Here is an 83229-nt window from a genome sequence, read left to right as displayed (position 1 = left end):
AAAAGGACTTAGTCCTGTGCAATACAGAACTAAATCCTTCACTTAAATTATTTGTCTAACTTTTTGGGGTCAGTACATATTACGACAGGATTTTTCTATTCTTCTTTTTTGGTTTCTTGATGAAAGATATTTTGCCAAGTCTCATGGCGACGCCAGATACTGGTGTGGATGATTCCGTCCATCTCATAGCATATGAGTTTGGTTTTCTGACTAATGGAGGTAATCTGAATGTCCTTAATTGCAGCTTTAAGTTCTTTTTCAGCCTTATAAGCCTCTTTATCCATCTGCTCTCCATCTTGACGGATATAGATAAAGTCCTCAGCAAGGAGTTCTTCTAGTTGGTTTCCTTGGTCAATCAATTGCTCGCGCATGAGCAATTTTTTATAGACATTGTCTAAAATTTCATCCTCAGGTATAGGAGCAGGTTCGATATGGACATCGGTGTCAAATACTCCAAAACGCTCTTCTAGCATGGATTCGACCTGGTCTGCAATTTCGTGACTTTCATAGACTGATAAATCAGGATTCATCTCCAGCGTGATATCAAGGTAGATATTGCTACCGTAGGTACGCCCTCTTTGGGACTTGACCTTACTAATCTTTGGAATCTCCATGATAGCCTTTTGGTAGTCTTCTAGTAGCCGGTCATCAAAACCATCTGAAAGACTGAAGGAAGATTCGATAAAGATATCATAGGCTGTCTTTAAGATAAAGAAAGTAATGATGATAGCGACTAATTTATCCACAATCGGATAATTAAAACTGCTGGCTAGGATGGCAATGGAAGTCCCAAGTGAGGTAACAGCATCGGAAAGATTGTCCTTGGCGGCAGCCTTGAGAGCCTTGGATTTGGATTTCTTACTGAGGCGTGTGTTATAGAGATAAACGACAAACATAACCGCTGCAGAAATGATTCCTAGAAATGCTCCCAGAGGATCGATAATCGTTTGTTCCCGACTGAGGATTTTCTGAATGGTATCCCGAAGCACATCAAAGCCAACGTAGAACATGATGATGGAAGTGATCAAACTAGCTAAATCCTCAATCTTCCAGTGTCCAAAGCGGTGGTCACGGTCTGCAGGCTGGCGAGCCATCCGAATGCCAATCAGAAGAGCAACATTTCCGATAATATCGGATACGTTGTTGAAACCATCCGCTACCAAACTGGATGAATGAAGTAGATGACCAGTTGCTAATTTTGCCGCAGACAAGAATAAGTAGGTCGAGATACTGACAATGGCACCACGCTCAGCTAACTTGAGATTTGAGATTGATTGTTTCATCAAACTTCCTTTTCAGTATAAGTAATATTCTTTCATTATACTGGTTTTTGCGGGAAAATTCAAATTTAGTCCACCTTCATCGAATTTTAATGATTGAAAACTTTTCAAAATTTGGTATAATAGTACTACTCAAGGGAGTAGCTGGCAGAAACCTGTGATAGTGTCGTCATTCCGAATTGTGTACTGCAAAGTATACCTTCCGGCACTATCTTAAACAGCGAGACTTGTTATGATTAACAAGTCTCTTTTTGTTTGTCATAAAACAAAAAGAGAACTTGTTTTGCACACAATGTCAAGGAGGAGACACATGTCAAAAGAACAAAAACGCCAGGCGTTTTATACTCAAAGTCCTGAAGAGGTCTTGAAGTCAGTTGAAGCAACTGAGCAAGGCCTTTCGTCAAGCGAAGCGCAAAAACGCCTAGCTGAATATGGACGCAATGAACTGGAAGAGGGTGAGAAAAAATCTCTCTTAGTTAAATTCATTGAACAGTTTAAGGATTTGATGATTATCATCCTAATTGCTGCAGCTATCTTATCCGTCATAACGTCTGGTGGGGAAGATATCGCAGATGCCATCATTATCCTAGCCGTTGTTATCATCAACGCAGCCTTTGGTGTTTACCAAGAAGGAAAAGCAGAAGAAGCCATCGAGGCCCTCAAGTCTATGTCCAGTCCAGCAGCTCGCGTTATTCGTGATGGCCACATGGCAGAGATTGATTCCAAAGAATTGGTGCCAGGAGATATCGTTGCCCTTGAAGCTGGTGATGTGGTACCAGCAGACCTACGTTTGCTAGAAGCTAATTCTCTTAAAATCGAAGAAGCAGCCCTAACAGGTGAGTCTGTGCCAGTTGAAAAAGATTTGACCGTAGAACTCGCTGCAGATGCTGGTATTGGTGACCGTGTCAATATGGCCTTCCAAAACTCAAACGTGACCTATGGTCGTGGTCTTGGTGTTGTTGTCAATACGGGTATGTACACGGAAGTAGGTCATATCGCTGGGATGCTCCAAGATGCGGATGAGACGGATACACCACTCAAACAAAACTTGAACAACCTTTCTAAGGTCTTGACCTATGCAATTTTGGTCATTGCCCTTGTTACTTTTGTAGTTGGAGTCTTTATTCAAGGTAAAGATCCACTTGGTGAGTTGATGACCTCTGTTGCGCTTGCCGTTGCAGCCATCCCAGAAGGGCTTCCTGCTATCGTAACCATCGTTCTTGCCCTTGGTACTCAAGTTTTGGCAAAACGTAACTCTATCGTTCGTAAGTTGCCAGCAGTAGAAACACTTGGTTCAACTGAGATCATCGCGTCTGATAAGACTGGTACGCTTACTATGAACAAGATGACAGTCGAAAAAGTCTTCTATGATGCAGTCCTACATGACTCAGCTGATGACATTGAACTAGGTCTTGAAATGCCTCTTCTTCGTTCTGTTGTTTTGGCTAATGATACTAAGATTGATGCAGAAGGAAACTTGATCGGGGATCCAACGGAAACAGCCTTCATCCAGTATGCCTTGGACAAGGGCTATGATGTTAAAGGATTTTTAGAGAAATATCCTCGAGTCGCTGAATTGCCGTTTGACTCAGATCGTAAACTTATGTCAACAGTTCATCCATTGCCAGATGGTAAATTCCTCGTAGCAGTTAAAGGGGCTCCAGATCAACTTTTGAAACGTTGTGTTGCACGTGACAAGGCTGGAGATATTGCTCCGATTGATGAGAAAGTCACTGAATTAATCCATACAAACAACTCTGACATGGCTCACCAAGCTTTGCGTGTCCTTGCAGGTGCTTATAAGATTGTAGACAGCATTCCAGAAAACCTCATTTCTGAAGAGCTTGAAAACAACTTGATCTTTACTGGTTTGATTGGGATGATTGACCCTGAACGTGCTGAAGCAGCAGAAGCCGTTCGTGTGGCTAAAGAAGCGGGAATCCGTCCAATCATGATTACGGGTGACCACCAAGACACAGCAGAAGCCATTGCCAAACGTTTGGGAATCATCGATGAAAATGACTCAGAAGACCATGTCTTGACTGGTGCGGAACTTAACGAACTTTCTGATGAAGAATTTGAAAAAGTCGTTGGTCAATACTCTGTTTATGCGCGTGTATCTCCAGAACACAAGGTTCGTATCGTGAAAGCTTGGCAAAACCAAGGTAAGGTCGTTGCCATGACAGGTGATGGTGTTAATGATGCGCCAGCTCTGAAAACAGCTGATATCGGTATCGGTATGGGAATCACTGGTACAGAGGTTTCTAAGGGTGCTTCTGACATGATTCTTGCAGATGATAACTTTGCGACCATTATCGTCGCAGTTGAAGAAGGGCGTAAGGTCTTCTCAAACATTCAAAAGACCATCCAATACCTTCTGTCTGCCAATACAGCTGAAGTGCTGACAATTTTCTTGGCAACCCTCTTTGGATGGGATGTTTTGCAACCAGTTCACCTGCTTTGGATTAACCTAGTAACAGATACTTTCCCAGCTATCGCTCTTGGTGTTGAACCTGCTGAGCCAGGTGTTATGACTCATAAACCACGTGGACGTAAGTCTAGCTTATTCTCAGGTGGTGTTTTAAGTTCTATCATTTATCAAGGTGTCTTACAAGGAGCATTGGTTCTGTCTGTTTATGGCTATGCCATTGCTAATCCAGTTCATGCGGGAGATCATGTAGCCATTCACGCAGATGCCCTCACAATGGCCTTTGCAACACTCGGTTTGATCCAGCTCTTCCATGCCTACAATGTAAAATCTGTTTACCAATCCATTTTGACTGTTGGTCCATTTAAATCTAAAACTTTCAACTGGTCAATCTTGGTTTCATTTATTTTACTAGCGTCAACTATTGTTATCGATCCATTAGAAAGCATCTTCCACGTAACAAAACTAGACTTATCACAATGGGGAATCGTTATGGGCGGAAGCTTCTCAATGATACTCATTGTCGAAATCGTTAAGTTTGTTCAACGCAAGCTTGGTTTTGATAAGAATGCGATTTAAAAATAAAGTCATCTTCGGATGGCTTTTTTTGCATTTGAGGGAAAGGACTAGAAGTTGCCCCCTTTTGTGCTATAATAAAGTAAAGTTGTAAGGAGCGTAAGAGAATGGAAAAGAAAATTGTCCGAGATGTCTTATTCCTGTCGCAAGTTTCGAAAGCTGCAAGTCAGGAAGACCTTTATCTGGCTAGAGATTTACAGGATACCCTGCTAGCCAATCGCGAGACCTGTGTTGGTCTGGCGGCAAATATGATTGGGGCGCAGAAGCGGGTGATTATCTTTAATCTTGGCTTGGTTCCCATGGTTATGTTTAACCCTATTCTCCTTTCCTCTGAAGATCCTTACGAGACAGAGGAAGGTTGTTTGTCCTTGACTGGGGTACGGCCAACGACTCGCTATGAAACGATTACGGTTTCCTATCGCGATAGTAAGTGGCAGGAACAGACCATTACGTTAACAGGCTTTCCAGCTCAGATCTGCCAACATGAACTGGATCATTTGGAAGGACGAATTATTTAGGAGGAACTCAGATGAAACGTATACTCTTTGAACTTGTTTTTATCGCAACGACTTGGTATATCTTTTTGCCGCCATTTAATCTTACGAGTTGGGAATTCATCTTCTTTCTCTGTGGGCATCTGGTGGTGATGGGGATTTTGTTTAGTTTTCGAAGGGATACCAATTTTCTCAAGACAGTTCACCTACGTCATGGCAAGGTTGCCAACGAACTCAATCTAGAAGGGCTTCATTTTAATAAATTAGGTGGAGGATTATTGCTGGCTGCAGGCCTTATCTTTGCCCTTGCTGGTCTGGTAAGCCTAGTAACTTCTAGCTTTTTCCAAGCAAAAAATTATGCTAATGTGGTGTCCATCACAGAAAAAGACTTTAAAGATTTTCCTAAGAGTGATACCAGTAAGGTTCCAATCCTAGATCGGAGCACTGCAGAAAAGATTGGTGACCGTTACCTGGGCTCTCTGACGGATAAGGTCTCCCAGTACGTAGCAGCAGATACCTATATTCAGCTGACGGTTGATGGAAAACCCTATCGGGTGACACCTTTGGAGTATGCTGATCCGATTAAATGGTTCAATAATCAGTCCAAGGGAATTGGTGAGTATATCAAGGTTGATATGGTGACAGGAAATGCGGAATTGGTGGATTTGAAAACACCGATGAAGTATTCAGACTCCGAGTATTTTAACCGTGACGTTAAACGCCATCTTCGAATCAAGTACCCGACCAAGATTTTTAAAACGCCATCCTTTGAGGTGGATGATGAAGGCAATCCTTTCTATGTAGCAACCGTTTATCAAAAGCAGTTTGGTCTAGGAGTGCCTCGTCCTTCATCCGTTATTATCTTAGATGCCACCAATGGAGAAACCAAGGAATACAGCTTGGATGAGGTGCCAGAATGGGTGGACCGTGTCTATCCAGCAGAAGAAACCATCGAACAAATCAACTACAACGGCAAATATAAAGACGGCTTTTGGAATGCCTTGATTTCTAAGAAAAATGTTACCCAAACGACAGAAGGCTATAACTATCTTTCTATCGGAAATGACATTTATCTCTACACGGGGGTGACTTCAGCAAATGCTGATGAAAGTAATCTAGGATTTATCCTTGAAAACATGCGCACTGGTGAAATAACCAAGTACAATCTAGCTTCTGCAACAGAAGAATCTGCGCGTGCTTCCGCGGAAGGAGCCGTGCAAGAGAAAGCCTACAAGGCGACCTTCCCTATCCTTGTCAATCTAAACGACAAACCGCTCTACATCATGGGCTTGAAGGATAATGCAGGCTTGGTCAAGGAGTATGCATTGGTCGATGCCGTGGAGTACCAAAACGTTATCGTAGCAACTACGGTAGATGAACTCCTCGGCAAATATGCCAATAAAAATGACCTAGAGCTGGATAATGAAACGGTAGAAAACATTAAGGGAATCGTCTCAGACCTTAAATCAGCTGTCATCAAGGGAGATACCGTCTACTTCTTCAAAGTTGATGGTAAGATTTATAAGGTCAAGGCTTCGGTATCAGATGACCTTCCTTACCTCGAAAATGGCCAATCTTTCGAAGGTCAAGTTGGAAAAGATAATTACCTCAAAACATTTAAAGTGAAATAAACAAAGAAACCTCGGCTAATACCGAGGTTTTCAGATGAAATTCTTGGTCACGATTGAAAAATATGCTACACTAACAATATGAAAATTTTAATCCCAACAGCAAAAGAAATGAACACAGACCTTCCTTGTATCGAAGCGCTCCCTTTGAGGGAAGAAAGTCAGGCAGTCCTTGACTCACTGGCGCACTACTCAGCCAGTGAATTAGAGACTTTTTATAAGGTATCTGCTGAGAAAGCAGAAGAAGAGTACGCTCATATTCAAGCCCTAAAAGATCACAGGGCTAAACATTATCCAGCCTTGAAACTCTTTGACGGTCTCATGTATCGCCACATCAAACGAGATGAGTTGACCGAGACTGAACAAACCTATCTTGAAGATCGTGTCCTGATTACCTCGGCTTTGTATGGCGTTGTTCCAGTCCTATCTCCCATGGCTCCTCACCGTTTAGACTTCTTGATGAAGTTAAAAGTGGCTGGAAAAACCCTAAAGAGTCATTGGAAATCAGTCTATGATGAGTCCCTACAGGATGAGGACTTGATATTTTCTCTCTTGTCATCAGAGTTTGAAACCGTATTTTCTAAGGAAATCAGAGAGAAGATGGTGACCTTCAAGTTTATGGAGGGCAAGGGTGGTCAGCTGAAAATCCACTCAACCATTTCCAAGAAAGCGCGTGGAGCCTTTCTGACGGCTCTAATAGAAGGTCAAGTTCAAACAGTTGACCAAGCTCGCAAGCTCCGCTTTGCAGGCTTTGAATATCGACCTGATTTATCAAGTGATTTAGAACTCGTCTTTGTGAAACAAGCATAAAACCAGCTCATTCGAGCTGGTTTTTGCTTGATTAGTTGATGGCTGCAAGAAGGTTATCAGCTTGTTTAGCAAGTGATGAAGCAGTTGTTTCTTCTAACACCAATTTTCCGTCTGCCCAAGCAGAGTCATTGACACGTGCAGCAGTGAAATCACCAACGACTTGTGTACGGATAAATGGTAAGAGGTCTTTGTAAATCGCGAAGAGTTGATCGTGACCTGCATTGGCTACAGATGATACTGTGACAAACTTGTCTTGAAGAGCAGAAGCGCTACGTGTATCAGACAAGTCAAGAGCACGAGAGAGCCAGTCAAGCAAGTTCTTCACTGTTCCAGGGATAGAGAAGTTGTAGACTGGAGAGAAAATCCAGATGGCATCTGCAGCAAGGACAGCTTCACGAGCAGCAGCTACAGCTGGATGAGTTGGAACTTCAAGATCTTGGCTGAAGAGAGGAACAGCTGAGTAATCAAGATAGCTAACTTCCGCTTTTCCAGCAAGTGCTTTTTCAGCTTCGAGGGCCATTTGGTGATTGAAAGAACCTTGGCGTAGTGATCCGACGATAAATAGTACCTTTTTAGACATGATGTGTCTCCTTTAGTTTAAAATTCAAAGAGCGAACTCTTTTGTTACTATCTATGTTACAACAAAAAATACTAATTAGCAATAATTTTGCTCACAAATCTTTAAATTTTTTTAAAATCCGAATCAAGTCTTCCTTTTCGCCATCTTCCAAGATACTGAGTGCTTCTACGATAGAATCAATATGGTCAGGAAGAACCTCTTCAATTTTTCTGCGGCCTGCAGGTGTTAGTTTCAGGAAAAAGGATCGTCGATCTTTGGGATCACAGGTTCTAGAAATCCACCCATCTCGAACCATATTTCGAATCACAACAGTCATGTTCCCAGAAGTGGTCAACATTTTTTCAATCAAATCCTGAATGCGCAGTTCTCCCTTACTATAGAGGGTTTCCAAAACTGAAAATTGAGTGGGTGTTAATCCGTGTTCTTTAGCAGCCTTGGCTTCATAGGGTTTAAAAGTTCGTATGGCTTTGTTGAGGACGATAGCTGTTTTTAAGTCCAATTGATTATCGGAAATTTGCTCTTTTAAATATTGTTTCATAAGGATATTTTATCAATAATGAGAGAGAAAAACAAGAACTTATATTTTATAGGATAAGATTCTTAGAATGTTTCTGTCATCACTTGTAATAAAGGAGGAGAGATGGTAAAATAGACGAGTGAAACTAAGACAGAAAAAAGCAAAAAACAAGCTATTTATACAGTATGGAATCGGCATTGCTTTGGTATTACTAGTCATGACGACTTCCTTCCTTTATCTGATATCACTCAGCATGAAACCCTATCAAGATGCTAGGGTTGAGGGAGAAAAGCTGGCCAAGCAGTATGCAGAATTGGAAAAGGCAGATCAGGTTGATTTCTATAATGGACTAGAAGGTTATTATAGCGTTTTAGGACATAATAAAAAGCAAGAGGCCATTGCCGTACTGATTGAAAAGAATGACCACAAGATTTACGTTTATCAGCTAGATAAGGGGATTTCTCAAGACAAGGCAGCGACGATTTCGAGGGAAGAAGGAGCTAGCGATATTGACAAAGTCACCTTTGGTCGCTATCAGGACAAGCCGATTTGGGAAGTTAAGTCAGGAAACCAGTACTATCTGGTCGACTTTGAAACAGGAGCAGTGATCCGATAAGGAGGACATATGAAACTATCCAAACGTGTACTAGAAATGGAAGAAAGCGTCACTCTAGCCAGTGATGCAAGAGCCAAAGCATTAAAAGCTCAGGGAAAGGATGTTCTTTTCTTAACCTTGGGACAGCCTGATTTTCATACTCCTGAAAACATTCAGGATGCAGCGGTAGAAGCGATTCGTGATGGACGTGCTTCCTTCTATACAGTTGCTTCAGGCTTACCAGAGTTAAAAGCGGCGGTTAATACCTATTTTGAACGCTACTATGGCTATTCCGTAGCGGCAAACGAGGTTACCTTTGCCACTGGTGCCAAGTTCTCTCTCTACACCTTCTTTATGGCTGTGGTCAATCCAGGTGATGAGGTCATTATCCCTACACCATACTGGGTCAGCTATGGAGATCAAGTCAAAATGGCAGAAGGAGTGCCAGTCTTTGTCCACGCCAAGGAAGACAATCACTTTAAAGTAACAGTAGAGCAGCTAGAAGCAGCCCGAACAGATAAGACCAAGGTCTTAGTTCTCAATTCACCATCGAATCCGACCGGTATGATTTACTCTCGTGAGGAACTCATGGCTATCGGAAATTGGGCTGTTGCGCATGATGTCCTTATCCTAGCAGATGATATTTATGGTCGTTTGGTTTATAACGGGAATGAATTTGTTCCAATCTCTAGTCTGTCAGAAGCCATTCGCAAGCAAACCATCGTGATTAACGGTGTATCTAAGGCCTATGCCATGACTGGTTGGCGGGTAGGTTATGCTGTGGGAAATCCTGAGATTATCGCTGCTATGAGCAAGCTAACAGGACAAACAACCTCTAACCTGACTGCCGTATCACAATATGCTACCATTGAAGCCCTGACTGGACCACAAGACTCCGTCGAAACCATGCGCCAGGCTTTTGAGGAACGGTTGAATACCATTTATCCTCTCTTGTGCCAAGTTCCAGGATTTGAAGTTGTCAAGCCTCAAGGAGCCTTCTACCTCTTCCCAAATGTTAAGAAAGCGATGGAGATGAAGGGTTATACAGATGTGACAGACTTTACAACGGCTATTCTCGAAGAAGTCGGCCTTGCCTTGATTACAGGAGCTGGATTTGGAGCACCAGAAAATGTTCGTCTCAGCTATGCGACGGATATGAATACATTAAAAGAAGCTATTCGTCGCTTGCATCAATTTATGGAAAAATAAAACTCAAAATCTTCGCCAAAAAGGCGAAGATTTTTTGTAACGAAAATCTCGCGAATTTTCTCTGGTCGAACCTAGCTATCGCAGTCTATTTATGGTAAAATAGTGGGTAATGACGTCTTCGGACAAGTTAAACGAAAAAAGGAAGATAGATTATGACAAAACGTGTAACAATTATCGATGTAAAAGACTACGTTGGTCAAGAAGTGACCATTGGAGCCTGGGTTGCCAACAAATCAGGAAAAGGGAAAATTGCCTTCTTGCAATTGCGTGATGGAACAGCCTTCTTCCAAGGTGTAGCCTTCAAACCAAACTTTATTGAAAAATTCGGCGAAGAAGTTGGTCTTGAAAAATTTGAAACGATCAAACACTTGAGCCAAGAGACTTCTGTTTATGTGACAGGAATTGTCAAAGAAGATGAGCGTTCTAAGTTTGGCTATGAGCTCGATATCACAGACATCGAAGTGATCGGTGAATCTCAAGACTACCCAATCACACCAAAAGAACACGGAACAGACTTCTTGATGGACAACCGTCACTTGTGGCTCCGTTCTCGTAAGCAAGTAGCGGTGATGCAAATCCGTAACGCTATCATCTATGCAACATATGAGTTTTTTGACAAGAACGGCTTCATGAAGTTTGATAGCCCAATCCTTTCAGGAAATGCGGCTGAAGATTCAACAGAACTCTTTGAAACAGACTACTTTGGGACACCAGCCTACTTGAGCCAATCAGGTCAGCTTTATCTTGAAGCGGGTGCGATGGCTCTTGGCCGTGTCTTTGACTTTGGTCCAGTATTCCGTGCGGAGAAATCTAAGACTCGCCGTCACTTGACTGAGTTCTGGATGATGGATGCTGAGTACTCTTACTTGACACATGATGAGTCACTTGACTTGCAAGAAGCTTATGTAAAAGCTCTTCTTCAAGGTGTTTTGGATCGTGCTCCTCAAGCCTTGGAAACTTTGGAACGTGATACTGAACTTTTGAAACGCTACATTGCAGAGCCATTTAAACGCATCACTTACGATCAAGCCATTGACCTCTTGCAAGATCATGAAAACGATGCTGATGCTGACTACGAACACTTGGAGCATGGAGATGACTTTGGTTCACCACATGAAACATGGATTTCAAACCACTTTGGTGTGCCAACTTTCGTTATCAACTACCCAGCAGCTATCAAGGCCTTCTACATGAAACCAGTTCCTGGAAATCCAGAGCGCGTGCTTTGTGCAGACTTGCTTGCACCAGAAGGCTATGGAGAAATCATCGGTGGTTCTATGCGTGAGGAAGACTACGATGCCCTTGTCGCTAAGATGGAAGAACTTGGTATGGATCGTACAGAGTACGAATTCTACCTTGACCTTCGTAAATACGGTACAGTACCACACGGTGGATTTGGTATCGGTATCGAGCGTATGGTAACTTTCGCAGCAGGTACAAAACACATCCGTGAAGCGATTCCATTCCCACGTATGTTGCACCGTATCAAACCATAAAATAAATCAAAACGCCCTAGGGGCGTTTTTTCAAAGTAGAAGAAAGAAGAGGTGGAGAACATGTAAAGCACAGCTTAACAAGTGACAAACACAAAGATACAAATACACTTGTTAAAGGAGAAACTATGTTTAAACGAAATTATCGGAAGAATATCTGTCTCATGGCTGGTGTGGAATTTTTTGCCTTTCTGGGCATTACCAGCTTTTGGATTCTATTTCTCAGTCAAAACGGGATGTCGCTTTGGCAGATTGGCTTATTGGAAAGTATTTTTCATGCCACCAGTGTCATCTGTGAAATTCCCTCTGGAATGTTAGCTGACCGCTATTCCTATAAAACCAATCTATATTTAAGTCGAATAGCTGGAATCGCGTCGTCTATTCTCATGTTACTAGGACAAGGTAATTTTTGGATTTACGCACTCGCTATGGTGGTGAGTGCCTTGTCTTATAATTTTGATTCGGGGACGAGTGCAGCTATGGTTTATGATTCGGCCGTGGAGGCTGGATTAAAAGAGCGCTACTTGTCTATCTCCAGTTTTATGTCAGGAGTAGCAGAAGGAACTCGGTCTTTGGGGACTGTTTTAGCGGGATTTTTTGTCCATGGTCAATTGCACTTGACCTACTATATCATGATTGTTACTTCGATAATCGTTCTTTTCCTAACTTGGATGCTAAAAGAGCCTAGTGTTAAAGCACAAAAATCTGAGCGTCTGACAATGAAAAAAATAATCTGGACTGTCAAAGAGGAGTTGCGGAGAAACCCCAGTCTTTTTAGTTGGATGATTCTTTCCCAAATCATCGGGACACTGATGTGCATGTTTTATTTTTACTATCAAAATCAACTGCCTGACTTAGAAGGGTGGCAGATTTCGATAGTCATGTTGATCGGCAGTGTTTTGAATATCTGGGCAGTTTATCTAGCAAGTAAGATTGGAAAGAGGTATTCAGCCTTAAAACTCTTTCCAATTCTTGTACTCTTGACGGGAGGAACTTATTTGCTTTCCTATTTTGGTACGCCACTGATTTACATTTTGATTTATTGGCTCAGTAACGCCTTATATGCCCTCTTTCAGCCGATTTTTGATAATGATTTACAAAAGCGACTCCCAAGCGAGGTACGGGCAACCATGCTAAGTGTCTACTCTATGATGTTCAGCCTAAGTATGATCATCATTTTTCCTCTGACGGGATGGTTGATTGACTATCTAGGATTTGTAGTAGCCTTCCTTTACTTAGGGCTCATTTTAGTACTAGCCAGCTTTTTGCTATTTTTCATTTTGAAAGAGATGGCCAGAGCTTTGAAACTGAAAGAGGAAGTTATTTCTAAGTAATAAAGTTATTTTTTCACTTTTATCTTTTTTACTTGCTATCTATCAGTTTTTCTAGTATAATGGTTTATTGTGAGTGAACCTCACTTACCCCTTGCAAAGACTGGGGGTCATTAGACCAAAAGGAGGAACATATCAATGGCTAAATACGAAATTCTTTATATCATTCGTCCAAACATTGAAGAAGAAGCGAAAAACGCTTTGGTAGCACGTTTTGACTCTATCTTGACTGACAACGGTGCAACTGTTGTTGAATCAAAAGATTGGGAAAAACGTCGTCTTGCATACGAAATCCAAGATTTCCGTGAAGGACTTTACCACATCGTTAACGTTGAAGCAAACGATGATGTAGCTCTTAAAGAGTTTGACCGTCTTTCAAAAATCAACGCTGACATTCTTCGTCACATGATCGTCAAACTTGACGCGTAAGAAGGTAGATTATGATTAACAATGTTGTACTTGTAGGGCGTATGACGCGTGACGCTGAGTTGCGTTATACCTCATCAAATGTAGCAGTTGCGACTTTTACTCTTGCAGTAAACCGTACATTTAAGAGTCAAAATGGCGAACGTGAGGCTGATTTTATCAATGTCGTTATGTGGCGTCAACAGGCTGAAAATCTTGCTAACTGGGCTAAAAAAGGCTCTCTTATCGGGATCACAGGCCGTATCCAGACTCGTAGTTACGATAACCAGCAAGGACAACGTGTTTACGTAACAGAAGTCGTGGCGGATAATTTCCAAATGTTGGAAAGCCGCGGAGTGCGTGAAGGACATTCAGGTGGAGCTTATTCTGCACCAACTGCTGGTCAATCGGCACCTGCAAACCCAGTACCAGACTTTTCACGTTCTGAAAATCCATTTGGAGCAACAAATCCATTGGACATTTCAGATGATGATTTACCATTCTAATGGACAATTAATACTATAAAGGAGAAAAAACATGGCTCAACAACGTCGTGGCGGATTCAAACGCCGTAAAAAAGTTGATTACATCGCAGCAAACAAAATTGAATATGTTGATTACAAAGATACTGAGCTTCTTAGCCGTTTCGTTTCAGAACGTGGGAAAATCCTTCCTCGTCGTGTAACAGGAACTTCAGCTAAAAACCAACGTAAAGTAACAACAGCTATCAAACGCGCTCGCGTAATGGCTTTGATGCCTTTCGTAAACGAAGATTAAAGAAAAGACCCGGGTGGGTCTTTTTTTCAGGTCCAGTGGACCTCTTTTTCAGACTTTTACAGGATTTTGTTAGAAAGGGATCCCTTTTTACTTAGTAAGATTCTCTTGTCTTACTAGGTCTTTTCTTTTAATTATCGTGCTATAATGGTAGGAGAAAGCTTTAAAGGAGCAACTTATGAAGACGACATGTTCAATTAGAAAAATGCAAGAATCTGACATTAAGGATCTATCTCTAGGATTTATCAGCCAAGGTTGGCCAAGTAGAGAGGAGATTTTGACTCGATATTTTAAGGAGCAGGAAAGTGGAGAGAGGGAAGTGTTAATTGCTGACCTTACTAGTGCTGTAGCGGGCTACATTACTATTTTACCAACTGCCAAGCAGGGGCCTTTTGCAGAAATCGATCCAGAACTCTCAGATTTCAATGTCTTTGAGCCCTTTCAAAATCAAGGTATTGGAAATCTCTTGATGGAAGAAGCGGAAAAACGAGTTAAGCTCATATCGGATAAGGTGACTCTTGGTGTTGGGCTCCATTCAGGGTATGGACCTGCCCAGAGATTGTACATCAAACGAGGTTATATTCCAGATGGTTCGGGCGTCTGGTATCAAAATCACAGACCGGCTATGGACGCTATTTGTGAAGATATCGGTGACCTTGTTTTATATCTGTCAAAAGATTTGATTTAAGATAGATCTTATAAGGTTTAACTTTAAAATAGCAAGAAGTCGTAAATCCCTTTTTCATTAGAGAGGGATTTTTTCGTATTAGAAAAAGAGATACATTCTATGAAACGCTAAAATATAATTATCTGAATCATTAAGAAAAAATAAATATTTAGATAATGGTAAGTTTTAGAATGTTTTAAAAATACTTCGCTCAAAAAATTTTTAAGAAAACTTTAAGGTATAAGGTTTACAAGTTGTAAATTACAGCGTTACAGAAATATTACATTTTATTAAAATTAAATTAAATGCAATAATATACTTTGAAAGAGTTTGACATATAAATTAATTGACGGTAAAATAATTAAGAAAATCAAATTAATTGAAATTGGAACTATTCGATATACAAATTAATATGATTTGTCAAATTTTATTATAGTAGAAGGATACAATAATGAAAAAACTGAAAGTGATGGTTGTTTTTGGAACACGACCAGAAGCTATTAAAATGGCCCCTTTAGTGTTAGAATTACAAAAACATAGTGACAGCATTGAGACGATCACAGTTGTGACAGCTCAACATCGTCAAATGCTAGATCAAGTTCTTGAAACGTTTAGCATCAAGCCGCATTATGATTTGGATATTATGGGGCAAAATCAATCCCTCTTAGATATTACTGGAAAATTTTTAGAAAAGTTTGATCCAATTGTTAAGCAAGAACGTCCAGATATGATTCTTGTTCATGGAGATACAACGACAACTTTTGCAGCAAGTTTAGTTGCTTTCTATAATCAGGTACGTATCGGGCACGTTGAAGCTGGCCTAAGAACCTTTGATAAGTATTCTCCTTTCCCAGAGGAAATGAATCGCCAGATGACAGATAACCTTGCGGATCTTTATTTTGCTCCAACTAGTGAGAGTAAAGAAAATCTCCTCAAGGAAAATCATCCTGAGTCTGCTATTGTCATTACGGGAAATACAGCCATTGATGCCTTGAAACTAACCGTTCAATCGGATTACTATCATGAAGTTCTAGATCAATTGGATCCAGATAAGAAACTTGTATTGGTAACCATGCACCGTCGTGAGAATCAAGGTCAACCAATGAGAAATGTCTTTACAGCTTTACGTGAGATGGTCGATCTTCATCAGGAAATTGAAGTTGTCTATCCAGTTCACCTTAGCCCTGCCGTGCAAGAAGCAGCAAAAGATATCTTAGCAGGTCACAATCGTATTCACTTGATTGAACCTTTAGATGTACTTGATTTTCATAATTTGGCTTCAAGAAGCTATTTTATCATGACTGACTCTGGAGGTGTTCAGGAAGAGGCACCTTCTCTCGGCAAACCTGTCCTCGTCCTTCGTGACACGACAGAACGTCCAGAAGGAGTAAGAGCAGGTACTTTGAAGCTAGTTGGTACGGATCCAGTATGTGTGAAAGAAGCGATGACAGCTCTCTTAACAGATGAAACACTTTATAGAAGAATGTCTCAGGCACCAAATCCTTATGGAGATGGAAGAGCATCTGAACGAATTGTTCGTGCTATACAACATTATTTTGGCATGGCTGAATCTGTATCTGAATTTAAAGAGGGGGATGAGGCGTAATGAAAAAATGGAATAAATTTAGGAATTGGCTCCTCGCTTTTCTGGGGTGCGAGTCGCTTCTTTTAGGGTTTTCTTTTTTCTTTGCTCGAGAGATTATTTTAGAACAAATTTTGTTTTTAGCTTTGGCCTTGTTTGCAGTATTGGTATTATCTGACCTTTTGCTTACTTGGACTCTTATCTTAACATTTGGGCTTGGACTTATCGTTTTGGTTGTGGGTGTGGTTTATATCCCAATCATGCAACTGGTCTTCTTATTGATCAGTTTTCCACTTTTGATTGGGATTTTACTTAAAGTTCGTTACTATTTCTTCAAGGTGACCTCAAAGGTCCAAGAACAGGAAGACGAAGCTCGAGCAGATTATCAGGCTATGGTCACTGAACAAAGTGATGTGACGGTTCAATCTCTATTGATTCATTGGGCACATGAAGATTTGTTCTTCCAGATTAAACCTAAAGAATATAACCAGATGCTCAGTCGCATTCAAGAGGTCATTGCTCATGGATTGAGTTACAATGATAAGCTCTATTACGTTTCAGATGGAAATTTTCTCGTTCTATCTAGTAGTAATAAGCGTTCTTTAAAGGAACTCTATCTGAGTGATTTGCAGGAGAAACTAAGCAGTTTAGTTTTTCATGGAGAAGATGGCAATCAAGAAATTCAGTTTCAAACAGGCTATTTGGTGATTAACTCTGATAATAAAGATAAATACCAAGACTACTCGGATATTGCTAGTCATCTCAAACGTCAATTAGAGACAGATGTAATTGTAGAATATTAGGAGGGAAACATGACTCTAACCAATATATTTTTTGGCATTGCTTTGGGACTCAGTCTCGCCTTTGGCATTTGTTTTATCATATTATTTATTGCGTACAATATTCTTTACCATCGAGTGAACAAAAATTTTAAGGCGGTGAATCATGATTAGTCAAATGTTAATGATTTTTACCTTGCTTACTATTTGGATTTCTCTAGCATGGGGCTTGGTAATTCTCTTTTCAGCAGTACACTTTTGGTTTAAACACAGTGATTTTCGTGTAGACACTTCGCCGCTACCTTATTATCCTAAAGTAACGATTGTTGTTCCTGCTCATAATGAGGATGTGGTTATTGCCCAAACAGCAAAAGCTATCTTGGATATGAATTACCCTCACGACCGTGTGGAGTTGCTTCTATTTGCGGATAACTGTTCGGACAACACCTATGCAGAATGTTTGTCTGTACAAGCCATGCCTGAATATGCAGGAAGAAATCTGACTATTATCGATCGTACTGGTACGGGAGGAAAAGCAGGTGTTCTAAACGATGCTTTGGAGATGGCAACAGGCGAATACATCTGTGTTTATGATGCAGATGCCATGCCTGAAAAGAACGCCCTTTATTTCCTTGTGAAAGAAGTGATGAAGGATCCAGAACGTCACGCGGCATCTTTCGGCCGCAACAAGACTCGAAACGCCAACCAAAATTTCTTGACTCGTTGTATCAATCAGGAAATCGTTGTTACTCAGCGCGTGCACCACGTTGGGATGTGGCATCTCTTTAAAATTGGGCGTATCCCAGGGACCAACTTTATCATTCAAACCGACTTTGTAAAGAGTATCGGTGGTTGGAAAAATGGTGCCTTAACCGAGGATACCGATATTTCCTTCAAAATCATGCAGAGTGGTAAATTGATTGCCCTTGCCTATAATTCAGAGGCTTTCCAACAAGAACCTGAGACCTTAAAGAGTTACTATATGCAGCGTAAACGTTGGGCAAAAGGAAATTATGAAGTTGTTCTCTCAAACTTTAAGCATTTATTTGGCAGAGCAAACTGGCGTGTCAAACTAGAAGTCTTTAACTATTCCTGTGTCTTCTTTTGGTTTAACTTTGCCATTGTCCTCTCGGATTTGATTTTCCTAGCGAATGTGCTAGCAATTTGCCTGAACCTATTCATACCAGATGTTAGAGTTCCATTTGCTTTTGATGCGGATAATATCTACATTGCCCAGCTCATGCTCTTCAACTGGATTCTTATGATTGGTCTGTATCTAATGCAAATTATGATAGCATTGGCAAGTCAATTTGGACAAGCTACGACAAAACAAATCTGGTTAGCCTTGGCAGCCTATTTCTCTTATGCACAGATGTTTATCGTTGTATCCGTTGATTCTATTTCTTCAATTGTGCTGGATAAGGTACTCCACCGAAAAGAAACCAAGTGGGTTAAAACCAAGCGATTTGCAGGATAGGAGGTTCTATGAAAACGAATAAATTACAATATGTCTGGTTTGTACTCATCCTTTCTATCTTTTGTCTAATCTTGTTTTGGGCAAGAGGAAGGAGTGGAGTTGAGATGCGTAATCGAATTTACAGCCAATGGAGTCAACAGTTCCTTGTTACAAAAGGCGATCAATCTTATGTTCGTACGACGAATGATTCTGAGGAAACAACAGTTCTATCAGAAGCTCAAAGTTACGGCATGCTGATAACAGTTCTAGCAGCTCAAAAAGGGCAAGCAACTCAAGCAGATTTTGATAGCCTTTATCGCTATTACCAGAATCATCGTATCGAAGGGACGCAGTTGATGTCTTGGAAACAAGTAATTAAAAATGGTAGCGAAACGGTTGAGAAACAAAACGCAACTGATGGAGATCTCTACATCGCTTATTCCTTGATTGAAGCTGCCAAGCAGTGGCCTGATAAAGCGCAGGAATACCAAGCGCAAGCTAAAAAAATCTTGGATGATATCCTTCAATACAATTACAATGAAGAGACAGGTGTGCTAACAGTAGGAAACTGGGCAAACAAGGACTCCGATTATTATTACTTGATGCGGACGTCTGATACCCTTCCTCACTATTTCCAATCTTTCTATGACCTGACTGGAAACAAACAGTGGTTAGACGTTAAGGATAAGATGCTTGGGCAACTGGAGCAAATTAGTTCTTATTCTGATACGGGTCTCTTGCCAGACTTTATCTGGGCTGAGAAGTCAGGCGCGCGTCTTGTTGATGCTAACACAATCGAATCTCAATACGATGGAGCGTACTCTTATAACGCTTGTCGTTTGCCTTATCACTTGTCTCAAAGTCAAGATGAAAGAAGTCAAAAACTTGTTCAAAAGATGATGAATTTCTTTATGAAAGAGCGACGCGTTTATGCTGGCTATGATTTGAATGGAACGGCCCTCAATCAATACCAGGCAGGTAGTTTCTTGGCACCGATTTCCTATGCAGCTGATAAGGGAGAAGGTTACCTGAAACTCTTTCAACAAAATAAATACATTTTCACACAAGATTTATCTTTGGATAACTACTATGATGCAACGATGATTACTATGATTGCTCTGGAGTTGTTCTAGGATGAGAAGAGAGGGCTAGTTTTACTGGCTCTCTTTTTGATAGAATTTTCATCTTTTTTCAAAAAAGGAATTTCATCAGCTTTATGGTATAATGGAAAGAGTAATGGAAAAAAGAGGTAGAGAGATGGATGCGAAATTAAAATACAAGGCAAAGAAGATTAAAATCATCTTTTTTGATATTGATGATACCCTGCGTACGTCAAAGACAGGTTTTATTCCAGCTACAATTCCCACTGTCTTTAAGCAGTTGCGTGAAAAAGGAATTTTAACAGGTATTGCTTCTGGACGTGGTATTTTTGGAGTTGTTCCAGAGATTCGTGAGCTCAAGCCGGACTTTTTTGTAACCCTAAATGGGGCCTATATTGAAGATAAAAAAAGTCAGGTCATTTATCAGCATCAGATTGACAAGTCAGATGTTGAGGAGTATATCTCTTGGACTAAGCGAGAGGGAATTGAATATGGCTTGGTTGGCAGTCATGACGCCAAGCTCTCTACTCGAACAGAACTGGTCAGTGAGGCTATTGATCCGATTTATCCGAACTTGGATGTGGATCCTGACTTCTATGAAAAAGCAGATATATACCAGATGTGGACCTTTGAAGATAGAGGGGATGGCTTGCACTTACCAGAGTCTTTATCAGATAAACTTCGCATGGTGCGTTGGCATGAACATTCATCTGATATCGTGCCGATTTCAGGATCGAAAGCAACTGGTGTAGCTAAGGTGGTGGGGCATTTAGGCTTGAAACCAGAGAATGTCATGGTCTTTGGTGACGGTCTCAACGACTTGGAACTCTTTGATTATGCTGGAATCAGCGTTGCTATGGGTGTTTCCCATGATAAAATCAAAGAAAAAGCAGATTATATAACAAAAACAGTAGAAGAAGATGGCATTTTTGATGCCTTAGAAGGATTTGGTATGGTAGAAAAAGAATTGCATTTCCCACAAGTAGACATTGAAACAGTAGAAGGTCCGTTGGCGACTATTAAGACAAATCACGGAGACTTGCGGATCAAGCTTTTCCCTGAGCAGGCTCCCAAAACAGTAGCCAACTTTGTTGCTCTGTCAAAAGACGGTTACTATGATGGTGTGATTTTCCACCGCATTATCAAGGATTTTATGATTCAAGGTGGAGACCCAACTGGTACTGGTATGGGTGGAGAGTCAATTTATGGACAAGCTTTTGAAGATGAATTTTCTGAAGAACTTTACAATATCCGTGGCGCTCTTTCTATGGCCAATGCTGGTCCAAATACCAATGGTAGCCAGTTCTTTATCGTGCAAAACCAACACTTGCCATACTCTAAGAAAGAGATTACGCGTGGTGGTTGGCCTGAACCAATCGCTGAGATTTATGCAGAACAAGGTGGAACACCTCACCTAGACCGTCGTCATACTGTTTTTGGGCAATTGGTAGATGCAGAATCTTTTGCGGTCTTGGATGCCATTGCAGCTGTTGAGACTGGTGCAATGGATAAGCCAGTTGAAGATGTGGTAATTGAAACGATTGAAATTGAGGACTAGAATGAAAATTGGTGATAAGCTAACTGGGCGTATTACAGGAATTCAGCCCTATGGTGCCTTTGTTGAGTTAGAGACAGGGGTGACAGGGCTGATTCACATCTCGGAGATTCGGACGGGATTTATTGAAAATATCTATGACATTTTAAAAATTGGCGATGAAGTCCAAGTTCAGGTGGTGGATTTTGACGAATACACTGGGAAGGCCAGCCTTTCTATCCGTACCTTAGAAGAGGAAAAGCATCAATTGCCAAGACGGAGACGTTTTTCAAATGATCGAATCAAGCACGGTTTCGCACCACTTGGACGAATGATGCCTGTTTGGACGCGTGAAGCATTGGAGCATTTAAAAAAGAAGCCGTAAATACGATTATCTAAAACATTTGTAATATTAACATCATTTGTTATAATAAAAGTATGAAAGAAGAACAATTATTAAAATCAGGAGAGCGAATCAACCAGCTTTTTTCGACAGATATCAAGATCATTCAAAATAGAGAGGTGTTTAGCTATTCGGTGGATAGTGTTCTCTTGTCACGCTTTCCTCGCTTCCCTAAAAATGGCTTAATAGTGGATTTTTGTGCTGGAAATGGTGCAGTGGGACTTTTTGCAAGTAGTCGTACCAAGGCAAAAATTCTCTCTGTAGAGATTCAGGAGCGTCTGGCGGATATGGCAGAGCGTTCGGTTCGGTTAAATGGATTGGAAGAGCAGATGCAGGTTATTTGCGATGATTTGAAAAATATGCCTGCTCATATCCAAGGAAGTAAGGTGGATATGATTTTGTGCAATCCTCCTTATTTCAAGGTGGATCCACATTCCAATTTGAATGAGAGTGAACACTACCTTTTAGCTAGACATGAAATTGCGACTAATCTTAAGGAAATCTGTCGAAGTGCTCAGAGTATTCTCAAGTCTAATGGGCGTTTGGTTATGGTTCATCGTCCAGATCGACTTTTGGATATTCTAGATATGCTTCAACGCCATAACTTGGCTCCCAAGCGCCTGCAATTTGTCTATCCTAAACGAGAAAAGGAGGCCAATATGCTCTTAATCGAAGCTATTAAGGATGGATCGACGAGTGGCTTCAAGGTCTTACCACCACTTATTGTTCACAATGATGATGGTTCCTATACACCAGAAATTCAAGAGATTTACTATGGATCATAAGGCTTATATGTATGTGGTTGAGTGTCGCGATGGGTCTTACTATACGGGCTATACAACGGATGTGAAGAGGCGCCTTGCCGTTCATAATAGTGGTAAGGGAGCCAAGTATACCCGGGCTCGCTTGCCAGTCAAACTCATCTATGTAGAGGGTTTTGCTAGCAAGGAAGAAGCCATGTCAGCAGAGGTTCTTCTCAAACGAAAGAAACGCCCACAGAAAGAACGATTTTTATCCGAAAATCAAGAGAAAAATCTAATCAATCATATTGATGTCTAACGAGGAGTCCTTTGACTCCTCTTACTTTTGTCAAAAAGCGAAAAAAATGCTACAATAAAGAGAATAAACAAAATGAGGTATTATCATGTCTAAGATTCTAGTATTTGGTCACCAAAATCCAGATTCAGATGCCATCGGGTCATCTGTAGCCTTTGCCTACCTTGCAAAAGAAGCTTACGGTTTGGATACGGAAGCTGTTGCCCTTGGAACTCCAAATGAAGAAACAGCCTTTGTCTTGAACTATTTTGGTGTGGAAGCACCACGTGTTATCACTTCTGCTAAAGCAGAAGGTGCAGAGCAAGTTATCTTGACTGACCACAATGAATTCCAACAATCTGTATCAGATATCGCTGAAGTAGAAGTTTATGGTGTTGTAGACCACCACCGTGTTGCTAACTTTGAAACTGCAAGCCCACTTTACATGCGTTTGGAACCAGTGGGATCAGCTTCATCTATTGTTTACCGCATGTTTAAAGAACACGGCGTAGCAGTTCCTAAAGAAATTGCTGGTTTGATGCTTTCAGGTTTGATTTCAGATACCCTTCTTTTGAAATCTCCAACAACTCACCCATCTGATAAAGCTATTGCTCCTGAATTGGCAGAATTAGCAGGCGTGAACTTGGAAGAGTACGGTCTTGCTATGCTCAAGGCTGGTACTAACTTGGCTAGCAAATCTGCTGAAGAATTGATTGACATCGATGCTAAGACTTTTGAACTCAACGGAAATAAGGTTCGTGTAGCTCAGGTTAATACAGTTGATATTGCTGAAGTCTTGGAACGTCAAGCTGAAATAGAAGCTGCAATGCAAGCGGTTAATGCAGCAAACGGCTACTCTGATTTTGTCTTGATGATTACAGATATCGTCAACTCAAATTCAGAAATCCTTGCTCTTGGATCAAATATGGACAAGGTGGAAGCAGCCTTCAACTTCAAACTTGAAAATAACCATGCTTTCCTTCCGGGTGCTGTTTCACGTAAGAAACAAGTGGTGCCTCAGTTGACTGAAAGCTTTAATGGGTAATAGTCTGAGTAATAATTGAAATGAGGAAACCTTAGTTTCCTTATAGCTAAAGGGGTTTCGGCTCCTTTTTTTCTAGGAGAGAAAGATGTTAGAAAATGGCGATTTGATTTTTGTGAAGGATCTTTCAGATATGGGGCAGGCTATCCAAGCTTCGACTGGGAACTATAGTCATGTAGCTATCTTTTTAGACGGTTTGATTTATCATGCTAGTGGGCAAGCAGGTGTCATTTGTCAAGGCCCGGCAGAATTTTTTGAACCAACTCATCTTTATGACCTTTATATTTACCCAGATATTGCAGCTGACTTGGTAAAGAAACGAGCTAGCAAACATTTAGGTGCACCCTATAATGCCTCTTTTTATCCAGATGGGTCTGGTTTTTACTGCTCTCAGTACATCGCTGAGATTTTACCTATTTTTGAAACTATTCCCATGAAATTTGGGGACGGGGAGCAGGAGATTAGTGATTTTTGGAGGGACTATTACAGTAAACTCGAACTTCCTGTGCCTCTGAATCAACTAGGAACGAATCCTAGTCAACTAGCAGCATCTCCTCTTTTAGAATGTAAAGAAAGGAATCTTCATGATTCAGATTTTTAATCCTTCTCGTTTGACTCGACAGCCATTTTTTATAGATTTGGTTGACTATCTGGACCAGCATGATGATGTTATCCTTCGGGAGATAAAGGCTCAATTTCCAGATGTATCAGTTGATAAGCTTATGGAAGAGTATATAAAGGCGGGCTTGATTCTAAGGGAAAATAAACACTATTCGCTCAATCTCCCTTTTCTGGAATCAATAGACAATCTATCCCTTGACCAAGAAATTTTTATCAGAGAGGACAGTCCAGTCTATCAAACCTTGCTGGAGAAGACTTTTGAGACAGAATTACGCAATCAAACCAATGCAGCTATTTTAATCGAGCATACGGACTTTGCAAGGCAAAAAATGACCTTGTCCAATTATTTTTATAAAGTTAAGAACCAGTATCCACTGACAGAAGCTCAGCAGAAGCTCTATGATATTTTAGGAGATGTTAACCCTGAGTATGTCCTCAAATATATGACGACTTTTTTGTTAAAATTCCTCAAAAAAGATCAACTGATGCAGAAACGCCGTGATATCTTTGTGGATAGTTTGGTCGTCCTAGGCTATATTGTGCAAAATGAAGCTGGAAAGTATGAGTTGGCTGTTGATTTCGACAAGGAGCGGTTGACTTTCTATTTACCTTAATTGCTTCATTTTGAGCGGACTGTTTGACTTTGCTAAAGAATAAGCATAAACTGAATGCAAGCGATAACGTTTATCGTATTAAAAGCAAAGGAGACAGAGCTATGTCACTTGAAAATAAATTGGATCAAGCGACTGGTGCTATCAAAGAAGGATTTGGTAAAGTTACTGGCGATAGCAAGACAGAAGCAGAAGGTACTGTAGAAAAAACAGTTGCGAAGGCAAAAGAAGTTGTTGAAGATGCTAAAGGTGCTGTAGAAGGTGCCGTTGAAGGTCTTAAAAATTCATTTAAGAAAGAAGACTAAAAAAATCAAGGGAATGTTTCCCTTGATTTTTTTATAGATAACGTTCTGCGATAGCTGCGTCTCCAGGATAGTCTTCTTTCTTTCCTTGGACGATTTGGTAGCAATCGGCTCCCTTACCTGCAATAATCACAGCATCGAGTTCTTGATTTGTGATGGCCATCGCCGCCTTGATGGCTTCTTCACGATCGGCAATCTTTTCAACAGGATGACTGATATAGCTGCTGATTTCATCCGCAATCACCATTGGGTCTTCATAGTTGGGGTCATCAGCGGTGAGAAAGACTTGAATCTCAGGATGTTGATTGAGGAGGAGGCCAAAGTCCTTGCGTCGACTTTCTCCTTTATTGCCTGTCGAACCGAGAACAAGAGCAATTTTTCCAGTTTGATGGGTTTCAACCACATTGATGAGTTTTTTCAGACTGTCACCATTGTGGGCATAGTCGATGAAGACCTTGGCTCCATTTTTCTGAGTCAAGACTTCCATACGTCCAGGAACGCGGGTTGCAGCGATTCCTTTTTTGATATCTTCGAGACTAGCACCTAGACGAAGACAGGCAAGTCCTGCAGCAACTGCATTTTCTTGGTTAAAGTGGCCAATGAGTTGAATATCATAGTCACCAGCGAGTTTACCTGTAGCGGAAAAGCTAAAGGCTTTGGAGTTCTCGATTTGGTTACTTGACTGGCTACCATAGAAGTCATGTTCTTGATCTTCTACTTGTTCTTTTAGCACAGAAAAGTGGTCCATGTCGCTGTTAATGACAACTGCTCGGCTATTTTTCATCAAGAGACGTTTGTGATAGAAGTAGTCTTCAAAGCTAGGATGCTCAATCGGACCGATATGGTCAGGAGTGATGTTAAGAAAGACACCTACATCAAAGGTCAGACCATATACTCGATGAACAAGATAGGCTTGGCTAGAGACTTCCATTACAAGATGGGTTCGACCATTCTTAACAGCCTGAGCCATCATGTCGAAAAGATCGATATTTTCAGGCGTTGAGAAGGAAGATTTAAAGAAGGTCTTGCCATCTAGAGTTGTATTCATAGTTGACAAGAGAGCTGTTGGGTAGCGTTGAGATAGAATGTGGTATGCAAAGTAAGCAGATGTTGTCTTTCCTTTTGTCCCTGTAAAAGCGAGAATTTTAATTTTCTCTTGTGGATTGCCATAAAATTCCATAGCAATCAAACTCATGGCTTTCTTGATATCGTTCACAACGATGACAGGGATACCGACCTCGTAGTCCTTTTCGGAGACGTACCAGGCTAAGCCCTGACTTATAGCAGAAAGAAGGTATTCTTTTTTAAAGGCAGCGCCTTTTGCAAAAAAAAGAGTGCCTTCTTTTACTTTTCGGCTGTCGTAACTGATGCTGTCAAAAACAACTTCGTTGTAGTCGTAGTGGTAGTGTCCTTGGTCGATAATCTCGCGGAAGAGATCATCTTTCTTTAATATATCTAATACGGTTTCAATCTTTATCATACTTTCTATTGTAAACCGAAAGTCTGAATTTTACAAGTAACAAGGAAAAGTTTATAATGGAAGATGAGGAAAATTTCCTAGTTATTAAAATTGAATGAGGAAGCTATGTCTAACGAAAACAATCACCAGCAAGCCCAGATGTTGCGAGGGACTGCTTGGCTAACAGCTAGTAACTTTATTAGTCGCCTCCTTGGGGCAATCTACATTATTCCCTGGTATATCTGGATGGGAACCTATGCTGCTAAGGCAAATGGTCTCTTTACCATGGGCTACAATATTTACGCCTGGTTCTTGCTGATTTCGACAGCGGGTATCCCAGTTGCGGTCGCCAAACAAGTGGCTAAGTACAATACCATGCGAGAAGAAGAGCATAGCTTTGCCTTGATTCGGAGTTTCCTAAGCTTTATGACGGGCTTGGGCTTAGTCTTTGCTTTGGTCTTGTATCTCTTTTCTCCCTGGTTAGCAGATTTGTCAGGTGTGGGGAAAGACCTGATTCCCATCATGCAGAGCTTAGCTTGGGCAGTCTTGATTTTCCCATCTATGAGTGTCATCCGAGGATTCTTCCAAGGGATGAATAACCTGAAACCCTATGCTATGAGCCAAATCGCCGAGCAGGTGATCCGTGTTATCTGGATGTTGATGGCAACCTTCTTCATTATGAAGATGGGTTCTGGTGACTACTTATCAGCCGTTACCCAATCGACCTTTGCGGCCTTTGTGGGGATGGTAGCAAGTTTTGCAGTTTTGATTTACTTCCTTGCCCAAGAAGGTTTGCTCAAAAGAGTCTTTGAAACACGGGATAAGATCAATAGCAAGCGACTCTTAGTCGATACCATCAAGGAAGCCATTCCCTTTATCCTGACAGGATCAGCCATTCAACTCTTCCAGATTTTAGACCAGATGACCTTTATCAATAGTATGAAGTGGTTTACCAACTACAGCAATGAAGACTTGGTTGTCATGTTTTCTTATTTCTCTGCCAATCCGAATAAAATTACCATGATTTTAATCTCTGTGGGAGTTTCAATTGGGAGTGTCGGCTTGCCACTGTTGACGGAGAACTATGTAAAAGGCGACTTGCAGGCGGCGGCTCGCCTAGTCCAAGATAGCCTTACCATGCTCTTCTTATTTCTACTGCCGGCAACAGTTGGAGTGGTCATGGTAGGGGAGCCTCTTTATACAGTTTTTTACGGTAAGCCAGATAGTCTGGCCATGGGCTTATTTGTCTTTGCAGTTTTGCAGTCTACTATCCTAGGTTTGTATATGGTCTTGTCCCCTATGCTTCAGGCCATGTTCCGAAATCGCAAGGCAGTTCTTTATTTTGTCTATGGTTCCATTGCTAAGATCGTCTTGCAATTGCCAACCATTGCCATTTTTCACAGCTACGGTCCCTTGATTTCAACGACTATCGGCTTGATTATTCCGAATGTCTTGATGTACCGAGACATCTGCCAGGTAACGGGTGCTCGTCGAAAGATAATCTTGAAGCGGACTATCTTGATTACCATCTTAACCCTTGTCATGTTCATCCTAGTTGGCTTCTTGCAGTGGCTGCTCGGTTTTGTCTTCCAACCAAGTGGACGTTTCTGGAGTTTCCTTTACGTAGCTCTCATCGGAGGGCTTGGAGGAGGTCTCTATGGTTTGATGAGTCTACGAACACGACTCTTAGACAAGATAATAGGTAAAGCCCAAGCAGACCGACTACGGACACGATTGAAAATCTCGTAAAAAGATTTATAAATAAAAGCAATGAATTTAACCTTTCTTTAATAGAAAGGTTTTTATAGTACATTTTTCTTAAAAAAGGAGAACTTTTTCTAAAATCAAGAGTAGAAAAATCTGTTTTTTAAGTTTTTCTTCAGAAATTACTTGACTAAATAAAACTAAAGCTGTATAATAAGACAAATCTTTAAAACAGGAGGTTCTGGAAATGAAAAAGTCTAAGGCCAAGTATCTGACACTTGCAAGTGTCGTGTTAAGCGCAGGTATCTTACTGAGCGCATGTGGAAACTCAACTAGTTCTTCTAAAACATATAACTATGTTTATTCGAGCGATCCATCTAGTTTGAACTATCTTGCAGAAAACCGGGCAACAACCAACGACATCGTTACTAATTTGGTAGATGGATTGATGGAAAACGACCAATACGGTAACTATGTTCCATCGTTGGCAGAGGATTGGACTGTTTCTCAGGACGGTTTGACCTATACTTACAAATTGCGTAAGGATGCAAAATGGTATACTTATGAGGGTGAAGAATACGCCCCTGTAACGGCCCAAGATTTTGTCACTGGGTTGAAATATGCTGCTGATAAAAAATCCGAGGCCTTGTACCTGGTTCAAGACTCTGTAGCAGGTTTGGATGACTATATCAACGGTAAAACAACTGACTTTTCAACTGTCGGTGTTAAGGCGATTGATGACCAAACAGTTCAGTACACTTTGACACGTCCAGAACCTTATTGGAATTCTAAAACAACTTCAACCATTCTCTTCCCTGTCAATGCAGACTTCCTGAAATCAAAAGGGGATGATTTTGGTAAGGTAGATCCCTCTAGCATTTTGTACAGTGGACCTTTCTTGATGAAATCGTTTGTTTCAAAATCTGTTATCGAATACAAGAAAAATCCAAATTACTGGGATGCTAAAAATGTCTTTGTGGATGATGTGAAATTGACTTACTATGATGGTAGTGACCAAGATGCCCTAGCTCGTAACTTCGTAGAAGGAGTATACAGCTACGCGCGTCTCTACCCAAATAGCTCAAGCTTTGAAGGAATTAAAGAGAAGAACAAGGATAACATCATCTATAGTATGCAAAACGCAACTTCTTATTACTTGAACTTCAACTTGGACAGAAAATCTTATAACTTCACGTCTAAATCCTCAGATATCGAAAAGAAATCAACCCAAGAAGCAGTTCTGAATAAAAACTTCCGTCAAGCCTTCAACTATGCTTATAACCGTACAGCCTATGGAGCACAATCTCAAGGGGAAGAAGGAGCAACAAAGATTATTCGTAACCTAGTGGTACCTCCTACATTTGTAAGTATCAACGGAAAAGACTTTGGCGATGTTGTTTCAGAAAAGATGGTCAACTATGGCCAAGAATGGCAAGGAATCAACTTTGCGGACGCGCAAGACCCATACTACAATCCTGACAAGGCTAAAGCTAAATTTGCGGAAGCCAAGAAAGAATTGGAAGCTAAGGGTGTACAATTCCCAATCCACTTGGATGTATCTGTAGACCAATCAGCTAAAAAAGGTGTACTTGAAGCAAGCTCTTTGAAACAATCCATCGAATCTGTTTTAGGAGCTGAGAATGTGGTTATCGATATCCAACAATTATCAACAGATGACTACGATAATTCTAGCTATCTTGCTCAAACGGCAGCTCAAAAAGACTTTGATATCTATAATGGCGGTTGGAGTGCTGACTACTTGGATCCATCAAGCTATCTTGATATCTTAAATGTCAATAACGGTGGTATGTTACAAAACCTTGGTCTAGAACCAGGTGAGGTTAATGACAAGGCTAAGGCAGTTGGTCTGGATACTTACACTCAAATGTTGGAAGAAGCGAACAAGGAGCAAGATCCAGCAAAACGTTATGAAAAATATGCTGAAATTCAAGCTTGGCTTGTTGATAGCGCCCTTGCAATTCCAAACGTTTCCCAAGGTGGAACACCTAGCTTGAGAAAGACAGTTCCATTCTCAGCGCCATTCTCACAAGCTGGAAATAAGGGTGTCGAATCATACAAGTACCTCAAGTTACAAGATAAGACTGTAACGACTGATGAGTATGAAAAAGCGAAAGAAAAATGGTTGAAAGAAAAAGAAGAATCCAATAAAAAAGCCCAAGAAGAACTGGCAAAACACGTTAAATAACCATTCTATTCAACAGGAAAAACGATAGTTTCTCAAGGAACTATCGTTTTTATATAGTTTGCAACTATAACTAGCTCTTGAAAACAAGAAAATGAGTTAGTGAAAATAAGTGGTACAATAGTTACTATAGATTTGGAGGTACTGTATGAGCAAAGAACGACACATCAATACAATTTTAGCCCAGGCGGGAATCAAGTCAGATAAGGCGACAGGTGCCTTGGTGACGCCACTTCATTTTTCAACAACCTATCAGCATCCAGAGTTCGGTCAGTCTACGGGATTTGACTATACCCGTACTAAAAACCCAACTCGCAGTAAGGCGGAGGAAGTCTTGGCTGCAATCGAATCGGCAGACTACGCCCTAGCAACGAGCTCAGGTATGGCTGCGATTGTACTGGCCTTTAGTGTCTTTCCAGTAGGAAGTAAGATCCTAGCAGTGCGAGATCTTTATGGGGGTTCTTTCCGTTGGTTTAACCAAGTGGAACAGGAAGGTCGTTTTCATTTCACCTATGCCAATACAGAAGAAGAGCTGGTTGCTGAGTTAGAGAGAGATGTGGATGTTCTCTATATCGAAACGCCAACCAATCCGTTGATGTTAGAATTTGATATTGCAAAACTTGCAAAACTAGCTCATGCCAAGGGTGCCAAAGTAGTGGTGGACAATACCTTCTACAGCCCAATTTACCAACGACCGATTGAAGAGGGTGCAGATATTGTCCTTCATTCAGCAACCAAGTATCTAGCAGGCCACAATGATGTCTTGGCTGGGGTAGTTGTGACTAATAGTTTAGAACTATATGAACAACTGTTCTACAATTTGAATACGACAGGTGCGGTCTTGTCACCGTTTGATAGTTATCAGTTGATTCGTGGTCTTAAAACCTTACCACTTCGTATGGAGCGTTCTACCTCTAATGCGCGAGAAATAGTAGCTTTTCTAGAAATTTCTCCCGCAGTCAAGGAAGTTCTCTATACAGGACGTGGAGGCATGATTTCCTTTAAAGTAGTGGACGAAAAACGTATTCCTCATATTTTAAACAGCCTCAAGGTCTTCTCTTTTGCTGAGAGTTTGGGTGGAGTGGAAAGCCTGATCACCTATCCGACTACTCAAACCCATGCGGATATTCCAGCAGAAGTACGTCACTCTTATGGTTTGACAGATGACCTCTTGCGCTTGTCAATTGGGATTGAAGATGCTAGAGATTTGATTGCGGACTTGCGCCAAGCCTTGGAAGGATAAGACAGATATGGGAAAATATGATTTTACAAGCCTGCCCAATCGTTTTGGACACCATACCTATAAATGGAAAGAGGCAGAAGCCGATCGAGAAGTTCTACCAGCTTGGATAGCGGATATGGACTTTGTAGTCTTGCCTGAAGTTCGACAAGCTGTACAAGCCTACGCAGATCAGTTGGTCTATGGCTATACCTATGCAAGCGACGCTTTGATTGAGTCGGTTCAAGAATGGGAAGCCAGCCAACACGGTTATCACTTTGACAAAGATGCTCTCGTCTTTATCGAGGGAGTGGTACCAGCTATTTCAACAGCCATTCAAGCCTTTACAAAAGAAGGAGAAGCTGTTCTGATTAACACACCAGTCTATCCACCGTTTGCCCGCAGTGTCAAACTGAACAATCGCCGATTGATTACCAATTCTTTGGTGGAAAAGAATGGTCTGTTTGAGATTGACTTTGACCAGTTGGAGAAGGATATGGTGGAAGAGGATGTGAAGCTTTATATCCTTTGCAATCCTCACAATCCTGGTGGACGTGTTTGGGAAAAGGAAGTGTTAGAAAAGATTGGTCATCTCTGCCAAAAACACGGTGTCTTGCTTGTTTCAGATGAGATTCACCAAGATTTGACTCTCTTTGGTCACAAACACCAATCTTTCAATACCATTGACCCTGATTTTAAAGACTTTGCCCTTATCTTGAGCAGTGCCACTAAGACCTTTAATATTGCTGGGACGAAAAATTCCTATGCTGTCATTGAAAATTCTAAACTTCGAGTGGCTTTTCAGAAACGCCAGTTGGCCAATAACCAGCATGAAATTTCAGGCTTGGGTTATTTGGCGACAGAAGCTGCCTACCGTTATGGCAAGGACTGGTTAGGAGAACTAAAAGAAGTCATCGAGGACCACATTAACTATGTAGTGGATGTTTTGGGCAACGAAACCAAGATTAAGGTCATGAAACCACAAGGTACCTACTTGATCTGGTTGGATTTTTCAGCCTATGACCTAACGGATGACCGCTTGCAAAAGCTTTTGAAGAATGAAGCCAAGGTCATCCTCAACCGAGGTTTGGACTTTGGGGAGAAGGGAACTCTTCATGCCCGCCTCAATGTAGCCATGCCGAAGTCAGTATTGGAAGAGGTTTGTCAACGCATCGTGACCACTTTTGCTACACTTTAAAAATCCAGCCTTCTAGGAGAAAAGTCTTCCTAGAAGGCTATTTTCATAGGGAAAAATGTGGTATAATGAAAAGATAAGATAAAGGGGTAACTATGGCTAAATTGATTCCAGGAAAGTTGCGCATGGAGGGTGTTACACTCTATGAAACAGGCAACATTGAGATTATCAAGGAAAAAGGGAATCGCCTCTATACTCGTGTGGCGGGAGAAGACTTGCGCTACAGTTTAGAGGATGATCTGGTTTTTTGTGCTTGCGATTTTTTCCAAAAAAGAGGTTACTGTGTTCACCTAGCAGCGCTCGAGCATTATCTGAAGAATGATGAAGAAGGCCAGGTGATTTTACAAGCCTTAGAAAAAGGACATGAAGAGCAAGAAGAGGTCGAAACCAAGGTTAGTTTTGGCGGTAGTTTTTTGGAGCGTATCCAACCTCAGAAGAGAGAGAAAATCTACACTTTGTCGGCTCAAGGCCAGGTGGAAGCTGGAACCAATCGCCTCCTTTGGACTCTCCGAATCGGTTTAGTTGATAGTCAAAAATATTATGTCATTCGTGATATCCCTCTCTTTTTGAAGGTCTTGGTCCATCGAAAGCCATATATGATTGGGAAACACTATGAAAATGACTTGTCATGGGATGCATTTGATACAGCTAGTCAAGATGTTCTTACTTTTTTATGTGGCTTGATTGAGGAGGGGCTGAGTCAAGACCTCTTTTTCCCCAATCAAGGTCGTCACCTCTTTTTCCCTCTGACCTTTTTTGAGCAGGGAGTGGAGTTGCTGATGAACTTGGAAGATTTTCATTTTGAACACCAGATCGATAGTTATGAAAATCTTCTCTTTCATGATTTAGAACCTGATGCAGAATTGTTCTCTTTTTCCGTGCAGGAGTATCCCGATTATTTTGAGATGGAAATTTCTGAGACTGACCGAGTTAACGTATTCTATGGGGGAGCGGTTCTCTTTCATAAGGGGAATTTTTATCTCTTAAATCCTAAACAAATCAGCCTACTAAAGGAAATCAAGGAGCTTCCTCAGGAGGAGAGAGGGAGAAAATGCCTCCAGTTTGACAACAATGATCGTGATCGCCTAGCCGCCTGTTTGCCTTTGTTTGGACAGCTAGGAACAGTGTCTGCCCCCGAGCGTTTGCGAATCAGACCCTTTTCACCAATCTTTTACTTTGATAGGGAGGATGACGGCCGCATCCGCTTGGATATCCAGTTCGACTATGGAGAGGTTAAGGTGACTAGTCGCCAACAGCTGGAACAATTACCATTTTCAAGCGATGCCGTCTTGGAAAACCAGCTATTTCAAGTCTGTTTAGGAGCTGGGTTTGAGGCTGACTTTCAGTCTTGGAGACAGGCTTTGAAGCCAGAGGCAGTTTATTCTTTCTTTCACCATACGATTCCAGCTTTTGAGAAGTTGGGTCAGGTTTTCTTGTCTGATGAGATAAATCAGCTCTACAGTGTCCAAGCACCTCAGGTTCAGATTGAGTCCAAGGGAGGACTGTTGGAGATTCAGTTTGATTTCCAAGGGATTGCCCAAGAAGAGATTGATCAAGCTCTTAAAGCCCTGACCAGCAATCAGGATTTCTATATCAGTTCTTCTGATCAAGTGTACTTTTTTGATGAGGACACCAAGCAGATTCGTCAAAATTTGCAGGAACTGGGGGTTGAGCTAAAAGATGGTTCTTTCCAAGCGCGAAAATCCCTAGCTTATAGCCTTTCTCAGCTTTTTGAAGGTCGAGACAGGATATCCTTCTCGGAAGAATTTCAGCATTTAGCTCATGATTTGACCCATCCAGAGGATTTTCCTTTGGGAGATATACGGGTGCAGGCGAGTTTGAGAGACTACCAGGAAAAGGGTGTTCGTTGGCTCCAGATGCTTCATCACTATGGTTTTGGTGGCATTCTGGCAGATGATATGGGACTGGGAAAAACACTGCAAACTATCGCTTTTTTGACTAGTCAGGTGACAGAAGATAGTCGGGTCTTGATTTTAGCTCCGTCAGGTCTGATCTACAATTGGGCAGATGAATTCAGGAAATTTGCCCCACAGTTGGATTTGGCTGTCGTGCATGGTTTGAAAGCGAATCGAGAAGCAATCCTTTCTGAAAATCACCAAATCTATGTGACTAGCTATGCCACCTTTCGTCAAGACAGCGAGCTTTATCAAGAGATGGCTTTTGATTTTCTCTTTTTAGATGAAGCCCAGGTCATGAAAAATGCCCAGACTAAGATTGCTCAGAGTTTGCGCCAGTTTGTGGTGCCGGCAGTCTTTGCTTTGTCAGGTACGCCTATCGAAAACCATTTAGGAGAGTTGTGGTCTATCTTTCAAATTGTGCTTCCGGGACTCTTACCTAACAAGAAGGAGTTTATGAAATTACCGGCTGACAGGGTCGCGCAGTTTATTAAGCCCTTTGTCATGAGGCGTAAGAAAGAAGAAGTCCTTACAGAACTGCCTGATCTGATCGAAGTCGTCTATAAAAATGAACTGGAAGAGCAGCAGAAGGCCATCTATCTAGCCCAGTTGCAACAGATGCGAGACCGACTAGCCCAAGTGACAGATCAAGAATTCCAGAGAAGTCGGGTAGAAATCTTATCTGGCCTCATGCGATTGCGCCAGATTTGCGATACGCCAGCTCTCTTCATGGACGATTACCAGGGAGCCAGTGGTAAATTGGATAGTCTCCGAGATTTATTGCTACAAGTGGCAGATGGTGGGCATCGGGTCTTGATTTTCTCTCAATTTAAAGGAATGTTGGAAAAAATCGAGCAAGGGCTCCCAAATTTGGGCTTGACTTCCTTCAAAATTACGGGCTCAACTCCTGCTCAAGACCGACAAGAGATGACCAAAATATTTAATCAAGGGGAAAGGGATATCTTTCTCATTTCCCTTAAGGCAGGTGGTGTCGGTCTCAATCTGACAGGAGCTGACACCGTCATCCTGGTGGATCTCTGGTGGAATCCTGCTGTCGAAGCCCAGGCTATCGGACGAGCTCACCGAATGGGACAGGAGCGGAAGGTAGAGGTTTACCGTTTGATTACTAGAGGAACCATTGAAGAAAAGATTCAAGAACTCCAAGAACAGAAGAGACACCTAGTTTCCCAAGTTTTAGATGGGACGGAATCGCGTGCGAGTCTTAGTCTGGCAGAAATTCGAGAAATTTTAGGGATTTCTGAAGCCAGCACTTGAAAAATCAAGACAATACGCTATAATGAAGTGTTGAAAGGAAATACAAAATGAAACAAGATCGATTTCCATTGGTGTCAGATGATGAAATCATGCTGACTAAAATGCCAGTCATGGACTTGTACGATGAGTCAGACTTTATTAGCAATATCAAGGGTGATTACCGCGATAAAAACTATTTGGAATGGTCTCCTATCAATGAGGAACAGGCTGTAACTACTTCGGCAGCTAGCAAGGAGTCAGAACCAGGTCCAGAACCTAAAAAAGTTGAAAAAACGTATGCTGAATTGGCTCGAGAAGAGGCGCGTGCGGATCTGAAGAAGAAACGTTCGGCCAAGTATTTGACTCAGGATGTTAGTCATACTAGACGACACAATGGTTCAACACTTGTTCGTCAAGGAAACCAACCAACAGCACCATTTCAAAAGGAAAATCCAGGTGAGTTTGCCAAGTTTAGTAAAAACTTGAGCCAGTCCCACTATATTCTAGCCGAGGAAGCAGGCCAGGTAGTAACTCCAACTCCGAAAGCCCAAACAGGAAAAGCTAAAAAGAACAACTATGATTTTCTAAAGAAGAGTCAAATCTATAATAAAAAGAATAAGCAAACGGAACAGGAACGTCAGGTTGCCCAAGAGTTGAATCTGACAAGAATCACTGAGTAAGGGAGAAAAACATGTCAAAAACATATCATTTTATTGGAATCAAGGGATCAGGGATGAGTGCCTTGGCCTTGATGTTGCACCAAATGGGACACAAGGTTCAAGGTTCAGACGTTGAAAAATACTACTTTACTCAACGTGGACTAGAGCAGGCAGGGATCACGATTCTTCCTTTTGATGAAAAGAACCTGCAAGGGGATCTTGAAATTATTGCTGGAAATGCCTTTCGTCCAGATAACAATGTTGAAATCGCCTATGCCGACAAAAATGGTATCAGCTACAAACGTTACCATGAATTCCTAGGTAGCTTTATGCGTGACTTTGTCAGCATGGGGGTTGCAGGAGCGCATGGTAAGACATCAACGACAGGTATGTTGTCTCATGTCTTGTCTCACATCACAGACACTAGCTTCTTGATTGGAGATGGAACAGGTCGTGGTTCGGCTAATGCCAAATATTTTGTCTTTGAATCTGACGAATATGAGCGTCACTTCATGCCTTACCACCCAGAATACTCTATTATCACCAATATTGACTTTGACCATCCAGACTACTTTACTAGTCTAGAGGATGTTTTCAATGCCTTTAATGACTATGCTAAGCAAATTACCAAAGGTTTATTCGTCTACGGTGAGGATGCTGAGTTGCGTAAGATTACAGCCAATGCTCCAATCTATTACTATGGCTTTGATGCTGAGGGAAATGACTTTGTAGCTAGCGACCTTTTACGTTCTACAACTGGTTCGACCTTTACAGTTCATTTCCGCGGACAAGAGTTGGGTCAATTCCACATTCCAACCTTTGGTCGTCACAATATTATGAATGCGACAGCCGTTATTGGTTTACTTTATACAGCAGGATTTGACTTGAACTTGGTACGTGAACACTTGAAAACATTTGCTGGTGTCAAGCGTCGTTTCACTGAAAAGGTTGTCAATGGCACCATTATTATCGATGATTTTGCCCACCATCCAACGGAAATCATTGCGACCTTAGATGCGGCTCGTCAGAAATACCCAAGCAAGGAAATTGTTGCAATCTTCCAACCACACACTTTTACTAGAACCATTGCCCTATTGGACGATTTTGCTAAAGCTTTGAGCCAGGCAGATGCTGTTTACTTGGCGAAAATCTATGGATCAGCCCGTGAGGTGGACCATGGTGACGTCAAGGTAGAAGACCTAGCAGATAAAAATAAGAAGAAAAGCCAAGTCATCACAGTTGAAAATGTATCACCACTCCTTGAGCATGATAATGCAGTCTATGTCTTTATGGGAGCAGGAGACATCCAAACCTATGAGTACTCATTTGAACGTCTTTTGTCTAATTTGACAAGTAACGTCCAATAAGAAAAAAGAATGGAAATTCCAATCACCATAGGACGGGCTACATTATCGGATTTAGAAGAAATTGTAGCAATTGAAGAATCTTGTTTATCCTCAGAAGAAATAGTGAGCTACGAGTTTTTAGAAGAGAGTATCCGTAAGATTGCGGATACCTTTCTTGTAGCTAGAGATGAAAACCAGCTCCTAGGCTATGTTTTAGGAGAGTCTCAGTCTCTCCATCCCACATGGGTAGAAATAAGATCATTAGCTATTCATCCTGACCATCGCGGGCAAGGCTTGGGGACCCTTCTTCTTGCTAGCTTGAAACAAGTGGCGGTGGAAGGAGGGTATGAGTATCTTCGCTTGACTTGTCCTGATGACTTGTTCTCTTATTTTGAGATGAATGGCTTTGTTGAGGAAGAAGTACCAGAAGCTTCATGCGCAAGATTTTCGGGATGGGCTCTGATTTGGGCCAATCCTTTTTATCAGGAGGAAGTATGAAAATCAGACACGCAAGATTTTCGGATTTAGATCAAATTTTAGATATAGAGCTGGAGAATTTCTCCCTTGAAGAAGCGATTCCTCGTTCGGTCTTTGAGGCGCACTTACGTGAAATTCAGACCAGTTTTCTCGTAGCTGAAAAGGAGGGACGTATCCTTGGGTATATTGAAGGTCCAGTCGTCCCACATCGTCATCTACAAGATCAATCCTTTACAGAAGAGATAAAAGACTATAGCCATCGACCTGGAGGCTATATCTCTGTGACCTGTCTCTCCATAGCTAAGGAGGCACAAGCCTTGGGCGTGGGAAAAAGACTGTTAAGGGCTCTGAAAGAAGTCGCTTTAGAACATGAACGAGAAGGTATCAATTTGACCTGTCATGACTATCTCATCCCTTATTATGAAAAAAATGGCTTTGTTAACGAGGGGGTATCCCAGTCAAGCTTTGCGGGTGAAAGTTGGTATGATATGGTTTGGCAACCTTAAAAAATGAGAATCATAGCTATAGAAAGGGATGTTTTGTTGCTTTTCTGTAACTTTTAAGATATAATATTATGGATTGTCAACAAGGAGGTAATGCTTTTGACTGAAAAATCAAGAGAAGAAGAAAAATTAAGCTTTAAAGAGCAGATTCTACGTGATTTAGAGAGAGTAAAAGAACAAGATAGAAGAGAGAAAGAAGTAGACATTCCAAATCTGACAGCTTCATCATCTCAAGCTAGTTCAGTAACTCCTGCAAATCCTGAATCTGATGCTTCAACAGAAGAGTTGATGGCTGATTCCCTATCTGTTGTCGATAAAATTCTAAAGAATGCGCCGAGTGTTCCTCCACTTTCGAGTGCTGAAGCTGATGAAACGGATGAAAAAGAAGAGAAAGAGATTAGACAGCCTGTCATTGACAAGATTGAAGTTGTAGAATCTGAAGAACCTCTAGTAGAAACGATTCATCCAGCTGAAGAACCTGTAGTGGAGTCCGTTCAACCTAAGGTGGAACCAGTTGAACTTGAACCTGAAGAAAAAGAATTTAACGATACTCCGACCAAGATAGATGTGACTTATAAGACAGAAGAGGCCAATACATCAGTTGCTTCTTCTGAGAATAAAGCTGAAGCGCTAGCTTCAACTGGATCCTCAGACAGATTAACGGAGGAATCACGTCGTAACCGTCGCCGTAAAGGTAAAAAACCAACCAAGAAAAAGAAGAAATCAAAAGCCAAAGGTTTCCTAGTAACCTTTTTAGTTCTTTTGGTGCTTGTGGCTGCTGGTGGATATTTTGGGTACGGTTATGTTCAAGACTCTTTGAAACCTGTTGATGCGAGCTCTAAGGAGTATGTGACAGTTCAAATTCCAGAAGGATCAAATGTGCAACAAATTGGGAGCACTTTGGAAAAATCTGGTTTGGTCAAACATGGACTTATCTTTAGTATTTATTCTAAGTATAAGGGTTCAGACTTGAAGTCAGGTTATTACAATTTGAAGAAGAGCATGAGTACGGATGACTTAATTCAAGAATTGCAAAAAGGTGGAACTCCTGAACCTCAAGAACCAGTGCTTGCGAACTTAACTATTCCGGAAGGTTATACTTTAGAGCAAATTGCTCAGACAGTAGGTCAACTCCAAGGTGATTTTAAAGAACCTCTTACAGCGGATGCTTTCCTGGCAAAAGCTCAAGATGAAACCTTCATCTCCCAACTAGTAGCCAAGTATCCAAACCTTCTTGGAAGTCTTCCAACAAAAGACAGTGGGGTTCGTTATCGCCTTGAAGGTTACCTTTTCCCAGCAACCTACACTATCAAAGACAGCACTACGGTTGAAAGCTTGATTGATGATATGTTAGCAGCTATGGACAAGGCTATGTCACCGTACTACACTACGATAAAAGAAAAGAATCTGACAGTTAATGAATTGCTCAGTATTGCTTCTCTTGTCGAAAAAGAAGGTGCTAAGACCGAAGATCGTAAATTGATTGCGGGAGTCTTCTATAACCGCTTGAATCTTGGTATGCCACTTCAAAGCAACATTGCTATCTTGTATGCTGAAGGAAAACTTGGCCAAAAGATTAGCTTGGCTGATGATACTGCAATTGATACTACGATTGATTCACCTTATAATGTTTATACACATCTTGGCCTCATGCCCGGACCAGTTGGTAGTCCAAGCCTCGATGCGATTGAAGCAAGTGTAAATCAGACAAAGAGTGAGTACTTATACTTTGTAGCTAATGTTGAAGACGGTAAAGTATACTTTGCAACGACAAAAGAAGAGCATGACCAAAACGTTGCAGAACATATCAATAGTAAATTAACACAATCAAGTAGTTCAAACTAAAATTATGTGGTTTTCCACATAATTTTGTTTTAAAAAAGTAATAGAAAAGAAAGTTGAAAAAATGGCAGAAAAAACTTACCCAATGACCCTTGAAGAAAAGAAAAAGTTAGAAAAAGAATTAGAAGAATTGAAACTTGTTCGTCGTCCTGAAGTAGTAGAGCGTATCAAAATTGCTCGTTCGTACGGGGATCTTTCAGAAAACAGCGAGTACGAAGCAGCTAAGGATGAACAAGCTTTTGTTGAAGGACAAATTTCAAGTCTAGAAACCAAAATTCGCTATGCTGAAATTGTTAATAGCGATGCAGTTGCCCAAGATGAGGTAGCTATCGGTAAGACAGTAACCATCCAAGAAATCGGTGAAGAGGAAGAGGAAGTCTACATCATCGTCGGTTCTGCAGGTGCGGATGCTTTCGCTGGGAAGGTATCAAATGAAAGTCCGATTGGACAAGCTTTGATCGGCAAAAAAACAGGCGATATTGTTACGATTGAGACACCTGTTGGTAGTTACGATGTCAAAATTTTAAAGGTTGAAAAAACGGCCTAAATAGAATGAAAATGGAGTAGTGGAGGTCTTGACTTGCTCAACTCCTTTTTGATTTTTTGAATAAATAGGAGACTATATGAGTTCAAATAAGAAAAAAAATAAAATGGAGCGTGGTTTAACCAATCGCCATGTTCAGGTGATGGCCATTGCGGGGACAATCGGAACAGGACTTTTCCTAGGTGCTGGTCGTTCTATCAGCCTTACTGGACCTTCTATCATCCTGATTTACATGATTACAGGAGCCTTTATGTTTTTGATGATGAGGGCTGTTGGGGAGATGCTATATCAGGATCCAGAACAACATACTTTTATCAACTTTATCACCCGTCATTTGGGGAAAGGCTGGGGGTATTTCTCGGTTTGGTCTTATTGGTTGTCTGTTGTCTTTATCGGTATGGCAGAAATCACTGCGATTTCGCATTATGTTCAGTTTTGGTTTCCTTCTTGGCCTAGTTGGTTGATTCAGATTGTTTTTTTAACGATTTTGGCCTTGGTCAATCTGATTGCGGTTAAGCTCTTTGGAGAAGTCGAGTTTTGGTTTGCTATGGTTAAGATTGTGGCTATTTTAGCTATGATTGCAACAGGGGTCTTTATGGTCTTGACAGGATTTGAAACACCATATGGTGCCGCAAGTTTGGCAAATATCAGCAATCAATTCTCTCTTTTTCCAAATGGAGTCATGAACTTTGTCATGGCCTTTCAAATGGTATTTTTTGCTTATCTGATGATTGAATTTATCGGAGTGACAACCTCTGAAACGAAGAATCCTCGTCAGGTTTTGCCCAAAGCAGTTAAAGAAATTCCTCTCCGAATTGTCTTCTTCTATGGCGGTGCTCTATTAGCCATTATGTCTATTATTCCCTGGAGAGAACTTGCTTCTTCAGATTCACCATTTGTAACGGTTTTTGAGCTGGCAGGTATCAAGTGGGCGGCAGCTTTAATTAACTTCGTTGTTTTGACGTCGGCAGCATCTGCTCTTAATTCAACCCTCTATTCAACAGGGCGACACCTCTAACAGATTGCTCATGATTCACCCAATCGCTTCCTAAAAACGATCAAGGCAGATACTCTCTCTCGCCATAATGTTCCACAAAATGCTATTATTGCTTCAGCAATCTTGATTGCTCTGGCTGCCTTTATCAATGTTTTGCCAGGTGTTTCCGACGCCTTTGCTTTGATTACGGCGTCTTCATCAGGTGTTTACATCGCGATTTATATCTTGATCATGGTGGCTCATCTCAAATACCGCAAGTCACAAGACTTCATGGCGGATGGCTACCTCATGCCCCATTACCGTTTTCTAAATCCTTTAACCATGCTCTTCTTTATCTTTGTCTTTGTAACCCTCTTTTTACAAGAATCTACCTTTATGGGAGCAATTGGTTCAGCTATCTGGATTATCGGTTTCGGAATTTATAGCCAGTGGAAATTTAGAAAATAACTCATGAACTCATCAACTCAGCTTGGTGAGTTTTTTTCTAGTTTGACAGTCTATTGGAATAAGATTATAATCAAGCTGTAACAGTTCTAAGGAGGTTTGGATGCACTTTATATTTGAAAATAAGGCGTCTCAGAAAGCGCAAGAAATAGGAAATTTGATTCGTACTTATAATCGTTCCAAACGAGAAGAGGCTGAAAGCGAGCCACTGAATCTTTATGTCGAAGATGAAAAGGGCAATCTCTTGGCAGGCTTAGTAGCAGAGACTTTCGGAAATTGGTTGGAAATCGAGTATTTGTTTGTGAAAGAGGAATTGCGAGAACAGGGAATCGGTTCAAAACTATTGCAACAGGCAGAAAGTGAAGCTAAGAATCGAAACTGTTGTTTTGCTTTCGTCAATACTTACCAGTTTCAAGCGCCAGATTTTTATAAAAGGCATGGCTACAAGGAAGTCTTTACCTTGCAAGACTATCCCTATACAGGACAAAGATACTATTACCAAAAGGATTTGTAAGCTAAATATGAAAGTATAAATCAAATAGGAAATCTTAACATCACTATGGAGGTGGGCTAATGAATATCATACTAGATATGGGCAACGTTTTATTAGAATGGAACAAAGATAAGATTTTGCAAGGTGTTTCGGATACGAAGAAAGAATATTTGATTTTAGATAAGGCCATTTTTCAGTCGGGGCTTTGGGAAAGATTAGATCTTGGAACCATGACGAGAGAAGAATTAGTCCTTAAAGTTGTGTTGATGATTGGAAGGACCTATCAAAAGAAGGTTGAGGAGGTTATCTGGAACTGGCCTAGCTATATCGCTATTTATACGGAAGTGTTTCCTGTTTTGTCAGAAGTAAAGAAAAAGGGGCATCGCATCTTTGTCTTGTCCAATACCTCAAAGGTATTTTATGACTTGCTGGAAGAGCAACTATCTCCCTTAAAAGAACTTTTAGATGGCTTTGCCTTATCCTGTGATATAAAAGCTATAAAGCCTGATTTGGTAATGTTTAAGGAGATTCTTGATAAATACCAGCTAGATCCTACAAATTGTGTCTTTCTAGACGATATTGAGGACAATACAAACGCAGCTCAGAAATTAGGCATCAAGGCCCATCGGGTCAAGAAAAGAAGTGATGTCGTCGATATTTTGAAATCCTATATTTAAAGGTAACACTCTCTATTTTTTGTGGTAGAGAGTTTTTTGTTAAAGGCGACACTCTCTATTTTTTGTAGTAGATAGTTTTTGTTAATAAAATCTTACAAAATGACATCTATATATTGCATTAAGTTAGATATATGGTATAATGTTTTTAAAAGAAGCGCAACTTTTTAAAAATGTGAAGGAGGACGCTAGTGGCTAAAAATTTAAAATTAAAATTAGCTCGGGTGGAGCGTGATTTAACACAAGGGGATTTGGCAGAAGCTGTGGGCGTTACTAGGCAGACTATAGGCTTGATTGAAGCTGGGAAATACAATCCTAGTCTCTCCCTCTGCCAGTCCATTTGCAGATGCTTAGGAAAAACATTAGACCAACTATTTTGGGAGGAAGAAGATGAAAAATAGAAAAAAACTTGTGATCAAAGATGAACGTACGGAAAAATTGGATGGAAAGATTTCAGGAGAAATTCTTTTGGGAATGTGCCTATTTTTGGCACTGGAAATTTTTGCCAAAGTTTATATTTTTAATTTAACGCTTCTATCCTATTCACCAGAATTACTTTTATTGATTGGAGTAGGTTTGTATGCCATTATTCGCCGCATGTATGTAGGAATTGATATTCGAGATATTGTTGAGAATACTGGAAAAGAAAGAATTTTATCTGCTTTGGGATTTTCTATAGTGATTTTATTGATTGATATCGTAGGCAATCGCGAGGAACTGGTCAGTCTATTGACTTGGAAGTACTCCCTAAAAGTGGTTCTAGCAGTTATTATCTATCTCGTTGGGAGTTATTCCATGGATAGAGTTATCCTATACTTGAATCGCAGAAATCAGCAAGTTTGGGAGGAAGAAGATGAAAAATAGATTATTTTATTATCAATTACTAGACGAAAGGGAAGAACAACTGATTAACAAAGCTGGGACAGAGTCTTTTCATGCGTTTATCGGGCTCATTCTGCTAAGTTATTTGGTGGCTGTATTAGCACCTGCTCTGTTTAATCCTGATATTCTTCTGGTTACCCTTCTTTTAGGAATTTTCTTCTTTTTCAATCGTGCACGACAACTTGGAGTGACCCACTATAGTCGTTTTCATTTTACGATTGTAGGGTGTTTGCTGGTAACTCTCGCTATTACCACTCTTTTGATGTTGCAGAATTATCAATTCAATATCGAAATTTATCAGCACAATCCTCTGAACGTTAAATACTTGTCTGCTTGGGTCATTACTTATCTGATTTACCTTCCTTGGGTTTTTATCGGCAATCTCGGCCTTAAAAGTTATGGCGAATGGGCTCAAAAAAGGTTTGAGCAAGATATGGATGAACTTGAGAGTGGAGAATAGTTTGTTAGCTTTTTATCAATCTCGATAAAATGTGTTATAATAGTACTAATTTATCAGATGGTTGGAAAGCGACTAAAGGCTTTCATGGCTTATAAACAAGGAAGAAGGAAAACAGATGTATCCAGATGATAGTTTAACTTTGCACACAGACTTGTATCAGATCAACATGATGCAGGTTTACTTTGACCAAGGGATTCACAATAAGAAGGCGGTCTTTGAAGTTTATTTCCGCCAGCAACCATTTAACAACGGTTATGCAGTTTTTGCTGGTTTGGAAAGAATTGTGAACTATCTTAAAGACTTGCGCTTTTCTGATAGCGATATTGCCTACTTGGAATCGCTTGGATATCATGGGGCGTTCTTAGATTACCTCCGCAATCTCAAGTTGGAGTTGACGGTTCGTTCTGCCCAGGAAGGGGACTTGGTTTTTGCTAATGAACCGATTGTGCAGGTGGAAGGCCCTCTAGCCCAATGTCAATTGGTCGAAACGGCTCTCTTAAACATCGTTAATTTTCAAACCTTGATAGCGACTAAGGCGGCACGTATTCGTTCGGTTATTGAAGATGAACCCTTGATGGAGTTTGGGACACGTCGTGCGCAAGAAATGGATGCAGCTATCTGGGGAACACGTGCAGCCGTGATTGGTGGTGCCAATGGAACCAGCAACGTGCGTGCTGGTAAACTCTTTGATATTCCTGTCTTGGGGACTCATGCCCATGCCTTGGTACAGGTTTATGGAAACGACTATGAAGCGTTCAAGGCTTATGCGGCGACCCATCGTGACTGTGTCTTTCTAGTAGATACTTATGACACGTTGCGAATCGGTGTGCCAGCTGCCATTCAAGTGGCGCGTGAGCTGGGTGATCAGATTAACTTTATGGGTGTGCGGATCGATTCTGGGGACATTGCCTACATTTCCAAGAAAGTCCGTCAGCAACTGGACGAGGCTGGCTTTACAGAGGCTAAGATCTATGCTTCTAATGATTTGGATGAAAATACTATTCTCAACCTCAAGATGCAAAAGGCCAAGATTGATGTCTGGGGTGTGGGAACCAAGCTGATTACAGCCTATGATCAGCCAGCTCTTGGGGCAGTTTATAAGATTGTAGCTATCGAAGATGAGAATGGTCGTATGCGCAATACCATCAAACTGTCTAATAATGCTGAAAAAGTGTCAACGCCAGGTAAGAAACAGGTGTGGCGCATTACCAGTCGTGAAAAAGGCAAGTCAGAAGGTGATTACATCACCTATGATGGTGTTGATGTGAGCGGCATGACTGAAATCAAGATGTTCCATCCAACTTATACCTACATCAAAAAGACTGTTCGTAATTTTGATGCTGTCCCTCTCTTGGTGGATATTTTCAAAGAAGGAACATTAGTTTACAGCTTGCCTAGCTTGACTGAGATTCAGGCCTATGCTCGCAAGGAATTTGATAAGCTTTGGGATGAGTATAAACGGGTACTTAATCCACAGCACTATCCGGTAGATTTGGCGCGTGATATTTGGCAAGATAAGATGGACTTGATTGACAAGATGCGCAAGGAAGCCCTTGGTGAAGGAGAAGAAGAATGAGTTTGCAAGAGACCATTATCCAGCAACTGGGTGTCAAGCCAGTGATTGACGCTCAGGAAGAAATCCGTCGTTCCATTGACTTCTTAAAAAGATACTTGAAAAAACACCCCTTCCTTAAAACTTTTGTACTAGGGATTTCTGGAGGTCAGGACTCAACCTTAGCAGGGCGCTTGGCGCAATTAGCTATGGAAGAAATGCGAGCAGAGACAGGAGATGACAGCTACCAATTTATCGCTGTCCGCCTGCCCTATGGAGTCCAAGCTGATGAAGACGACGCTCAAAAAGCCCTGACCTTTATCCAACCAGATGTCAGTCTAGTTGTAAATATCAAGGAATCAGCTGATGCCATGACAGCTGCAGTCGAAGCGACAGGAAGTCCTGTTTCAGACTTTAACAAGGGCAATATTAAAGCTCGTAGTCGTATGATTGCCCAATATGCCCTTGCGGGTGCCCATAGCGGAGCGGTCATTGGAACAGACCACGCTGCGGAAAATATCACAGGTTTCTTTACTAAGTTTGGTGACGGTGGTGCAGACATTCTCCCTCTTTACCGCCTCAATAAACGCCAAGGGAAACAACTTTTGAAGGAACTTGGTGCAGATCCTGCCCTCTATGAAAAAATCCCAACAGCAGACCTAGAAGAAGACAAACCTGGACTAGCAGATGAAGTCGCCCTCGGAGTCACTTACAATGAAATTGATGACTACCTCGAAGGCAAAACAATCAGCCCAGAAGCCCAAGCGATTATTGAAAACTGGTGGCATAAAGGCCAACACAAACGCCATCTACCAATCACCGTCTTTGATGACTTTTGGGAGTAAAAAGGTCCGGGGGACCTTTTTAGCTTCTTGCCTTGAAACTTGAGAGCAAGAATAACCTCCAGTGGAGGTTTTTACCTTGAGCTTAGAAATGAGAAAGCGAAGAAGGTCCGGGGGACCTTTTTAGCTTGAGCCTTAAGCTTAGAAAGCGAGGTAACATTATGAAAGCAATCGGTACGCAAATGTTACAGACTGAACGTTTAATCTTGAGAAGATTTGTGGAGAGTGATGCGGAAGCCATGTTTCAAAATTGGGCTTCATCCGCTGAGAATCTGACCTATGTCACCTGGGATCCCCATCCGAATCTTGATGTGACTCGAAGTTCGATTCGAAATTGGGTTGCCTCTTATACCAATCCCAACTATTACAAATGGGCGATTTGTCTCAAAGAAAACCCTGAGCAAGTGATAGGAGATATCAGCATCGTTGAGATGAATGAGTCTGATTCAAGTTGTGAAATTGGGTATGTTTTAGGAAAAGATTATTGGGGAAATGGTATGATGACAGAGGCCTTGAAAGCTGTGTTAGACTCTTGTTTTACTCAAGCAGGCTTTCAAAAGGTCAGAGCTCGTTACGCCAGTCTCAACCCAGCTTCAGGTCGTGTGATGGAGAAGGCTGGAATGTCCTATCTAAAAACCATTGCCAATGGTGTGGAGAGAAAAGACTACGTTGCGGACCTTATTTATTACCAGATAAGCAGGGAAGACAGGTGATTTCTTTTCTGTTTCTATCAAAGTCAGACCTTGTCTGGCTTTTTTTGTGCCAGATTTCTGAATAAACTGATTAAATTCCTATTTTTCCCTATCATTGTCCCTGTTTTATCTGGAGTTTTGGAGCTATAATAGTCCTATCAAATCAAAGAATGGAGGAAGGCAATGGACAATGTATTCTTTTTTATCAGTGTTTTTCTTGCTGGAATTCTTTCCTTCTTTTCTCCTTGTATCTTACCCTTGTTACCGGTCTATGCAGGGGTCTTGTTGGATGACAAAGATGGTGCTCAGGCTTCTAGCGGAAAAATTTCAATCTCACTTGTTAGTTTAGTGCGAACTCTGGCCTTTATAGCAGGGATTTCTTTTATCTTTATCTTACTGGGCTATGGAGCTGGTTTTTTAGGCAATTTGCTGTATGCTTCTTGGTTTCAGTATGTGACGGGTGCGGTTATCATTCTCTTGGGCTTGCACCAGATGGAAGTTTTACATTTGCAGGGACTCTACAAGGAAAGAAGGCTACAATTAAAGAGACAGGATCAAAACGCTAACGGTTATAGTCAGGCATTTTTACTGGGGTTGACCTTTAGTTTTGCTTGGACTCCATGTGTAGGTCCGGTTCTGGGGTCTGTTTTGGCTTTGGCGGCTTCAGGTGGTTCAGGAGCTTGGCAGGGAGCTGGTCTCATGTTAGTTTACACGCTGGGATTGGCGCTACCATTTTTGGTTCTAGCTCTCGCCTCCAGCTATGTTTTGAAACATTTTCGAAAACTCCATCCTTATCTCGGAACCCTCAAAAAAGTGGGTGGTTTCCTCATTATCGTGATGGGAATCTTGGTGCTTTTGGGAAATGCTTCCATTTTGACTACATTATTTGAATAGAGAGGAAAAAGAAATGAAAAAATGGCAAACATGTCTCCTTGGAGTAGGATCAATCTGTTGTTTGGCAGCCTGTTCGGCTAACAACATGGCAGACGAATCAACTATGAAGGAGCAAACAAAAACAGAACAAGTCAGTGCGCAAACTGCGACTAAAGGTCAGGCAGTCAATGATTTTGAACTGATGGGAGTAGATGGCAAGACCTACCGCTTGTCTGATTACAAGGGCAAGAAAGTCTATCTCAAATTCTGGGCTTCTTGGTGTTCCATCTGTCTAGCTAGCCTTCCAGATACGGACGAAATTGCTAAGGATGCAGGTGATGACTATGTGGTCTTGACAGTGGTGTCACCAGGCCACAAGGGAGAACAAGCTGAAGCAGACTTTAAGAATTGGTACAAGGGATTGGATTATAAAAATTTTCCAGTTCTAATTGACCCGTCAGGCAAACTCTTGGAAAGTTATGGTGTTCGTTCTTATCCAACTCAAGCCTTTATAGACAAGGAAGGCAAGCTGGTCAAAACACAACCAGGTTTTATGGATAAGGATATGATTTTAAAAGAATTGAAAGAAATGGGGTAGGGAAAAGTCATGAATGATAAAGTAAAATTGTTTGTCTTGGCAGGGGTCATTCTCCTAGCCCTAACCGGTTTCTATTTTTTATTGATGCGAAATGCAGGGCAGACAGATAGCTCACAAATTGAGAAAGCGTCAGTTAGCCAAGGAGGAAAAACAGTGAAAAAAGCAGAAGTCAGTAAAGACGCAGACTTGCACGAAATTTATCTAGCTGGAGGATGTTTCTGGGGAGTTGAGGAATACTTCTCACGCGTTTCCGGAGTGACAGATGCCGTTTCAGGCTATGCAAATGGTAGAGGGGAAACAACTAAGTACGAATTGATTAACCAAACAGGGCATGCGGAAACCGTCCATGTCACCTATGATGCTAACCAAATTTCCCTCAAGGAAATCCTGCTTCATTACTTCCGGATCATCAATCCAACCAGCAAAAATAAACAAGGAAATGATGTGGGGACCCAGTATCGTACCGGCGTTTATTACACAGATGACAAGGATTTGGAGGTAATCAACCAAGTCTTTGATGAAGTGGCTAAGAAATACGACCAACCTCTAGCAGTTGAAAAGGAGCCCTTGAAGAATTTTGTAGTGGCTGAGGATTACCACCAAGACTATCTCAAGAAAAATCCAAATGGTTACTGCCATATCAATGTTAATCAGGCGGCCTATCCCGTCATCGATGCCAGCAAATATCCTAAACCAAGTGATGAGGAATTGAAGAAGACCTTGTCACCTGAGGAGTATGCCGTTACCCAGAAAAATCAAACAGAACGAGCTTTTTCAAACCGCTACTGGGATAAATTTGAATCCGGTATCTATGTGGATGTCGCAACTGGTGAACCCCTCTTTTCATCAAAGGACAAGTTTGAGTCTGGTTGTGGCTGGCCTAGTTTCACCCAACCAATCAGCCCAGATGTTGCCACCTACAAAGAAGATAAGTCTTACAATATGACACGCATGGAAGTAAGAAGCCGAGTTGGAGATTCTCACCTTGGCCATGTCTTTACAGATGGACCACAGGACAAGGGGGGCTTACGCTACTGTATCAATAGTCTCTCTATCCGCTTTATTCCCAAAGATCAAATGGCAGAAAAAGGCTATGCTTATTTACTAGATTATGTTGATTAAGAGGGCTTTCCTAAGCAGTTAGAGGAGAATTTTGCTATACTGATACTAGTAAGTGACAAAGGAGAGAAGCATGACCTACACAATCTTAATCGTAGAAGATGAATATCTGGTAAGACAAGGCTTGACCAAGTTGGTCAATGTAGCAGCCTACGATATGGAAATCATCGGTCAGGCTGAAAATGGAAGACAGGCTTGGGAATTGATTCAACAACAAGTGCCGGATATCATTTTAACCGATATCAACATGCCTCAGCTAAATGGCATCCAGTTGGCCAGTCTGGTACGAGAAACCTATCCACAAGTGCATTTGGTCTTTTTAACGGGTTACGATGATTTTGATTATGCCTTGTCTGCTGTCAAACTCGGTGTCGATGACTATCTGCTCAAGCCCTTTTCTCGTCAGGATATTGAGGAAATGTTATGGAAAATCAAGCAAAAACTAGACAAGGAAGAAAAGGAAGAGCAGTTACAAGATTTATTAACCGATAAGTTTGAAGGAAACCTGGCTCAGAAGATCCAGTCTCATCTGGCTGATAGTCAGTTTAGTTTAAAGAGCTTGGCCAGTGACTTGGGCTTTAGCCCAACTTATTTGAGTTCCTTGATTAAGAAAGAGTTGGGCTTACCTTTTCAGGATTACCTGGTGAGAGAGCGTGTCAAACAAGCCAAGCTCTTACTTCTGACCACGGATTTAAAGATTTATGAGATAGCCGAAAAGGTTGGCTTTGAAGATATGAACTACTTTACTCAACGTTTTAAACAGATTGCAGGTGTGACACCTCGTCAGTTTAAGAAGGGGGAAGGTCGATGAAGCGTTCGTCTCTCCTAGTCAGAATGGTTATTTCCATCTTTCTAGTCTTTCTCATTCTTTTAGCTCTGGTTGGGACTTTCTACTATCACTCTAGTTCTTCAGCCATTGAGGCTACTATTGAAGGCAATAGCCAAACGACCATTAGCCAGACTAGCCACTTTATTCAGTCTTATATCAAAAAATTAGAAACCACCTCGACCAGTTTGACCCAGCAGAAGGATGTCCTGGCCTATGCTGAGAATCCCAGTCAAGATAAGGTCAAGGGAATCCGAGATTTGTTTTTGACCATCTTAAAGGCAGACCAGGACTTGAAAACTGTTGTGCTGGTGACCAAATCCGGTCAGGTCATTTCCACTGATGACAGTGTGCAGATGAAAACTTCCTCAGATATGATGGCTGAGGATTGGTACCAAAAGGCCATTCATCAGGGAGCTAAGCCAGTTTTGACACCAGCTCGTAAATCAGACAGTCAGTGGGTCATTTCTGTTACTCAGGAACTGGTTGATGCAGAGGGGGCCAATCTTGGAGTGCTTCGATTAGACATTTCTTACGAAACCTTGGAAGCCTATCTCAACCAACTCCAGTTAGGCCAGCAGGGTTTTGCCTTTATCATCAATGAAAATCATGAATTTGTCTACCATCCTAAACGTACTGTCTATAGCTCAGCGAGTGAAATGGAGGCCATGAAACCCTACATCGAGACGGGGCAGGGCTATACGCTAGACCATCAATCCTACGTTAGTCAGGAACAGATTGCAGGTACTGATTGGACGGTTATAGGCGTGTCTTCGTTGGAGAAGTTAGACCAGATTCGGAGTCAACTCATGTGGACCTTGCTTGGTGCTAGTGTCTTATCTCTTCTTGCCTGTCTCTGCTTGGTGTGGTTCAGTCTCAAACGCTGGATTGCCCCTTTGAAGGATCTGAGAGAAACCATGCTGGAAATTGCTTCTGGTACACGAAATCTGCGTGCTAAGGAAGCTGGCGCCTATGAACTGAGAGAAGTGACTCGCCAGTTTAATGCCATGTTGGATCAGATTGATCAGTTGATGGCAGATGTGCGCAGGCAGGAAGAAGCAACCCGGCAGTATGAACTTCAAGCACTGTCGAGCCAGATTAACCCCCATTTCCTCTATAATACTTTGGACACTATCATCTGGATGGCTGAATTTCAGGATAGTCAGCGAGTGGTTCAGGTGACCAAGTCCTTGGCAACCTATTTCCGCTTGGCGCTCAATCAAGGAAAGGATTTGATTTCTCTTTCTGATGAAATCAATCATGTCCGCCAGTACCTCTTTATCCAGAAACAACGCTATGGTGATAAGTTGGAGTATGAGATTGATGAAGAGCCTGACTTTGATAATTTAGTCTTGCCTAAACTGGTGTTGCAACCTCTTGTAGAAAATGCTCTTTACCATGGCATCAAGGAGAAGGAAGGTCAGGGACATATTAAAGTTTCTGTTCAGAAACAGGATACAGGGCTTGTCATCCGCATTGAGGATGATGGCGTTGGCTTCCAAGCTGTGGGCGATAGTAGTCAAAGTCAGCTCAAACGTGGGGGAGTTGGCCTACAAAATGTCAACCAACGACTCAAACTTCATTTTGGAGACAATTACCAGATGAAGATCAATTCTGTACCCTCAAAAGGGACGACGGTTGAAATATACATTAATAAAATAGAAATTAGCTAACTCCCAGTCTATTCTGGGAGTTTTGCTTTTAAAATTCAGAATGATTAGTTGGCCTTGATAAAATCAGTAAAAAAAGATATGATAGATAGTGACAAAAGAGGTATCAAGTATGAAGGAAAAAGACATTCAAAGAGCAACAAGCCAGATTGTAGAAGATGTAATAGACAAAGCTAATTTGAAGCAAGGAGCTATCTTTGTTTTGGGCCTTTCTTCTAGTGAGGTGATAGGTGGTCAGATTGGCAAGGAATCCAGTCAAGAAATTGGGGAAATCATCGTGAAAACCATCCTAGATATCCTAGAGGAAAAAGGAATTCATCTAGCTGTTCAAGGTTGTGAACATGTCAATCGAGCCCTCGTCGTTGAACGTCAGGTGGCAGAGCAGTTTGGTCTGGAAATCGTCAGTGTCCTTCCGACTCTTCATGCGGGAGGTTCGGGTCAGTTGGCAGCCTTCAAGTTTATGCAGGATCCAGTTGAGGTCGAATTCATCAAGGCCCATGCTGGATTGGATATCGGAGATACTGCGATTGGCATGCATGTTAAGCATGTTCAGGTTCCGATTCGCCCTCTTTTGAGAGAAATTGGGCATGCCCATGTAACAGCTCTAGCTAGTCGTCCCAAACTAATCGGAGGTGCGCGTGCGCAGTATCCAGAAGATTCTATCAGAAAGTCGTGAGAATGAAAAAGACAAAACAACAACTAGAAAAAATCACCAAATATTCGATTCGTAAGCTCACTGTTGGTGTAGGTCCTGTAGCCATCGGGGCCTTTCTTTTTGGTGCCAGTACCCTTTCAGTAGATAAAGTGCATGCCAATGAAGTTGGCGGTGCTCATAGTGTTCATTACCGTTATTTGGCGGAGCAGGAATTGACCGAGTCTGAAAAAGCCCTGATTCACCATGAAGTTCCTACAGAATTTCAAGATGAAGATATTCTCTATGTAGTTTATCGCAAGAAAGCAACTAACAGTCAACAACTTCCTTACACAGGAAGTAAAGAACTAGCCTTGGCTGGTCTTGGATTGGCAACAGCCTCACTAGCGGTTCTATTAGTTTCTAAGAAACACCGTAGTAAAGTACTTGGTATTCTGTTAATTAGCTCTATCGGCGTCAGCAATTTTGTACCTTTTACTACCTTTGCATTTGAAAATAAAGAGTTACTTTCTTATAACCAAACTATTTCTGCATCTACACATGAAGGTTTGGCTGAAGGGATTATCCATATTGATGGCTATGAATACATTGGTTACTTCAAGGAAGCAGAACTCCACCCATCAAGACCAGCTTCAGCTGAGAAGCCTCAGTTGCCAGTAGAAAAGCAAAGTGCAAATGAAATCGAGAAAACAGAAGTAGTTCAAGAAACACCGACTGTTGCGCCAGAAACTGTCGTTGAAAAACCTGTGGCACAAACTTCGGTTGCTCCTGCTGTTGAAGAAACACCAGTTTCTGAGAATCCCCAGATTAGACAGGAAGAGAGCTTGGTTGAGATTCCTTTTGAAACGGTCACAAGCCCAGATGCGAATCTAGCAGAAGGACAGACTCGTATCGTCACAGCCGGAGTAAATGGTCAGCGTCGTCTTGTAACCAAAGTTTCGATGGTCAATGGTCAAGAAGTTAGAGAAGTCATCGAAGACCAAGTATTCCAAAATCCTGTGTCGCAAGTCATTGCAGTCGGAACTAAGAAAGAGGTGCAACCTGCTCCAACTCCAGTACCACAAGCTGAACCAACTCACCAAGTAGCTAAAGGTACGCAAGAAGAAGGCAAAGAAGGTCAATCTTTAACGCAACCCGAATTACTAGAGGTTACAGTAGAGTCTAAAGGAACTCAAGAGGCAGGTAAAGAAGGTCAATCCTTAACGCAACCATCCTTACCAGAAGCTACGATAGATGCCAAAGGAACTCAAGAATCTGGCAAAGAAGGTCAAGCTTTAACTCAACCTGCATTACCAGATGCTCCAGTAGAAGTAAAAGGTACACAAGAGGAAGGTAAAGTAGGTCAAGCTCTTGTACAAGAACAGTTACCTGAGTACAAAGTAACTGAGGGAACCCTTGTTGAAACATCGACTACAGACCTAGACTACAAAACTGAAACGACTGAGGATCCAACCAAGTATACGGACGAAGAAACTGTCGTAAGAAATGGTGAAAAAGGTAGTCAAGTTACTAAAACAACTTATAAAACAGTAGAAGGTGTTAAAACTGACCAAGTTCTTTCAACTAGCACAGAAGTTACCAAGGAGCCTGTAAACCAACAGGTAAGTCGTGGGACAAAACCAATTGAAGGAACTCTTGTAGAAGAAAGTCTTGAAAAGATTCCATTTAAGGAAGTTGTTAAAGAAGATGACCAACTGAAAAAAGGCTTAGAAGTTGTAGCTCAAGAAGGAAAAGAAGGCCAGAAAAAAATCACCAAAACCTTTAATACCATTAAGGGAGTTAAAACAGAGGACGCTCCAAAAGTTACAGAGGAAATCCTTGAGGCACCTCAAGACAAAATTTTGAAACGTGGTACCAAGACCTTTGAAAAACCAGTATTGACCATCACAGCAGTTGAGCCTAAGGATTTGAAGCGTACTTCAGATGTTAAGTATAGTCTAGAAAATCCAAGTAAGGCAGCCATTAAATCTATTACCTTAACTCTGAAAAAAGGTGATGAGATTGTCAAAACCTTGAATGTTTCACCAGACGACTTGACAACTACCCTGACAGATTTACAGTACTACAAGGATTATAAACTTGAAACGAAGATGGTTTATGACCGTGGTGAGGGTGATGAGGAAGAGGTTCTGAAAGAAGAACCGCTAAGACTTGACCTTAAAAAAGTTGAAATCAAAAACATCAAAGAAACAAGCTTGATGAGTGTGGATGATGCTGGTGTTGAAACAGATAAGAGCTTACTTACTGAAAAACCGACAGACATTGCTCCACTTTACTTACGAGTGACAACTCATGATAATAAGACAACAAGACTTACGGTAAGTTCTGTTGAAGAAGTGGTTGTCGATGGAAAAACATTGTACAAAGTGGTAGCAAAAGCTCCAAACTTAGTTCAACGTAGAGCAGATGATACTTTCAGTGAAGAGTATGTTCATTACTTTGAAAAACAAAAATTAAAAGAAGGTAATGTATATTACAACTTCAATGAGCTTGTAAAAGATATGCAAGCTAACCCAACGGGTGAGTTTAAACTTGGTGCGGATCTTAATGCAGCAAATGTTCCGACTCCGAATAAACAATACGTGACGAACATTTTTAAAGGTAAGTTGTATAGTGAAGGTGATAAACGTTATACCATTCACAATCTAGCTCGACCATTGTTCAACCGTGTTGAAAATGCTCATATTCATGACATCAACTTTGGTAATGTGAATATCAATATGCCGTGGGCTGATAAAACAGCTCCACTTGGAGATATGTTTAAGAACTCAACGATTGAGAATATTAAGGTTACGGGTAATGTGGTTGGTAATAACGACGTTACAGGTATGATCAACAAACTAGATGAATCCAATATGCGTAATGTAGCCTTTATCGGTAAAATCGAAAGCGTGGGTAACAAAGGTTGGTGGTCTGGTGGACTTGTAAGTGAAAGCTGGAGAAGCAATGTAGATAGTTCTTATGTTGAAGCTGACATTAAAGCCAACAATGCTAAATTTGGTGGATTGATTGCCAAAGTCAACCATGGTGGAAATCCAAATGATGTTAAACAAAAAGGTCGTTTAACTAAATCTGTGGTCAAAGGGACATTGACACTCAAAACCAATAATCAAAGCGGTGGTTTAATTCACGAAAACTATGACTGGGGTTGGGTTGAGAATAACGTCAGCATGATGAAAGTGACAAATGGTGAAATGATGTATGGTTCAGGGTCAGTTGACTCAGGTGACCCATACTTCGGATTTGATTACTTCAAGAACAATGTGTATGTGAACGATGTTGCATCAGGTAACGTTTCTTATAACCGTTCAAAACAGATTAAGGGTATCGACCAAGCAGAAGCGGATAAACGGATTGCTTCGTTCAATATCACAGCCGATAAATATGAAATCACACCATATTTGACTGATAAATTAAATCACGTAGCGTATAAAGAAGACACGTACAAAACTACTCAAGATTATAATGCAGAACGTGAACTTGCTTACCGAAATGTTGAAAAACTTCAACCGTTCTACAATAAAGAGTGGATTGTGAATCAAGGTAATAAGACTCCTGAAGGATCTAAATTATTAACTACAGAAGTATTATCTGTGACAGGTATGAAAGATGGGCAATTTGTAACTGACTTGTCAGATGTTGATCATATTATGATTCATTATGCTGATGGTACTAAGGAAGAAAAAGTTGTCACACGTAAAGCTGATTCTCAAGTCCAACAAGTTCGTGAATATAGTATCGAAGGTCTTGGTGACGTCGTTTATACACCGAATATGGTTGTTAAAGATAGAACACAATTAATCAACGATATTAAAGCAAAATTAGCAGGTGTTGAATTGATTTCACCTGAAGTACGTGCGTTAATGGACAAACGTAACAAACCAGCTGAGAATAGTGACAATCATAAGAACAATTACATTCGTAACTTGTTCCTTGAAGAAAGCTTTGAAGAAACGAAAGCTAATTTAGATAAATTAGTCAAAGCTTTAGTTGAAAACGAAGACCATCAATTGAATAGTGATGATGCGGCTATGAAAGTTCTTCTTAAAAAAGTGGAAGACAATAAAGCTAAGATTATGATGGGTCTTACTTATTTAAATCGTTATTATGGATTTAAATACAATGATATGAGCATTAAAAATCTTATGATGTTCAAGCCTGATTTCTATGGTAAGAATGTTAGTGTTATCGATAGATTAATTCAAATTGGTTCACGTGAACACTTCTTGAAAGGTGACCGAACTCAAGATGCTTATCGTGATGTGATTGCGGGAGCAACAGGTAAAGGTAACTTAAATGACTTCTTAATATATAATATGCAGTTATTTACAGAAGATACTGATATGAATGTGTGGTATAAGAAAGCTATTTCTCATACTAACTATGTAGTTGAGAAACAATCATCTAACCCTGATTTTGCTAATAAGAAATATCACTTATACGAAAACTTAAATAACGGTGAACATGGTCGATACATTTTACCACTTCTTAATACGAAAAAGGCTCACATGTTCTTAATTTCAACGTACAATACGCTAGCGTTTAGTGCATTTGAGAAATATGGTAAGAATACAGAATCTGAACGTGAAGCGTTTAAGAAAGAAATCGATTTACGTGCACAAGAGCAAATTAATTACTTAGACTTCTGGTCAAGACTTGCTGCTGATAATGTACGTAATCAATTGTTGAAATCTGAAAATATGGTTCCATCAGCAATTTGGGATAACCAAGATGTTCCAGGTAATGGATGGGCTGACCGAATGGGTCATAATAAGAATGGTGACTATGCTCCAGTTCGTGAGTTCTATGGACCTACAGGTAAATGGCACGGATATAACGGTATGGGTGCGTATGCTTATATCTTTTCTAACCCACAAAATTCAGAAGCTGTATACTACATCATCTCTAGTATGATTAGTGATTATGGTACATCTGCATTCACTCACGAAACAACTCATATCAATGACCGTATGGCCTACTTAGGAACATGGCGTCACCGTGAAGGGACAGATATTGAATCATTTGCTCAAGGTATGCTACAATCGCCATCTCTTACAAACTATAATGGTGAATATGGTTCACTTGGATTAAATATGGCGTACGAACGTAAAAATGATGGTACACAAATTTATAACTATGATCCTAATATGTTAAGTAGTCGTGAGAAGATTGATCACTACATGAAGAACTATAACGAATCAATGATGATGCTTGATTACTTAGAAGCAGAATCTGTCATCAAGAAAAATACTGGAACTAACGATAAGTGGTTCAAGAAAATCGATAAGAAATATCGCGAAAAAGCGAGCTATAATAAGTTAGAAGGTGCACCACATCAATGGGATTTAGTTCGTGATTTAAATGATGATGAGAAGATTATGAAACTGACAGCTATTGATCAACTTGTAGATAAAAACTTCGCTACTAAACACGGGCTACCAGGTAATGGTCATTACCGTACTGAAGGATTCGATTCTGCTTATACTGTTGTGAATATGATGACTGGTATTTACGGTGGTAACACAAGTAAGAGTACGGCTGGCTCAATCTCATTTAAACACAATACATTCCGTATGTGGGGCTACTACGGTTACCTTGATGGATTCTTAGGGTATGCATCTAACAAGTATAAACAAGAATCTAAAGCAGCCGGTAACGTAGGTCTAGGTGATGACTTTATCATCCAAAAGGTTTCTAAAGGTAGATTTAATACATTAGAAGAGTGGAAGAAAGAATGGTATAAAGAAGTCAGAGCTAAAGCTGAGAAAGGTTTTGTAGAAATTGAAATTGATGGTCAAAAGATTTCAACATATGAAAAACTTCAAGAGCTATTCGATGCTGCAGTTGAAAAAGACCTTCAAGGTAATAAATTTGATAATACAGTGAATCTTAAATGGAAAGTTTACAAACAACTCTTGCAGAAATCAGACGGATTTACTGGAGATTTATTCACTAAATAGTAGATAGGACTAGTAAAATGAAAAAAGGTAGATCAGCTTTGTCTGTATCTGCCTTTTTGTGCTATACTTAAGGTATGCATAGAAAAACAGTGATTGATTTTAGGGCTTTGGGAGAGAGATACACCTTTATCCAGCCGATCAAAGAGTTAAAAACGAGAGACCTATCAGAAGTGGCAGATTTGCTGGCACAAGTGGAAAGCTACCAAGAGCAAGGCTATTATGTGGTGGGTTATGTCAGCTACGAGGCTGCACCTGCTTTTGAGGAAAAACTAGCAGTTCATAAGCTTCCTCTACTGGGCGAGTATTTGCTTTACTTTACCGTTCATGATAGGGTGGAAACATCCCCTATTCCTCTGACTTATGAGGAAGTAGATCTGCCTTCAAATTGGCAGGAAGTAACGTCAGCAGAGGACTATGAAAAGGCTATTGGGCAGATTCACCATCATTTGCGGCAGGGTGACACTTATCAGGTCAACTACACTGTCCAACTCAAGCAAGACTTAAGTGCCAATCCTTTTGCCATTTACAATCGCATGGTGGTAGAGCAGGAGGCAGGATATAATGCCTATGTTGAGCATGACGATATGGCAGTGATTTCCATGAGTCCAGAGCTCTTTTTTGAGCAAAATGACCGAGAATTAATGACTCGTCCAATGAAGGGAACAACTAAACGTGGTCTGACTAACGATGAAGATTTGAAAGAGTCAGCTTGGTTGGAGCAGGATCCTAAAAATCGCTCTGAAAATATGATGATTGTGGACCTCTTGCGCAATGATATGAACCGTATTTCTGAAGTGGGCAGTGAGTATGTAGAACGTCTTTGCCAAGTGGAGCAGTATTCGACTGTTTGGCAGATGACTTCGACCATCAAGAGTCAGTTGCGAGAGGATGTGGACTTGGTTGCCATTTTTCGCTCTCTCTTTCCTTGTGGATCCATAACGGGAGCTCCGAAAATTGCGACCATGGAAATCATCAAGGACTTGGAACCACAATCGCGTGGAGTCTACTGTGGAACGATTGGTCTCTTGCTTCCAAATGGGCGACGGATTTTTAATGTCGCCATTCGGACCATTCAACTCTACAAGGGCCAAGCTATCTATGGGGTTGGCGGAGGGATTACTTGGGATAGCACCTGGGAGTCTGAATACCGTGAAGTTCATCAAAAGGCGGCTGTTCTCTATCGTAAACAAGCTCGTTTCAAATTGATTACAACGGGGAAAATCAGCCAGAAGAGCCTGCTGTTTGAAGATCAACATCTGGAAAGACTGACAAAGGCGAGTCGTTATTTTGCCTATCCTTTTGATCCAGATGACTTGAAACAAAAGATAGAGAAAGAGTGTCAAGCTTGTGATTTCCACCAAGACTATCGCTTGCGAATTACTATCAGCAAGTCTGGAGAGATGGAAGTCAGTCCCCAAATATTGGAACCTCTTAGTACGACCTTCTGCAAAGCCAAACTTTGTCTGCAAGAAGCTGATTTGCAAACGCCATTTACCTACTTTAAAACAACTCACCGACCGCATTTGAGCTTAGGGAAACAGGAAATCATTTACCATAATGTAGCAGGAGAGCTATTAGAAACCTCTATCGGGAATCTAGTTCTGAAAATTGCTGGAAAACTCTACACACCGCCTATCAGCCTAGGAGTTTTGCCAGGAATTTATCGTCAGCATTTGTTGGAAACAGGACAGGTAGAGGAAAAAGTCTTGACTGTGGCGGACTTGAACCAAGCTGAGACTATCTATGGATGTAACGCGGTCAGAGGTTTGTATGAGTTGACGATTGAATCTTAAGTTAGCAAATTTTTGAATAAAGAAAGTGATTAAATGAGAATAAATTCACGCAAACCTTTGCACAAAACAGACGATTCTGTTATACTATATCTGTAAGCATTTTCAATTAAAAAGGAGAAGACGATGAGTCAAAAGATTATTGGGATTGACCTTGGTGGAACATCTATCAAGTTTGCAATTTTAACTCAAGAGGGAGAAATCCAAGAAAAATGGTCTATCAAGACTAATATTTTGGATGAAGGAAGCCATATTGTAGATGATATGATTGAGTCTATTCAACATCGTTTGGACTTGCTTGGATTGTCAGCTACGGATTTCCGAGGGATTGGAATGGGATCACCTGGTGTGGTTGACCGTGAAAAAGGGACTGTTATCGGTGCCTACAACCTCAACTGGAAAACCCTTCAACCGATTAAAGAAAAGATTGAAAAAGCCTTGGGGATTCCATTCTTCATTGATAATGATGCCAACGTAGCTGCTCTTGGTGAGCGCTGGATGGGCGCTGGTGACAACCAACCAGACGTTGTCTTTATGACACTTGGTACCGGTGTTGGTGGCGGTATCGTTGCTGAAGGGAAACTGCTCCACGGTGTTGCTGGTGCGGCAGGAGAGCTTGGTCACATCACTGTTGACTTTGACCAACCAATCGCATGTACCTGTGGTAAGAAAGGTTGTCTTGAGACAGTTGCTTCGGCAACAGGGATTGTCAACTTGACTCGTCGCTACGCTGATGAGTACGAAGGCGATGCGGCCTTGAAACGCTTGATCGACGACGGTGAAGAAGTAACTGCTAAAACTGTCTTTGACCTTGCAAAAGAAGGAGACGACCTTGCCTTGATCGTTTACCGTAACTTCTCACGTTACTTGGGAATTGCCTGTGCTAATATCGGTTCAATCCTCAACCCATCAACAATCGTTATCGGTGGTGGGGTGTCAGCAGCGGGAGAATTCCTTCTCCAAGGTGTTCAAAAAGTCTACGACGAAAATACCTTCCCACAAGTACGCACATCCACTAAATTGGCTCTTGCAACTCTAGGAAATGACGCTGGAGTTATCGGAGCAGCATCACTTGTATTGCAATAAGATAGATTGATAATAGAGCTTGGTTATCCAACAAGCTCTTTTTTAAAAGTCGAATAAAACGAAATAGGTTTTAATTTTGGGAAGGAATCGCTAGATGAACACATCAAAACAACCCATGCTTGAATTAGCGTTGTCTATCGCGACGGAAGCTCATAGAGGACAATTTGATAAGGCAGGGATAGATTATATAGAACATCCAATTTTTGTTGCGAGCCAAGTTGATTCTGAAGAAGAGAAAGCAGTGGCTCTACTACATGATGTTATTGAGGATAGTTCTGTTACTGCTGAAGAGTTACTAAATGCGGGTTTACCAGAGACAGTAGTTACAGCCGTTCAGATTTTGTCAAAGAAAAAGGGACAAGACTATCAAACCTATCTGAAAACTGTGAAATCCAATCCTCTTGCGAGAGCCGTAAAATTAGCTGACCTAAAACATAATTCAGATTTATCGAGACTTGAGACCATTACTGACAAGGATTTGGAACGATTAGAAAAATATAAAAAGGCCATTGATTATCTGAGTATGTAGAAAAGTTTTTTTATGCTATACTAGTTAGGACAATAAATGAGGTGAGAATAAATGACAAAAGCAGATACGATTTTTAAAGAAAATATAGAACGAATTCTTAAGCAAGGTGTCTTGTCTGAGCAGGCACGTCCTAAGTATAAGGATGGGACAGTTGCCAATTCTAAGTACGTAACGGGTGCCTTTGCGGAGTATGATTTGGCCAAAGGGGAATTTCCCATCACAACCTTGCGTCCCATTGCCATCAAATCAGCTATCAAAGAACTCCTCTGGATTTACCAGGACCAGTCCAACAGTTTGAAGGTGCTCAATGACAAGTACAATGTTCACTACTGGAATGACTGGGAAGTGGGAGACACGGGAACCATTGGTGAGCGCTATGGGGCAATCGTTAAGAAACATGACATCATCAACAAGATTCTCAAGCAGTTGGAAGCTAACCCTTGGAACCGTCGCAATATTATATCCCTCTGGGATTACCAAGCTTTTGAGGAGACAGACGGCCTTCTTCCATGCGCCTTTCAGACCATGTTTGATGTCCGCCGTGTAGATGGGGACATCTATCTGGATGCGACCTTGACTCAGCGTTCTAATGACATGCTGGTTGCCCACCACATCAATGCTATGCAGTATGTGGCTCTACAGATGATGATTGCCAAGCATTTCGGTTGGAAGGTTGGGAAGTTCTTCTACTTTATCAACAATCTTCATATCTATGATAATCAGTTTGAACAAGCTCAGGAATTGCTTCGTCGTGAGCCGTCAAACTGCCAACCACGTTTGGTCTTGAATGTGCCAGATGGGACTAATTTCTTTGATATCAAAGCAGAAGACTTTGAGTTGGTTGACTATGATCCAGTCAAGCCGCAGCTGAAGTTTGATTTGGCTATTTAAAAAATAAAAAGAAGTTGAGATTTCTCAACTTCTTTTGTTGTTTAATGTGATACGCGACGGCGAGCTGCCTTTTTGCGGTTTTCTTCGATGAAAGCTGCTTTTTGCTCTTCTGGCTCAATCACTTTCTTTTTAATTGCGTATACTGCACCTGCAACGGCAGCGACAGTTCCTGCGACACCTGTTACAAGACCTTTAGCGAATCCTTTAGCCATGAGTCTTCCTCCTTTATCTTCCCGATCAGCCAGGCTCCTTAAGAGGTAGCATTTTTCTGACTGACCTTTTTGTGATATAATAATAGTAACGAAAAAATGGGAATTTTTCAAGGAAAAAAGATGAAAACAAAAATAATTGTGATTGTTGGACCGACTGCTGTTGGGAAGACAGCCCTTGCTATTGAAGTAGCCAAGCGCTTTGGTGGAGAGGTGGTCAGCGGTGACAGTCAGCAAGTATACAGAGGGTTGGATATTGGGACGGCCAAGGCCAGCCCAGAGGAGCAAGCATCTGTTCCTCATCATTTGATTGATGTCAGAGAGGTGACCGAGTCTTACTCGGCTTTTGATTTTGTTTCAGAAGCTAAGAAGGTTATTGAGGGCATTCAAAGCCGTGGCAAGCTAGCCATTATTGCTGGTGGAACAGGGCTTTATATCCAAAGCTTGCTGGAAGGATACCATCTAGGTGGAGAAACACCTCATGAGGAGATTTTAGCTTATCGGGCTAGCTTGGAGCCTTATTCAGATGAGGAATTATCTCATCTTGTGGAGCAAGCAGGTCTTGAAATTTCCCAGTTTAACCGTCGTCGTGCTATGCGTGCCTTGGAGATTGCCCATTTTGGTCAGGATTTGGAAAATCAAGAGACTTTGTATGAACCTCTGATTATCTGCTTGGATGATGAGCGCAGTCAGCTTTATGAGCGTATCAATCGCCGAGTAGATCTGATGTTTGAGGCTGGTCTTTTGGATGAGGCTAAGTGGCTCTTTGCCCATTATCCAGATGTGCAGGCAGCCAAAGGCATTGGCTACAAGGAACTCTTCCCCTATTTTCGAGGAGAGCAAAGTTTGGAGGAAGCCAGTGAGAGTCTCAAACAGGCAACGCGTCGTTTTGCCAAGCGTCAGCTGACCTGGTTCCGTAATCGCATGCAGGTCACCTTTTATCAGATTGGAGAATCTGGCGTGCAGGAGCGTATTTTTAGCCAGATTGAGGAGTTTTTAGATGATTGAAACAGAGAAAAAAGAGGAGCGAGTCCTGCTCATTGGTGTAGAATTGCAGGGCATGGACAATTTTGATCTCTCTATGGAAGAGTTGGCCAGTCTGGCTAAGACAGCTGGGGCACTTGTTGTAGATAGCTACAGGCAAAAACGGGAAAAGTATGACTCCAAGACCTTCGTTGGTTCTGGTAAGTTGGAAGAGATTGCACTCATGGTAGATGCGGAAGAAATTAGCACTGTCATTGTTAACAATCGTCTGACGCCAAGGCAGAATGTCAATTTGGAGGAAATTCTCGGAGTAAAAGTCATTGATCGTATGCAGTTGATTTTGGATATCTTTGCCATGCGAGCTCGAAGCCATGAAGGCAAACTCCAAGTTCACCTTGCCCAACTCAAGTACCTCTTACCTCGTTTGGTGGGACAAGGGATTATGCTTAGTCGTCAGGCTGGGGGAATTGGTTCCCGTGGACCTGGTGAAAGCCAGCTGGAACTGAACCGTCGTAGTGTTCGCAACCAAATTACAGATATCGAGCGCCAGCTCAAGGTGGTTGAGAAAAATCGGGCGACAGTCAGAGAAAAACGTCTGGAGTCAAGCACCTTTAAGATTGGCTTGATTGGCTACACCAATGCTGGGAAATCAACTATCATGAACACCTTGACCAGCAAGACCCAATATGAGGCAGATGAGCTATTTGCGACTCTGGATGCGACGACGAAGAGCATCCATCTTGGGGGCAATCTACAGGTTACCTTGACTGATACTGTTGGGTTTATCCAAGATTTGCCAACAGAATTGGTGTCCAGTTTCAAATCAACCTTGGAAGAAAGCAAGCATGTGGATCTTCTGGTTCATGTCATCGATGCCAGCAACCCTTACCATGAGGAGCATGAAAAAACGGTTCTGTCTATCATGAAAGACTTGGATATGGAGGATATTCCTCGTCTGACCCTTTATAATAAAGCGGATTTGGTGGAGGATTTCACGCCTACTCAAACGCCGTATACCCTCATTTCTGCCAAGTCTGAGGATAGTCGTGAGCAGTTGCAAGCATTGTTTTTGGAGAAGATCAAGGAGATTTTTGAAGCCTTTACTCTACGGGTGCCTTTTTCTAAGTCCTACAAGATTCATGATTTGGAAAGTGTAGCGATTCTTGAAGATCGTGACTACCAAGATGATGGAGAAGTGATTACAGGCTACATTTCCGAGAAAAATAAATGGAGGTTAGAGGAATTTTATGACTGATATTAAAACCTTGGCTCTAAAATATGGGGGCTATACAAGTCTGGATAAGGTCTATCTGGATCAACTTCTAGCTGGCAAAACAGAACAAGAGCAGTTGGCTCTCATCACTCCTCCGCCCAGTGTAGTGAATGCTTACTTTGCTGAACTCTACCAGAAAAAGAGTCCTGAAGCTGCGATGGATTATTTTTCAGAACTCAGTCATGAACTGAATCTCTACAATGCTGAGCCAAGTTTCACCTTTGAAAAAAAGCCTTTTATTCGTCTTAATCTGTCTGGTAAATCCTTTGGTTTTTGCTATGAGAGTGAGGGCTTGGGGCGAATTTTCTCTGAAAATGAAGAGGTAATATCGGATGACTTGCTTTTTGAGATTGCGCAAATTTTCCCCCATCAGCTCGTCTTTGAAGAGTCTGGAAAGATTTACATGAAGGATGCCGAAGACGAAGAAGTTGTTAGTGTGGAGAGTCTCACAGCTTTGACAGATTTGGAAAGCTTAGCTGGTGGTCGCAAACGTCTCAAAGGTTATAGCCAAGAGGATTTATTACAAGAAGCTGTTGCTTTTTCTGGTAAGCGCTATTTCCGATCGGAAAACCGCACAGCCATGTTATATATTGATTAATTAGAAAGTATCAAATGGATATTCAATTTTTAGGAACGGGGGCTGGTCAGCCCTCTAAAGCCCGCAACGTCTCAAGCCTCGCCCTGAAACTTTTGGATGAGATTAACGAAGTCTGGCTCTTTGACTGTGGCGAAGGGACGCAAAATCGCATTCTGGAAACCACGATTCGACCACGTAAGGTCAGCAAAATCTTTATCACTCACTTGCATGGAGACCACATCTTTGGCTTGCCAGGATTCCTTTCTAGTCGTGCCTTTCAAGCCAATGAAGAGCAGACAGATTTGGACATTTATGGACCTCAAGGGATCAAGTCCTTTGTCTTAACCAGTCTTCGTGTGTCAGGTTCTCGTCTGCCTTACCGCATTCATTTCCATGAGTTTGACCAAAATTCTCTAGGGAAAATCCTTGAGACCGATAAATTCACGGTGTATGCAGAGGAGCTGGACCACACTATTTTCTGTGTTGGTTATCGTGTCATGCAAAAGGATCTTGAAGGGACCTTGGATGCTGAAAAACTCAAGGCTGCTGGAGTCCCATTTGGCCCGCTTTTTGGAAAAATCAAAAATGGTCAGGATGTTGTTCTAGAAGATGGGACTGAAATCAAGGCTGCTGACTATATCTCAGCTCCTCGTCCTGGTAAGATTATCACTATCTTGGGTGACACCCGACAAACCAATGCCAGTGTGCGTCTAGCTGTTAACGCAGATGTCCTAGTCCATGAGTCGACTTATGGCAAGGGAGATGAAAAAATTGCCCGCAATCACGGTCACTCAACCAATATGCAGGCAGCACAAGTAGCAGCAGAAGCAGGAGTCAAACGCCTCTTGCTCAACCATATCAGTGCCCGTTTCCTTTCAAAAGATGTCAGCCAGCTTAAGAAAGACGCAGCTAGTATTTTTGAGAATGTCCATGTGGTTAAAGACTTGGAAGAAGTGGAAATTTAAGTGCCACAGAAAGGAAGAAACATGCGCACGATTCTTATTACAGGAGCTAGTGGTGGTCTAGCTCAAGAAATGGTCAAGCTTTTGCTGAATGACCAACTGATTTTGTTAGGTAGAAACAAGGGAAAACTGTCGGAGCTATATGGAAACTATCCCCATGTAGAATTGATTGAAATTGACATTACCGATGACTCGACCCTAGAAGCTCTGGTAGCAGACCTCTATCTCCGTTATGGCAAGATTGATGTCTTGATTAACAATGCTGGCTACGGGATCTTTGAGGAATTTGACCAGATTTCCTATAAAGATATTCATCAGATGTTCGAGGTCAATACCTTTGCCCTGATGAACCTTTCTCGTCGCCTTGCGGCGCGAATGAAGGAGAACCGAAAAGGGCATATCATCAATATCATCAGCATGGCAGGTTTGATAGCGACTAGCAAGTCCAGTCTCTATTCGGCGACCAAGTTTGCGGCTATTGGATTTTCAAACGCTCTGCGCCTCGAACTCATGCCCTATGGTGTCTATCTAACGACGGTCAATCCAGGACCGATTCGTACTGCCTTTTTTGACCAGGCTGACCCAGATGGGACCTACCTCAAGTCGGTTGACCGCTTTCTCTTAGAACCAGATGCAGTCGCTAGAAAGATTGTCAAAACCATAGGAAAAAACAAACGGGAACTCAATCTCCCAGTTTTGTTGAACCTAGCCCATAAGTTTTATACCCTTTTTCCCAAGCTGGCCGATAAGTTGGCAGGGGGAATCTTTAATTATAAGTAAAAGGAGTTCCTTACAGAAGGAACTTTTTTATAATATTGAACTGAGTGTCAAAAATTGTTTGTTTTTGTTCTAAATCTACATTCACATTTTTTGAATCTTCTACAAATTTTAGAAAAAACAATCAAAAATATGATTTTTTGTGTTTAGGGTATTGAAATTTCCTATATTATTTTATAAAATAAGAATAAAAGGCTATGAAAAAGTAATGCGCTTACAAAGAAATGGAAGCGGTTACTAAAGGAGGATTTTATGGAAAAAGGCCATTGGAATCGTAAAAGAGTCTACAGCATTCGTAAGTTTGCCGTAGGTGCTTGCTCTGTCATGATTGGAACCTGTGCAGTTCTATTTGGAGGAAGTGTCATTGGAGAATCACCAGTTTTCGCCGATGAAACTCCTATCGCCCGCACTGTGGAACAAGCAAAAGAGGAAAGTCCGGCAGTGGAGGAAAAAGAAGATCAAGCTGTAGCAGAGCACAAGGATGTTACAAGTGTCGACCAAAGTCAAGCTGCTCCAATTGAAGCAAGCAAACCAGAGAAGAAAGAAGATGAACCTGTAGCTCAAAAAGAGGAGAAAGCGTCAGTAAAACCTGAAGAAACAGCTCCAAAGGTAGAATCTCAAGCTTCAAGTCAAGAAAAGCCTGTCAAGGAAGATTTGAAAGCTGCGACAAATGAAGAAGTGAATCAAATGATTGAAGATAGAAAAGTGAATTTTAATCAAAATTGGCACTTTAAACTCAATGCGAATCCTAAAGAAGCTGTGAAATCGGATGCCGATGTATCAACATGGCAAAAATTGGATCTCCCACACGACTGGAGTATCTTTAACGATTTTGACCATCAGTCCCCTGCCCAAAATGAAGGTGGACAGCTCAATGGTGGTGAAGCTTGGTATCGCAAGACCTTTAAACTTGATGAAAAAGATCTCAAGAAAAATGTTCGTGTGACCTTTGATGGTGTCTATATGGACTCTCAAGTCTATGTCAATGGCCAGTTAGTGGGGCATTATCCAAATGGTTATAACCAGTTCTCATACGATATCACCAAATATCTTCACAAAGATGGTCGTGAGAATGTGATTGCTGTCCATGCAGTCAACAAACAACCAAGTAGCCGTTGGTATTCAGGTAGCGGTATTTACCGTGATGTGACCTTGCAAGTGACAGATAAGGTTCATGTTGAGAAAAATGGGACAACCATCTTAACACCAAAACTTGAAGAACAGCAACATGGCAAGGTTGAAACTCATGTAGCCAGCAAAATCGTCAATACAGATGATAAAGATCATGAACTTGTAGCAGAGTATCAAATCGTTGAACGAGGTGGGCAGGCTGTTACTGGATTGGTTCGTACAGCGAGTCGTACCTTGAAAGCACATGAATCAACAAGTCTTGATGCTATTTTAGAAGTTGAAAAACCAAAACTCTGGACCGTTTTAAATGATAAACCAGCCTTGTACGAATTGATTACTCGTGTATACCGTGATGGTCAATTGGTGGATGCTAAGAAGGATTTGTTTGGTTACCGTTACTATCATTGGACTCCAAATGAAGGATTCTCTTTGAATGGTGAACGCATTAAATTCCATGGTGTTTCCTTGCACCATGACCACGGGGCGCTTGGAGCAGAGGAAAACTATAAAGCAGAATACCGTCGTCTCAAACAAATGAAGGAGATGGGGGTTAACGCCATCCGTACAACTCATAACCCTGCAAGTCCACAGACCTTGCAAATCGCAGCAGAACTTGGTCTGCTTGTTCAGGAAGAGGCCTTTGATACTTGGTATGGTGGCAAGAAACCTTATGACTACGGACGTTTCTTTGAAAAAGACGCCACTCACCCAGAAGCTAGAAAAGGTGAAAAATGGTCTGACTACGATCTTCGTACCATGGTCGAAAGAGACAAAAATAACCCAGCTGTCTTCATGTGGTCTATCGGGAATGAAATCGGTGAAGCCAATGGTGACGCCCATTCTCTAGCAACTGTAAAACGTCTAGTCAAAGTGATCAAGGATGTTGATAAGACTCGTTACGTTACCATGGGAGCAGACAAGTTCCGCTTTGGTGATGGTAGTGGTGGTCATGAGAAGATTGCCGAAGAACTGGATGCAGTTGGTTTCAACTATTCTGAAGACAACTACAAGAAACTTCGGGCGAAACATCCTAATTGGTTGATTTACGGTTCTGAGACATCTTCAGCAACCCGTACACGTGGTAGCTATTATCGTCCTGAACAGGAATTGAAACATAGTAACGGATCTGAGCGTAACTACGAACAGTCTGACTATGGTAATGACCGAGTTGGTTGGGGTAAAACTGCAACAGATTCATGGACTTTTGACCGAGACAATGCTGGCTACGCAGGACAATTTATCTGGACAGGTACAGACTATATCGGGGAGCCTACGCCATGGCATAACCAAAACCATACACCAGTTAAGAGCTCTTACTTTGGTATCGTAGATACAGCAGGTATTCCAAAACATGACTACTACTTGTACCAAAGCCAATGGGTTTCTGTCAAGAAAAAACCGATGGTGCACCTCCTTCCTCACTGGAACTGGGAAGACCCTACTCTAAAAGCGAATGTAGCTGATGCAGAAGGTAAGATTCCAGTTCGCGCATACTCTAACGCTGCAAGCGTAGAATTGTTCTTGAACGGTCAATCTCTCGGAGTTAAGACCTTCAACAAAAAACAAACCAGCGATGGCCGTACCTACCAAGAAGGTGCCAATGCCAAGGAACTCTATCTTGAGTGGAAGGTTGCTTACCAACCAGGAACTTTGGAAGCTGTAGCTCGTGATGAAGCTGGTAAAGAAATTGCACGTGATAAGATCACTACTGCAGGCCAACCAGCAGGAGTTCGCCTCGTCAAGGAAGAACACGCAATCGCAGCAGATGGAAAAGACTTGACTTACATCTACTACGAAATCGTTGACAGCCAAGGGAATGTGGTCCCAACTGCCAATAATCTGGTTCGCTTCCAATTGCATGGACAAGGTCAACTCGTCGGTGTCGATAATGGGGAACAAGCCAGCCGTGAACGCTACAAGGCGCAACCAGACGGTTCTTGGGTCCGCAGAGCCTTTAACGGTAAAGGTGTTGCCATTGTCAAATCAACTGAACAAGCAGGTAAATTCACACTAACAGCCCATTCAGATCTCTTGAAATCGGACCAAGTCACCATCTTTACTGGTAAGAAAGAAGGACAAGAAAAGACTGTTCTAGGAACAGAGGTGCCAAAAGTACGTACTGTTATTGAGAAAGAGCCAAAAATGCCGAAGACAGTCGGTTTTATCTACAGTGATGGCAGTCGTGAAAAACGTCCAGTAACTTGGTCCTCAGTTGATGTGAGCCAAGCAGGAGTTGTGACTGTTAAAGGTATGGCAGATGGACGTGAGGTAGAGGCTCGTGTCGAGGTTCTAGCAATTGCGAAAGAACTACCAACTGTTAAACGTGTTGCCCCGGGAACAGACTTGAGTGCTGTTGACAAATATGTTTCTATCGCCGTTACGGATGGAAGCGTTCAAGAATACGAAGTTGATAACTGGGAGATTGCAGAAGCAGATAAAGCCAAACTTTCAGTAGCAGGATCACGTATTCTAATGACTGGCCAGCTGGGTGGTGAGACTATTCATGCTACCCTTGTAGTAGAAGAAGGTGAGGCTGCGGCACCTGTAGTGCCAACTGTAACGGTTGGTGGCGAATCTGTCACTGGTCTTACTACTCAAAATCCAATGCAATATCGCACTCTTGCTTATGGAGCTAAGTTGCCAGAAGTTGCAGCAAATGCTGAAAATGCAGCTGTTACAGTGGTGCAAGCAAGCGTAGCAAACGGCATGCGTGCAAGCATCTATGTTCAACCAAAAGATGGTGGACCTCTTCAAACCTATGCAATTCAATTCCTTGAAGAAGCACCGAAAATTGACCACTTGAGCTTACAAGTAGAGCAAGCTGACGGTCTTAAAGAAGACCAAACAGTGAAATTGTCTGTACTCGCTCACTATCAAGACGGAACACAAGCAGTTTTACCAGCTGATAAAGTAACCTTCTCTACAAGTGGTGAAGGGGAAGTCGCAGTTCGTAAAGGAATGCTTGAGTTGCATAAGCCAGGAGCAGTCACTCTGAAAGCGGAATATGAGGGAGCTAAAGGCCAAGTTGAACTCACTATCCAAGCCAATACTGAGACGAAGGTTGCGCAATCTATCCGTCCAGTAAATGTAGTGACAGACTTGCATCAAGAACCTACTCTTCCAGCAACAGTAACTGTTGAGTATGACAAAGGTTTCCCTAAAACTCATAAAGTCACTTGGCAAGCTATTCCAAAAGAAAAACTAGACCACTATCAAACCTTTGAAGTTCTAGGTAAAGTTGAAGGGATTGACCTTGAAGCGCGTGCTAAAGTCTCTGTGGAAGGTATCGTTTCGGTTGAAGAAGTCAGTGTGACAACTCCAATCGCTGAAGCACCACAATTACCAGAAAGTGTTCGTACCTACGATTCAAATGGTCACGTTTCAACAGCTAAGGTTACATGGGATACGATTCGTCCAGACCAATACGCCAAGGAAGGTGTCTTTACAGTTAATGGTCGCCTAGAAGGTACGCAATTAACAACCAAACTTCATGTTCGCGTATCTGCTCAAACTGAGACGGGAGCAAATATTTCTGACCAATGGACCGGTTCAGAATTGCCACTGGCCTTTGCTTCAGACTCAAATCCAACCGACCCTGTTTCAAATGTCAACGATAAATTGATTTCCTTTAATGATCGACCAGCCAATCGTTGGACAAACTGGAATCGTAGTAATCCAGAAGCTTCAGTCGGTGTCCTATTCGGAGATTCAGGTATCTTGAGCAAACGTTCCGTTGATAATCTAAGTGTCGGATTCCATGAAGACCATGGAGTTGGTGTACCGAAATCTTATGTGATTGAGTATTATGTTGGTAAGACTGTTCCAACTGCGCCTAAAAACCCTAGCTTTGTAGCAAATGAAGAACATGCCTTTAACGATCCAGCTAACTGGAAACCTGTTACAAATCTAAAAGCTCCTGCTCAACTCAAGGCTGGAGAAATGAATCACTTTAGCTTTGATAAGGTTGAGACCTATGCGGTCCGCATTCGTATGGTTCGACTAGATAGCAAGAAAGGAACTTCTATCACAGAGGTACAAATCTTTGCGAAACAAGTTGCGGCAGCCAAACAAGGACAAACGAGAATCCAAGTTGACGGTAAAGATTTAGCAAACTTCAATCCTGATTTGACTGACTACTATCTTGAGTCTGTAGATGGAAAAGTTCCTGCAGTAACAGCAAGTGTTAGCAACAATGGTCTCGCGACTGTTGTTCCAAGTGTTCGTGAAGGTGAGCCAGTCCGTGTCATCGCGAAAGCTGAAAATGGCGACATCTTAGGAGAATACCGTCTGCACTTTACAAGCAATAAAGATTTGCTCTCTCGTAAACCAGTTGCAGCGGTTAAACAAGCTCGCTTGGTACAAGTAGGACAACCGCTTGAATTGCCAACTAAGGTTCCGGTTTACTTCACAGGTAAAGATGGTTATGAAACAAAAGACTTAGCAGTTGAATGGGAAGAAGTTCCAGCAGAAAAGCTGACAAAAGTAGGTCAATTTACTGTTCGAGGCCGTGTCCTTGGTAGCGACCTCGTTGCGGAATTCACTGTACGAGTGACAGACAAACTTGGTGAGGCCCTCTCAGACAACCCTGACTATGATGAAAATAGTAACCAAGCCTTTGCCTCAGCAACTAATGATATTGATCCAAGTTCACATGACCGTGTGGATTATCTCAATGACGGAGATCATTCAGAAAATCGTCGTTGGACAAACTGGTCTCCAACACCATCTTCTAATCCAGAAGTATCAGCAGGTGTGATCTTCCGTGAAAATGGTAAGATTGTCGAACGGACTGTTGCGCAAGCCAAACTTCATTTCTTTGCAGATAGTGGTACGGATGCACCATCTAAACTCGTTTTGGAACGCTATATTGGCCCAGAATTTGAAGTTCCTACCTACTATTCAAACTACCAAGCCTACGAAGCAGACCATCCATTCAACAATCCAGAAAATTGGGAAGCTGTGCCTTATCGTGCGGATAAAGACATTGAAGCCGGTGATGAAATTAACGTTACCTTTAAAGCTGTCAAAGCCAAAGCCATGAGATGGCGTATGGAGCGCAAAGCGGATAAAAAGGGTGTTGCGATAATTGAGATGACTTTCCTTGCTCCAAGTGAATTGCCTCAAGAAAGTACGCAATCGAAGATTCTTGTAGATGGAAAAGAACTTCCTAACTTCGCTGAAGATCGTCAAGACTACCAAATCACCTATAAAGGTCAACGTCCAAAAGTTTCAGTCGAAGAAAGCAATCAAGTAGCTTCAACAGTTGTAGATAGCGGAGACGATAGCCTTCCAGTACTTGTTCGCCTTGTTTCAGAAAGTGGAAAACAAGTCAAGGAATACCGTATCCACTTGACTAAGGAAAAACCAGTTTCTGAGAAGACTGTTGCTGCTGTACAAGAAGATCTTCCAAAACTCGAATTTATTGAAAAAGATTTGGCCTACAAGACGGTTGAGAAAAAAGATTCAACACTGTATCTAGGTGAAACTCGTGTAGAACAAGAAGGAAAAGTTGGTAAAGAACGTATCTTTACAGCGATTAATCCTGATGGAAGTAAGGAAGAAAAACTCCGTGAAGTGGTAGAGGCTCCGACAGACCGCATCGTCTTGGTTGGAACGAAACTAGGAACCTCCCTTCCAGAAGATGAAGTGAAGAACCTTGTCCTTAACAGACCAGAACTTGTAATCGAAGAAGAAACAATTGATTTCAAGGTTCAGAAACAAAAGAACGATAAGCTTCCAGCAGGTCAAACCCGTGTTCTCCAAGAAGGACAAAAAGGTATCCGTGTTCACTTGATTGAAGTTGAAAATGGCAAGCGAACTGAAAAAGAAAGCTATGATAAAGTCGTGGCTCAGGATCGCATCGTAGAAGTAGGTACGGCTGGTGAAACGACTAAACCAGTACCGCAAGAGTCTACAAAACCACAAGTATCAGAAAAAGCAGATACAAAAGAAATCGCTTCAAGTGCAGCTGGTCAGGTTCAAAAAGAGCAGTTACCAAATACAGGAAGTGCAGAAGGTCAAGCAGCAGTAGCGGCAGGCTTAGCTCTTCTTGGTTTGAGTGCAGGACTAGTAGCCACTAAAGGCAAAAAAGAGGATTAGAATTTCTACGATATGAAGAGATGGGGACAAAATAGATTTATATTTTAAAAACTCTTCATTATAAATTTTGAAAATCTAATAGATTAAATAAAAAGTGAACCAAACTATTCTGGGACAATCAGAATTCTGTTTAGTTCACTTTTTGTTATGTTCTAAACTTTTATTTTAATATATTTCTACTATATTAAATCTTATAACAGTATATAGATTAATAAATTGGTTATATTTAGTTTTATGAATAAAGGGACATTATTTATTGAAAGGGAGTGGAAATATTAAAGGAATGGATTCTTTAAAGTTGACATTTCGTAAATAAATTCTTTAGTAATGAAATAAATCAATTAAAATATATATGTTATAATAAAATTGATAAGTTCTATTATATCATGTGCTGTAAGTGAATATAATTTTATCAAGAATAGAGCATGGTATTATTATGGATACGTCACTATATTGTGGAGGTGTTGCGTACGTAGAATTGAATACTTAATTTTTTATCGATATATAAATAGAAAGGTTGGTCATAATGGATAAGATAAAAAAATATCTCGGTTTTCTGGTATTCCCTCTTTTATTCTTGATGATGCTTTTCCCGGCGGGTGAAGCACATGCGGCAACTGATATCACGAGTAAAGTCAAAATAGATGACTTGAAGATTACTATAGCATCTACAGGAAGCGAGACTGAAGGAATTCATGGTTCAAATGATACTTCGATGAAATTGAAATATTCGGGTAAATTCTCATTTCCCAATGTGGCAGTTAATGAAATCAAGAATGGTGATTACTTTATCGTAAAAGCTCCAAATAACTTGAGTTTGACGGATGGTAGTCTGGATTTGATTGATTCGACATCAAATACCAAAATGGGGACTGTCCAGGTGGATAATGCTAACCATCAGCTGGTATTTACCTTCAATGACAAGGTGAAGGACAAGCAAAATATCCGTGGGGACTTTGTTGCAGAAGCAACTGAAACACTCCAAAAGGAGGGGAAAACGGTTACCTATGTTTTACCAGATGGTAAAAAACAGACCATCACGTATAAAGTAAATAAATATCAACAGACTGACGTGATAGGAGAAACCATTACAAAGTACGGTTATAACGATACCAATAAGGCGAGAGCACATTTTCAAATGAAAATTAATCGCGCTAAGAAAGATATGACTGGACATGTGGTGAAGATTACAGATGACGTTTCAAAGGGAGCCTTTGCTAACTATGTGGAAGGTACTTTCTATATGCATGAAGCGGAATTCGAAACGACGAATACGAATTCATCTGCTCTTAAACATTTAGGTGATGAATACGAAATCACAACCGATCCGGAGGTATACAAGGCTGACTCAGATAAAAAAGCTTTGTTGACCTTTGTCAACGGGAAACGAGGATTTGAGTTGCTCATGCCGACTAATATGGGAACAAAGAGCTTTTTCTTAACTTATGATACATCCTCACCAGCAGATACTTCAACGATAAGTAACTCAGCTCAGTACTTGATTGATAACCAACCACAACTTATTTGGGAAAAATACGGAGGTAGTATTGGAACCAGAACAGAAGCAACGTTTAATTTAAAGACGGTTAAATCTGTAGGTGCGTCAGTCACAGCTGATATTGCTGGTAAGATCAAAATCACAAAATACGATGAAGCGGATGCAACTGTTACGTTGGCAGGCGTTGTCTTTGAAATCCGTGAGAAAACCACTAATAATTTGGTTGATACCGTTACAACAGATGCGGATGGGATAGCTGTCTCAAAGGCTCTCAATAATGGTAAGTATATTGTTAAAGAAAAAACTCCTAAATCAGGCTATCAGGTAAATAGTCAAGAGTTCGAAGTGGAGGTGAAAGATGGAAAGGGTGTTCCCCTCAATATCTCTAACAAACGTGTGACAGTTGACTTTGAAGCAACCAAGACTTGGGTAAACGGAAAAGCAACTGACTACAAAAAAGTCAAACTCGGTTTGTATGTGCACAAAGAAGGACAAACTGTTGCAGATGCAAAACCTGTTACTGGGCACTACACCCCTGAAGTGACAGAGTCTAATGGTGTTTACACTTATAAATGGAAAAATCAACTTCCTGAACGTGATGTTGATGGAAGCAAGCTAGTTTATTCTGTTCGAGAACTTGAAGATCAGACGGGTCTTCCTCTGAAAGAAGGAGAGAAAGTCAAAGTAGGCGACAACAGCTATGTTGTATCCTATAACGGAAACAACAAAGTCACCAACACTTACGAAGTTCCAAAGACAAACGTGACGGCTAAGAAAGTCTGGACTGGTGGTCAGGAAGCGGTTCGTCCAACAGTTTACTTCAAATTGTACCGTACGCCAGAAGGTGGAGCGATTGAAGAAGTAGCTGGTGCTGCCCAAAAAGAAGTTCCCAAAACAGATGGAACTGTAGAATGGACAAACCTTCCTGCGACAGATGAGCACGGCGTGAAGTACACTTACAGTGTGATGGAAGTTGATGATGAAGGCAATCTTGTCACTGCTGTAGATGGTTATACAGCCAATCAAACAGCTGATTTAACTGTCACAAACACCTATGGTACTTCACCAACTAAGGCTGATATTGAATTAAAAAAAGAATTGGTAGGTGGTCGTCCAACACCTCTTCAAAACGAAGAATTTGAATTTATCTTGAAAGACAAAAATGGCCAAGAAGTTCAAAGAGCTAAGAACGATGCAGCTGGTCGCGTAGTCTTCAAAGATATTCCTTTCGATAAAGCGGGTGAATACGAATTTACTGTTGTTGAAGTGAATGCTGGTCAAACCATTGATGGTGTGACCTATGATGGTAGAAAAGTACCGGTCACAGTACATGTAGTAGATGATGGCAAAGGTAAGCTGGTTGCATTAGTAATGTATTATCCTATTACTGCTGTAGCTCTTCCAGCAGCTGATTTGACTTCTTCAGCACCTAGTTCTAATCTCGTTCCATCACTTGCTGGTGCAGTGACAAGAGCTACTGATATTGGGATTCAGACATTTGTCAACACCTATAAGGCTAAAAATGTCACAGCTGTTCTTGAAGTAGATAAGAAACTAACCAATCGCAATCTTGAAGCTGACATGTTCGAATTTACATTGACAGACGAAGTTGGTAACGTTGAAAAAGCGAAGAATGGTGCTGACGGAAAAGTTAAATTCTCAAAGTTGACATTTGATGAAGCACGTACTTACACTTACACTATTAAGGAAGTAAAAGCTGGCACAACGGAGAATGGTATCACCTACGATGCTAAGACCGTCACAGCTAAAGTAATTGTAACCGATGATGGTCAAGGTGAATTGCATGCAAAGGTTGAATACAGCAGTGATGCAAGTGATGGTAGCACAAGTTTCACTAATGTTTACACACCAGCTGAAACACAGGTTCCAGTGAAGAAAGTTTGGAATGATGGCGAGAACCAAGATGGCAAACGTCCGGGCTCTATTACTGTTAAACTTCTAGCAGATGGTCAAGACACAGGTAAGACCCTTGAACTCAATGAAGGAAACAAATGGCAAGCTACTTTCACAGATCTTGACGCAGATAAAGGTGGTACTCCAATCGCCTACACTATTGAAGAAGTTTCAGTCGCAGAATATGAATCTAAGGTAACAGGAGATGCGACAACTGGTTTCACTATTACCAATAGCTACACACCAGGTAAGACTCAAGTTCCAGTGAAGAAAGTATGGAACGATGCCGATAACCAAGATGGCAAACGTCCAGATTCTATCACCGTTAAACTCCTTGCCGATGGTCAAGACACAGGTAAGACACTAGAACTCAATAAAGAAAATAACTGGTCAGGAAGCTTCACAGATCTTGATGTGAACAAAGCTGGTACAGCGATTAAGTACACAGTAGAAGAAGTCGCAGTCGCAGAATATGAGTCTAAGGTAACAGGAGAGGCCGCAACTGGTTTCACTATTACCAATAGCTACACACCAGGTAAGACTCAAGTTCCAGTGAAGAAGGTTTGGAATGATGCCGATAACCAAGACGGCAAACGTCCGGATTCTATCACCGTTAAACTCCTTGCCGATGGTCAAGACACAGGTAAGACACTAGAACTCAATAAAGAAAATAACTGGTCAGGAAGCTTCACAGATCTTGATGTGAACAAATCTGGTAAAGCGATTGCTTACACTATTGAAGAAGTCGCAGTCGCAGAATATGAATCTAAGGTAACAGGAGAGGCCGCAACTGGTTTTACTATTACCAATAGCTACACACCAGGTAAGACTCAAGTGCCAGTGAAGAAAGTTTGGAATGATGCCGATAACCAAGACGGCAAACGTCCAGATTCTATCACCGTTAAACTCCTTGCCGATGGTCAAGACACAGGTAAGACCCTTGAACTCAATAAAGACAACAACTGGTCAGGAAGCTTCACAGATCTTGATGTGAACAAGGCTGGTAAAGCGATTAAGTACACTATTGAAGAAGTTTCAGTCGCAGAATATGAGTCTAAGGTAACAGGAGATGCCACAACTGGCTTCACCATTACTAATAGCTACACACCAGGTAAGACTCAAGTACCGGTGAAGAAAGTTTGGAATGATGCCGAGAACCAAGACGGCAAACGTCCAGCGTCTGTCACAGTTAAATTGCTTGCCGATGGTCAAGACACAGGTAAGACCCTTGAACTCAATAAAGACAACAACTGGTCAGGAAGCTTCACAGATCTTGATGTGAACAAGGCTGGTAAAGCGATTAAGTACACTATTGAAGAAGTTTCAGTCGCAGAATATGAGTCTAAGGTAACAGGAGATGCCACAACTGGCTTCACCATTACTAATAGCTACACACCAGGTAAGACTCAAGTACCGGTGAAGAAAGTTTGGAATGATGCCGAGAACCAAGACGGCAAACGTCCAGCGTCTGTCACAGTTAAATTGCTTGCCGATGGTCAAGACACAGGTAAGACCCTTGAACTCAATAAAGACAACAACTGGTCAGGAAGCTTCACAGATCTTGATGTGAACAAAGCTGGTAAAGCGATTGTTTACTCAGTAGTAGAAGTAACTGTTCCTGGTTACACTTCAGAAGTTACTGGTGACGCTGCATCAGGATTCACTATCACAAATAGCTATTCTCCAGAAACAGTTGATGTAAAAGCAACTAAGAACTGGGATGACGCGAACAACCAAGACGGTAAACGTCCAACTAAGATTACAATCAATCTCTTAGCAGACGGTCAGAAAGTTGATTCAAAAGAGATTCAAGCTGCACCAGACGGAACTTGGACTGTCGAATTCACGAAATTAGCAAAATATAAAGCTGGTAAAGAAATCAAATACACTGTAACAGAAGAAGCCGTAGCAGAATACGAATCAACTATTACAGACTTTACCATCACAAACAAATATGCTCCTAAAGAAATCGACTACAAGGTAACAAAAGTATGGAAGGATGCGAACAACCAAGACGGCAAACGTCCTGAGTCCGTAACGGTTCAACTTTATAAAAAAGTAGGAGATGCAGATCCAGTAGCCGTTGAAGGTAAGAAATTGACCTTGACAGCTAAGGATAAGACAGACGCTAACACTTGGGTAGCATCCTTCACAAATCTTCCACAATACGAAGCTGGTAAAGAAATCACTTACTCTATCGATGAAGTAGATGTACCAGCTGGTTATGAAGCCTCTGTGACTGGTCAAGTGGTAACTAACACCCACAATCCAGATACAGTTATCCTTTCAGGAACTAAGGTGTGGAAAGATAACAACAACCAAGACGGCAAACGTACAACATCTGTGAAAGTTCAAATTCTTAAAAACGATAAAGAAGTCGTTCAAGAAATTGAAGTATCAGAAGCAACTGGTTGGAAGTTCGAATCAAAAGCACTTCCTAAGTATGAAAATGGTGAAGAAATCAAGTACACTGTCAAAGAAGTGGCTGTGAAAGAATATACTTCAACAGTTACTACGGAAAAAGATGGTAAGTACACTATTACCAACAAACATACACCAGAGAAAACTACTGTAAAAGGTAAGAAGATCTGGAATGATGAAAATAACAAAGACGGTATCCGTCCAGATTCTATCAAAGTGAAACTTCTTGCGGATGGTAAAGAAACCGTTCAAGAAGCTACAGTTTCAGAAGCAACTGGTTGGACTTATGAGTTTACAGGTCTTGATCGTTATCAAGATGGTGGTAAAGAGATTGTTTATACAGTTAAAGAAGCATATGTTCCTAAAGGCTATACTTCTGAAGTAATTGGCACTAATATTGTAAATCACCACAAGCCAAAAGACCCAGAACCAAATAAACCACAGGATCCAGAACCAAACAAACCACAGGATCCAGAGCCAAACAAGCCAAAAGATCCAGAACCAGGTAAACCAGGACAAAAACCTCAACTTCCTAACACTGGTGAAAAAGCATCTAATGTAGCAGTAGTTGCAGGACTTGCTTTGATGGCAGTGACTGGTGGATTGTACTTTGTAAGCCGTAAAAATAAATAATCTAGCGTGAGAAAGATAGTTTCCATTTATTTTTCTTAGGTTTAATCTGTGATAAAAAGGCCAGAGGATTCTGAACTGCACCCCAAAAGTTAGACAGAAAAAATCTAACTTTTGGGGTGTTTTATTATGAAATTGAGTTATGAAGATA

66 protein-coding genes and 1 pseudogene are annotated in these 83229 nt (G+C 41.4%); 62 read left to right on the top strand and 5 right to left on the bottom strand.

Annotation, left to right across the window (positions count from 1 at the left end):
* Positions 1–95: 95 nt before the first annotated feature.
* Positions 96–1283 (bottom strand): CDF family manganese efflux transporter MntE, encoded by a 1188-nt coding sequence (gene mntE / locus ACIY14_RS06840; protein WP_409002049.1) that lies wholly within the window; start codon positions 1281–1283, stop codon positions 96–98.
* Positions 1284–1590: 307 nt separating this feature from the next.
* On the opposite strand from mntE, the gene ACIY14_RS06835 reads away from it, so the two are divergent.
* The 4 genes from ACIY14_RS06835 to yaaA all read left to right on the top strand — a co-directional run bounded on the left by ACIY14_RS06835 (position 1591) and on the right by yaaA (position 7216).
* Entirely contained in the window at positions 1591–4287 is a 2697-nt protein-coding gene (locus ACIY14_RS06835; protein WP_409002048.1) for a cation-translocating P-type ATPase, read from the top strand.
* 104 nt (positions 4288–4391) lie between these two features.
* Positions 4392–4802 carry a peptide deformylase gene (locus ACIY14_RS06830; protein ID WP_409002047.1) on the top strand — a complete coding sequence of 137 codons (411 nt, stop codon included), beginning with the start codon at positions 4392–4394 and terminating at the stop codon, positions 4800–4802.
* 11 nt (positions 4803–4813) lie between these two features.
* Entirely contained in the window at positions 4814–6409 is a 1596-nt protein-coding gene (locus ACIY14_RS06825) for a hypothetical protein (protein ID WP_409002046.1), read from the top strand.
* A gap of 78 nt (positions 6410–6487) precedes the next feature.
* Positions 6488–7216: a peroxide stress protein YaaA gene (gene yaaA, locus ACIY14_RS06820; protein WP_409002045.1), complete on the top strand. Its 729-nt coding sequence runs from the start codon at positions 6488–6490 to the stop codon at positions 7214–7216.
* A gap of 31 nt (positions 7217–7247) precedes the next feature.
* Here yaaA and ACIY14_RS06815 read toward each other — a convergent pair whose 3' ends face one another.
* The gene (locus tag ACIY14_RS06815; RefSeq protein ID WP_409002044.1) at positions 7248–7796 is read right to left on the bottom strand and encodes an NADPH-dependent FMN reductase; all 549 of its coding nucleotides are present in this window, start codon (positions 7794–7796) and stop codon (positions 7248–7250) included.
* 91 nt (positions 7797–7887) lie between these two features.
* Positions 7888–8334, bottom strand: a complete 447-nt coding sequence (locus ACIY14_RS06810) for a MarR family winged helix-turn-helix transcriptional regulator (protein ID WP_409002043.1) — start codon at positions 8332–8334, stop codon at positions 7888–7890.
* A gap of 118 nt (positions 8335–8452) precedes the next feature.
* On the opposite strand from ACIY14_RS06810, the gene ACIY14_RS06805 reads away from it, so the two are divergent.
* The 20 genes from ACIY14_RS06805 to ACIY14_RS06710 all read left to right on the top strand — a co-directional run bounded on the left by ACIY14_RS06805 (position 8453) and on the right by ACIY14_RS06710 (position 25255).
* Entirely contained in the window at positions 8453–8929 is a 477-nt protein-coding gene (locus ACIY14_RS06805; RefSeq protein ID WP_409002042.1) for a DUF5590 domain-containing protein, read from the top strand.
* Positions 8930–8938: 9 nt separating this feature from the next.
* On the top strand, positions 8939–10117 hold the full coding sequence (locus ACIY14_RS06800) for a pyridoxal phosphate-dependent aminotransferase (RefSeq protein WP_409002041.1): 1179 nt from the start codon (positions 8939–8941) through the stop codon (positions 10115–10117).
* 152 nt (positions 10118–10269) lie between these two features.
* Complete coding sequence (gene asnS, locus ACIY14_RS06795; RefSeq protein ID WP_409002040.1) at positions 10270–11613, top strand: asparagine--tRNA ligase; 1344 nt, start codon at positions 10270–10272, stop codon at positions 11611–11613.
* 125 nt (positions 11614–11738) lie between these two features.
* Complete coding sequence (locus tag ACIY14_RS06790; RefSeq protein ID WP_409002039.1) at positions 11739–12944, top strand: MFS transporter; 1206 nt, start codon at positions 11739–11741, stop codon at positions 12942–12944.
* 135 nt (positions 12945–13079) lie between these two features.
* Complete coding sequence (gene rpsF / locus ACIY14_RS06785; protein ID WP_001151775.1) at positions 13080–13370, top strand: 30S ribosomal protein S6; 291 nt, start codon at positions 13080–13082, stop codon at positions 13368–13370.
* An 11-nt stretch (positions 13371–13381) separates the two neighbouring features.
* On the top strand, positions 13382–13852 hold the full coding sequence (locus ACIY14_RS06780; RefSeq protein ID WP_000609613.1) for a single-stranded DNA-binding protein: 471 nt from the start codon (positions 13382–13384) through the stop codon (positions 13850–13852).
* A 31-nt stretch (positions 13853–13883) separates the two neighbouring features.
* Positions 13884–14123: a 30S ribosomal protein S18 gene (rpsR, locus tag ACIY14_RS06775; protein ID WP_000068664.1), complete on the top strand. Its 240-nt coding sequence runs from the start codon at positions 13884–13886 to the stop codon at positions 14121–14123.
* Between the two features lie 175 nt (positions 14124–14298).
* A complete protein-coding gene (locus ACIY14_RS06770; protein ID WP_409002038.1) occupies positions 14299–14808 on the top strand; it encodes a GNAT family N-acetyltransferase in 510 nt (169 codons plus the stop codon).
* Positions 14809–15238: 430 nt separating this feature from the next.
* Positions 15239–16393, top strand: coding sequence for a non-hydrolyzing UDP-N-acetylglucosamine 2-epimerase (gene wecB / locus ACIY14_RS06765; RefSeq protein ID WP_409002037.1), 1155 nt, complete (start codon positions 15239–15241; stop codon positions 16391–16393).
* Positions 16393–17172, top strand: a complete 780-nt coding sequence (locus tag ACIY14_RS06760; protein ID WP_409002036.1) for a hypothetical protein — start codon at positions 16393–16395, stop codon at positions 17170–17172. Before wecB ends, ACIY14_RS06760 begins: the two co-directional genes overlap by 1 nt.
* 142 nt (positions 17173–17314) lie before the next feature.
* Complete coding sequence (locus ACIY14_RS06755) at positions 17315–18625, top strand: glycosyltransferase family 2 protein (RefSeq protein ID WP_409002035.1); 1311 nt, start codon at positions 17315–17317, stop codon at positions 18623–18625.
* A gap of 8 nt (positions 18626–18633) precedes the next feature.
* Positions 18634–19737, top strand: coding sequence for a glycosyl hydrolase family 8 (locus ACIY14_RS06750; protein WP_409002034.1), 1104 nt, complete (start codon positions 18634–18636; stop codon positions 19735–19737).
* Positions 19738–19861: 124 nt separating this feature from the next.
* Positions 19862–21262 (top strand): bifunctional Cof-type HAD-IIB family hydrolase/peptidylprolyl isomerase, encoded by a 1401-nt coding sequence (locus ACIY14_RS06745; RefSeq protein WP_409002033.1) that lies wholly within the window; start codon positions 19862–19864, stop codon positions 21260–21262.
* 1 nt (position 21263) lies between these two features.
* The gene (locus tag ACIY14_RS06740) at positions 21264–21623 is read left to right on the top strand and encodes a S1 RNA-binding domain-containing protein (RefSeq protein ID WP_000689619.1); all 360 of its coding nucleotides are present in this window, start codon (positions 21264–21266) and stop codon (positions 21621–21623) included.
* Between the two features lie 53 nt (positions 21624–21676).
* Complete coding sequence (locus ACIY14_RS06735; protein WP_409002032.1) at positions 21677–22426, top strand: tRNA1(Val) (adenine(37)-N6)-methyltransferase; 750 nt, start codon at positions 21677–21679, stop codon at positions 22424–22426.
* Entirely contained in the window at positions 22416–22700 is a 285-nt protein-coding gene (locus ACIY14_RS06730; protein ID WP_096422525.1) for a GIY-YIG nuclease family protein, read from the top strand. The genes ACIY14_RS06735 and ACIY14_RS06730 overlap by 11 nt, the downstream gene beginning before the upstream one ends.
* 85 nt (positions 22701–22785) lie before the next feature.
* Positions 22786–23721 (top strand): manganese-dependent inorganic pyrophosphatase, encoded by a 936-nt coding sequence (locus ACIY14_RS06725; protein WP_409002031.1) that lies wholly within the window; start codon positions 22786–22788, stop codon positions 23719–23721.
* Positions 23722–23806: 85 nt separating this feature from the next.
* Positions 23807–24319, top strand: a complete 513-nt coding sequence (locus ACIY14_RS06720; protein ID WP_409002030.1) for a YiiX/YebB-like N1pC/P60 family cysteine hydrolase — start codon at positions 23807–23809, stop codon at positions 24317–24319.
* Entirely contained in the window at positions 24303–24953 is a 651-nt protein-coding gene (locus ACIY14_RS06715) for a DUF1803 domain-containing protein (RefSeq protein ID WP_409002029.1), read from the top strand. Before ACIY14_RS06720 ends, ACIY14_RS06715 begins: the two co-directional genes overlap by 17 nt.
* Before the next feature lie 101 nt (positions 24954–25054).
* Positions 25055–25255 (top strand): CsbD family protein, encoded by a 201-nt coding sequence (locus tag ACIY14_RS06710; RefSeq protein ID WP_000051179.1) that lies wholly within the window; start codon positions 25055–25057, stop codon positions 25253–25255.
* Between the two features lie 31 nt (positions 25256–25286).
* Here ACIY14_RS06710 and ACIY14_RS06705 read toward each other — a convergent pair whose 3' ends face one another.
* The gene (locus ACIY14_RS06705) at positions 25287–26732 is read right to left on the bottom strand and encodes a UDP-N-acetylmuramoyl-L-alanyl-D-glutamate--L-lysine ligase (protein ID WP_409002028.1); all 1446 of its coding nucleotides are present in this window, start codon (positions 26730–26732) and stop codon (positions 25287–25289) included.
* 105 nt (positions 26733–26837) lie between these two features.
* Between ACIY14_RS06705 and ACIY14_RS06700 the strand changes: the two genes are divergently transcribed.
* From ACIY14_RS06700 to ACIY14_RS06550, 31 genes and pseudogenes are all read left to right on the top strand, one after another.
* Positions 26838–28460, top strand: coding sequence for a polysaccharide biosynthesis protein (locus tag ACIY14_RS06700; RefSeq protein ID WP_049477474.1), 1623 nt, complete (start codon positions 26838–26840; stop codon positions 28458–28460).
* 202 nt (positions 28461–28662) lie between these two features.
* A complete protein-coding gene (locus tag ACIY14_RS06695; RefSeq protein ID WP_409002027.1) occupies positions 28663–30621 on the top strand; it encodes a peptide ABC transporter substrate-binding protein in 1959 nt (652 codons plus the stop codon).
* A gap of 145 nt (positions 30622–30766) precedes the next feature.
* A complete protein-coding gene (locus ACIY14_RS06690; protein ID WP_409002026.1) occupies positions 30767–31861 on the top strand; it encodes a cystathionine gamma-synthase in 1095 nt (364 codons plus the stop codon).
* Between the two features lie 7 nt (positions 31862–31868).
* On the top strand, positions 31869–33035 hold the full coding sequence (locus ACIY14_RS06685; protein ID WP_409002025.1) for a MalY/PatB family protein: 1167 nt from the start codon (positions 31869–31871) through the stop codon (positions 33033–33035).
* A 92-nt stretch (positions 33036–33127) separates the two neighbouring features.
* Positions 33128–36223, top strand: coding sequence for a DEAD/DEAH box helicase (locus ACIY14_RS06680; RefSeq protein WP_409002024.1), 3096 nt, complete (start codon positions 33128–33130; stop codon positions 36221–36223).
* 47 nt (positions 36224–36270) lie between these two features.
* Entirely contained in the window at positions 36271–36882 is a 612-nt protein-coding gene (locus tag ACIY14_RS06675) for a cystathionine gamma-synthase (RefSeq protein WP_409002023.1), read from the top strand.
* Between the two features lie 11 nt (positions 36883–36893).
* Entirely contained in the window at positions 36894–38228 is a 1335-nt protein-coding gene (gene murC, locus ACIY14_RS06670) for a UDP-N-acetylmuramate--L-alanine ligase (protein ID WP_409002022.1), read from the top strand.
* 9 nt (positions 38229–38237) lie between these two features.
* Positions 38238–38705 carry a GNAT family N-acetyltransferase gene (locus tag ACIY14_RS06665; RefSeq protein WP_409002021.1) on the top strand — a complete coding sequence of 156 codons (468 nt, stop codon included), beginning with the start codon at positions 38238–38240 and terminating at the stop codon, positions 38703–38705.
* Positions 38702–39190: a GNAT family N-acetyltransferase gene (locus tag ACIY14_RS06660; protein WP_409002020.1), complete on the top strand. Its 489-nt coding sequence runs from the start codon at positions 38702–38704 to the stop codon at positions 39188–39190. The genes ACIY14_RS06665 and ACIY14_RS06660 overlap by 4 nt, the downstream gene beginning before the upstream one ends.
* 90 nt (positions 39191–39280) lie before the next feature.
* Entirely contained in the window at positions 39281–41032 is a 1752-nt protein-coding gene (gene mltG, locus ACIY14_RS06655; protein ID WP_409002019.1) for an endolytic transglycosylase MltG, read from the top strand.
* A gap of 61 nt (positions 41033–41093) precedes the next feature.
* The gene (gene greA / locus ACIY14_RS06650) at positions 41094–41576 is read left to right on the top strand and encodes a transcription elongation factor GreA (protein WP_000818770.1); all 483 of its coding nucleotides are present in this window, start codon (positions 41094–41096) and stop codon (positions 41574–41576) included.
* Between the two features lie 76 nt (positions 41577–41652).
* Positions 41653–43017, top strand: a pseudogene (locus ACIY14_RS06645) (amino acid permease).
* Between the two features lie 100 nt (positions 43018–43117).
* Positions 43118–43528 (top strand): GNAT family N-acetyltransferase, encoded by a 411-nt coding sequence (locus ACIY14_RS06640; protein ID WP_409002018.1) that lies wholly within the window; start codon positions 43118–43120, stop codon positions 43526–43528.
* Between the two features lie 59 nt (positions 43529–43587).
* A complete protein-coding gene (locus ACIY14_RS06635; protein ID WP_409002017.1) occupies positions 43588–44184 on the top strand; it encodes an HAD family hydrolase in 597 nt (198 codons plus the stop codon).
* Between the two features lie 188 nt (positions 44185–44372).
* A complete protein-coding gene (locus ACIY14_RS06630; RefSeq protein ID WP_001107502.1) occupies positions 44373–44582 on the top strand; it encodes a helix-turn-helix transcriptional regulator in 210 nt (69 codons plus the stop codon).
* Positions 44572–45045, top strand: a complete 474-nt coding sequence (locus ACIY14_RS06625) for a DUF6773 family protein (protein ID WP_000797305.1) — start codon at positions 44572–44574, stop codon at positions 45043–45045. The genes ACIY14_RS06630 and ACIY14_RS06625 overlap by 11 nt, the downstream gene beginning before the upstream one ends.
* Complete coding sequence (locus tag ACIY14_RS06620; RefSeq protein ID WP_409002016.1) at positions 45035–45523, top strand: DUF6773 family protein; 489 nt, start codon at positions 45035–45037, stop codon at positions 45521–45523. The genes ACIY14_RS06625 and ACIY14_RS06620 overlap by 11 nt, the downstream gene beginning before the upstream one ends.
* A gap of 115 nt (positions 45524–45638) precedes the next feature.
* Complete coding sequence (locus ACIY14_RS06615) at positions 45639–47099, top strand: nicotinate phosphoribosyltransferase (RefSeq protein WP_409002015.1); 1461 nt, start codon at positions 45639–45641, stop codon at positions 47097–47099.
* Entirely contained in the window at positions 47096–47920 is an 825-nt protein-coding gene (nadE, locus tag ACIY14_RS06610) for an ammonia-dependent NAD(+) synthetase (protein ID WP_409002014.1), read from the top strand. Before ACIY14_RS06615 ends, nadE begins: the two co-directional genes overlap by 4 nt.
* Before the next feature lie 158 nt (positions 47921–48078).
* Complete coding sequence (locus ACIY14_RS06605; protein ID WP_409002013.1) at positions 48079–48630, top strand: GNAT family N-acetyltransferase; 552 nt, start codon at positions 48079–48081, stop codon at positions 48628–48630.
* 162 nt (positions 48631–48792) lie between these two features.
* Complete coding sequence (ccdA2, locus tag ACIY14_RS06600; RefSeq protein WP_409002012.1) at positions 48793–49503, top strand: thiol-disulfide oxidoreductase-associated membrane protein CcdA2; 711 nt, start codon at positions 48793–48795, stop codon at positions 49501–49503.
* A gap of 13 nt (positions 49504–49516) precedes the next feature.
* Positions 49517–50080, top strand: coding sequence for a redoxin family protein (locus ACIY14_RS06595; protein WP_409002011.1), 564 nt, complete (start codon positions 49517–49519; stop codon positions 50078–50080).
* Positions 50081–50089: 9 nt separating this feature from the next.
* Positions 50090–51202 carry a peptide-methionine (R)-S-oxide reductase MsrB gene (gene msrB, locus ACIY14_RS06590; protein ID WP_409002010.1) on the top strand — a complete coding sequence of 371 codons (1113 nt, stop codon included), beginning with the start codon at positions 50090–50092 and terminating at the stop codon, positions 51200–51202.
* 70 nt (positions 51203–51272) lie between these two features.
* On the top strand, positions 51273–52010 hold the full coding sequence (locus ACIY14_RS06585; RefSeq protein ID WP_409002009.1) for a response regulator: 738 nt from the start codon (positions 51273–51275) through the stop codon (positions 52008–52010).
* Positions 52007–53698, top strand: a complete 1692-nt coding sequence (locus ACIY14_RS06580; RefSeq protein ID WP_409002008.1) for a sensor histidine kinase — start codon at positions 52007–52009, stop codon at positions 53696–53698. Before ACIY14_RS06585 ends, ACIY14_RS06580 begins: the two co-directional genes overlap by 4 nt.
* Positions 53699–53807: 109 nt before the next feature.
* A complete protein-coding gene (locus tag ACIY14_RS06575; RefSeq protein WP_247917651.1) occupies positions 53808–54371 on the top strand; it encodes a TIGR01440 family protein in 564 nt (187 codons plus the stop codon).
* Between the two features lie 2 nt (positions 54372–54373).
* Entirely contained in the window at positions 54374–60307 is a 5934-nt protein-coding gene (locus tag ACIY14_RS06570) for a ZmpA/ZmpB/ZmpC family metallo-endopeptidase (protein ID WP_409002007.1), read from the top strand.
* A 74-nt stretch (positions 60308–60381) separates the two neighbouring features.
* Positions 60382–62100, top strand: a complete 1719-nt coding sequence (gene pabB / locus ACIY14_RS06565) for an aminodeoxychorismate synthase component I (RefSeq protein WP_409002006.1) — start codon at positions 60382–60384, stop codon at positions 62098–62100.
* A 123-nt stretch (positions 62101–62223) separates the two neighbouring features.
* The gene (locus ACIY14_RS06560; protein ID WP_000078548.1) at positions 62224–63183 is read left to right on the top strand and encodes an ROK family glucokinase; all 960 of its coding nucleotides are present in this window, start codon (positions 62224–62226) and stop codon (positions 63181–63183) included.
* A gap of 94 nt (positions 63184–63277) precedes the next feature.
* Positions 63278–63712, top strand: coding sequence for an HD domain-containing protein (locus tag ACIY14_RS06555; RefSeq protein ID WP_001097948.1), 435 nt, complete (start codon positions 63278–63280; stop codon positions 63710–63712).
* Positions 63713–63763: 51 nt separating this feature from the next.
* On the top strand, positions 63764–64603 hold the full coding sequence (locus tag ACIY14_RS06550) for a thymidylate synthase (RefSeq protein ID WP_409002005.1): 840 nt from the start codon (positions 63764–63766) through the stop codon (positions 64601–64603).
* A 41-nt stretch (positions 64604–64644) separates the two neighbouring features.
* Here ACIY14_RS06550 and ACIY14_RS06545 read toward each other — a convergent pair whose 3' ends face one another.
* Positions 64645–64815 carry a DUF3042 family protein gene (locus tag ACIY14_RS06545; RefSeq protein ID WP_001051782.1) on the bottom strand — a complete coding sequence of 57 codons (171 nt, stop codon included), beginning with the start codon at positions 64813–64815 and terminating at the stop codon, positions 64645–64647.
* Between the two features lie 120 nt (positions 64816–64935).
* Here ACIY14_RS06545 and miaA point away from each other — a divergent pair, with 120 nt between their 5' ends.
* The 7 genes from miaA to ACIY14_RS06510 all read left to right on the top strand — a co-directional run bounded on the left by miaA (position 64936) and on the right by ACIY14_RS06510 (position 83081).
* Complete coding sequence (miaA, locus tag ACIY14_RS06540) at positions 64936–65820, top strand: tRNA (adenosine(37)-N6)-dimethylallyltransferase MiaA (protein WP_409002004.1); 885 nt, start codon at positions 64936–64938, stop codon at positions 65818–65820.
* Positions 65813–67051, top strand: a complete 1239-nt coding sequence (gene hflX / locus ACIY14_RS06535; RefSeq protein ID WP_409002003.1) for a GTPase HflX — start codon at positions 65813–65815, stop codon at positions 67049–67051. The genes miaA and hflX overlap by 8 nt, the downstream gene beginning before the upstream one ends.
* The gene (locus tag ACIY14_RS06530) at positions 67044–67667 is read left to right on the top strand and encodes a cystathionine beta-lyase (protein WP_409002002.1); all 624 of its coding nucleotides are present in this window, start codon (positions 67044–67046) and stop codon (positions 67665–67667) included. The genes hflX and ACIY14_RS06530 overlap by 8 nt, the downstream gene beginning before the upstream one ends.
* Before the next feature lie 14 nt (positions 67668–67681).
* A complete protein-coding gene (rnz, locus tag ACIY14_RS06525) occupies positions 67682–68611 on the top strand; it encodes a ribonuclease Z (protein ID WP_409002001.1) in 930 nt (309 codons plus the stop codon).
* A 21-nt stretch (positions 68612–68632) separates the two neighbouring features.
* A complete protein-coding gene (locus ACIY14_RS06520) occupies positions 68633–69388 on the top strand; it encodes an SDR family NAD(P)-dependent oxidoreductase (RefSeq protein WP_409002000.1) in 756 nt (251 codons plus the stop codon).
* A gap of 249 nt (positions 69389–69637) precedes the next feature.
* Positions 69638–76615, top strand: coding sequence for an LPXTG-anchored adhesin/beta-galactosidase BgaA (bgaA, locus tag ACIY14_RS06515; protein WP_409001999.1), 6978 nt, complete (start codon positions 69638–69640; stop codon positions 76613–76615).
* 526 nt (positions 76616–77141) lie between these two features.
* Positions 77142–83081, top strand: coding sequence for a Cna B-type domain-containing protein (locus tag ACIY14_RS06510; protein ID WP_409001998.1), 5940 nt, complete (start codon positions 77142–77144; stop codon positions 83079–83081).
* Positions 83082–83229 lie beyond the last annotated feature (148 nt).

Origin of the sequence: Streptococcus sp. ST16, from assembly GCF_046098135.1 — a bacterium.
In the GTDB taxonomy this organism is placed as follows: domain Bacteria; phylum Bacillota; class Bacilli; order Lactobacillales; family Streptococcaceae; genus Streptococcus.
Note: the sequence above shows the minus strand (reverse complement) of the source record. Positions and strands in the feature narration are given on the sequence as shown.

Bases quoted from the DNA above. Each gene is read 5' to 3' on its own strand.
- mntE (WP_409002049.1), bottom strand. From the start codon at position 1,283: ATGAAACAATCAATCTCAAATCTCAAGTTAGCTGAGCGTGGTGCCATT.
- ACIY14_RS06835 (WP_409002048.1), top strand. From the start codon at position 1,591: ATGTCAAAAGAACAAAAACGCCAGGCGTTTTATACTCAAAGTCCTGAA.
- ACIY14_RS06830 (WP_409002047.1), top strand. From the start codon at position 4,392: ATGGAAAAGAAAATTGTCCGAGATGTCTTATTCCTGTCGCAAGTTTCG.
- ACIY14_RS06825 (WP_409002046.1), top strand. From the start codon at position 4,814: ATGAAACGTATACTCTTTGAACTTGTTTTTATCGCAACGACTTGGTAT.
- yaaA (WP_409002045.1), top strand. From the start codon at position 6,488: ATGAAAATTTTAATCCCAACAGCAAAAGAAATGAACACAGACCTTCCT.
- ACIY14_RS06815 (WP_409002044.1), bottom strand. From the start codon at position 7,796: ATGTCTAAAAAGGTACTATTTATCGTCGGATCACTACGCCAAGGTTCT.
- ACIY14_RS06810 (WP_409002043.1), bottom strand. From the start codon at position 8,334: ATGAAACAATATTTAAAAGAGCAAATTTCCGATAATCAATTGGACTTA.
- ACIY14_RS06800 (WP_409002041.1), top strand. From the start codon at position 8,939: ATGAAACTATCCAAACGTGTACTAGAAATGGAAGAAAGCGTCACTCTA.
- asnS (WP_409002040.1), top strand. From the start codon at position 10,270: ATGACAAAACGTGTAACAATTATCGATGTAAAAGACTACGTTGGTCAA.
- ACIY14_RS06790 (WP_409002039.1), top strand. From the start codon at position 11,739: ATGTTTAAACGAAATTATCGGAAGAATATCTGTCTCATGGCTGGTGTG.
- rpsF (WP_001151775.1), top strand. From the start codon at position 13,080: ATGGCTAAATACGAAATTCTTTATATCATTCGTCCAAACATTGAAGAA.
- ACIY14_RS06780 (WP_000609613.1), top strand. From the start codon at position 13,382: ATGATTAACAATGTTGTACTTGTAGGGCGTATGACGCGTGACGCTGAG.
- rpsR (WP_000068664.1), top strand. From the start codon at position 13,884: ATGGCTCAACAACGTCGTGGCGGATTCAAACGCCGTAAAAAAGTTGAT.
- ACIY14_RS06770 (WP_409002038.1), top strand. From the start codon at position 14,299: ATGAAGACGACATGTTCAATTAGAAAAATGCAAGAATCTGACATTAAG.
- wecB (WP_409002037.1), top strand. From the start codon at position 15,239: ATGAAAAAACTGAAAGTGATGGTTGTTTTTGGAACACGACCAGAAGCT.
- ACIY14_RS06760 (WP_409002036.1), top strand. From the start codon at position 16,393: ATGAAAAAATGGAATAAATTTAGGAATTGGCTCCTCGCTTTTCTGGGG.
- ACIY14_RS06755 (WP_409002035.1), top strand. From the start codon at position 17,315: ATGATTAGTCAAATGTTAATGATTTTTACCTTGCTTACTATTTGGATT.
- ACIY14_RS06750 (WP_409002034.1), top strand. From the start codon at position 18,634: ATGAAAACGAATAAATTACAATATGTCTGGTTTGTACTCATCCTTTCT.
- ACIY14_RS06745 (WP_409002033.1), top strand. From the start codon at position 19,862: ATGGATGCGAAATTAAAATACAAGGCAAAGAAGATTAAAATCATCTTT.
- ACIY14_RS06740 (WP_000689619.1), top strand. From the start codon at position 21,264: ATGAAAATTGGTGATAAGCTAACTGGGCGTATTACAGGAATTCAGCCC.
- ACIY14_RS06735 (WP_409002032.1), top strand. From the start codon at position 21,677: ATGAAAGAAGAACAATTATTAAAATCAGGAGAGCGAATCAACCAGCTT.
- ACIY14_RS06730 (WP_096422525.1), top strand. From the start codon at position 22,416: ATGGATCATAAGGCTTATATGTATGTGGTTGAGTGTCGCGATGGGTCT.
- ACIY14_RS06725 (WP_409002031.1), top strand. From the start codon at position 22,786: ATGTCTAAGATTCTAGTATTTGGTCACCAAAATCCAGATTCAGATGCC.
- ACIY14_RS06720 (WP_409002030.1), top strand. From the start codon at position 23,807: ATGTTAGAAAATGGCGATTTGATTTTTGTGAAGGATCTTTCAGATATG.
- ACIY14_RS06715 (WP_409002029.1), top strand. From the start codon at position 24,303: ATGATTCAGATTTTTAATCCTTCTCGTTTGACTCGACAGCCATTTTTT.
- ACIY14_RS06710 (WP_000051179.1), top strand. From the start codon at position 25,055: ATGTCACTTGAAAATAAATTGGATCAAGCGACTGGTGCTATCAAAGAA.
- ACIY14_RS06705 (WP_409002028.1), bottom strand. From the start codon at position 26,732: ATGATAAAGATTGAAACCGTATTAGATATATTAAAGAAAGATGATCTC.
- ACIY14_RS06700 (WP_049477474.1), top strand. From the start codon at position 26,838: ATGTCTAACGAAAACAATCACCAGCAAGCCCAGATGTTGCGAGGGACT.
- ACIY14_RS06695 (WP_409002027.1), top strand. From the start codon at position 28,663: ATGAAAAAGTCTAAGGCCAAGTATCTGACACTTGCAAGTGTCGTGTTA.
- ACIY14_RS06690 (WP_409002026.1), top strand. From the start codon at position 30,767: ATGAGCAAAGAACGACACATCAATACAATTTTAGCCCAGGCGGGAATC.
- ACIY14_RS06685 (WP_409002025.1), top strand. From the start codon at position 31,869: ATGGGAAAATATGATTTTACAAGCCTGCCCAATCGTTTTGGACACCAT.
- ACIY14_RS06680 (WP_409002024.1), top strand. From the start codon at position 33,128: ATGGCTAAATTGATTCCAGGAAAGTTGCGCATGGAGGGTGTTACACTC.
- ACIY14_RS06675 (WP_409002023.1), top strand. From the start codon at position 36,271: ATGAAACAAGATCGATTTCCATTGGTGTCAGATGATGAAATCATGCTG.
- murC (WP_409002022.1), top strand. From the start codon at position 36,894: ATGTCAAAAACATATCATTTTATTGGAATCAAGGGATCAGGGATGAGT.
- ACIY14_RS06665 (WP_409002021.1), top strand. From the start codon at position 38,238: ATGGAAATTCCAATCACCATAGGACGGGCTACATTATCGGATTTAGAA.
- ACIY14_RS06660 (WP_409002020.1), top strand. From the start codon at position 38,702: ATGAAAATCAGACACGCAAGATTTTCGGATTTAGATCAAATTTTAGAT.
- mltG (WP_409002019.1), top strand. From the start codon at position 39,281: ATGCTTTTGACTGAAAAATCAAGAGAAGAAGAAAAATTAAGCTTTAAA.
- greA (WP_000818770.1), top strand. From the start codon at position 41,094: ATGGCAGAAAAAACTTACCCAATGACCCTTGAAGAAAAGAAAAAGTTA.
- ACIY14_RS06640 (WP_409002018.1), top strand. From the start codon at position 43,118: ATGCACTTTATATTTGAAAATAAGGCGTCTCAGAAAGCGCAAGAAATA.
- ACIY14_RS06635 (WP_409002017.1), top strand. From the start codon at position 43,588: ATGAATATCATACTAGATATGGGCAACGTTTTATTAGAATGGAACAAA.
- ACIY14_RS06625 (WP_000797305.1), top strand. From the start codon at position 44,572: ATGAAAAATAGAAAAAAACTTGTGATCAAAGATGAACGTACGGAAAAA.
- ACIY14_RS06620 (WP_409002016.1), top strand. From the start codon at position 45,035: ATGAAAAATAGATTATTTTATTATCAATTACTAGACGAAAGGGAAGAA.
- ACIY14_RS06615 (WP_409002015.1), top strand. From the start codon at position 45,639: ATGTATCCAGATGATAGTTTAACTTTGCACACAGACTTGTATCAGATC.
- nadE (WP_409002014.1), top strand. From the start codon at position 47,096: ATGAGTTTGCAAGAGACCATTATCCAGCAACTGGGTGTCAAGCCAGTG.
- ACIY14_RS06605 (WP_409002013.1), top strand. From the start codon at position 48,079: ATGAAAGCAATCGGTACGCAAATGTTACAGACTGAACGTTTAATCTTG.
- ccdA2 (WP_409002012.1), top strand. From the start codon at position 48,793: ATGGACAATGTATTCTTTTTTATCAGTGTTTTTCTTGCTGGAATTCTT.
- ACIY14_RS06595 (WP_409002011.1), top strand. From the start codon at position 49,517: ATGAAAAAATGGCAAACATGTCTCCTTGGAGTAGGATCAATCTGTTGT.
- msrB (WP_409002010.1), top strand. From the start codon at position 50,090: ATGAATGATAAAGTAAAATTGTTTGTCTTGGCAGGGGTCATTCTCCTA.
- ACIY14_RS06585 (WP_409002009.1), top strand. From the start codon at position 51,273: ATGACCTACACAATCTTAATCGTAGAAGATGAATATCTGGTAAGACAA.
- ACIY14_RS06580 (WP_409002008.1), top strand. From the start codon at position 52,007: ATGAAGCGTTCGTCTCTCCTAGTCAGAATGGTTATTTCCATCTTTCTA.
- ACIY14_RS06575 (WP_247917651.1), top strand. From the start codon at position 53,808: ATGAAGGAAAAAGACATTCAAAGAGCAACAAGCCAGATTGTAGAAGAT.
- ACIY14_RS06570 (WP_409002007.1), top strand. From the start codon at position 54,374: ATGAAAAAGACAAAACAACAACTAGAAAAAATCACCAAATATTCGATT.
- pabB (WP_409002006.1), top strand. From the start codon at position 60,382: ATGCATAGAAAAACAGTGATTGATTTTAGGGCTTTGGGAGAGAGATAC.
- ACIY14_RS06560 (WP_000078548.1), top strand. From the start codon at position 62,224: ATGAGTCAAAAGATTATTGGGATTGACCTTGGTGGAACATCTATCAAG.
- ACIY14_RS06555 (WP_001097948.1), top strand. From the start codon at position 63,278: ATGAACACATCAAAACAACCCATGCTTGAATTAGCGTTGTCTATCGCG.
- ACIY14_RS06550 (WP_409002005.1), top strand. From the start codon at position 63,764: ATGACAAAAGCAGATACGATTTTTAAAGAAAATATAGAACGAATTCTT.
- ACIY14_RS06545 (WP_001051782.1), bottom strand. From the start codon at position 64,815: ATGGCTAAAGGATTCGCTAAAGGTCTTGTAACAGGTGTCGCAGGAACT.
- miaA (WP_409002004.1), top strand. From the start codon at position 64,936: ATGAAAACAAAAATAATTGTGATTGTTGGACCGACTGCTGTTGGGAAG.
- hflX (WP_409002003.1), top strand. From the start codon at position 65,813: ATGATTGAAACAGAGAAAAAAGAGGAGCGAGTCCTGCTCATTGGTGTA.
- ACIY14_RS06530 (WP_409002002.1), top strand. From the start codon at position 67,044: ATGACTGATATTAAAACCTTGGCTCTAAAATATGGGGGCTATACAAGT.
- rnz (WP_409002001.1), top strand. From the start codon at position 67,682: ATGGATATTCAATTTTTAGGAACGGGGGCTGGTCAGCCCTCTAAAGCC.
- ACIY14_RS06520 (WP_409002000.1), top strand. From the start codon at position 68,633: ATGCGCACGATTCTTATTACAGGAGCTAGTGGTGGTCTAGCTCAAGAA.
- bgaA (WP_409001999.1), top strand. From the start codon at position 69,638: ATGGAAAAAGGCCATTGGAATCGTAAAAGAGTCTACAGCATTCGTAAG.
- ACIY14_RS06510 (WP_409001998.1), top strand. From the start codon at position 77,142: ATGGATAAGATAAAAAAATATCTCGGTTTTCTGGTATTCCCTCTTTTA.